Below are 115,343 nucleotides of genomic sequence, written 5' to 3' on the forward strand. Positions count from 1 at the left end.
CGTGCGTTAAAATAAAGTAGGCAAAACTGTGGCTAAAGTTAGCACTGTTCATTCCTGGTTTATCAGCTAAAGTTTGTTTTCTCTTTCCGTTGATTCCAATTGAATAAACACCACGGTTCATGCTTCCAGGCTCAGTAGATTGAAAATAAATTCTTTTATTCTCAGGACTATATCCATAGAATTCAGTAACCTCCCATTTCCCTTTAGTAACCTGATTGATTAATTTTCCTTTATCTGAATAATGATAAATATGTCGATATCCATCACGCTCAGAATTCCATAAGAATGAATTATCATCCAAGAAATCTAAAGTTAAATTATCTGTGTCAATCCAAGCTTTATCCGTTTCTGTAAACAGTTTCTTTTTCTCTAAACTTGTCGTATTCACCAAGTAAACATCTAATTTATTCTGATGACGATTAGAAACCACTAAGGCTAATTCATCAGCTTTTTTACTAAACTGAATTCTTGGAATATAGAAATCTGAATACTCAGATAAGTCTAATGTTTTGGTCTTATTAGATTTTAAATCATATAACTTAACCTCAACCAGTGAATTTTTCTCACCCGCTTTTGGATATTTAAATTTTAATTGAGAAGGATAAAGTGCCTGATCGTTTCCATAAATATCAATTCCAATTTCTGGCACATGAGATTCATCAAATCTAATAAAGGCAATTGTGTTACTATCTGCACTCCAATCAAAGGCTCTTACAAAGGAAAACTCTTCTTCGTACACCCAATCTGTAACCCCATTAATGATTTCACCTGCCGAACCATCGCTTGTAATTTGACTTACTTTTTGAGTTGCGATATCTTGAAAATATAAGTTATTCTCAAAAACGAATGCCACTTTCTTACCATCCGGCGAAAGTGTTGGCTCTTGAATCATTTTTCCGTCAAACAACTTTGTTTCCTCTTTGGTTTTAAGGTTGTATAAAGTATAAACAGATCTTTTTGACCTACGGAAAATAGGTTCTGACTTGGTTTCTAAAAACAAATAAGATTCATCGGCATTAAAAAAATAATCGGTGAATCTTCCATTTTTTATCTGATCGACTTTCTGGAAAGTCTTATAACTGTATTTTTCTATTCCTGTATCTGAAAGCAAGGTAAAATGTTCGCCATCTAGCATAGAGGCTCCACCTTGAACGGCATTTGGATAATACTCAAACCTGAATAAATCATCTAAAGTAAATTCCTGTCCAAAACCTGTTTGTAATGTAAAAAAACAGAAAAAATATAAGAAAGTTTGTTTCATAGTCTTATTCACAACTTTCAAATATAGCAAAATATTAAAATCATAAGCTTTTCTTTACAATCTATTTCAAGATTAATTTTAGAATATATATAATTCTCATGCTTTTTCTATATAAAATCATAGATATTCCATGAGTTTAACAGAAATCCACAAGAAATACTATAGAAGCTTGACAAAACCTCTATATCACTAAATCTCAAATGTTTAAATTAAATTTAGCAGTAATTATTGATTGCTTCCTTAATTCTTCTAAATGCTTCTCTCAATTCTTTATCTGAAGCTGCATAGGAAAGTCGGATACAATTTTTTGAACCAAATGACTCACCAGAAACTGTTGCAACATTGGCATATTCTAATAAATACATCGCCAAGTCATTAGCAGTATTGATTTCGACACCTTGCAATGTTTTTCCGAAAAGTTTAGAAACATCTGGGAAAATGTAAAATGCTCCTTGAGGAACTGAAACATCAAATCCTTCAATTTCTCTTGCCAATTCTATAACGATATCCCTTCTTTTGTGGAATGCCTCTGTCATGTATTTAATTTCGCTAGGATCAGCTTCCATAGCAGTAATAGCTGCTCTTTGTGCAATCGAATTGGTTCCCGATGTAACTTGCCCTTGGAATACTTCACAAGCTTTTGCTAACCATTCTGGAGCGCCCATATAACCAATTCTCCATCCAGTCATGGCAAATCCTTTAGCTAAACCATTTACGGTTGCTACTTGATCATAAATCTCTGGGAAAGAAGCAATACTTACTGGTTCCTGGTCAAAAGTAATGTGCTCATAAATCTCATCAGAAATAACCAATAGATTTGGATGCTTTGCCACAACTTTAGCTATTTCGGCTAATTCTTCTCTTGAGTAAACACTTCCACTTGGATTACAAGGTGAACTATACAAAAGGATTTTCGATTTAGGCGTAATCGCTTCCTCTAATTGTTGAGGTGTCATTTTAAAATCCTGCTCATATCCAGTTCTAAACTCCTTAACCGTTGCCCCAGCTAAAGTCACCATATCAGCATAACTTACCCAATAAGGAGAAGGCAAAATAACCTCATCACCTTCACTCACCATACATTGGATAATATTGAAAATCGACTGCTTAGCACCCGTTGAAACCACAATTTGAGATGGTTTATAATCAAGATTGTTATCTCTTTTAAACTTTTTAGAAATCGCTTCCTTCAATTCAAGATAACCTCCCACTGGGGTGTATTGGTTATAGTTTTCTTTAATAGCTTGAATCGCCGCCTCCTTAATAAAATCAGGCGTTTCGAAATCTGGCTCTCCTAAACTTAAACTAATGATGTCTCTTCCTTCAGCCTTCAATTCTCTGGCTTTAACAGACATTGCTATAGTAGCAGATGGTTTTAAGTTTTGCAGTCGTGGAGATAATTGCATAGTTGTGGATTTTAAAGCAAAGCTATAAAAAGGAAAAGTTTGAAGCAACAAACCTCCTTAAATAAAATTAATAATTGACTAAACTACAGATAAATTAGTTTCAAACTAAATTAGCATCATACTTTTTCTTTGAAAATAAAGTAGGAACTTATCCAAGTACTCAAGGTAGCAAATGATACAATTGAAATGGAACTAATCGGCATTAAAATAGCTGCTACAACGGGTTCTAGATTACCTGTTACGGCAAATGAAAGACCAATTACGTTGTACATAAAACTAATAACAAAGGCAGTTTTAACCAACTTGGTTCCTCTCTTACTCATTTTTATAAACTTAGGTAACAAAGAGAAAGAATCACTTCCTAAAATAGCATCACAAGACGGCGAGAAACTATTCATATCCTCTGCCACTGCCACTCCAACATTACTTTGCTTTAAGGCTCCTGCATCATTTAATCCATCACCAATCATCATCACTTTTTTGTCTTCTTTCACTTGAAGCGATTGAATATATTCCAGCTTTGCTTGTGGCGATTGATTAAAGTTTAAAGCCGTTTTCTCTGGGAAAATCTCTTGTAAATTTGCTTTTTCTGAAGCATTATCACCTGATAAAACACTTAGATCAAATTCATTTAATTCTTCTATCGTATTGTTCAAGCCTCGTCTATACTTATTATTAAATACAAATCTACCTTTAACTTCACCCTCTATTTGAATCCAAACTTCGGTTTGATTAATCTGAGCATCGCTTTCAACACCTAACCAGTTTCGACTTCCTACTTGAACCAATTTGCCTGCTACATAAGCTTGTTGACCTTTACCTTTTAATTGCTGATAATCTTTGATTTCAACGGCTTTTTGGTCGCTTAATTCCATTTGAAGCACTCGGCTCAATGGGTGGTTAGATTGATGAACAACAGAATAGACTGCCGCTTTTTCTTCTTCCGTCAATTCTTTCCCGATATAGTCTACCGAAGTATTTTGGGACTCGGTGATAGTTCCGGTTTTATCAAAAACTATGGTATCAATTTTAGCTAAATTCTCAATTGTATGCGCATCTTTCACATAGAATTTCTTTCTACCCAAAATTCGCATCACATTTCCTAATGTAAAAGGCGCCGAAATAGCTAATGCACAAGGACAAGCAATAATTAAAATCGCTGTTACAACTTGAAACATTTTAGTAACATCCTCAAAATACCAATAAACTCCCGATACAATTGCAATTCCAAGAATTACCCAAACAAAATATCTACTCACTTGATTTACAAGCGTATCAAAATGCGTTTCTTCTTTAGAGAAAGCTTCTGAATTCCAAAGACTTGTCAGATAACTTTGGTTTAATTCTTCTATTACTTCTAATTCAACAGCAGCACCACTTTGTTTACCACCTGCATAGATTTTATCTCCAATATTTTTGGATATTAATTTAGATTCTCCCGTCACAAAACTATTGTCGATTCTTGCCTCCCCTTTCATTAAGATGGCATCCGCAGGAAGAATTTCTTCATCTCTTAATAAGATTCTATCTCCTTTCTTAAGATCAGATAGCAAAATATTTTCATAGCTATCTCCATTGATTTTAGTTACAGCAATAGGGTAAAATGATTTATAATCTCTATCAAAAGCTAAACTCTGATAAGTTCTGCGCTGAAACCATTTACCAATCAACATAAAGAACACCAATCCAGCTAAACTGTCGAAATATCCTGGTCCAAATTCTGTAGCAATATCCCATGTACTTCTGAAGAATAAAACTAAAATACCAATGGCAATCGGAATATCAATATTAATTCGTTTGTTCTTAATCGCATTATAGGCCGAAAGCATATAACTCTGGGCAGAATAGAAAACCACTGGCACAGACAAGCCAAACATAAACCAACGCGTGAATCCTTGGTTAAATTCAAACCAAGCATCTTCGTCAATATATTCTGGGAAAGAGAAAAGCATAATATTACCAAAGGCGAAACCAGCAATAACTAATTGCAACAATAGTTCACGATCGTGCTTTTTCTCAACTTTTTCGGTAGAACTCAGATTTATGACTGGTTTATAACCTAAATCAGCTAAGAATTGAGCCACCTCGCTCAACTTCATTTCATCTGAATTATAGGTAATCTGTACTTTTCGTTGAACAAAGTCCACCACCGAATAGCTGATATATGGATTAATCTCATCTAAACTCTCCAACACCCAAACACAAGAACTACAATGTATTACGGGAACATTGAAAGTAACTTTAGCGATTCCTCCATCATTAAAATCAATTACTTTTTCAAAGATTTCTGGTGTGTCCAAAAATTGAAATTGAATATCTGATTTCTTATCAGGTTGAATCCCAGGACTTTTATTTAGTTCATAAAAATCTGTAAGCTGATTCTGATTTAGTATTTCATAAACCGTCTTACATCCATGACAACAGAAGGCTTTCTCGTCGAATTTAATTAATTCCGAATCGCATTCCTGACCACAATGGTAGCAACTTTGGTTCATAATGCAAAATTACGCAGATATTTGTACATTTGTGTGATAAATATCATTTTATGCCAGAGTTATTAAACGACTTTTCAATACTATATAATTATTTCAACGATGCAGAAAGTTTAAGCATCTTTACACCCGCTGAAATTCAAGCACTTCAATCAGAAAAGAAAACCTTATCTCCTAAAAAAGGTGAACTGATTATAGAAGAAGGGCATTCGGCTAATGGTGTATTTTTGGTTAAATCAGGAACCGCCAAATTATTCAAAGTTGGATTCACCGGAAAAGAACAAATTATTCGATTTTGTAAGAAAGGTGACTTATTAGGTTATCGTTCAATTTTGTCGGGTGAGGCGATTGGAGCATCGGCCATGGCGATTGAGGATATGGAATTAGAATATATTCCAGAGAAATATTTCCTTAGAATGCTAGCAGAAAACTCTAAAATGGGTTTCGAAATGTTGAAATTAATTTCGAGACAATTAGGAGATGCAGCAGACACCATTACTATTTTAGCGCAAAAAACAGTTCGCGAGAGATTGGCAGAGGTACTTATCACCCTTGAAAACACATTGGGTGTAGATGACGACGATTTCATTAGAATCGCACTTACTAGAGAAGAAATGGCCAATCTGATTGGTACCGCAACAGAGTCAGCTATTCGCTTGATCAGTGAGTTCAAAAACGATGAACTTATTGAAGTAGATGGAAGAAGAATTAAAATTCTTGACCATGCAAAAATTAAAAAATTAGGACATATCGATGCTTAAATCAAAAAACATTTCGTTTTCGCTGGTTTGGATTGTAGCCACAGTGATTTTATTTTTCATTGGTTTGGTATTAGCAGTAACTTCAACTTGGACTGGAACGAAAAATTTAGGAACCATTATTTGGGTGAGTTCGTCGGTGTCTATGTTAGCATATTTGTTCTACTCTGCTTTTCTTTGGTTTAAGTTCAAAAAAGGCAATGCTTGGAACAATTTTGTTACAGCCTATATCATTTTAGCCTTTTTGATTACGCTCGGAGGATTAGTCGGAGCTTTCTTAACATTCCCACAAGGAATGCAAACCTTTTTGATTGGATTAGGTATGTTCGGTGGCTACTGGCTATTTAAGCTTATCGGCTTTATTTTTAGCAAGGAAAGCGACTTCGAATAAATCAAACCATTCTTATTAATTTAATCTTATTGGATATCATCCAATTCATTTTCTATTCTAAAAAATTATGAATCCACTATTAGATCAACCATTTTCAACACCATTTCAAACTCCACCTTTTTCAAAATTTTCTACGGCTGACTTTAAACCAGCGATAGAAAAAGCCATTGAAGAAGCTAAAGAAGAAATTAAGGCTATTGTTGACAACACAGCATCGCCAAGTTTTGAAAATACCATTGAAGCCTTAACATTAAGTGGTGAAAAATTAGATAGAATTACCTCTATATTCTTTAATTTAAATTCTGCCGAAACCAACAAAGAGATTCAAAAAACGGCTCAAGAGGTTTCGCCATTGCTTTCAGAATTTTCGAATGATATTGTTTTAAACGAAAACTTATTCAGTAGAATTAAGTCCGTTTATGACCATAAAGAGAGCTTTAATTTAAATGAAGAACAGCAAGAATTATTAAGAAAAACATTTAGAAGATTTACGAGAAACGGCGCTAATCTTTCTGAAGAAGATAAAACGACCTTAAGAGAAATCGATAAAAAGCTTTCTAAATTAAGTCTTCAATTCGGAGAAAACGTTTTAGCTGAAACCAATGATTACCAACTGCATATCACCAATCAAGCAGATTTAGCTGGTTTACCTGATTATGCAATGGATATGGCGCAACAAGAAGCCGAAAAAAGAGGTTTAGAAGGTTGGGTTTTTACGCTTCACATGCCGAGCTATTTAGCATTCCAAAAATTTGCAGACCAAAGAGAATTACGAGAGAAGTTATACAAAGCAAGCGGAGCAAAGGCTTTTCAAGATAACGAACGTAACAATGAAAACATCATAAAAGAAATTGTGAGTTTGAGATACCAAAGAGCTCAATTGCTAGGCTATAAAACTCATGCTGATTTTGTATTAGAAGAGCGAATGGCTAAATCTCCACAGAAAGTTCTTGATTTCTTAAATGATTTATTGGAGCAATCGATTGAATTCGCGAAGAAAGACATTCAATCTTTGGCTGAATATGCAGAAAAAACCGATGGAATTAAAGAATTAATGCCGTGGGATCACGCCTACTATGCAGAAAAAGTTAAAAAAGAGCAATTTGATTTAAGCGATGAGGAATTAAAACCTTATTTCGAATTAAATGCTGTTTTGCAAGGCGCTTTTAGCATTGCTCAAAGGCTTTATGATATTTCATTTGTACCGAATCAACAAATTGAAACCTATCATCCAGATGTAAAGGTTTTTGAAGTTAAAGACAGTTCCAACGAAACTATTGGAATTTTCTATACAGATTTCTTTCCACGCGAAGGAAAACGTGCGGGCGCTTGGATGACCAACTACAGAAATGGATCAAAAATGAACGGCGTTCATAAGATTCCACAGATTTCTATTGTTTGTAATTTCACTCAGCCAACTAAAGATAAGCCATCTTTATTGACGTTTAATGAGCTTACAACGCTATTTCATGAGTTTGGGCATGCATTGCATGGTTTACTTGCCAACACGCAATATGAGGCACTTGCAGGGACTCAAGTTTCTTGGGATTTCGTAGAATTACCTTCTCAGTTCATGGAAAATTATTGCTACGAACCAGAGGCTTTGGCTTTATTCGCTAAACATTACGAAACTGGCGAAGTGATTCCTCAAGCCTTAATCGATAAAATTATAGCTGCAGCACAATTCTTAGAAGGCTATCAAATGTCTAGACAAATCAGTTTTGGTAAACTGGATATGGCTTGGCACGCCGTAGAAATTAGTGATATAGAAGATGTAGATGCTTATGAAGTAAAAGCATTTGAAGGCACTCAAGTTTATCCTAAAGTGGAAGGAACCAATATGAGTACCGCCTTTTCACATATTTTCCAAGGTGGTTATTCTTCTGGGTATTATTCTTATAAATGGGCAGAAGTTTTAGACGCTGATGCTTTTGATTACTTTAAACAAAATGGAATTTTTGATAAAGCCACAGCGGATAAGTTTAAAACTTTATTAAGCTCTGGAGGAACGGTTGACCCAATGGTTTTATATAAGAATTTTAGAGGAAGAGAACCTCAGCAAGATGCTTTATTGAAGCGAGTTGGGATTAAATCCTAATCTACTCGGTAATATATAAAGCACCTTCCTTGATCATTTGCTTTACGGCTTGATAAATGCCCACATGAACGTTGAAAACGCCGTCTTCGCTTAAGATTCCTAGTCTATAATCTGGATCTTCTTCGAGGATACGTTCGCGGTCTTGCATCCATTCTCTGGTATCGAAATAATACTTTTCGAGGGCTTTTATATTTTCTTTAATCTCAGGAAAACGCTCTAGAAATTCTTCCATATAAGCTAAATCTTTTTCAGCTTGTTCAAGTTTTAAGTTCATTTCTTTGGCGTTCGCGATGCTTTTATCTAATTCTTGTGACATAGGTTTGGTTTTAAAATTTGTATAAACTTATAAAACCCTGGATAATTCCAGGGTTTCGTTTTTAGATGCAATTTTTATTTATTTATAAATTAAATACTTAGCTCTAGTTTTCTTGAATTTCTCTAATCCATCTTGCCAAGTAGCTTTAATTTGCTCTTCGGTCCATCCTTTTTCAATTTGGTGTCTTAAATCAGCCGTACCAGCTAATTTATCAATCCAGAAAGCACCTGAGTTTTTAGTAAAGAAAGGTTGTTTCGTATTGTTTTTATAAGCTTTAATCAACCATTTTAAACTAACTTCTGATAAAGGTTCAACTTGACTTAAATCTTCACCATAACATACCTCCCCATTAAACTGTGGATTTTTAGCTCCTTCGTTTGGCTTAGGTGTAAATTTAAACGGCATATTTTTCAAATAAGGCGAACCATACACCTGGAATTGCTTTTCGGTTCCTCTACCCTCACTCACATTTGCTCCTTCAAAAAAGCAAATACTTGGATATAAATTTATCGACTGCGCATTCGGTAAATTAGGCGATGGTTTTACGGGTAAATCATAATGAGTTTCATGGGTATAATTCTGCAAAGGAATCACGCTTAAATCAGCTTGGACGCCTTTATCTAACCACTTTTCGCCATTGATCATTTGAGCGTATTCTCCTATCGTCATTCCATAAACAATCGGAACAGGATGCATACCCACAAATGTCTTTTGGCTTGGCTCTAGCATAGGTCCATCGATATAATGCGCATTAGGGTTTGGACGATCTAATACAATAACTTTTTTATTGTTTTCTGCGGCAGATTCCATAACATAATGTAAAGTCGAAATATAGGTGTAGAATCTAACACCAACATCTTGAATGTCAAACAAAATAACATCCAAATCCTTTACTTGTTCGTCTTTAGGTTTTTTGTTACTTCCATACAGTGAAACAATCGGCAAACCTGTTTTAATATCTTTTCCATCTTTCACGATTTCACCCGCATCAGCAGTTCCACGGAAACCATGTTCTGGAGAAAATATTTTTACGACTTCAATTCCTTGAGAAATCAAATGATCTACCAAATGAACATCCCCCTCTTCTGTAGGAATAATTCCGGTTTGATTAGTCACAACTCCCACTTTTTGCCCTTGCAATAAGGGAATGTATTTCTCAGTTTGCTCTGCAGCCAAAATCACTTGACAAAACTCGCTATCTCGACTGGCTAAGTTTTGTTTAGGATCCACTTCTACCTTTTGATCGTCGATAGAAATTCCTATGCTTGAATTTTCTTGTGCGTTACATGAAATCGCAAAAAGAAAAACTAATAATGTATATTTGACTGAATTTTGAAACATGTTTATTGTATTTGTGTTTCAAAGTTACAATAATGATGCAAATTACAGATCGTATTGAGTTTTAGTTGGTATTTTTCTAAGAAAATTGGATTGGGCAAAGCTTCCAAAAACCAATTGTCGCGCACAATTATCAGAATTGGGCAGGTGGCAGTTGCGATTGGAATTATCGTTGCCTTGGTTACGCTATCCACCGGAATTGGTGCAAGAAAGGAAATTAAACAAAAATTAGCCGACTTCAATGGGCATATCACCATTCGCCCTTATAGTTCTAATTTGTCCTATAATTCTGATAGTATCAACTTACCCAAAGAGTATTATCCTAATTTTCCATTAGAAGAAATTGAGCACATTCAAGCTATTGCCACCAAAAGTGGAATCATTAGAACCGAAGATGCTTTTGATGGGGTTTTATTCAAAGGGGTAGATTCCAATTACGACATCGAGCGTTTCGATAAATTCTTAAGCAAAGGTAAATTTCCTGATTTTAAATCAGATCAAACCAGCGACGAAGTAGTTGTTTCTCAAAAGATTGCTAACAATTTCTATTTAGATATTGACAGCACCTTTGTGATGGTTTTCGTAGACGAGCACCAATTTAATTCTAAACCTGTTTATCGTAAATTTAAAATTGCTGGTATTTACACCACCGATATTTCTCAGTTCGATGATTTATATATTTTAGGCGACATAAGACAAGTTCAAAAATTAAATCAATGGGGAGATCAACAAGTAGGTGGTTTTGAGCTTTTTGCTAAGGATATTGAAGCTGATTTTAATGTTTTAAAAGGTTCCGTAAATGACATCATAGGTTATGATTTAGTTGCAGAATCTGCCACGGATATTTTTGCTGATATAGAGGATTGGATTAACATTTTTGACATGAATATTTTTGTCATTTTGTTTTTAATGTTAATTGTGGTCATCATTAATATGGTGATGATTTTATTAATTCTTATCCTTGAAAGAACGCACGCCATTGGTATTCTAAAAACTTTAGGGGCTAACAACTGGCAAGTTCAGAAAATCTTTGTGAATTACGCGGTATTTATCATGTTACCAGGCATGTTAGCCGGAAACATCATTGCTATTGGTCTTTTATTAGCACAACAACATTGGGGTATCATTCAGTTGCCACCGGAGAATTATTACATCGACAAAGCGCCTGTATTCTTATCTTGGAGCATGGTGTTCTGGGTTAATGTTTGTAGCATTTTAATTAGTGCCGTTGTTCTTTTAATCCCTAGTTTATTAATTCAAAGGATTTCGCCAACCAGAGCTTTAAAAATTGGTTAATTGGCTTATTAAAAACACTTTCCATGAAAACATCTAAGATTGAAAACCTCAAGACATTTCTTGATGAAAAGGCTGTGCAGTACAATCAAGATTTTTTTATTGAGCACGATCCTATTCAAATTCCGCATAGATTTAGTAAAAAGCAAGACATAGAAATTGCTGCATTTCTATCCGCAACGATTGCTTGGGGAAACCGTAAATCCATTATTAAAAGCGCGCAAGATATGATGTCGAGAATGGATGATTCGCCACATGATTTTATCTTAAATGCACAGGAAAAAGACCTCGACAGGTTCGATGGTTTCGTGCACAGAACTTTTAACGCCTTTGATCTAGCTTATTTTATTCAGGCCTTACAAAGATTGTATAAAAAAGAGGAAAGCTTAGAGCAGTATTTCCTTATCTACGAAGATGAAATCAATCCCAAATTTGCTATCAATCGCTTTAGAGATGCCTTTTTTAATGCCGATGAAGTACGTACCACCAAGCATGTTTCTTCTCCATTAAAGAACTCCTCTGCCAAACGCATCAACATGTTTTTGCGTTGGATGGTAAGACAAGATCAGCAAGGTGTAGATTTCGGGATTTGGAAAAATATTCCCTCTTCTAAACTAAGTTTACCCCTTGATGTTCATACCGGAAATGTCGCAAGAAAACTAGAGATTCTAGAGCGCAAACAAAATGATTGGAAGGCCGTAGAAGAAATAGATTCTATGTTACGACAAATGGATGCCGAGGATCCAATTAAGTATGATTTTGCCTTATTCGGATTAGGTGCTTTTGAAGGCTTTTAAGCAGTTTTAAGTTTAATTAAACCGTAAACTCTACCACATGTCCTTCGTGGTTTCTCACGTTGAATACTTCGCCTGATTCAAAGTATAAATATTGTCCACGAATACCTGCCAACACACCTTCAATTTTAGGATGTTTTGCCAAGGTCAAGGATTTCACTTTTGAAGGATAATGCTCAATCGGATATTCAAACTCCCAAATTTTGTTGTCCTCTACATACATTTCTTGCTGCTCCTCCGATAATTTTTCTCTTACTTCCTCTTTGGTTTGCACCAAATCTACCTCAGGGTTTTGATTTTTGAGCATACGCTGCCAATTGGTTTTATCTGCTAAACTATCTTTTAACAAAACCTCTATCATACCCGCTTCGTAGCGATTGGGTGTTTCTGCTAAAATTATAGCATTCGAAGCTCCTTGGTCTATCCAACGCGTTGGAACTTGTACACCACGCGTAACGCCGACTTTTAATCCGCCCGAAAGAGCCAAATAAACAATATGTGGCTGTAATTCAAACTTTTTCTCCCATTCTAGGTCTCTTTGTTCTTTACCCAAATGAGCCATAGAAAGCTCTGGATTGATGATACTTGGGCTAGCTTCTGGAACGGTATAAAAACAAGATTGACAAAAACCCATTCTAAAAATAGGCTTATCTAAACCACAGGATTTACACTGATTCCCAACATGTTCTATAGAAATCTTACGAGAAATTAACTGATTTACATCGATGAAATCATCATTAAAATTTAGATAATATCTAATCGGAGATTGATATTCTGCGTACATTTTTCGTAAGACACTATTAAAAATCATAGATAAGAATTAATATATAAAACAAGGGAATCATATGAAATGACTATAATTGTTTTATTTTTGTTATTAAATACAAATTTAAGCCTTTGAGTTTAGTTAATAAAATTGCCTCGTTCGTAACAAATCCGTATGCGCAAAAACTGGAGCTTATCCGTAATAAGCCTCTAGAATTGCAGCAGAAGGTTTTATTTGATAATCTTAAGGCAGCGAGTCAAACTCAATACGGTATTAAATATGGCTTTGCTGACATTAAAACCTACGAAGAGTTTAGAGACAGAGTTCCTATTGTTTCCTATGAGGAGTATCAGCCAGAAATAGAACGCGCCAGAAAGGGGGAGGAAAACATTTTTTGGCCAGGTAAAATTTCTTGGTTTGCCAAGTCTTCGGGTACTACCAATGCTAAGAGTAAATTTATCCCTATCACCAAAGAATCTCTAGAAACCAACCATTTCGCAGGTGGTAAGATGATGTTTGCAAACTATTTAGAAAAACATCCTGATACTAAGATATTTAAACGTAAAAATTTAAGAATTGGTGGAAGTGCCGACATTTACCAAGAATACGAAACCAAATTTGGAGATTTATCAGCGATTATGATTGACAATCTTCCGTTTTGGACAGATTTCATGAATACGCCGAATCGAGAAATATCTTTGATGAGCGATTGGGAAGTTAAGTTAGATGCCATTGCTAGCTCAGTAGTTAAAGCTAATGTAGGCTGCTTAACTGGTGTTCCGTCGTGGATGTTGGTGTTATTAAATTATACTTTAGATAAAACAGGCAAGTCTAATTTACACGAGATTTGGCCAGATTTAGAAGTATTCTTTCATGGAGGTATCAGCTTTACTCCCTATAAAGAGAATTATGATGCCATTGCGGGCAAACCGATGCAGTATTATGAGATTTATAATGCGTCCGAAGGATTTTTTGCACTTCAAGATCAAAAAGAAAATAAGAATTTATTGCTCTTATTAAACGCTGGAATTTTCTTTGAATTCATCCCCATGGAAGGGAACGCGCTCGATCAACGCAAAGCTGTTCCGATAGAGGATGTAGAGTTAGGAAAGAATTACGCCGTTGTATTGACTACAAATGGTGGGCTATGGCGATATATGGTGGGCGACACAGTTAGATTTGTTTCGGTTGCGCCATATCGAGTGGTAGTTTCGGGTAGAACCAAACATTTTATCAATGCCTTTGGTGAGGAAATTATTATAGAAAATGCGGAAGTAGCATTAAAAGAAGCTTCTAATAAAACGGGAGCTACGATTAAAGACTTTACCGGTGGGCCTATTTTTATGCAAGGAACCGAAAAAGGAGCTCATGAATGGATTATTGAGTTTGAAAAGGCTCCTAATAATATGGATTTGTTTGTAGAGACTTTTGATAAAAAACTACAAGAGATAAATTCTGACTACGAAGCCAAAAGGTATAATAACATGACCTTGAACGCGCCTGTAATACACGCTGCACGTCCAGACTTGTTCTATGATTGGATGAAGGAACGTGGTAAGTTAGGTGGACAAAACAAGGTTCCGAGATTGTGTAATACCAGAGAATTTATCGATCCATTATTAAAACTAAATCAATCATGATAGAGCATTTCTTTGGTTGTCCGTATTGTTGGGAAGAAATATCTATGCTATTAGACCCATCGATTGCACAACAAAGTTATGTGGAGGATTGTGAAATCTGTTGTAATCCGATTGAAATTAGATTAAGATTTGAAGAACGAGAATTAATTGAATTTGATGCAACTGCATTAGAGCAATAATTATCTTTTACCGCTTGCTAAAACCACATTTTCATGTCCCCAAAAGAATTTTTTGTCGGTAAAGCGCATGAAATATCCATCTTCATTTTGGAAAGTAACTCCAGACTTTTTAGACTCTACTTTTTTAAGGTCAAAAACTCTTTGGGTAGTTTGATTTTTAACCACTATCTCGTTTACAGGATCTCCAATGGCCGTTAAAACTTGTAAATCGTACTTACCATCTACCGTTTTATAGTTTTTTAAATATTCCTTGTTGGGTCTTTCTTTAATGGTTTCTTTTACTACACAAACTCCATTTTCATCAATCATACCGCCTTGTTCCTCGCAATTAATTTGGGTTTGATATTGATGAAACTTCATACCGCCATAAACAGATATGACAACCAGTGCTAATATGGCGATAAGTCTTTGGAGTTGATTCATAGGAAATGCTTTTATCGAAGATACGAATTTTGGAGAAATGTAAAGTGAATCGTGGAAAATTAGGAATGAAAAGTGAAAAATGAAGGGTTTAGATTGGAAAATGATGAATAAACATTGGGCTGTAAAAATTAATTATGCGGATAAAGAAGAAAAAAGATCTAGATAAACAGAAATGATTATGCGCATGATGGAGAAAAAAGCTCTTGTGCTTTTTAGAAAAAGCTTTTGAACTTTTTTAGAAAAGCTCTTGAGGTTTTTTGTAAAAGCTCTTGAGCTTTTTTCATGAACACTTGATTAACTTGCAACAGCATACGCATAATTGTTGATTATCAACAGATTAACCAATCACTACATTCCGCTAAATTGCAGATGAAAATTCATGAATTTTTAACGATAAAAACGCATGCTTATTAAGCACAACTACGAGAATAAGAACCAATGTATCCCTACTTGGATTTTGAAGTCACGGGCAGGCTGTAATGGTGTTGAAAAGTATTCGCCTCGTTGGAAAAATGAATTAAGATTTTCTCCTCGTATATAAAAGCGCATTCTATCTACTCTCATATTGAAGAATAAATCTAGTTGAGGATAGTTACCGATTTCTCTGGCATTCTCTCCCTGCAGAACAAATTCATTCATGATGGGGAAAAATTCGCGTGAGTTAAACTTGCTATAATATCTTAAAGTCAAACCGGTCTGAATGTGTGCATGATTTTTAAACTCCCAAGTATTGTAGTAAACTGTTCCTCTTGCCAAAATGCTGGGTAGTGGCAAAACATGGTCGTTGTCTAATACTTTTTGATATTGTGCTTGCGCGTCAATTCCAAACTTTCCGAATCTATAATGTTCGCGTGCACCGATACTAAAATAGTTGCTTGCACCTTCTAATTGTTCAACCTGAAAATTTGAATCAATATAAACAGGGTTATTTTGATTTAAAATTTTTCCGAATACAGATAGGCCTATTTTTTGTGAACTTAGCTCAGCGTAGAGTTCTTGCGTATTTTGGTTCTCAAAATTCGGATTGTAGCTATTAAAATCCTCATAAAAGCTTTGATGAGCAAAATAGTTCAAGGATGGCATACTTGAATTTAATTTAAGTCCACCTTCTAACAAATATCCCGTAAAAGGCGATAAGCGAATATTAGCGTTTAATTGATATTGATCGCCAAAATGATCCCCTGTTGTATAAAAAGCATCAGCATTTAAATCTATACTTTCAGACCAATCAAAATTTAACTTGGCTTGTAGTCCTATTCTGTTTTCCTTAATAGAAGCTGGAATCGTATAGTTTTCTAAAGCTAAATTCTCATCGAAATAAAGCTCCTTCATTTGATGCAATAAACCTCCTTCTACTGTAATTCTATCCGACCATTGATATCCTAGGGAGACTTTATTTTCTAATTCATCGAATTTTTTCCGATTACTTCTAGCTCCTTCTAAAACGTCACTATCATAATAACTCTCCCGACCTCGCTCTAAATATTGAAAAGCTTGATGTTTATAATTCAATTCATGTTTTAAATAAATAGGGAAATTATCACTAGCAATACTATCATTAGATTTATTGAACGATAATAAACCAAATTGATGGTCTAAATGAATTCTCCTTTCATCGAACAAAGATTGAGCAGATTGCATATTGATATACATACGCTCGCGATTACTAAAGTTTGGATTATCAGTAATAAAATCGATTATACTTTCATCTGTTAAGCCTGCGTTTTCTTGATTGTTTAAATCGTGTGTAACAAAATTAGCTTGTAGATGATAACGATTGTTTTTCGTCTTATAATTGGTAGAAAAGACAAAATTAGAGTTATTGGCTAATGAGTTGAGATATCTTCCCTGAGACTTTAAATAACGGTATTGAATCGCATAATTCCATCTAGAGTGTACATTATGTGCAAAGGTTGTAGATAAGAATTGACCTTCTTTTAAACCATTTTCGAGTATGAATTCTGTGATAGGCGTCTTTACATCATAATACTTGATGTCTTCTTCCTTCATATACATAAATGATTTACCCAGAGGCAGTAATTGTAAGTTATCGCTTATATCAACAGGCGATAAAGGGTTAAGTGCTTGTCCTAAGTTAGGAAACTGTTGTTTATCGAATAAATCTTGTTGATAAACATTCTGTTTATAAAAGTTGTCGATGTTGAGGATCGTATCCAATACTCTTTTGGATTTCTTTGTTGTCCAGTAGTTATAATCCCCAATGCTTGGATTATATATCTTAAGAGAATCAGCAGGACGATTTTCTTGGTTACCAGCTAGAATAGAGTCATTGTAGCGTTTTTCCTCATCGGAAAGAGATCTCCCATCCGGACGAAGAACAACTTGTGCCGAAGCGAAAACCGCAAGATTTAATAAACAAACTAAAATCCACCTCATAGGAGGCAAATATAAGACAAAAAAATAGCTGCCAAGTTAACTTGGCAGCTATTGATATTAAAATCCTCTTAAAAATTAATCTAAGTGTGGATTGTTTTGAATCTCAGACTGAGGAATATCCAATGTTAAGCGAGGATCATTATATTGGAATGACTCACCAGCGAAGAATAAGTGGTTAGCACCACGTGTTCTTGTTTCTTGGTTACGCTTCATAGACCAATAAGTTTTTCCTTCACCCCATAACTCAATTCTAGTTTGAAGTCTAATCTCATCTAATAAAGCTTGTCCTGATAATGCATCAATATAAGAAGCATCTTCAACTCTGATTTCCATCAAGTCTTTTAATGCTTGACGCGCACCAGCTTCACCTCCTTCAGCACCTGATTTTGCAGCTGTTTCAGCATACAATAAGTACATCTCCTCAATTCTCATATAGATGTAGTCAGTAACAACACTTCTTTGACCACCTGATACACGATCAGGAGCATAGAATTTACCAGTTGGTTTCTTTTGACCTAAACCAACGAATTGTTTCTTTCTAACATCGTCTGATGAAATTTGAGCATATAAATCATTATCGATTGTCTTAGGATCTCCTGCCCAAGCATAAGAGTAAGTGTACTGGTCTACTTGACCCCACCAAGAAACTAGGTCTAATCCCATTTCTAAAGTAACGTCTTGACCCCACATCCAAGCTGGTGAATTAACATCATTAAATCCACCGCCAGAAGCAGTTGCAGCATCATAAGCTAAATCTTCAGCTGATAATAATGGGAAGTTACCTTCATCCATAACTGCTTTAGTTACAGCAGCAGCTTCAGCATTACGACCCACAGCAGCATAAGCATAACCTAAAATACCTCTAGCAACATCTTTGTTGATGTCTCTTTTGTTTGATCTTGGACCATTCTCTAATAAGTCAACCGCTAATTCTAAATCAGCAATAATTTGGTTATAAACCTCACCTGTTGTACTTAATGGAAGCGCATCTAAATTTGCTTCTAACATTAATGGAACAGCTGGACTACTTAAATCACCATTGTCATTAACATAAAGGTGCATTAAGTTTAAGTAAGAATACCCTCTAATTGCTAATCCTTGACCTAGTTTAGCTCTTGATTCTCCGTCCTCTGGAAGAGCATTTAAATCATATCCACCAATTAGTGTGTTAGCTCCTCTAATGATTCTATAATAGTATCTCCAAGGCATGTAACTAGAGTTTGAAGTATAATCTACTGTTGCAGTATAGTTAGCAATGTAGCTATACCATCCATAAGTATTACCTGCCAATACCATATCACTTCCTAACATATCATAATAGATATCCCAGCTTTTTTGACCGAAGTCATCATGTCTAAGGTTTGTCCCCCCAGACCCAACAGTATACATTGTATTATACAATCCTACCAAGTATCCATCTAAAACCTCAGGATTACTTTGTCCCGCATTATTAATATCCTCCGAAGATAATTGGTTCGATGGTCTTGTTTCTAAATAATCTTCACTACAAGACACAAGTCCCGCTGCGAAAATAAATAAAGAAATTTTTATTAAATATTTCATTTTTCTAATTTTTAAAGTTTAACTCTTAGACCAAACGTAATGTTAGACAATGGAGAGTATTGATATGTATCAGATCCACCTGTAAAACTTGCAGAAGGATTGAATCCATCTCTCTCAGAGAATAACCAAAGGTTATCACCTTGTACATACATTCCTAATTCAGCCAATCCCATTCCTGAGATCATATCAGTTGGGAAATTATACCCAATTCTCACGTTATTTAAAGCAACATAGTCAGATTTTGTTAAGAATCTAGTTGACGCAGAAGTAAAGTTAGTATCTCCTGTAATGTTGTTTGATAATCTTGGTACGTTAGTAACGTCACCTGGTTGTTGCCATCTTTGCTCGATGTCTTGGTGCCAGTTGTTTCCTCCAAGTTCAGTGTTTCTCATTAATCCTGCATAAGCACTATCATAAGAATAACCACCAAAGCTATATAAGAATTGCGCACTTAGTTCGAAATTCTTGAATCCAGTAGCCAAGTTAAATGCACCACGTACATCTGGAATAGCAGTTTTGTCAATAAATTTCTGAGTTGCATCAGTATAAACTGTAGTAGTTGTCATTGCAACATTAGCAGAAGAATTATTAGACATATAGTCATACATAGAAGAAATTCTAACATCACCTTCATCAAACTGACCGTTTCCGTTTACGTCATCATAGTACATATTCCACATAGCAGCACCAGTTTGAGTATCAACTCCAGCCCACTCACGTAAGTAGTAGTCATATAAAGAACGTCCAGCAGCTCTACCGTAAGAACCAGCAATATCAATAAGTTTTCTTTCTCCTGTTCCAAGCTCAATTGGCATTTCTAACAACTCGTTGTGTAACAACTCACCATTAAATCCAACATTTAAGAAGAAGTTCTCTTTTCTTACAACATCAGCGTTTACGTTAAATTCGAAACCAGCGTTAAATAATTCACCATCATTCATGTTGAAGATTGCACCACCAGAAGATAAGTGTAGTCTTGATTCAAATAATAAATCTGTAGAATTCTTTCTATAGTAATCTAAATCGATATTAACTCGATCAAAGATTCTCATTTCAGCACCTACTTGGAACATTTTTGCACTCTCCCAAGTTAAGTCAGGGTTACCAAATGTAGATTGCGCGAATCCATACTCACCGTCCATTGCACTTGAGTATAAGTCAGCCCAAGGATATAATCCTAAACCTCTTTGCTCACCTGTTGTACCATAAGAAGTTTTTAACTTCAATCTGTTGAATACATTTTGATTTAACATGAAGTCTTCTTTAGACAACATCCAAGCTAAACCAACAGAACCGAATTCACCCCATTTTTCATTTCTAAATCTTGAAGAACCATCAGCTCTCATTGTTGCAGTAACAAAATATTTTCTAGCAAAGTCATAGCTTAACTGACCAAAGTAACTTTCAATTGTATAGTCATTTGTATAAGATGCCATAGAACCGAATTGGTTAGCATTGTTCCACTCTGGTAAATCAGGAATTACTAAACCAGATCTATATCCTAAGATATACTTATCTTCTAAAGCATTGTTCTCGTGACCTGCTAAAATCTCTAAGTTATGGTTAGAACCAAATGTTTTAGCATATCTCAACATTTCTAACATATTGTAAGAAAGTTGTTCGTTGTTTACTTTATAGATACTACCTCCTGAAGTTGCAGCCGAACCATAGTATGGGTTGCTTAAGTCATTGTAGTTATCATTCAAGAATTGAGAACCAAATCTTGTTTCTAAAGTTAAACCGTCATATAATTTAAAGATAAAAGATGCACTTGTATTAATGTCGTGTCTTTTAGCGTTGTTTAAGTTATAGTGAGCATCTGCAATCGCGTTAGTGTTAGCACCGAATCCACGTCCTGCACCTGCACCAAATCCGTAATCATACTCATATCCACCAAAGATTGGCTCAGGAATTTTATTTCCATCAGCATCTCTTGTAAATAATGGGTAAATAGAAGGAATGTTATCAACGAACCAGAATACACTTCCTGAATCCTCAGACTGTCCGTTCATATTCGTATCAGAGAATGAATATGATAAATTCACATTTGCATCCATCCAAGGAGCAACTTCGTGAGAAACATTCAATCTTGTTGATAAACGATCGAAGTCAGATTTAACTGAGTATCCTTTTTCATCTAAGTAAGAGAATGAAGAGTAGAAAGTAGTTTTATCTGAACCACCACTAAATCTAATTGTATTCTCTGTTCTGATTCCTGGGCTAAATGCATAATCTTCCCAATTTTCTGGCGTATACTTTCTGTTAACACCACTGTTAAATCTTCCTGTTGCAGGATCGATTAAGTTAGCACCAGCAGCATCCCACATATTATACATTGGGTCAATACCAAAGTCACCACCAAATAAGTTAGCATTAGCAAATGCAGCAGGATCTGCCTCACCATTTAATGCTCCATAGTTTTTCAAACCTTCCCATCCAAGCTCCATATAGCGCTCTGGATTCTTAATTGTATTATATCTAGGTAATAAGCTCATATTGAAACCAACTTTACTATCGAAAGTAATTTCTGATTTACCTTTCTTACCTTTCTTTGTATTAATCACAATAACACCGTTCGCACCACGTGCACCATAAATAGCAGTTGCAGTCGCGTCTTTCAAAATAACAGTGTTTTCAATATCGGCAGGGTTAATTGAGTTCAAGTAACCATCGTGTGGAATACCATCTACTACATATAATGGAGCTGTACTACCATTTACCGAACCAATACCACGAATTCTAACTGATGAAGAACTACCTGGCTGTCCAGATCCAGTTACAACAACAACACCCGCAGACTCCCCTGCTAATGCTTTAGAAATGTCTGATACACTTTTCTTTTCAATTTGTTTAGAATCTATCACATCTGCAGTACCTGTATAGGCATCGTCAGTTGTTGATGAGTATCCTAAAGTAATCACATCAGATAAACCGATGGCTGCATCACCTAAAACTAATTCCCCTAAGTTCATACCTGTAACTGGAAAAGATTTTTCCGCTAAGGTGTTAGGGTTCATAATTGATAGGTTGTCTCCTACAGAAGCATTAATATTAAATACTCCTAAATCATTGGTCTCTGTTGAAACTCCCGTTTCATCCACAGTTACGATCGCTCCCGTAACTGGACCAAAGTCGTCCACCACTACCCCAGACACCTGCGCATACGCGAAGGATGTAAAGAGCAACAGTGTCATCACACTAAAAACTAAATTTTTTGTCCTCATATATTATTTTTTAATAACATTTAATTACAAATTACTAACATTTATTTAAGAAATACAAGTTTTATTGTAAAGAGATTGTATACAACGACTTTAAGGCATAAAAAAACCGCCTCTGAGGAGGCGGCTTTATATAATATCTAGCTTAGATTACGGCATCCACCATAATTTGCTTTCCATCGTATCACCATTTGAAAGTCTACTTGATGCTTCATTCACGTTTGCTTCATTCAAACTAAACTCTCCTTCTGGATATCTAACTCTATAAGGCATATGATTGATTTCTGGTAATGGATTAAATACATATGTAGTAGTTCCATCAATTTCCAATCCTGTACCACCTGGTAATAATAGAATGTCACCATCTGGGTAACCTGTTCTTCTATATTCTGCCCAAGCTTCTTGAGGCTGCATATATAAGGCAACGTATTTTTGAGAAATTACGTTTTCTTTATTTGCCGCTGGCAAACCTGCAACGAAGGCATCAACCTTAGAAGCCTCAACACCCCATTTTTCCATAGAAGCTCTAACTCCTTGCTCATAGTATCCTTGATCCCATCCGTTTACCTCTGATAAAATGAATAGAACTTCTGAATACTCCATTAAGATCTCTGGTGTATCGATTGAAATCACTTGGTTACTAGCAAAAGATAAACCTGCAATAGGATTGTTAGCAGACAATCTATTTTCTGGTAATCCATAAGGCATACCTTGATAGTCATCTAAATCATCACTTGGGGTATATCCGTTTGAACTAACGTTAGCAACAGATGTTCCCGCTGGAGCAGCCATTTGCTGTAGTCTTGGATCGTAACCAAATTGGCCATTATCACCTTTTAATAATCTAATGAATCTATCGTTCACCGCAAAGTCTGTACGTGCATCAACAAAGAAAGTTGCCCAAAATGGATTACCCTCTGAACTTGAAGTTCCATATGTTTGAGCCGCATTATCAGCATTTGATTCAAATACACCATCATTGATTGCATCTGTAATATGTGCCTGAGCTGCAGGCAACACACCCTTAACTCTGTTAGCAATTCTCAAACGAAGTGAATTAGCAAACTTTTTCCATTTAGATGCATCTCCGTCATAAATTCCATCACCAGCTCCAAATACAGGCTGATCTAATGTAAATTGGTCGTTCGCTTCGCTCAACTCTTTCAACAAGTCAGCATAGATTTTAGACTGTGGCGCATATACCGGTGTTGTAGTCTCTTGAATATTCAAGGCTTGGAACTCTGGATCGTTTGAACCATAAGACCAATAAGGAACATCTCCCCAATGATCTGCTAAAGTCATAAATGTATAAGCTAACATTACTCTTGCAGCAGCAATTTCATTTGGCGAAGTCGACAAATTTTGCTCAGATGCAATTTCTATAATTTTCTTAAAGTTATTAGCTGCAAAGTAAAGTTGATTCCAACCACCCTGTGTTGTAGTTTCACGATATAGATATCTATCTTCCTCTATATAGTTTATCTGAGCGCCATATTGTACCCATGGCGAAGTTAATCTCGCTGCCATCCATCCATCACGGGTGTTATCCATTACCCTTTTGGTGGCTCTATTAAAGATGGTATAAGTTGGTACCATCTCTGGATCATTCGGATTCTCATTAACTCCTGCTAAATCCGAATCGCAAGATGTGAAGGTCATGAGACCAACTAATGCAAATCCTATTATTTTATTGTATTTCATTTTGTTCAATTTTTTAGAATTGTAATTTTAAATTCATACCATAAGTTCTAGTTGGAGGTAAACTACCACCCTCTAAACCTTGGATGTTACCACTACCTGTAGTAGTTTGCTCTGGATCGAAATCTTTGTTATCCAATCCCCAAACTAATAGGTTTCTACCAAAAGCAGTTACATCAACTCCTTTGAATGGTCCGATTAAATTTTGAGGTAAAGAATAAGTTAAAGTTACATCTCTTAATTTGAAATAATCTGCATCAAAAATGTTTTGAGATTTTGGTCCAACATAATAGTTGTATCCGTAATCAGCCGCAGAAATGTTAGTTGTATTTGCAGCCGTATTCGTTACTGAATAAGTTCCGTCACCATTTGGAGTAACTGTACCTGTAACACCTGGCAATACGATTCCATTTTCACGGATTCCGTTAGCAGCTGTTGCTTCTAACATACCACTATACATACCCCACATGTTTGAAACTGAGTAGTATCTACCTCCTTTTTGCATATCAATTAAGAAACTTAAAGAGAAATCTTTATAGTTAAATGTGTTTCTTAATCCCATGTTGTAATCTGGTAAAACTGAGCCTAAATCTTTGATACCAGTACTTGCATACATACCATTAGCTGATACTACTGGATTTCCAGCGTCATCATAAATAAAGTCAGTACCTCTAATTTGTCCATACTCTAATCCTTCTACTGCCCATAATTGTGCACCAAAGATTCCATTAACAATATTTAAAGCTGGTACGTCCTCATTTAATTTCTCTACCATGTTTTTGTTCTTAGCAAAGTTCCAAGTTAAATCCCAACTAAAGTCTTCTGATTTAATAGGAGTTACTTTTACTAAAGCTTCGATACCTTTGTTACTCATCTCTGCACTGTTTACGAAAGTAGCGTTACTACCTGTAGTAGGCGTTACCTGAACTGGCATTAATAAGTCTCTAGAATATTGATCATAATATGTCACGTCAAAGAATACTCTTCCTTTGAATAAAGACATTTCCATACCAATTTCCCAAGAATCAGTTTCTTCTGGAACTAAGTTTTCGTTTTTCTTAGTTGTATTTAAAGAGAATGTTGGTGATCCTACGAAGTTACCACCTCCAATAAATGTATCTCTTAAGTTATAAGGTGACGTATCATTACCGGTTCTTGCCCATGCAGCTCTAACTTTCCAAAATCTCATCCAAGGTTGGTTGATAAATTCTGATAACACAACACTTGTACTAACTGATGGGTAGAAGTATGAGTTGTTATCCGCTGGTAAAGTTGAAGACCAGTCATTTCTAGCTGTTGCTTCAACGAATACATAATCTTTATAGCCTAATGATAACATACCATATAAACTGTTCACTCTCTTCTCGCTTAAGAAGTTTTGAGTTGTAGGATTATCTTTACTATTACTTAAGTTATAAATTCCTGGTACTACTAATCCACCACTCGTTGCAGATGATAAACTTTTGTATTGCTCATCTCTAATGTTACCACCAAAGAATGAATTCACACTAAAATCTCCGTAATCCTTGTCATAGTGTAATCTAGCTTCGTAGTTAAACTCTCTAGCAACTCTATTAATAGAACTAAATCCAGAAACTGCTTGAGAACCTACGGCTACTCTTTCAGAACCTGTCATAGTATATCCATCACCATACACATTACCTACAGCATATAAGTTATCAGTAATATCATATTGTAATTGGAAGCTACCTAGGTATCTATTTCTCTCATCTTCAGCTGTATTTTCATAAGCTGTCCAATAAGGGTTGTCTGAATATAATGGACTTGCATTATTCCATGCTGTTCTGTTCCAAGTTTTTTGGCTACCATCAGCATGCTTATAATTTTTAAGTCTACTATAATCTAACTGTCTTTGACCCCATTGTAACATTTTTTGCATCACACTGTTATCTCCATAACCTACTTCTGGTCTGTTGAACGCATTTGTGTTTACATAGGTAATATTACCTTTTGCTGATAACTTATCAGAAAATTTAGTAGAGATATCTGTATTAAAAGAGCTCTTATTCAATTTTGAATTTGGAAAGAATCCATCTACATATAAATTAGAGTAAGCGATTCTAGCACTTGTTCCGTCAAAAGACTTGCTAAATGCCACACTATTGTTATAAGAAACACCTGTATCGAAGAAAGTCTCCGCGTCATTCTCAGGAGCTACCCATGGTCTTGGTCTCAAGTAATTTGCAGCATCATCTGGATCAAAAGCATCCCAATGTAAAACTGAAATATTAGGGTTATACTTTGGCCCCCAGCTTTCATCTAATTGATATTCAACTAAATTATATGTTTGCCCATTGATTTCTTGTGTTTGGAAAGAGTCCATAGACCCTGCACCATATTGTTTCTGTAATTTAGGGAACAAACTTACACTCTCGAATGAAACACCTGTGTTAAATTCAATCGCATCTTGTTTAGTTCCTTTTTTAGTAGTAATCAATACAACACCATTCGCACCTCTAGAACCATATAATGCAGAAGCAGCACCACCTTTTAAGACAGTTACATTTTCTACGTTATTTGGATCGATATCGAATCCCATATCACCATAATCACGACCACCTGCACCTCTTTGTGCATTTGTAGAGTTAAAGTTGGAGTTGCTGATTGGCACACCATCAACAACAATTAGTGGTTTATTCTCTGCTGTAATAGAAGCTGTACCTCTTAATAACATTCTTGCAGAACCACCCATGTTACCACTTGGTGTAGAAATTTGCACACCGGCAACATTACCAGAAAGAGAAGCTAGTGCATTATTACTCTTAGAAGCATTCAACATGTCTCCATCTACTTCTTGAGCTGCATAACCTAATGCTTTCTTATCTCTCTGAATACCTAAAGCTGTTGCAACTGTAGCACCAAGCTCAATCGCTCCACCTCTAGAAATTGATACATTATACTGATCGTTGTTCCCTACAGCGACAGTTTTGGTTTCAAAACCAATAAATTCAATAGCGACTTGATCGCCTTGATTTACACTTAAGGAGTAATTACCATCTGAGTCGGTATATACTCCGTTGTCTGTTCCTTCCACATATACATAAGCATCTGCGACAGGAAAGCCATCCGAATCTGTTACTTGTCCTGTAATCATCTTTTGCTGAGCCATTACGAAAACGGATCCAGCTAAAAGGATTGCAGTAAATAGTAACTTAATGTTTGTCCTCATACATTATAGTTTTTATAAAATTTCAATTGCTAATGTAGCATAAAAATTATATTTATGAAACTTTTAACATGTTAAATTAATAAAACATTTATTTTATTGCTAATTTGATAATTTAAGTAAAAATATGAGTTCTTTCATTTTACTATCATCAAACATATTCGGAAAACATAACAAATGTCATAAAAAAAGCCGTGAAAAAAATTTCACGGCTTTAAATATCTATTTTAAAAAAGTTTATTTCAACTTTTTCTTAATCTCTTTAATTGAGTAGGCTTCTATAATATCGCCCACCTGAATGTCATTAAAGTTTTTGATGTTAAGTCCACATTCGTAACCTTTGCTCACTTCTTTCACATCATCTTTATAACGTTTCAAGCTAGCTAATTCACCATCGTGGATTACAACTCCATCTCTAATTAGACGAATCTTAGAATTTCTATAAACCTTACCATCTAATACCATACAACCTGCAATCGTACCGATTTTAGAAATCTTGAATGTTTCACGGATTTCGATGTTACCTGTAACCTCCTCTTTCAATTCTGGAGATAACATACCTTCCATCGCTTCCTTCACATCGTTAATTGCGTCGTAGATGATAGAATAAGTTCTGATTTCCACTTCTTCTTTATCAGATAAATCTCTTGCCGTACCGTTTGGTCTAACATTAAATCCAATAATTACTGCATCTGAAGCCGAAGCTAATAGAACGTCTGATTCAGTAATCTGACCAACACCTCTGTGTAAGATATTTACATGAATCTCTTCGGTTGATAACTTCTGAAGTGAATCTGTCAATGCCTCTACCGAACCATCCACGTCACCTTTCAAGATAATATTCAACTCTTGGAAGTCTCCTAATGCGATTCTTCGTCCGATCTCGTCTAGCGTAATATGCTTCTGAGTTCTGATCGTTTGCTCACGTTGTAGCTGACTTCTTCTTGTTGCTAAGGACTTAGCTTCTCTTTCGTCTTCGAAGACTCTGAAGGTATCCCCTGCCGTTGGTGCACCATCTAAACCTAGAATGGTAACTGGCGTAGAAGGACCTGCAGCCTTAACTTGTCTACCTCTTTCGTCTAACATAGCACGAACCTTACCGTGGTTACTACCCGCTAGGATATAATCACCCACTCTTAAAGTTCCGTTTTGTACCATGATGGTAGAAACATATCCTCTACCTTTATCTAATGAAGCTTCGATAACTGTACCAGATGCCTCGCGATTTGCGTTGGCTTTAAGTTCAAGAATTTCCGCTTCTAATAATACTTTCTCTAATAACTCATCAACATTTAAACCTGATTTAGCAGAGATGTCTTGAGACTGAATCTTTCCACCCCAATCCTCAACTAATAAGTTTTTCTGAGCTAATTGATCTTTTACTTTTTCTGGGTTGGCTGCTGGCTTATCGATTTTGTTAATCGCAAATATCATTGGAACCCCAGCTGCTTGTGCGTGGCTAATTGCCTCTTCGGTTTGTGGCATGATTTGATCATCAGCCGCAATAACGATAATAGCAATGTCAGTTACTTTCGCACCCCTTGCACGCATCGCGGTAAACGCCTCGTGACCTGGTGTATCTAAGAAAGCAATTTTCTTCCCTTTTTCCACCTCAACACTATAGGCACCGATATGCTGTGTAATTCCACCAGACTCTCCAGCAATTACGTTGGCCTTTCTAATGTAATCTAGTAAGGATGTCTTACCGTGGTCAACGTGACCCATTACTGTTACGATTGGCGCTCTAGGAGATAAATCTGCTTCGGTATCTTTTTCTATATCATCAATTGCCTCTTCAATATCAGCATCAATGAATTCTGCATCGAATCCAAATTCATCAGCAACCAATTCAATCGTGTTTGCATCTAGTCGTTGGTTCATGGTAACCATAATACCTAATGACATACATGCTGAGATAACATCCATTACGTTAACATCCATAAACGAGGCAAGCTCTGCAACGGTAACGAATTCTGTTACCTTTAATGTCTTGTCTGTTTCTTGTTGTAACTGCTCTTGAGCTTCTTGCTCTTGGCGTGTTCTTCTCTTATCTCTTCTGTGTCTAGAAGCTCTAGATTTACCACCTTTGTTGGTTAGTTTCTCTAAAGTCTCCTTAATTTGCTTCTGTACTTCCTCTTCAGTTAATTCAGAAACATCTTTTCTAACCGGTCCTCTTGGGCCACCACGACGGTTACCACCTTTTTTAACGTCGTCTAGCTTAACATTCTTACGAATACGCTTTCTCTTACGTTTATTCGGTCCACCGGCAGCAGACTTTTCTTTTTCTTTTTTCTTGTCTTTAAACTGTGACAAATCGATTTTACCAACTTGTCTAACACCATCTAGCTTTTTGTATTTAGTTTCTACAACTTCGCTTCCTTCTTCTTTTTTCTCTTCTGCAGCAGGTGCATCAGCTTTTTTAGTTTCTGGTTCAGCTTTTTTAGTTTCAGCCTTTTTAGCTTCCACTTTTTTCTCTTCAGCTTTTGGTGTTTCTTTTTTAGGCTCTTCCTTTTTAGGTTTTGCCTTTTTAGAAGATTTAGATTTTGGCTTTTCAGTCGGAAGTTCGATTTTACCAACTTGAGTAAGACCAGAGAGTTTCTTTCTTTTAGAAATTGTTTCCTCTTCTTTTTCCTGAGCAGGCGCCTCTTTAGCTGCAGCTTCTTCTGCCGCTTTGGCTTCCTTAGCTTTTTGTTCTGCTAAAGCTCTTTCTTCTTCTAACGCTTTTTCTGCCTTTGCTTTCTCTTCAGCTTCTTTTTTGGCTTGCTCTTTTTGGCGTGCTTCTTCTTCGGCTAATTTCTTAGCTTTCTCTTCTTCTGCTTTTTTCTCAGCAGCTAATTTTCGAGCTTCCTCTTCTTCTTTTGCTTTCTTTTCAGCAAGTCGTTTCTCTCTCTGTTCTTGTTCGAACTTGTTAATTACGACCTCTTCAGAAGCTTCTCTTTGAAGACGATCGGCATCAAATTTCTTCACCAAAACCTCGTAGGTCTTAGCGTCGATTTTTGTAGTTGGTCGCTTTTCGACTTCAATTCCTTTTTCTTCTAAATAACTAACAGCTCTGTCAATAGAGATATTTAATTCTTTTAGAACTTTATTTAATCTGTAAGATGCGGGCATATATGCGCTTTGTTTCTTATGGCGTGCAAAGTTAAGAAGAACTTTGCACATTTAATTGTTTTAACTTATAATTTCGATATTTAACCGTTTTCACGGTTAAAGAAAATTTGATTCAAGAGAAATTTTCTAAACTCTTAACCTACTTATTCTTCTTCGGATACATCCTCTGAGTCACTTGTTACTTCATCCTCCGAATCTGTAACTACCGCTTCATCGGCATCTTCTGTAGACTCAACCTCATCTGTATCTTCTGTCGCAGCTTCTTCAGCTTCCTCATCTTCTGATGCACTTGCTTCCGTTGCTGCATTTTTATTCTCGTCAGACTCGTCGTTAAACTCTGCTTTAAGAATTTGAATAACATCTAGAATCGTTTCCTCTTCTAAATCTGTACGGTTAATCAAGTCATTTACATCTTGTTCTAATACAGATTTAGCTGTATCTAAACCAATTTTTCTAAATGCCTCAATTACCCACTCGTCGATTTCATCGCTAAACTCTACAAGTTCAACATCCTCGTCTTGTGGAATATCTCTAAAGATATCAATTTCTTTGCCTAAAAGCTGAGAAGCTAATCTAACATTGTATCCACCTTTTCCAATTGCACGTGAAACCTCTTCTGGTCTAACGAATACCGCGATGTGATTTTCCTCCTCATCAATTTCCATTCTAGAAATTTGCGCTGGACTCAATGCACGTTGCGCCATTAATTGTTCGTTGGTAGTATAGTTGATAACATCTATGTTCTCATTTCTAAGCTCGCGAACGATACTGTGGATTCTAGATCCTTTCATACCAACACAAGCACCAACTGGGTCTACTCTATCATCGTAAGACTCAACCGTTACTTTAGCTTTCTCTCCTGGGATTCTAACCACTTTTTTGATTGTAATCAAACCATCAAAAATTTCAGGAATTTCCTGCTCAAACAATCTTTCTAAGAACATAGGCGATGTTCTAGAAAGCATAATCTGTGGTTTGCTTCCTCTTAAATTTACTTCGTGGATAACCGCTTTAATGGTTTCTCCTTTTCTGTAGAAATCAGATGGAATTTGTTGATCTTTGGTTAAGACCATTTCATTCTGCTCCTCATCTACAACAATAACATGACCTCTACGGATGTGGTGAACTTCTCCACTCACAATCTCACCCACCATGTCTTTAAATTTCTCATAAATATTAGCATTATCATGCTCCATGATTTTACCAACCAGGGTTTGTCTTAATGCCAATACAGCTCTTCTTCCTAAGTCACTAATTAAAACTGACTCAGACACATCCTCACCAACCTCGAAATCATCCTCAATTTTACGAGCATCAGTTAACGAAATCTCAGCTGTCTCATCTTCAACCTGATCATCTTCCACAACAACTCTATTGTGCCAAATCTCTAAGTCACCTTTATCTGGATTCACAATAATATCGAAGTTATCATCAGAACCATATTTCTTCCTCAATACAGTTTTTAATGCTTCTTCTAGAATCGCCATTAAGGTAATTCTATCGATGTTCTTTTCGTCCTTAAATTCGGCGAAAGATTCTATGAGTGCATGGTTATCCATATTTATATGTCTATTTGTATAATTGCTTTTACTATGTTTTCATAAGGAATGTCAACCGATTTTTGTACGGTATGCTTTCCTTTTCCTATTGGTTTAGGCTCTCTTACTTTCCACTCCAAAGTAACTTTCTCTTCGTCTGCGGAAACTATTGTTCCTTTAGATTCTCCTTCTTCAGTTTGAATCTTAATTTTTCTACCGATATTCTTCTTAAACTGTCTTGGTTGATCTAAAGATCTCGACAAACCAGGCGAAGAAACCGTTAAGGAATAATCCTCTACATCTCTATCTAAATTTTGGTCAATATGTCTGCTGATTCTCACTACTTCATCTATAGATAAACCATTATCTCCGTCCACTAAAACCTCAATTTTATTGGATGGCGACACAGACCAATCCACCAAAAATAACTCTGGATTTTCGGCGATAGCCTCATCTATAAGATTCTGTATAACAGCATTTTCCATTTAAAAACATATTTTATTTAGAACAAAAAAAGAGCCTCGAATCGATGCTCTTTTAGTGATTTCATTCCCTAAAAACAGTGCAAATATATGAAAATATAGTGGAACAGGGAAATTATATAGCTTTTAATCAAAATCTACATCTTCCCCTATCTCAGCAAATTGCACGTTTATAACCTCGTTATTCTCATTCCCCATCACAAAGGCAACTAAACTTAAATTTTCTCGGTTTTCAATGTTTGATGGTAAATTAACATCAAAGTTTCTTGTATATAATGAATTGGTTGAAATTTCTGACGCAGGAATTTCATCTCCAAATACATCTGTGTATACCTTCTGCAACACATGGTTATGCTCAAAATTAGCAATATTTTGTGGATAATTACTATACTCACAAGCAGGATCTCCTGTTCCCGCGAAATAGTTCACCTGATTATAAATCAATCCGTCTTCTAATAAGTAAACCACCAACTTAGCATTTGGAATCTCGTCTACTACAAAACCAACCTTAACTTGAAACTGTAGATTGTTTCCGTTTAATTGTGAATTGATAGCCAATCCCAATGGAGCAGGTTGATCTAGGTATGGTTGAATTAAATCGTGATAATAAGCTTCTTGAGTACCGCAGAAATCAATTATATAATTTTCCACATATAACTGTAATGGATTGATTCTCTGAATTTGAGCTTTTGGCAAACCTGTCGTTTCATATTCCGCTTGTAATTGAGCTTGGAATTCGAATTGATATGGATCGTCGTCACAATGAATTGCCACCGGAATCACATTAGAACTATAATTCACAAAATGGTTTAAAACATTATTCATTCCTGGGCAGTACCCACACCAAGTTCCTGTATAATCTTCTACTAAAACTTTTTTGGTGTAAGTATCAGGAATTACTACTTCTTCTAAACTCTTAAAAGTAATAGTTGACGATGTATGACCATTCCATGTAGCGTAAACTTGATTTTCTTCATTTACTTCTGTTGGTACAAAACTGCTGCCTTCAATTTGCTCTCCATTTACAAAAATATCTGCAGTAGACGTAACATTTCCATTGTTTTGGGAAACAATTGTAAAGTTGATTGTCTCGCCCAAATAGACTTGTTGTTTGTTGGCAGAGATAGTTAGTGTATCTGGAACAATTTCCTCTTCAGTCCCACAAGAGAACATAATTAGAGCAATTGCGATAAATGATAAAAACTGAAGCAAGTTTCGTAGCATAATTAAAAGTTTGAAGTAATATTTGCGAAAATAATACTTTACTTTATCTTTACGCAATGAAAAAATCAAAATTTTATCTTTTAACGTTCTTTCTTTTGGGGCTGTTTTTCGTGAATGCCCAAGAAACTGACTTACCATCTATTTCTTTACAGGATATGAATGGTGATTTAATTAATGTTCAATCTTTAGCCAATGAAGATAAGCCTGTTGTACTAGCATTTTGGGCTACTTGGTGTATGCCTTGTATTCAGGAGCTTAATGCCATTGCAGATGTGTACGATGATTGGCAAGACGAAACTGGCGTTAAGATTTATGCTGTTTCGGTTGATGACTCAAAAACTGTTGGTCGTGTAAATCCAATGGTCAACGGAAAAGGTTGGGAATATGAGGTATTATTTGATACCAACAACGATCTTAAAAGAAGCTTAAACATTCCTATGGTTCCACATGTTGTTTTATTAAACAAAGGAGAAGTTGTTTACAGACACGCTGGATATCAGCCAGGTTCAGAGTTTCAACTATATGAAGAAATATTAAAAATTCAAGAATAATAAATATTCAATTGAAGTAAATTATTTATGAAAAAACTTTACATATTACTTTCTTGCATAGGAAGTAGTTTTTTATTTTCACAGGAAATAAATTTAGGTAACTTCTCAGGGAGTATTGAATCAAACTCTCAATGGTACCAAGACGATGAGGATTTAGGTTTTGATGCTGGAGAACAAAGATTTAGAAGCAACAATTACTTTAAATTAGACTATACACAAGGTAAAATTTCAGCAGGTCTGCAATACGAAGCCTACTTACCTACTTCATTATTAGGTTACTCAGATAAATTAGAGGATAACGGTATCGCAACTTATTACGCACGATACAAAGGTGATAAACTAGACGTTACAGCAGGTAATTTCTACGACCAATTTGGTAGTGGACTTATTTATCGTAGCTGGGAAGACCGTCAATTAGGGGTAAACAACTCACTTCGTGGAGTTAGAGTTGGCTATACTCCTAACAATCACACTACAATTAAAGGTATTTTAGGAAAACAAAGACGTGGATTTGAAGCAACGGAAGCTTCTATTCATGGAGTGGATGCTGAGACCAACATTTTAAAAGCATTTGACAAGAGCGCAACATCTACCTTGAACTTAGGTCTTAGTTATGTTGGAAAACATGAAGAATATGTAGGTTCAAACGAAGTTGTTCCTAGCAATGTTTCTAACTATGGAGCAAGATTAAATTATTATGGAAGATCTGGTTTCTACGGAGGTGCAGAATACGTATTAAAAGGAGAAGACGTATTAGTTCAGAATGGAAATATTTCTAACAAATTATTTGATGGAAATGCTTTCTTATTTAATCTTGGATATTCTAAGCGAGGATTTGGTATCAATTCTACATTTAGAAGAATGGAAAATATGGGAATGTTCTCACAAAGATCTTTATCTGATCCTTCTTCAAATCAATTTAATGAAGGAAACTTGAACTATATTCCTGCTTTAACCAAGCAACACGATTATTTACTAACTAATATTTATGTTTATCAAGCTCAACCTAACTTAAGCTTTCTAAATCAGCAGATTGGAGAGATTGGTGGACAATTAGATATTTATTACAACTTTGCTAAAGGAACGGCTTTAGGTGGAAAATACGGAACTAAATTAGCTATTAATGGTTCTTATTGGAACGGTATTAATGCTGATTTTGACAATGGTAGTTATGATGCTGGTTTCTTTGATTTTGGGAAGAAATTTTTCCATGATGTAAACTTTGAAGTTTCTAAGAAATGGAGTCCTAAATTCTCTTCAATTTTTACTTATATGCATGCTTATTATGACAAAGGAATTGTGGAGGGAGGAAACTATAACCACATCATTTCTAATGTGGTAGTAGGTGATTTCTTATATAAAATCACTAACAAAAACTCTGTTAGAGCAGAATTACAACATTTACAATCAAAAAGAGATAAAAAGAATTGGGCAGCAGCAGTTTTAGAATATAGCCATAACTACAAGTGGGGATTCTATGTATCTGACATGTACAATTACGGGAACGATAATCCAGATAAGAGATTCCACTACTACAGCGTAGGAGGAAGCTATACACAAAACACGACGAGACTACAGCTGAACTACGGAAGACAAAGAGGTGGACTAATCTGTGTTGGAGGTGTATGTCGTTATGTTCCAGAGAACAATGGATTCACATTGAATTTACAACATTCATTCTAAAAAAATTAAGAACTTTTAAAAATTAAATATGAAAAAGACTTTTACTAGCCTATTGATGGTTTTTGCGGCCTCAGTAGCATTAAATGCGCAAACTTATTTCTCCAACAATTTTGACGGAGAAAATCCAGCTCCAGGTTGGGTTCAATTCAATAACGGTATTGGAACAAACCAAAACTGGGCTCTTTACACCACGTATCACTCTGCTCCTTATGCAGCTGGAATTCAATACGAAGCGGTAGCTTCAGGATTATTAGCAGAGGATTACTTTGCAACTCCATTAATTGACTTAACAGAGGCTACTTCACCTAGGTTAAGCTTTATGGCATTGCAAGGATATGAACAAGATTATGGTTCTACTTATCATGTTTTAGTTTCTACTACAGAGCAAGGCAGTATTGATGCTTATACAGAAGTAGCTAGCTGGACCGAAACTACCTTAGGAGGCATAGAAGATTGGGAAATGAAGCTTGTAGATCTATCTGACTATGCAGGTCAACAGATTTATATTGCATTTATGATGTCTAATAATGATGGTGATTACTTTATCATTGATGATGTTGTTGTGGAAGAAGAGTTAGAAAATAATGCAACTCTTGTAGACGCTCCAGTTACAAGATACATAGAAATGAACCAAGATATTTCTCTTGATTTTGTAGTGAGAAACTCAGGATCTAATCCAATTACATCTTTAGAATTAACTTGGAACGACGGTACTGCACACGCTACTACACTTAATGGACTTAATATAGCAGCGGGTCAATCGATAACTTTAACTCATCCAGATGCATTAAACTATGATGCAGTTGGCGAGCAAAGCATTGTTGCTACAGTTAGTCAAGTGAACGGCGGAGCAGATAACAACCCAGAGGATAACTCTTTATCAGCTACCGTGAATGTAATTTCACAAGATGGTGGAAAAAGAGTAGTGTTTGAAGAAGGAACAGGTACTTGGTGTGGATGGTGTCCTAGAGGTATGGTAGCTATGGAGTACATGCAAGAAACTTATCCAGATTCATTCATTGGAATTGCTGTACACAACGGAGATCCTATGGCCTTTGCAGCTTATAACTCAGGTGCTAACTTCTCTGGATTCCCACAAATGAACGTAGACCGTAAAGCTTTGCGTACAGATGTAAGCCAAGAAACTATGGTGAATTATACCAATACATTCACTACCCCAACTCCAATCGGAATTAGCGGCGAGGCAAGTGTAAGCGGTAGAGAGGTTACTTTTGATGTTACTTCTACTTTCTATTCTAACTTTAACGATGCGAACTTTAGAATGGCAGTAATCGTGGTTGAAGATGGAGTTACTGGAACAACTGCAGGTTATAGACAAGCTAATTACTACGCTGGTGGCGCTGCTGGACCTATGGGTGGATATGAGAATATGGCAAATCCAGTTCCTGCTGATCAAATGGTTTATGACCACGTAGGTAGAGCTTTATTAGGTGGATACAACGGACAAGAAGGTTCTGTCCCAAGCACATTAACAGATGGGCAGTCAGCATCTTATACATTTAACTACACCGTTCCTGCTACTTATAACATGGACAACATGCACGGAGTTGCTGTGATTATTGATCAAAATACGGGAGAAATTGTAAATGCGAACATCATCCCAATCAGCACTTTAGGTGTGAATGATCCCGTAGTTGATGCAAATGCTTTTGCAGTATATCCTAACCCAGCTTCTAGTCAAGTTAACTTGAATTTAGCGGAAGCAGGTAAGTATAATGTAACTATCTACAATACGGCAGGACAAGAAGTACTTTCACACAAAGTAAATGCTTCTGCAAGTCGTTCGAATGTAAGTTTACCGGTTAATCAGTTAAAGCCTGGTGTTTATATCATCACTGCTTCTACAGATGGAAAATCTTATAGCAAAAAACTAATTATTAAGTAAATAATTTAGTTTGTTTTTGAGACAAAAGCGGGATTTCTTTTTTAAGAAATCCTGCTTTTTTTGTTTGTCTAAAAATCTATTTTATACAATTTTGAAAAATGTCTGTACATTAAGTTTTAATTAAAAGGACCCTTTATAATAAATTTCACCAAAACTACTCATCGTCAAAAATTCAATGCGTTTTTAAAACGATATAAACAAACTTCTCATCCTCGCATATATGTTTCTATGATTCACGAGAAATAAAGTCACTAGGGCGCTTATTTCAACAAAAAGAGGCATCGTAACCTTCTTTTAAAGGAATTGATAACCTCAAAGCTTAAGTTCTTATAAAATGAAGGATCCTAATATTATCTAGCAGAATTTTGGAGGCTAGGAAATATCTTTAAAATCGAAAGTTGTATTTAAAAATAATATATCTTTCGTTTAAGCTTTGTGAATTTTGTTCTTGGTAATAATCGCTAACAAAGATTTGCTCAAAATGCTTGTTGTTAGTTAAATTTCTAGCTTCTATTGCGAAATCCCAGTTCTTATTTTTCGGACGAAAGATAATATCGAAATCCAGGAAGTAGAATGGATTATTATCACCAAGCATCGGGTTAAAATATTCAAATGTAAGTGATGAAAACCAAAGCTTTTTAGGCTTAAAAATAAGTTTAGCTTCATTTTGAATTGAACTGTTGCTATGATAAGATTTATTAGGCAACTCCGTTCTAAAATATTGAAATTGGAATTTATTTTGAAAATTTAAAGGCATACTAAAGGCTGTATGCACAGAAAATTCAGCCAGTCCGGAATGTGCTGAATTATTCCTTAAATCTGAATTATTGACGAAATTAAAATAGTCGAGATAGGCATAATTCCCTCCAAATCGAATAGTAGATTCAAGAAAACTCACATATTTTTCTATCAACAAGTTTGTGTTAAGATTCGTAATCGTTTTGGGTAAAATAATATACTTCGTTTGCGTGAAATCTTGTGAAATTAAATTTTCGCTAAATCTATTATTTTTGATTTTTTCGAAATTTAGAAAAAGCGTGAATTGAAATTGTTGGTATAAATCATAATGATTAAATCCTATTTTTGAACTAAACTTGTCTTGATAGGCAAAATTCGTTTCGTTTTTTCTCAAACTTCTGTAGGAAGTCAATATAAAATTTTCGTATAAATTAGAAATAGCTTGTCTACGTTGATTAAACTGAGATTGTATATATATTTTTGAATCTGGACTCACATCATATGAGAAACTGACTTCTGGGTTTATGATGATTTTGTTCATCAAAGAATCCATTTCCTGTTGCTGAAATTGAATTATATCATTCTTTAACTTTAAGTTTGATTTAAACTTCCATTTATTTTTGTTCCATAAATAACTTGCATACACTTGAGATTGCACTTGACTGAGCTTTATTTGATTTTCCAATGCTAATGGTGATTCAATTTCAAGATGTGATCTTAGAAAATCTTTTTGATATTTTCCGATAAAACCTAAAGAATATTTATGTAATTTCTTATTAACTCCAAGAAATGATAAATTTACAAGACCAATATTTCTGTCTGTTTTAGCAAATTGATGTGCATCTTCGAAATTTATATTTTCGTTGATATCATGATTTAAATCTTGTGACATATCAAAATACTGAGGTGATGAGTTTTGGGCAAAGAGCAAGATCATTTGCAGCACCTGACGTAGGTTTAATTTATGCGTATAATTCAACTGGTGTTTATGAAAATACGTATTTGATTGCAAGTCAGTTGATATATTTGAATTCAGAAAATTCTTTTTCAAAAGATTTGAAGTATTGATTTTTTCATCAATCCATTTACTTTCCCATTCCCACATAGATTTCTCGGATTGAGACCATGTGATTTTTGAGTCTCCATAAAATGTTTGGGGTTTTTTCTGAATTATTTCATTGGCGTAAGTAGAGAAATCTTCTTGGTTCTCAAAATTATATTTAACCAAACTTGTATTATGCAGATCTAATTTATCTTGCAAATAATTAAAGTTAATTCTGGCCGTGGTGGCATTATTTAATTTAAAAACATCATTCACGCTTGCGAAAAAAAGCTGATTTCTTGTGGCTCTATCTTGACTTAGTCTACTTGTAAAAACTTTTTCGGGGATTGGCTTATTAGAAATAAAATTCGAAACTTCTTGTTGTTCTCTGGAACTTACAAAAGAAAAGTAATTCCAAGGTGTATTATTTTTCCCGGTATTATTATAAGAAAGACTATTGAAATTCTTATTTCGATGATTTAATAAAATTGTATTTATTCTGGCCTCGTATCTGTCTTCTATTCCATAACCAAGATTTGCATTGCCTGACAGATCATGAATACCTTTTTTTAATTTTAAATTAAGTGCAACTGCTTGGCTGTCTTCAATACCATCCAATAACTTATTTTCACTCCAATTTTCTACGGCTTGAACTTGATCTATGATTCCGACAGAAATATTCTTGCTACCCGTAACATAGTTATAGCCAAATAAATCATCACCATCCAAAAGCAGCTTACTGATTTCTCTACCTTTATATTTAATAGTCCCATTTTCTGCAACATCTACACCTGGAAGTTTTTTTAATAAATCTTCAACTACCCTTTCAGAACCATCCTTATAGCTATCTGCATGATAAGATGTTGTGTCGTTTTTTACACGTATAGATTTTGGTTTTGCCTTAACGACAATATCTTGCAAATTAATTAAGTCCTTTCTCAATTCGAAATTAATGATTTGCGAAGTGTTTTGATGATTCAATGCTTGTATTTCGCTAGCAAATCCGTGCTTTGAAATCATTAAACTGTATTCACCTAAGGTTAAATTCTCTAAGGATATAGAATATTCGCCTTGTTTGTTTGTGGTATCAAATAATAGAACTTTATTTTCATCATCTATAACTTCCACAATGGCAGAACTAATACCTATTTGGGTTTCGAAGTCAATGACAATTCCTTCTAAATTCTGCGCGAAGAATGTAGAAATAATTCCCCCATAAAGAAAAACGACGAAATATAGTATTTTCTTCACAAGACCTTCTTAATAAACTATTCCATTACCCGTTTGTAGCGATGGATATATAATCTCCGCCTGATTTATTTTATAGTAAGAATCGAAGGAATGATTTTCTTTTTTAGATTTTTGGGATTTAATATAATTATCATGAACACGAATAAACCTATCTTGAAAATCTGAAAACTCCATAAATTCTAAGGATAAATAATCTTCTGCTTCTTGCCTGAATTCGTTTTCATCTAATTCTGAAATAGATTGAAGACTATATTCAATAAAATCATCATCGGATTTAACATGTATAATTAACCCTGGCAATCCTTTGAACTTCCAAGGTCCTTGGCTAATTTTGATTTCGTTGCTGAAACACGCTGTATATTTCCTACCCCTGAATTCTGTTGTTGCAATTTGACAAAGATGCTGATTTACACTGTCCATTTTCTGTGTTAGATTCCATTTCAAGTCAGGTTCATCTACCACATTCAAATATTTTCCAAACAAAATCTCTTGATAATAATGTGTGTTTGCGATGCTATAAAACTTGCGTGGTCGAGAAGATTGAACAATAGAAACTTCCTCCATTGAATTCGAATCAGCATAACCAGTATATTCCCACTGACTATAATCTTCAGATATTTTTAAATCAAAATAAGAAATGAATGTGTTTGGAAAAACATTCATTTCATATGAAACCTTAATTTCTTGCGCTTCTAAAACAATTTGATATCCAAAAGCTAGCAAAATAAGATATTTTATTTTTTTCATTATTTAATCAAGATCATAATTTCCAGAATCTACTTCAAAATCATATAATTTGTTATTAGCTGCTACTGATGCTGCATCACACGCTTCTCTTCTGGTAGTTGCACATTCTGTTGCTGTTGCTGATTCACCTGTTTCGGGATTTACTACAGTTCTTGTGCAACATTCACTTAAAATTATTTCTTCATTTATAATTTTAACGTCATTCCCTGCAAAAGACAATACACCAAAGCTAATAAAAGCCGTTGTAAAAAAGTAAATTTTTCATAATAATTATATTTTATTGATTAATATGAATAGAAAATAGAAAATAGAAAGACAAATTATTTCCGACTTATTTGCATTTAATTCTTAATATTTATCAACAACATCGTGAAGATAACCATTTAATAACAATTTTAAAATCAAAAAACCACCGAACATCGTGAAGTGGTTTTTAGACTTATGAGAAAATAAAGATCAAGTTTAGTTATTAAAAGAAGTTTTTTACCATTGAATAGTTTTTAAGAACTCTGCTAATTGAACCTCATTGAGAATTTCAGTCCGTTTATTCTTAATAGGAATGTCAGGTTTAAAAACTTCGTTTTTTAATTTAACATTGTTTGCTATTACATAGTCTATTTGATCAGAAGTTTTATGTCTTGTAATACTTTTAAGGATAATTCCGGGAAGACCATATAATTTATCGGGACCATTGCTAATTTTTATCATATTTGTAAACCATGCTTCTACAGAATACTCCTGCATATCTATTGTTGCTTTTTGTATTTTAAAGCCCAGTAAATCATCATATCTCTCATGTATTTCCCAATTAATTGGTTGAAAATTATCTTTTATAATTATCCGTTTCCCCTCTATTTCCATTTCATTTAAATAAACACTATCCAACAAATTCTTGTAGAATGTTCCTGAACTTTTTATTCTGCCAAACTCCGTCAAACTTTGATTATTATTAATCCGCTCTAAATACTTGTAATTGGATTCGCTAAAATTGCAACTCAACATAAAGTTAGAATTAAGTGTTTTTTCTTTATGATACTTTTCATTTTCTTTATATGTAAATTCAGAATAAACATCGTACACAATTTCAATATAGGGTTCAATATTCAAATCATAAATTTCAATTTCATCAGAATGATAAAATACAGGGTTTTTAAGATCCACCTGATTATTCCAAAATCTTAACTTAGAACGCCCTAGCAATTCGTTCCATGACATAGCATTTGCAATATCCAAGTTTGAGGTGATTGATTTTTGAGTGTTAAAATCTATGCTTGTTGCCACGAACTCTATTCTTTTATTTTTTTCTACTACACTTAATATTAGCCCAGGTAATCCACTAAACTTAAAAGGTCCATCCTTGGATTCAATTTCTGGACAATAGAATACTTCATATTCTCTTCCTCTAAATTCAGTAATAGCTTTCTTGCATAAATAGCCCAATATATACTTACTCTCATTGATTTTTTTCCATACAAAACTATCGATGTCATCAACTTGTATTTTATTTTGCAGATTTATAAAATGGGCTTCTGAAAAAATTTTATTTTTATTAAAATCTTTAAAAATCTCAAATACATAGTCAATAGTATCACCTACGATTTGACTAGCGTTATTTATGAACAAAGTATTTTTATCTAGGATTTTGTCGTTAATTAAAAAAATTGATTCCTTGGAGGTTGAATATAACTCTGTTTTAATCGGTTTTTCAATTAATGATCTAGTGTCGTTTAAATCATATTTGACATGAATGACATCTTGAGCATATAATTTAGATAGAAGAAATAGTATTAATATAAAAGAATACTTCATATGATCTTTGATTAAAGGTAGTTCCAAAAGGAACTACCTTTTGCTAATTATTAAGTAAATGATGAACTTGGAGGTTGGGGGTCTGTTGGGGCTGGCTGCAATGCTTCTTGTGCTTGTTGATGCGCTTTTTTTCGAGCCGTTTTACAATCACCAGCCATAGAACAAAAAGTACCATGAGTTGCATATACACAGTATTCACAAGGAGGTAATTCCACACTACTTGCAATTTTAATAACCTCGACTACCTCAGTTTCGAGCTTTATTGAATTTGTTTCTAAATTCCCCATGGAAGCAAAAGCAAATGTTCCTATGAGCATAAACGCTAGAGTAAAAAATAAATTTTTCATAATAATTACATTTTATTGATTAATATGAAACGAAATTAGAAATTAGAAAAACAAATTATTTCCGACTTATTTGCATTTATTTTTTAAAACTTGTCAACAGTTCAATAAAAATAAGCTTTTATTACTAATCTACCAAATCAAAAAACCACCGAACAGTGTCAGTGGTTTATTATTATTTTTCTCGATTTAAATACTAAAAAAACTTCAATCCTTATAACATCTTATTTGATTACTTCGAATCCAAAACTTGCTGGATTTGATCTAAATAATATTTTTCATCTTTTAAATACGTGGAAGAAATTAGTAAATTATTGTCTTTGGCAAAAAAAAGTATTAAAGAAAGTCCATAATCTTTAATTTCTTTAGAAATATTTTCCACAAACGAAATATATTTCTTTTTAAACCTTTTTGAGTGCTTATTGGATATATTAAATATAGGACCTTCATAACCTGCTTCTTTCAGCCTATACCGAATTCTATTAAATTCACTGGTATTATTTTCATCTTGTGCCGTTATCAAATAAAAATCAATCTTACTCTTATTTCTTGTCACCAAATCAAGTACTTTTGGCAAAGTTTCTACACAAGGCTTGCACCAGGCTGCATATGTATAAACCAATTTATATTCAGAATTTCCCACATTCAATAGCGAATCAAAATCATCATTATCAATTAAATACACATTATAATTCTCAATATCTGCAACCTCTACATCATTGAACCTTATAACATCAAGTTGTTGACTTTGCGCTTTTAAACTAAATAAGATTAAGAAAAAAAATATAATTCTCATACTACATGTTTTTATTTATTCCAAGGTAATTCTATATCCACCTTCATTTCCAATTGAAGTGTCCAAAGCATAACTATTTGCTTTTATATTAAAATCTCTATTATACTCTGGTATAAACCCCGTATTTAAATCATTTTCTACAATTAAATAAGTTAAATCATTTGGCACGTCTTTAGGAACAGCATTTTGTAATTCTATTTCAAAATAATAACTACCATCCACGTCCATCTTTATCTCTACAATTTTATAAGTCTCGTCACTCCCAACATTTTGCTCGTATTCTAATAGTGTTGGAAACCATTTAAAATCACAAAAACCTAAACCACTCAAACATTTCTTCTTAGGACGATGAATCTGCACTGAAAATATTATAAGATTAATACCATCATTACCATCTTTATTGAACATTGCAGTATTAAATAAATCTTCACCTTTTAATTTTATAAACTCAGAAATATTATCTTCATTATAAATAGATGAATTTATTTCATCAGTATCACATGAATAGAAAAAAGCAATAATACAAAGTAAGAAACATAATTTAATTTTCATAATAAATATTTTTAATTGTTTATAATGAAACGAAAATAGAAAATAGAAAACCAAATTATTTCTGACTTATTTGCATTTATTTTTTAAAACTTGTCAACAGTTCAATAAAAATAGGTTTTTCTTACCGACATAGCAAATAAAAAAACCACTGAATTTTACTCAGTGGTCTTATGCTTTTTAAGCTTTTAATTATATTATTTATCCAAAACGTTTGCTCCTCCTGCACAAAACTACTCACTCGTATCTACACCATAGCCTTGTAACAGCCTTCTTCGTTGATAGGCCTCCTCTTGAGCTTGTTGAAATTGATCTAAAGTTACTGATTTTCCTTTTTTAGGAATTTTAATTTGGGAACTAGAAGCTATATCAATTGAAGTCGCATCATAAAAAGTTATTTCACTTGAGTTTCTATTTAACCTCTTAACCTCCATTCGAAGGATTAATCCAGGCAATCCACCAAAAAAATCAGGTCCGTTCGAAATAGGAATATCGGGCGTGAACCAAGCGATAATTTTTTGACCTTTGTATTCTATGATTGCTTTCCTAACATTATAGCCTAAAAATACATCCTTCTCATCACTGATTTTCCAATTAAATCCAAGTATTTCATCTTCAATCAAATATTTTCTACCCATCAATTCCTCATCCTGCATAAGTTTTCTATCAATTAAATCTTTATATATTATACCACGTTGAAAAACATAACCATAACTTGAAAGTCCTTGATTATTGATGATTTTTTCTACATAAAAATAATTTGACTCTACAGGTGTCAGAATAAGTTTAAAGTCAGAATCTAAAGATTTATCAATTTCATTTTTTTCGGTAAGTTCAATATAAACTTTGTAATTAACTTCTACTGCGTAATCAGAGTTCAACTCATATCTTTCTATTTCATTTTCTAATCCACTAATCATAATGTATTGATTACAACATCTTTTTTGCTCTACAATATCCTTTGAATATAATATATTCGCTTTGTCTATCAATGTATTCCAAGATAAATACATATTATTTTTAAATGGATTTTCTAAGTTTTTATTATTTTTTTCTATTTTTTTGGCTTTAATGTGTAATTGGTTTTCGAGATCAATTACCTCTAGAATAAGCCCCTTTAATCCGTGAAACTTCCATGGACCAACCGCTGAATTAAATTTCTCTGTATAGTAAATCTTATACTTCCTTCCTTTATATAAAATGGAAACTGCACTGCATTCATATCCTAAAATATTTTTCACATCTTGGGGATGCCAAGCTATTATCTCGAAATCCTTTAAATCTTGCTTCAAAATAACACCATTCTGATAAACAATTTGTGATTTTGAAAACATCAAATCATCTTGAAAGCTTTTCCATACATAATCTGTGAATGGCACCAACTCACTTTCAATTTCATCATTTTCATTAAATTTAAAAGTATTTAGGTCATAAGTCTCTCCATTCATTTCATACAATGAATAATTCTCATTAAAATATAAGAAAGCATTTATGGTATCTTTAGATATTTCATAATCCTTTTGGGTATAATGAGCATATGCTATTTTATATTCACTGCTTAAAGTTTGAGAAAAAGATAAAGTGAAAAATAAAATAAAAATTTGTGATATCACTAATTTCATGTCATTCTAACTAAAGTTGTTCTGTAAAAGTATTAAATTCCTCATAATGCGAAAAATCCTAAGTTGGATTTCCAGGTTCTTCTGGAGCAGGTGTCAAATCCTCGAGAGCTTTTTTTCTTGCACAAGACTTTGCTTCATCATATGTAGCAGCCTCACAACAATAATTTCGTCCACCGACTTTTACACAATAAATAGTTGGCTTGCTCACTTCTCTTTGTAAAAGAGAAAGGGATTCATGACCTTTCAAAGGATATCCATTTCCTACAGAACTCAATAATCCACAGCCAAAAAACATTAAACTTAAAAATAAATTTTTCATAATAATTATATTTTATTGATTAATATGAAACTAATATAGAAAATAGAAAAACAAATAATTTCCGACTTACATGAATTTATTTCTTAAAACTTGTCAACAACTCAATAAAAATAGGTTTTTGTTACCAAGATGCCAAACAAAAAAACCATTGAATATGGGGCAGTGGTTTTAGGATTATTTAATAAAAGAAAGATATGTGAGCATCACAACACCAGACCTCCCTTTCTTTCTCTCCTTTCTTTGTTCAATCTTTCAATTTCAGCATAATATTCTGTCAATGAGATTCTATTATTTCCTTTTAATTCTTTTAGCTTTGGATTTTTTATGGAAGAAATATCGCTTAATATAACCTCATAATTATTATTAAAGTTAACTTTTACAATTAGGCCATGTAAACCTACTAACCCAAATGGTGCAATATCAGTAGCATAGCTTTCATCAATCCAAACGACCGTAACGATTTCTTTAGGACCATTTAAACCAGTTTCATAACGCCGATTCACTGCAATTTTACACAATCTACCATTTACTATCTCGGTTTTATTTGTCATTTCCCATTCAATTTCATCGAAATCATATTCAATTATCACCCGTCGTCCATTTAAATCTTTCATGTTTTGAGTTTTCTTCAGTTGATAATCAACAAAAAACTCTCCTTGCGATTTTCTGAACACATCATGTAAACTTATTTTAAATTCTTGGGAGTTATCAATTTTATAAATAGGATAAAAGTAGCTTGCATTATTTGCATATTTAAGTTCAAATTGGATGCTATCCGTTTCCTGTTTTAAGAACATTCTCATATTACTGCTCTCATCTTCGGAAGATTCGAATTTATAAGCTTGATAAATAAAGAAATTAGGCTCATTTGTTTGCGCAATTAATGATGTATAGAATAGTAAAATAAAGATTTGAAAAGTTTTAAACATTTTATTTCAATTTATTTTTGTGACATACAATAAGATTAAGCGCGATCGTGGATTTCCGTTAATTCTGCAGAAGATAGACTTGAGTTCTCATGCTCAAAAAAATTAACCACATTATCAGCATATTCCACACATTCTTGATTTTTATTATTGAACTTAACCTTTTGTAAAGAAGTATAGGAAATATTTTGTGATGAGTTTAAGAAATCATTTTCTTCTTGAATGCTATTCGTTTTCGAATTTGCAAAAGATAGAATAAAACACCCAAATAATAAAGCCATTGTAAAAAATAAATTTTATTGATTAATATGAAACGAAAATAGAAAATAGAAAAACAAATTATTTCCGACTCATTTGCATTTATTTTTTAAAACTTGTCAACAGTTCAATAAAAATAGCTTTTAGTTACCAAGATACCAAACGAAAAAAACCACCAGACAATGTCCAGTGGTTTTATACTTTTTTCAATTTTATGATGGGTTATCCATCCAAAGCGTCTGCTCCTCCTACGATTTCTAAAATTTCGTTGGTAATTGCTGCTTGTCTCGCTTTGTTGTATTGTAGCTTAAGTGCTTTTTCTAGTTCTGCTGCATTGTCGGTAGCCTTATGCATTGCCGTCATACGCGCGCCGTGTTCAGATGCATTAGAATCTAAAAGAGCTTTATATAATTGCGTCTTTAAAGTCTTAGGGATTAACTCCATTAAGATTTCCACTTTATTAGGCTCAAATATGTAATCTACGCTCGTTTCTACCTCCTGATTAGTATCTATAGAGATAGGTAAGAAAGCTTCGTTTAAAACGTCTTGATTGGCGGCATTTTTAAAATGATTATAAACCAATCTCACTTCATCGAATTCCTTGTTCTTAAATGCTTCCATCACCTGGTCTGCAATGTCAGATGAATTCTTGAAGTTGAAATCATCCCAAAGATGACTTTCGTTTTTATATACCGTGTGTTCTTTCTTTACAATATCATTAGCCTTTTTACCAATGGTCAAATAACTAACGTTTTTGCCTTTGTAATCTTCTTTAGCTAAACGCACAACTTCTTTGATAACATTGGAGTTGAATGCTCCTGCCAAACCACGATTAGAAGTCACAGCAATAATCAATACATTGCGTACCTCACGTTTTTCTGTGAAATCACCCCCTACTTCCTCGTCCATGCTCGCACTTACATTGTCCATAAGTTCGCGTAACTTGTTAGCATAAGGTCGCATTTGAATAATAGCATCTTGAGCCTTTTTCAACTTAGCTGCCGATACCATTTTCATGGCATTGGTAATTTGCATGGTTGACCCAACAGATGTTATCCTACTACGTATTTCTTTTAAATTCGCCATTGATATGGTGCCTTAAATTTTAATTTTAATTTAATAGTTGATTAAATCAACACTAATAAATACAACACGACACCGGTAGGCATCGTGTTGAATTATTAAATTTTATTACGCTTTGTTTTTAGCGTATTTTCCTGATAAATCATTTGCAACAGAAGTTAAAACTTGTGTTAACTCATCTGTATACTTACCAGCTTTTAATGCTGACATGGTCTCAGGGTGTTTCTGGATCAAGAATGAAATATATTCTTCTTGGAATTCTTTTACTTTTTCTACAGGAACATTTCTCATTAAGTTATTTGTACCTGCATAAATTAAAGCAACTTGGTTCTCAACTGGCATAGGTGAGTTCACGTTTTGCTTAAGAATCTCTACGTTTCTCTCTCCCTTTCCAATTACCGCCATAGTAGCCGCATCTAGATCAGATCCAAACTTAGCGAACGCTTCTAGCTCACGGTATTGAGCTTGGTCTAACTTAAGTGTACCAGATACTTTCTTCATTGATTTAATCTGAGCTGCACCACCCACACGAGATACAGAAATACCCACGTTAATAGCTGGACGAACACCAGAGTTAAATAAATCTGACTCTAAGAAGATCTGACCATCTGTAATCGAAATTACGTTGGTTGGAATATAGGCAGAAACGTCACCTGCTTGTGTTTCAATAATTGGTAATGCTGTTAAAGAACCACCTCCTTTCACTACTCCTTTCATTGATTCTGGTAAGTCGTTCATGTTTTTAGCAACATTATCATCACCAATAATCTTAGCAGCACGCTCTAATAATCTAGAGTGTAAGTAGAAAACGTCACCTGGATATGCCTCACGTCCTGGAGGTCTTCTTAATAATAAAGACACCTCACGGTAAGCAACCGCTTGCTTAGATAAGTCATCAAATACGATTAAAGCAGGACGACCTGTATCACGGAAGTACTCACCAATAGCAGCACCTGCTAATGGAGCATATACCTGCATTGGAGCTGGATCGGATGCGTTAGCCGCAACAATCACCGTATAGTCCATAGCACCGTGCTCTTCTAATACAGCAACTGTTTGTGCTACCGTAGACGCTTTTTGTCCTACAGCAACATAGATACAGTAAACAGGCTCTCCTCTATCGTAAAATTCTTTTTGGTTCAAAATTGTATCAATCGCAACGGTTGATTTACCTGTTTGACGGTCACCAATAATCAACTCACGTTGACCACGACCTACAGGAATCATAGAGTCGATTGCTACGATACCAGTTTGCAAAGGTTCAGAAACAGGCTCACGGTAGATAACACCTGGTGCTTTTCTCTCAATTGGCAATTCAAATAATTCACCTTCTAAAGGTCCTTTACCATCGATTGGGTAACCTAAAGTATCAACAACTCTACCCAACATAGATTCACCTACCTTGATAGATGCAATTCTGTTAGTTCTTTTTGCTGTATCTCCTTCTTTAATCCCCTTCGATTCACCTAAAAGTACAACACCTACGTTGTCCTCTTCTAAGTTCAATACAAGTCCTTCTAAACCAGTACTGAATTCAACTAATTCACCGTATTGTGCGTTTTCTAATCCATAGATACGTGCAATACCGTCACCTACTTGTAGTACGGTACCAACTTCAGACAGTTCAGCGTCTGAGTTGAAATTAGTTAATTGTTGTTTTAATATAGCTGATACTTCAGCTGGATTGATTTCTGCCATGATTTTGTCTTATTAAACCTTTGGAATATAATGTTTTGAATCAAATTCTTTTCTAATTTTATTCATTTTAGAACTGATAGATGCATCGAATTGCTTGTCATCTATTCTTAAAATGAATCCACCAATTAAACTTGGATCTACCTTATTTAAAACTTCTAATGAAGTTCCTGCAGGAAGAGTTTCTTTGGCTTTGCTCAAAATAGCATCGATTTGTGCCTGATCTAACTTCTGTGCAGAAGTAATAGTAGCATCCTTAATGTTATTTTTAGCTTTATAAAGCTGAATAAATTCAGCTGCGATTTCTCCAATCGCTAAACTTCTATCTTGTCTTATGATCAGGGATAAAAATGTTCTGGACTCCTCTGAATAACCCGCAAATACATTGTTCATGATTTGCGTTTTCTTTTTGTAATCTATAATCGGAGACGCAAAGAAATTTTTAAGATCACGGTTGGATTTAACCAAATCGCGTAATTGCAACATTTCTTGCATAACCATTTCCTCCTTATCAGAACCGGAAAGGAAATCCATAAACCCTTTAGCGTATCTTTTTGCTACCCGAAAATGTGCCATTAGCTTAAATTAATATCTTTAATTAATTCATCAACATAAGCATTTTGATTCTCGCTTTGGCTTAATTGCTTACCTAAAACCTTTTCTGCAACTCCAATTGATAAAGTAGCTACTTGGTTTTTGATATCTGCAATAGCAGCAGCTTTTTCTGTTTGAATGCTTTCGCGAGCAGAAACAATAATTTTCTCTGCCTCTAATTTAGCATCCTCTTTTGCTTTGTTGATAGTTTCATTACGCATTTCACGCGCTTCTTTTAACATTGCATCACGCTCTTCACGTGCTTGCTGCAATATCTTTTCGTTCTCATTCTTAAGGTATGCCATTTCCTCACGAGCTTTTTTTGCTTGATTCAAAGCATCCTCTATATGAGCTTCACGCTCATTAACCGCCGATAAAATTGGCTTCCAAGCAAATTTTGCAAGGAGAAGGAATAAGATTACGAAAATTAAAGTGGTCCAAAATATTAAACCAATGGATGGAGTTAATAATTCCATAATATATTTTTGCTAATTTATTAAATTTTTAAAAGAAAGCCCGATTGCCAACCGCATAAGACGGGCTTTCTGAATCCATTTACCCAATGCTCAAGAATGCAATTACAAGTCCGAATAGACCTGCACCCTCGATAAGAGCTGCAGCAATAATCATTGCTGTTTGAATTTTACTAGAAGCTTCAGGCTGACGAGCGATAGCGTCCATTGCTTGGCCACCAATTCTACCGATTCCTAATGCGATTCCTAATACTGCTAATCCTGCACCTATGGCAGCTAATGTTCCAGTCATGATAAAAAATTTAAATAATTAATAAATGGTTTTAAAATTAATGTGCTTCCTCTACCGCCATTCCAATGAAAAGCGCTGTTAAAAGCGTAAATATATATGCTTGTAACGCAGCAACTAATAACTCTAACGTGTTAATGAATAAAGTTAAAAGTATAGAACCTGGTGCTACTGCATAGCTTTGTAATATAAAAATCAAGGATACGAAACTCAATACGATAATGTGTCCTGCTGTAATGTTAGCAAACAAACGAACCATTAACGCAATTGGCTTTGTGAATAATCCAAGAACCTCAACAGGTACTAAGATTAAGTAAACTGGTAATTTACCATACCAAGGCATCTGATCTCCTAATGGATCAAAAATATGCTTCCAGTAGTTTTTGTTACCACTAAAGTTTACCACAACAAATGTGATTGCTGCTAAGGTTAAAGTAAACGCAATGTTACCACTCGCATTCGCTGCACCTGGCATCAATCCTGTTAAGTTTAAAATCCAAATAAAGAAGAATAATGTCAATAAGTATGGCATATACTTTTTGTACTTAGGACCAATGTTTGGCTTAGCGATATCTTCTCTAACGAAGATAACTAAAGGCTCTAAGAATCCAGCTAAACCTCTAGGAACCATACCGTTCTTATAAGATCTTGCTACCGAACCAAATAGAATCAATAACAATAAACCTCCCATGATCATCATTACTACGTTTTTAGTAATAGAGAAATCTAATGGCATCGGATTCGTTGGATGCTCTTCTTCATCCATAGTTAATGTTCCTGCAGCATCTGTTTCATAGATTTTTTCGTGATGCAAGGTATAATACTTACCACCACTTTCTACAATACCATCTCCATAATAAAAAGGTTTAGATGAGAACATCTTAATACCATCATCTAAAAGGATAACCGGCAAATATAGACCTACTGAGCTATCGCCTTCTCCCCATAAATGCCACTCATGCGCATCACTAACGTGGTGCATGATGGTTGAAACTAAATCAAACTCGTTTTCCTCCGCTTCCGTGGTGTCCGCAACCTCCTCTACAGTTGCATTTACGTCCGCTTGACCATAAGCCAATGGAAGTAGAAAAAAGGATAGAACTAATGTTAATAATCTTAATTGCTGCATTTCATTTACTTTCCTACAATAATTTTGCAAAAATAGGCTGAAATATTTAATAATAAAAGATATTTCGATATGTATTTTGTCATTTATTTAGGATTAAGGTTTTTAATAAAGACTAAAGTGTAGATAATTGTGTATAAAGCGTAGACTACTAAAAAGTTAAATATCTGCCCCTGTGTCAATCCTACCTTATTGTATAGTAGAATAAAAATTGAGAACATCACTCCCATTTTAATTAGGAAACCACCCATTACAACTAAGCCTAAATATTCTTTTTTATCTTTTAAAAAAAATAAACTCGATGCAATAATTCCACCTAATAAGAGCAAACTAGCATGCAAAACTACAAATGACTTAAGCTCAAATTGATTTAAATAGTCTAAAATGAAAAAATCTGCGACTATAATCGCGAGCAATAATAAAATGTATTTCATACTAGTTGTCTAATTTTTTAACATCTTGGTAAAGGACATATAATCCAAGGAAAACCCCTAAAAGAGTTGCCCCAAGCGTAAAGTAGTTTTTTTCAACTTCAAAATAGTAGTCGAGTCCATAACCCAATAAGGCAAAGCCAAATATGGTCGCCGTAAGCTGTGAGCTAATAGCGAATAGGCGCATATATTTTTTCGATGGCGTAGAATTGTTATCCTTCATTAGAAATGCCTTATTTTTGCCCCACAAATTTATGGTAAAAATAGGAAACATAGAATTACCGGACTTTCCGTTGCTACTCGCACCTATGGAAGACGTGAGCGATCCACCTTTTCGCAGATTGTGCAAAGAATATGGAGCAGACCTTATGTATTCGGAATTTATTTCGTCCGAAGGACTCATTCGTGATGCGATTAAAAGCAAAATGAAATTAGATATTTTCGACTACGAAAGACCGGTTGGAATTCAAATTTTTGGTGGCGACGAAGAAGCTATGGCAATGTCTACAGAAATTGTAGCTGCTGTAAAGCCAGATTTAGTGGACATCAATTTTGGCTGCCCTGTTAAAAAAGTAGTTTCTAAAGGCGCTGGTGCAGGTGTATTAAAAGACGTTGACCTTATGGTAAAACTTACCGAAGCTTGCGTAAGATCTACTGATTTACCCGTTACCGTTAAAACTCGTTTAGGCTGGGATAATGACAGCATTAACATTTACGAAGTTGCAGAGAGACTTCAAGATGTTGGTATTAAAGCTTTATCTATTCACGGCAGAACGCGTGCGCAAATGTATAAAGGCGAAGCGGATTGGGCTCCTATTGCTAAAGTTAAAGATAATCCAAGAATTCATATTCCAATCTTTGGGAATGGCGATATAGATTCTCCTCAAAAAGCACTAGAATACAAAAACCGCTATGGTGTAGATGGTGTTATGGTAGGTAGAGCAAGCATTGGAAATCCTTGGTTCTTTAGAGAAATTAAGCATTTCGTAAAAACCGGCGAGATTTTAGATCCTCCAACATTACAAGATAGAATTGAGGCGGTTCGCAAGCATGTTATTTGGTCTTGTGAGTGGAAAGGTGATCGTACGGGAATTTTAGAAATGAGAAGGCATTATGCTAATTACTTTAAAGGAGTGGATCATTTCAAACCCTTCAGAACTAAATTAGTTCAGTTACCTGAAAAAGATGATGTATTAGGCGTTTTAGATGAAATAAGCGAACATTATTTAGCCTAAATTCAAGCTTAAATCCTGATTTCCTTAAGATTCAATAGTTAAATATTGGATTTCACATCGCTATATTCAGAATATTAGTATTTTTACTATATGAGCAAAAAGAAAATTATACTTCTGATTGTAGGTGTTTTACTGGCTATAGGTGTAGTTAGTGTTTTCTTCAATAATTATCTTAACACCAACAAGGTTAAAGATTTTATTCAAGCTCAATTACCCGAAAACATTGATTTAGAGTATAGAAAACTTAACACGAACATACTTTTTGGCAATTTCTCGCTTAAAGATGCAAAGATTAAGCTTAAAGACAAGGGTATAGAAATAGAGGTAGAAGAACTTGAATTAAAAGGTCTCAACTACCGCCAATTACTCACAAGCGATACGATTCAGATTTCTGGAAGCTCCATTAAAAATGCTTTCTTTTTAATTGATAAATCTAATATTGACTCCACTAAAATCCCTGAGAAGAAAGATCGCAAAAACCTAGTGCTTAAATTAGATAAATTTGAAGTAGGTTTTTCTGGTATTACCGTTAAGGACAAGAACGGCGATATAAGAGCTCAACTCAATGCTACCCAATTAGGTTTGAGAGATTTAATGGTGCAATCTCGCCCCGAAAAAACTGGAGATGATTTTGAATTTGCCCTAAGAAGCATTCAGTCGGATAGTTTGCTAATTGCTTTAAGCGAAACCGAAGATTTGCATATTGGACGTATTGAAATCGATGATTCTAAGTTCAAGCTTAGCAATTCGCAACTGGCTTTAAAGGATAGGGGTATTCAAGTTGATTTCGATAAATTAGAACTTAATGGTAAGCATTTAGGACATGTATTTTCATCTGACACTATCAATTTCGAGGAGTGCCTGTTGAGCAATGCCTCTATTAAAATCAATAACTCTAAACGTCAGACCAAGAAAACTAGAAAGAAAGTTCAAGCGGCTAATAAAGTGATTAATGTTGCTAAGTTTAACATTAGCGAAACGGCTTTTGATTTTTTAGATGGTAGAGGAAAACCAAAAATCAAGTTTGACAAAACCAATGCATTTTTTGAAGATATTCGAATTTTGACAGCACCAGATGACAATCAAAATCATCTTACCTACAAGTTTATTCATTTAGATGCGAAAGACCTAAATGCTGCTATTAGTGACTTGCATAAAATTCAGATTAAAGATATTCAGGTAGAGGATAAAATAGCAACCTTCAACAAACTCAGCATTACGCCGAACTATAGTAGAACAGAGTTTCAAAAGCATATTAAAGAGGAGAAAGATGTCATTAATTTGGATGTTCCAAAGGTGGTTGTTTCTGATTATGATTACTCTTTCGACAAGGAGGATAATTTTATTAAAGCCAATCAGATTACCTTGAATTCACCAGATTTAAGCATTTATAGAAATAAACTAATGCCTGATCAAACAGGTCGCAAACCTCTATATTCGGAGATGTTGCGCAAACTTAAAATGGAGTTAGCAATAGATGATATTCAAATCAAGAATGCAAAATTATCCTACGAAGAACATGTTGATAGAAATCAAGCACCGGGAAAAATACACTTTACCCAACTCCATGGAAACATTCGAAATTTATATAACAAAATCCCTTCTAAGGATTTAGTGAGCATTAATTTAGATGCTCAATTTATGGGACATTCTCCCACCCACATCGAGTGGACTTTTAATGTTCACCAACCAGCCGATCATTTTAGGATTAAAGGTTCGGTTAAAAACCTTGACGCGAAATCACTTGATGGCTTTTTAATTCCTAATATGAAAGCTAAATTAGATGGCAAGGTTCAGTTAACCACGTTTGATTTTAAAGGAAATGACATCAAAAGTACTGGCCAGATGGATATGAATTATGATGACTTGAAGGTAGATGTATTGAATAGAAAGAATGAAAAGAAAGGATTCTGGAGTGCAATAGCCAACTTTTTAGTTAAAAATGATAAGGATGATTCTTCTAAAGTAAATAATATTGTAAGTGTAGAGCGCGATCAGACCAAGTCGTTTTTCAACTATTTTTGGTTATCCCTAAAAGATGGTATCAAACAAAATGTAATGAAATTCCAAGGTAAAAAAGATAAATCTTAAGCTAGAAAAACCTTATTACATTAAGATAATCAGCATTTTATACCCTCACATTTCCTCTTTGGCACATATATTGAATATTTGATAGGAAATCAAATGACATGACAAAGAGAATAATATTAAGCACCGCTTTAGGATTTATATTTATGGCGGGTGTTCAAGCACAAGAGAAAAAGAAAAGAACTTATAGCGCAGAGATTACGCCGGTAGAACAAAAAGCTCCAGCAAAGAAAAAACTTAAAAATCCTGAGGCTAACGTTAACTTTGAACAAGTTCAAGACACAAGAACACTAGGTCAAGACGTAGTAAACATTAAAACATTAAAGTTTGATGGAATGGTTGTTGGCGATAAACAATCTTCTAATGAGTTGAACATTGACAAAACGCGCAAAATTCAAATCGAATTTAAGAGTGATAACCCTAATGCACTTTATTATTTAGTGGATAGATTAGACAACATTATTATTCCTGCAAGAGAAGGTGCATTTAATGAGGAATTAAAAGCTGGAAAATATTTCTTGAAAGTTGGCTTAATGAATGATGCCGCAAGAATGAAAGAAAAAGCAACCTTTAGTTTTGTTATTAGATAAAACTAATCTACTTATATAAAAAACGCCCATTATTTCTGATAATGGGCGTTTTTGTTTTTAAAGTAATTCTTTCAATTCTAATAAGGAAGTTATATTAGGTACGCCTTCTAAACTTGGCTTTTCATTAAAACAATCTAAGAAAATAGCTTGCCAACCAAAGTTGGTTCCACCGATTACATCAGCTACCCAATCATCGCCAATAATCACTGCATTTTCTTTAGTTGAACCTGCTTTATTATTAGCTAATTCAAAAATTCTAGTATCTGGTTTTCTAACGCCAATTTCATCAGCACAGGTAAGCGTAGTTATATACTTTAATAAATCAGCATTTTTAAGTTTGTCCTCTGAAACCTCTATAAATCCATTGGTTATAATGTGAATGGTATATTTATCACTTAGATATTCTAGGATTTCTTGCGCACCTTCTACTGTTCCTTTCATTTTTCCCATTCGAGCTAAATACTCATCCTCGAACTCCATTCCCAAGCCTTCTTCGTGAATATCAAAATGAGCAAAAGGATCTTTGAATCTTCTTTCTCTCAATTCGTCTTTAGAAATCTTGCCTTCACTAATAGACATCCAAAGCTTTTCATTTAAATCATAAAACACCTCATGCCATTCTTCAAACGTGACATTATATTTCTTTGTAATCTCATAGTCCTTAAACATTTGCTCTAAGGTAACTTCAGAGTTTCCTCTGTGGTCCCACAAAGTATTATCCAAATCAAAGAAAACGTGTTCTACTCTAGCTTTGTCCATAATTAAATTTTGAAGATGCAAAACTAAGGATTTCTTGATTATTGATGAGTGACAAGCATTCAATCTTTCTTATAGTGCAATATCTAAGCTAAATGAATGCTCAAAACTCAAGTTTCATAAACGATACGATTTTATCTACATTTGCGTTATTCAACTTTTCCATGCAAGGCATTATAAACTTCATTAAGGATTTTCATAAAAACAGTGGTTCGTGGATCATGTCAGCGACGCTGTTTAATAAATTGATTCTATTTTTAATCAAGGTTTTTGTCATTATTTATATAGAAAAAGAAGTCTTAGGACAGGTGGTTTATTCTATCACCATGATTGCCTTTTTCACTCCTTTTGTGGGCTTTGGATCACCTGCTGGATTATTGCGGTATGGATCTATCGCCGAATCCGACGAGGAACGCCGAGAAGTCATAGACTATTCTTTTAGTCAAGGACTGGTAAATACTTTCATCTTAATTTTATTGATTGTCCCCTTCCTTAGCTTTTTATCTAAAGGCGAAGAGGCAACGATGCTATTCTTGTGTATTTTACTCGGACGAGTTCTAGCTTTATTTCTCAATAATCACCAGTCTGCACAAATGCGTGTTGATTTTCAGAATAAGCGATACGGACAATATGATATGATGAATAGCATCACGCTATTTGTTTTGGCTTTTGCGCTCACCTATCTTTTTCAAGCGGTAGGTTATGTTGTTTCATTGGTCATTGCACCTATCCTTACTTTTATCATTTATAGCATTCTCTACGGCGCACCAAAATTTAATCTTAAATGGAATTTCAACTTTCCTAAAAAGTCGTATTGGATATATGCTATGCTCACGAGTTTCTCTGGAGTTGTTTCCCAAATGGTCTTCTTTGTAGATATTTATTTGATTCGTGACATGATCGATAACGAAGCAGTAGCTGAATACAATGTAGCTGGGTTAATTCCGCTGAATGTGTTGGTTTTACCCGTTATTTTCATGCGCACCGACTTCACTAAAATTGCAAGTAATTACAAGAACCGAGCTTTTTTAAAGAATTATTACATCAATTATTTATACTTATTTCTTGCCATTTCTGTTGCCGGAATGTTGGTTTCTTATTTCTTAGGCGAATGGCTATTTAGCTTTATTGGAGAGGATTATCAACCCTTTGAAATATTTATGTATCTCATGGCGGCTGTTTGCATTTCTATTATGTTCAGAGTTCCCTTAGGAAACATGATTTCAGCATTTGGAAAAGCAAGATTCAATACAATTAGTGGAGTTATAACCTTGGTTTTTGCCGTGGTTTTAAACCTTTTATTTATTCCAAAATATGGCTTATTGGGCGCAACTTGGGCCACTTGTATTTCACTCATTATTTCAAGCGTTTTAAACCTAGCTTACTTTATCTGGTATTTAAAATATGAGTGCGAATAAACTACATATATTATTTGTTTCAACTTGGTTTCCCAACAGGGTATCAGGCTTAAATGGCGATTTTGTTCAGCGCCATGCTAAAGCTGTGAGTAGTTTACATAAAGTAAGTGTGCTACATGTGGAAGGTGATACGGCTATCAATAAAAGCGTTATTGAAAGACATGAAACAAATGAAAATCTCCAAGAAGTCATTGTATTTTTCCCCAAGTCCAAATATTCAATTATAAATTTCTTTAGAAAATTTAAGAGCTACCAACTCGGAAAAAAGGAAATTGGAGGATTTGATTTAATTCACGCTAATGTGATGTATTACAACCTATTTTGGGTTTTAATTCAACGATTATTTCATCAAAAGAAATATGTCATAACTGAGCATTCAACTGAATTCTATGGAAAAATGAGTTGGCTAAAACGCTCATTTAATAAAATTCTAGGAAAATACGCTTCTAAAATCCTACCCGTAAGCCAAAAACTTCAAGAGGCCATGCAAAACCAAGGCGTAAAAGGTGATTTTGAAGTTATACCCAATGTCGTTGATACTTCTTTATTTGAAGCGAAAACGGACTCATTAAATCAAGTTCCAATTTTTCTGCATGTCTCTATGTTGTTGGACAGCCATAAAAACATAACTGGACAACTAAATGCAGTTAAAATATTGGCTGATAAAGGATATAAATTTGAATTTCACATCGGTGGTAATGGGGATCTAAACCCTATTCTGGAATTTATTGAAAAACATCAACTGCAGAATTACATTAAAACCTTTGGAACATTAACTCATCAAGAGGTTTCTCAAAAAATGAAACAAGCAGACGCTTTTATTTTATTCAGTTTTAAGGAAAATCAACCTTGTGTTATTATCGAATCTTTTGCGGTTGGGACGCCAGTTATTGCCAGCGATGTAGGAGGAATTAGCGAGTTTTTCCCATCAAACTTTGGAGAAATTATTCCTTCTAACGATGTTGATGAGCTTGTCCACAAAATTGAAGATTTTATTCAACAGAAAAATTATGCTTCTGCCCATGAAATGCATGATTATGTTGAAAATAACTTTTCAGTAAGGCGTATTGCTGAACGATTTGATCAAGTTTATCAATCTATAATATCAGAGAGATGAGAGGATTTTTCGGTGGAAATATAGAACTGGATAAGGCTGAAATGTCATTCGCCGAATTTTCCTTTGGTAGAAACTCAAATGATCAATTTGTAGAGGATAAAATCTTCACAGAAACAGATGATTTTATTCTAGGATTGGATGGAGTGATTTTAAACAAAAAAGAAATTGCTCATGATGCTCAAGATTGGGTGAATTATTTAATTAAACAAGATTTAAATTTAGCCCAAAAATTAAAGCGTCTAAAAGGCGTTTTTCATGGTTTTATTCTCAATAAAAAAACAAATGAATTAAACTTATTTAATGACATCACTGGAAATAAAAACTTCAGTTATTATCTTAAAAATGGCAGCTTTGTCTTTTCCTATGATGAGATTAATTTAATTCAGCTTTTGAAGTCTCATCAGCTTGAAATGACTTTAAGTCCGCTTTCAAAGTATAATTTTTTAGCTTATTCCTATCTTGGTTCTACGCAATCTTGGTTAGAAGAAGGAAAAAGACTTGCGCCTGGCAGTATTTTAAATTTTAAAAACGGAAAAATCTCCATTGAATCCTATAAAACCCTTGTTTCCGAACCGAATAATAATTCATCCTACGATAAGGTTTTAAGTGATTTCGAAGAATTGATGCAAGAGGCAGTCACACTACAATATCAAAAAGACAAAGACAGTCATAAACAACATTTCACGACGCTGAGCGGTGGTTTAGATTCACGTGCAACCACTCTCTTAGCACATGATCTGGGCTTTAAAGAACAAACAGCCTTTACTTGTAGCCAATCTGGTTATGCGGATCAAATTATCGCAGAAGAAATCGCAGAAGCCTATAATTTTGAGCATCATTTTTATGCTTTGGATTCTTTTGAGCATCTATTTGATATCGAAAACATAAATAAAGAAATTGGAGGTTCGGCTTTATATTCTGGACCAGCGCATGTTATGTTTGGCATCGACAAATTCTGGAATAAAGATTACGGTATTATCCATTCTGGACATATTGGAGATGGTGTGATGGGTGCATTTTTAAGTTCTACCCAAATGTCTCCACCTAATCTATCTTATGGCAGAATTAGGGCTGAAATTTTGGCTCATCATCCTGATTTTGATGCACAAATCATCGAAAAATACAACAACGAGGAGGAATATAAATTATACGAACGTGCCTTTTGTGGAGCAGCTTGCGGCGTTTGGGGATTGGAGCAATTTTCTTATAATATCGCTCCTTTTATAGATCGAGATATATTAGATTTTCTTCTAGCTCTACCTTATGAGTTTAAATATAAACGCAAGATTTATATCGATTGGATGTTAAAGTTTCATCCATCTTGGACAGAATTCAAATTAGAAAGCATTCATTCTAAACCAAATGCTCATTGGAAGTTTAAATATGAATTAGAGTATATGCGTATTCGATTTGGTTGGCGTAAACTTTTATCGAAGGAATTTAGATTGAAATTCAACATGGCTCCAGAGCAGTATTGGTTTGAGAGTTCAAAAGCTTTACAGAATTACTATGCGAAAGAAGTGAAAGAAGCACTAGAAATCGCTAGCGACTTAAAACTTCCTTTTCATAAAGAAATGACTGAATTTAGCAAGTCGAAGGATTACACAACTCGCGCAAAAGCCTCACATTTAGCCTATATCATCAACTTGATTTATACGAATAAATAAATTTCAAAAACTGCTTAATTTAATAAGTAAATCTTATTCTGTGTTATGTAGAAACAACCATGTATGGTTGATTTTTAGCTCCAAATCTCTCCATAAATTTACCTACGCCTGGAATTTCTGAACCTTCAAAGTCCAATATAGTTGGCGTATTCGCGTGTTTTTCGATTAAATAATTAAGTATAAAATCTGTAGCGAATAATTTCCTACCCATTTCACTCGCAGCAGATTGAGAATAATAGAATCTATTTCGATACTTGGTAAAAAAAGCGACCGAAATAACTTCCTCCTCTTTCTTAACCGCATATATTTCTCCTAAATCTTGGCTAAGACAATATTCAAAAAATTGTTTTTTCTTTCTGAGAATTTGAGCAGACTCTTTTAAGGGCATATGTTTCGCCTGAAAGGAGATAAAATCATCAATAGCTATATCAGAAACCTTTAAATTATTTTGCTTTCCTTTCTTTACACCTTGTCGCTTACTGGTAGAAAAACCATAATACAATTCTTCATAAGGTTTATTTAAATCTAAGACATAATTTTTACGCGTTTTAAGCCCCAAATCACTTAATACCGAGGTTTGCAAATGATTTAAATGATAAACTAAAGGTTTTAGATCTTTTAATTCATTCAAAAATTCTAAATGAATATTTTTTACCAAAGGAGTTTTAGAAATCACGCCTAATTGTTGTGCAAAATAAGGTTGAACCAAGCTTTTCTTCCAAAAACTACGTTTCATTCTTGCATATGGAATCGGCATCACAGCCTCATAATTATTGTACACCAAGACACCCCAATCCTTTTGGGTAACGATATCCAAAAACCAACTTTCTGCGTAAACAATTGGCTCCAAACTATTTGAAACACAATCATTGTATCGCTGGAAATCTATTTCGGAATATGGTATATATTGAAGCAATGGATTTATTTAAACCTTAAAATTACAAGGAATTTATTGAACTCAAAATTTAATAACGAAGTCTATTTAAGAAATAAAGCTAGACAAAAGACTTTCTCGCCATCCTTTCCACTCCCCAAAATCAGACAAACTCTCGTTGTGACAAATCATACAAAAGCTTCCACCCGTTAACTCGATGGTATTTTCAAGTTCTCTTATTTTTCCATGAGCTTGATTAGGCGTATTTCTTAAGTAATTTTTTAAGGTGACATCCATGGCGCAAAAAGGATGAATCTTCAAATTGGTTTCCTTTTCTTGACTCAAATCATACCAATTAAAACTATGCGCCGTTCCAGCTCTGAAGCCCAATTGATCGGCAAATCCCATACTATAATCTTCTTGAATTCCATTTGCCAACAAATTCTGATAGGTTGAAGGTAAATCAAGTTTAATATAATGCTGTCTCGACTTAGCAACAGGTTTCCCCAACACTTGCTCAAGTCTTTCTACTTCTGTCTTCAAAATCGAAGCATCTTGATTGGATTGGTACGAGGGATGTAAACCTACAGATGCCCATTTATTTGTGTTTTTAATTAATTTTTGAAATGCTTTATTCTTAAAATTCAAATTCTTGTCAAACTCAGCATAATCTCCAACCTGGAAAAAGAAAATAGGTTTATTCAGTTCGTGCTCGAAATTTATTTTTAACTCTTGATAAACATCCCAAGGGTCTTTCATGAGGAAGAAATAGCTTAATTTTCTTCGCGCTATCGAAATCAAATTTAATTTAAGCGCATCGCGTAGATTTGCGCCAACAAATCGCTTAAAACTCTTGTTTTGGTATAAATAAGCTTGGTCGATATCTATCGTCAATTGCTTCTTGAATTCTTTTTCTTTAAATTTTAAATCAGGATAGCGTTCATGTATTGAGTTTTTTAAGTTTTGAATTAAAACATCCACCCAAGGCAACTTTAATCGATTCGTTTTAAACAAATAAGAAGAGCTTCCTAAAAATCTATTGTGAGTGTCTCTTTCTTGAATTACATACTCCTCATATCGCGAAAGCAGAAAGAAAATCATAGCAAAACTGTCTAATTCTAAATTAGAAAAGTCAAAAAGCTTATACCCTTTTTCGAATAGCAATTTCTGTGGTTGGATTTGAATCCCACCTAAATCCTGATGTGAATAATTAATTTTAGCAGTTTCAATTTGAGTGAATTCATCAATATCCGAGGTAATTTTGAACGAAATATCCCAAATTTTTGAGATAAAATTCAAAACATAGTCTAGCCTTGGAGATTGCTTTGCTGAATAAACCCAAATTTCTTGTTTCATTTTACATTTTATTCTCGTCTCGAAAACTAAAGTAGTCTTTTTGCGTCACAATTAAATGGTCTAAAACTGCCACATCCAAAATTTGCCCGCATTCTACTAATTTTTTAGTAAGCCTAATGTCTTGTTCACTGGGCTTAATGTTGCCACTTGGATGATTATGTGCCACAATAATAGCTGTCGCGAATTTTTCTAAAGCCGTTCTAAAAATCAAACGAGGATCCGCTAAGGTATAACTAATCCCGCCGGAGCTCACTCTTTCAATAGAAATCACCTTGTTGGCTTGATTTAAAAACATAACCCAAAATTCCTCAACGTTTAAATCTGCTAAATGAGGTCTCAATACATCAAAAACCTCTGAGCTACTAGTGACTTTTGGCTTTTCTAATGCAAATTGTAAGGATTTACGATTCCCGATTTCTAATGCGGTAATAATACTGATGGCCTTGGCTTCTCCGATTCCTTTGTAATTCATTAATTGTTTCAAGCTCAAACGAGATAATTCATGCCAATTGTTTTGAACATCATTCAAGATACGCTTAGCTAAATCTACAGCAGTTTCTTCTTTGTTTCCGCTTCCCATAATGATGGCTAGTAGCTCGGCATCCGAAAGTGAAGCTTTTCCTTTGAGCATTAATTTTTCGCGCGGACGATCATCTTCCGCCCAATTCTTGAGTGATTTGAAGTTTTGATATGTTTTTGCCATCGCCGTGACAATAAGGATAAACTAAAAAGGGCACTTGTGCTAAGTCACAATAAATCCAAACCTATCCTAAGATAGTTAAGCTACCTTAGATTTACCAACTGCATTCTTCCACAGTTGATAACCTTGTACAGCTAAGATAAGAAAAATTATGAATTGTATCCCGGTGAAGCCCAATCCTTTGGCAAAGTATAAAGGAGCAGATATTATATTTGTAATAATCCAACCTAACCAGTTTTCTACTTTCTTTTTAGCCATCAACCACATCGAACCAAATGCTAATCCAGTTGTTAAAACATCAAAATAGTTAGTCCAATCCTCGAATTTATCGAAGTAAATATAAACTCCGATAACGAAAGCCATCGTAAATAAGAAGATGCCAATGGTCCATAGCCAGTCTTTAGTTTCTGACCAAGAAATCTTAAGTTGATCTTCTTGAGCAATATTCGACCATAAAACCCAACCATAAACACTCATGGCAGTGTAGTAAATATTGATAGTGAAATCGCCAATATAACCTACCACATAGGTTATGTAAATATAAATTCCTGTACTAATAATTCCAGTAGGGAAAACAAGAATATTCCCTCTTTTCGCAAATAATACACTTAAAACCCCAAACAATGCAGCCGTGATTTCTAAAATTATATCTAGTGTAGTTGCCTCAGCATAAGGCTGTAAAAAGAAATCAATAATTTCCTGCATGGCTTTATTTTATATAAGGTTGAAGCCCGTCCGCGATATTTCGATCATTGGCTAAGCGTGGTAGTTTAAATTGCCCTCCCAATTTACCTTGAGATTTCATATATAAATTAAATCCGTTGTCTTGAATAAATGAGATTTCAAGCGGTCTTAAAACTTTTCCATCAATCAAATCAAAATAATATGGATTTTGATTCTGAACTTGTTGATCTAATTCATTTTTAAAACGCTCTAAATCTTCTGGTTCTTCCTTGAATTCTATAAACCATTCATGATATGGCAACCCACTTACTGGATTGACCTGTGGTGCAATATGAAATTCAGAAACCGTGGCTTTGTATTTTTCTAAAGTGTTTTTCAGCGCATTTTCAACTTCTTGTGCTATCACGTGCTCCCCAAATGCAGAGGTATAATGTTTAATTCTACCCGTAACCACAATTCTATAAGGGTCTAATGAAGTAAACTTAACAGTGTCACCAATGCTATATGACCATAAACCCGCATTGGTTGTTAAAATTACAGCATAGTTGGTGTCTAATTCAACCTCGCCAATGCTCAACCTTTTGGCGTCTGGTTTACCAAATTCTTCTACAGGAACGAATTCATAGAAAATACCGTGATTTAAGAGCAATAACAAGTCTTCCTTACCCAATTGGTCTTGATAAGCAATAAAGCCCTCAGACGCAGGATAAGTTTGTATTACGTCTACCTTCTTGCCTAGGTACTGATTCATTTTCTCACGATAAGGCTCGTAGTTAACTCCACCGGTCACGATGAGTTGAAGATTAGGGAAGATTTCTCCAATTTTCTTTCCTGTTCTTTCCTGTAATTTTTCGAAGTACATTAAGATCCAAGGTGGAATCCCGCTAATAAGCGTAAGATTTTCAGTCATGGTTTCTTCCACAATCGCATCTACTTTTTCTTCCCATTGAGGAATACTGTTCGTTTCCCAAGATGGCATTCGATTTTTTTGTAGATAAGATGGAACATAATGCGCAACAATACCAGAAAGACGTCCCATTTTAATACCGTTTTCCTCCTCCAATACTGGGCTTCCTTGCAAGAAAATCATTTTGCCGTTAACAAAATCAGCATTATTGGAGTTCATAATGTAGCGTAATAAAGCATTTCGAGCGGCCTTGATGTGATATGGCAATGAGTCTTTACTGATCGGAATATACTTAGCACCAGAAGTTGTCCCCGAAGTTTTCGCAAAATACTTAGGTGTTTTTGGCCAAAGAATATCTTTATTGCCTTCTCTTACTTGATCTATATAAGGCTTTAAATCTTCATAGTCTTGGATGCTAACAGCCTTTGTATAATCTTGATGAGAATTTATAGTTTCAAAATTATGATCCTTTCCAAACTTTGTGTTTTTAGCCGTGTTCACTAGATTTAATAACAATTTTTCTTGTTCCTCAACAGCATTTGTTATCCAAGCTTGCTCTTGCTTAGAGATAAATTTAGAAAGTAATTTTGCTAATATGGTTTTCATAATTTAAAACTCTATATAGTCCTCTGCATTAACGGCATGACCTTGAATCCACAATTCGAAATGAAGGTGTGGACCAGTTGTCAATTCTCCAGTATTTCCAACAGATGCAATTACATCCCCTTTTGCTACTTCATCTCCCACTTCTTTAAAGACTTTTGCACAATGTTTATACATCGTCATTACGTCGTTATCGTGCTTTAAAATCATGGTATTCCCTGTGTCAGGATTCCAACCAGAAAACACGACGATTCCTTTAGTTACGGCTTTAACGCTTTCCCCAATAGGAGCAGCAATATCTGTGGCTAAATGATTTTCGCTGATGCTATATTTCCCAGTGATGATACCACGAACAGGTGGATATAAAGTGGCTAAATTATTGGTGGAAGTTGTATTTTTTAATGACTCTAACTCTTCTTGTGCAATTTGGGCTCTAAACAAAGAATCTTCTGCACTAGCTTTGAGGCTTTTATCATCTATTAAAACTGGCGTTCTTTTAGACATTAAACTATCTACCTCGGCTGCTTTTAAATCACCTGAAACAACCTTTTGCAAATGTTCTAAGAAGAGATTATTACGACTTAAGGTATCTTCAATTGCAATGATTTTTTCATTCAATCTTAAAATCTCCTTTTGTGATTTAACCTGATCAAAGGAAGCTGTCTCCTCTATGAAGTATGTTTTTAATGGGGAATATTTTAAAACCACATAAGCCAAACCAAACAATAGTGTTGTAAGAATAGCAAATACCAGAAGTAGATTCAATATAGTAATACGCATAGAAAATTTAGCTTCTCGCGTACTGTCATCTACAAGCATCCATCTATAATGATGTATTAGCCTAGATTTTATATTCTTTTTATTCTTCGCCATTAATAAGTTACAAATATAGAAAAACGCTTTTGAAACCTTATCAGATTAAGTTTATACTCAGAGAATAAAACTAAAATATTAACAACTAACTTATGTAGATTGATAAATATTAAACAAAAAAAACCACTTCCGAAAAAGTGGTTTTATTATTTTAAGAATGATTTTCAATTTATTCTACGGTTGGATCACCTTCGATACCGGCATAACTTACGTTGAACTGTTGTGCATAACTTAACTGTTCTTTGATCGCTTGTACAAATCCTACTTTAGCAGTTTTGTCAATTGTCATTTGCGTCGTTAAACCATATTCCATTAAATCCTGACCACTTTTCTTACCAGCCTCATCACCAATCCATCCTCTAATATCACTTACTTGAGCAGGTTTATCATTTAATAACAACATATAATCCTGTGGATACTTATTTTTATCTCTTGGTATCCCGATATATAGATAGGCAATCATATCTTTTTTAACAATATCCGTTAATTCAGATGCTTTTGCTGGCTCTAATTTCACGTATTTATCATATTCACTTGGCTTAATTGCAGAAGCAATTAAGAAGAAGAATAATAGCATAAAAACGATATCTGGTAAAGCGGCTGTTGAAATCGTTGGAGTTCCGTCACCACCTTCTCGTTGAAATTTACGTTTCATTTTGTTTTAAATTAAATGATTAATCCTACTGATTTGCATCAGTTGGTTTTGGTTCAGCAATAATTTTAGGATATTTAGAGTTAGCATCTGCAATAATTGCGTTATCTCCATCTTTTTCAGATTTAGATGGATCTGCTACCACTAAATCCCAATCCCTATTATAAGTTCTCTGAACGTATTTTGCCTTCAATTCACTATATGCAGCTTCTATCTCCCCTTGCAATGCCATATAGTCCTCCCAACTAGTTCCTTTGTCGAACTTAACCGAGATTACTGCCTTGCTTGGGTGATCTGATAAAAGGGCAGATTTTGTACCATCTGGACCTCCTGTACAATAAGTACATGGATTACCGTCTGCATCTACTCCACCACCATTATCAACATGGTCCATAACCAATTCCTTGATTTCTTTGATGTTGATCTGGCGAACTTTATCAGGGTCTTCTTTATAAAGAATTTGTCCGAAGGCATTAGCAACAAATTCAATTGCGTTTTGTTGTTCGATTTTAATCGGTTCTTTTTCAACTGTCAAATCCGGTAATTGACGCTGTACTCCTTCTTGCTTGTCCATAGAGGTAGCAATAAGGAAGAACGTTAATAGCAAGAATGCGATATCTGCTAACGAACTAGCGTTTACTTCGGGTAATTCTTTTCTTGCCATGTTTTAACCTTTTAACAATCCTTTAATCGTATCCCATGCTAGGAATACAAGACCTGTTACTAATAATACACCTGTCATAATGATACCTGTACCAATCAATTTAGATTGCATACCTGTAACTGTTTCTCTTGGAGTGAATACTTCCTCGCTACCAGAGAAGATAAATCCGATTACTGCTGCTATAATAATGGCACCAGCTACGTAGACAGCTTCTTTAACATGCGAAGGATGTTTCACTAAATCTATCACTTTATAGAAAGCGAAGATAAGTGTCGTAACCACGATTGCGATGATAGACACCCAAATCATATATGTGGTTAGCGGATTATCCATCCAGCTTGCCTTGTCTATATCAGCACCAGCAGCGTTAGGCGAAAATAACACCCAAACAAAGCCAATAAGTGCTAATGCAGCAAAGACATATAATAATATTTTTCCTATACCTTTCATATTGAAATTTGTTATTTGTTTATCTTCTATATTTTACTAGCATATCTACGATAGAAATAGAAGCATCTTCCATTTTGTTTACGATACTATCGATTTTTGCAGTAATATAGTTATAGAAGACTTGTAGAATAATACCCACAACCAAACCGGCTAAAGTAGTTAATAATGCTACCTGGATATTACCCGCCATATCTTGAGCTTGTACAGATCCTGATTTTGCAATGTCCTGGAACGCCATAATCATACCTACTACCGTTCCCATGAAACCAAGCATTGGAGCAATCGCAATAAATAAAGCAATCCAAGAAATGTTTCTATCTAATTTTCCGATTTCAACACCACCGTATCCAACTACTGAACGCTCAACGTTATCAAAATCTTGTCCTTCTGCTGTTCTTAATAAAGCTTGGTAAGCAATAGAAGCAACTGGACCTTTTGTGTTTCTAGCTAACTCTTTAGCTTCTTCAACACCACCTGATTGTAATGCACTATCTAAATCAGTAATAAATTTGTCTGTATTTACATCAACAGCGTTTAGATATAATATACGCTCAATCGCGAATGCCAAACCTAGAATTAAACAAACTAAAGGTAATGTCATCCAAAGCGGACCTCCACTAACGAAGAATTCTTTTAATACGTAGATACCTCCTTCACCGCCTTCTGCAGGAGCGTCAGCAGCCTGAGTCATTAATACAGCTGCATTTGCTTGGATACTCATCACCGCAAAGCTAGCTAAAGCCAAAATTGAAAATCGTTTTTTCATATGCTTAATTTTAATTTTTATTTCAAGTTTTTAATTATCTATTTCTTTAATTCTGAGCGGAGAGGAAGGGATTCGAACCCTCGATCCGCTTTCGCGAAAACACGCTTTCCAGGCGTGCGCCTTAAACCGCTCGGCCACCTCTCCTTTAAATTTTCATCCTTTTAATTAGTGGCATTTGATTCAGCCAAATTAAATATTTTTTTTAACTATGAAAAATTAAATTTCATCTGAGGCGCATTCTCCTCTAATATTTTTTACCAAACTTTTACGAATATCCGTAAAAATTTCCTGGTTACCAAGCACAAACATGGCTTTCACTACCGCAGATTCCGTCGTCATATCTTTTGCACTCACTGCATTTATATCCACAAAGAGTTGACTTGCGGAATATAAGCCAAGTTCTACAGAACCTCCTATACACTGTGTACCTATTATAATAATTAAACCTTCGGCTGCTTTTTGCCTTAATGCTTCAGCGAAGGTAGGTCTATCAAAAATATTACCACTTCCGTAGGCCTCTATAATTAATGCCTTTAAATTTGGAGTATTTAGAATCTGTATAAGGAATGCATCACTCATTCCTGGAAAAATCTTTAGTAAACCTACTTCCTCGCAGAACCCTGGAATAACTTTGAGCTCTGTTTTATTACATTTATATAGGTTTTGTCTATTTACCATCATATGTAGCCCCGACTCACCTAATTCTGGATAATTGGGAGATTTGAAGGCATCGAAATGTTGTGTACTTAACTTTGTAGTACGATTGGCTCGGTATAGTTTATACTCAAAGTAGATACAAACTTCTTTAATTACCGGCTCACCATTTTTTTCTAAAGCAGCATAATGTATAGAACTAATCAAATTTTCTTTGGCGTCTGTTCTCAAGTCACCAATTGGCAATTGTGAACCCGTGAAGATAACAGGTTTCTGCAAGCCCTCTAGCATAAAGCTAAGAGCCGTTCCTGTATAAGCCATGGTATCTGTTCCATGTAGAACAACAAAACCATCAAACTCTTCGTAGTGTGTATGAATTTGATTCGCTATCTTTTTCCAATCATTGGGAGTAATGTCTGATGAATCGATAGGGTCATCAAAACTTTTAACGGACAAATCGGCATCAATTAAAGATAATTCTGGAATATTCTCAGAAATATTTTCAAAATCGAATGCTCTCAAGGAATTTGTTTTATAATCCTTGGTCATCCCAATGGTACCACCCGTATAAATTAATAAGATTTTCTTTCTCATTTTCTCGGTCAAATGTAAATAACTCCATTGAGTTAAAAAAACAATTAACTAAATGGCACGATATTTTCATGTATTTATCTGTTCGCAAGAACATTAATATTAACAAAAATAAAAAAACTATTATTATGGGATTATTTTCATTCATGAAAAACGCAGGTGAGAAACTATTTGGAGGTTCTGAATCTGCAGAAGAAAAATCTAAAAAAGTTCAAGATCATTTAGCTAAGTATAATTTCGACCTTTCTGGTGTTAAATTATCTGTTGAGGACGATGCAGTAACTGTTTCAGGTGAAGCTAAGAACATTGACGAGAAGCAAAGAATTTTAGCTACGGTTGGTAATGTTGAAGGTGTATCTTCTGTAAAAGATAACTTAACATTAAAAGAGGCTTTAAAAATTGAAATTCCAGACATTTCAAAAACAATGTATACTGTAAAGTCAGGTGATTCTTTATCTAAGATCGCTAAAGAAGTTTATGGAGATGCTAATTCTTACAATAAGATTTTCGAAGCTAACAAACCGATGTTAAGCGATCCGAACAAGATCTACCCAGGTCAAGTTTTATATATCCCACAAGGATAATGTTAAACGAGTAAAAAATTTAAAATCGCAATTCTAAGCTTAGAATTGCGATTTTTTTTTGAATATGAAATCTGAAAAACTTAGTTATTACAAACCATAAAGCGCTTCTGCTTTTTGGTTTTTAGTGAAATGTGACTTCTAGAAAAAGCCAATAGAAAATCTATGGTTTCCTTCTTAGGCGTTAGCTTTCTAGAAGAGGATAAAGAATAAATTTTTGCCATATAGTTATGTTTAACTACATAACGTACATCTATCTTTAATTATTGTATAAATCAATAGGTTAAAACGATATTATTCTCTTCGATTAGCTTTCTTAAGTTGATGAGTGCATACCTCATTCTCCCCAATGCCGTATTAATACTTACATCTGTATCTTCTGCTATTTCTTTAAAGCTTAAACCTTTAAAGATTCTTAATTCTAAAACATGGCGTTGATCTTCGGGTAAATATTCAACTAATTTTCTAACATCGTCATGGATTTGACTTTTAATCCAATCCAATTCTGCGTTACCTTCTGTATAATGTATAAAATCAAAAAGACTGTATTCATCTCCGCCAACATTCTCGCTAACGGTTTTTTGCTTCTTCTGACTTCTAAAGTAGTCAATTGTTAAATTATAAGAAATCCTCATCACCCAAGGCAAGAATTTTCCCTCCTCGTTGTATTTACCTTCTTTGATGGTAGTGATTACCTTAATAAAAGTGTCCTGAAAAATATCTTCGGTAACATCGTGGTTATAAACTTTTGAATATACGAAGCTATAAATACGCTGTTTATGCCTATTTATAAGTGTAGCTATTGCAGATTCATCTCCTTCTAAATAAGAACGAACTAGCTCACTGTCTTTTCTGAATTTCATACGTAATGTTTAAAAATAACGTAAAAATCAATCTATAGGCACTTTGTTTTTAATGATTAGAATGTAAATATAATATTTAATTTTATTTTAAAAAAGAATTAACAATTCATGAATAATAATTAACACTATTCTCTGTTGGCGCAAAATTAGAATTCAGCAAGTATCAAATTCACAAATTTTAGATTCAAATTTAGCGAATGTAGTGGTTTTAGAAGGGCGCTTTTTTAATGAACTTAAGCCTGTCCCCAGAAACTGGATGATTAAACTCTAAGTCAGTGGCATGCAGGTACAGACGGTCTTTGCTTCTACCATATAAATCATCTCCCATGATTGGAATTCCAAGACCGCGATTATGTGCCGCATGTACTCTCAATTGATGGGTACGACCAGTTATGGGATAAAATAGAATTCGAGTTTTAGAGGTATTTCTATCGATGACTTGATAATGTGTTATGGCTTGCTTTCCATGCTCATGACAAACCAATTGCATCGGGCGATTGTCTAAATCTACTCTCAAAGGCAAATCAATCTTACCACTATCTTGATCCAATTCGCCGTCTAAAATAGCTGTATAGGTTTTATTTACACTTCTTTCAGTGAATTGCTTTTGTAGGATTTTGTAGATATCCATATTCTTAGCTACCAAAACAATTCCAGAGGTCGCCATATCTAATCTATGCACTAACAAAGGTGAATAATTGGAGCCAAGATAATCCACCACTTTTTGCCATAAGCAATCTTTAATTTCCTTTCCTGGCACCGATAAAACCCCTGCTGGTTTATTAACTAACATCAAATACTCATCTTCGAAGATGACTTCTAAATCGTATTCAACTTCGTCTAAAATGGGGTTATCCTCAACTTCAAGACCTTCTAACATAAAGCTCAGAATCGGCTCACATTTAGCCTTACAGGCAGGATAAAACTCTCCGTGCTTTCTAATTTCTGCCTGCGGAGCTTTTCCCCACCAAAACTCACCCATAGCGATAGGCTTCATGTTGTGTTGAAAAGCATAATGTAGCAATCGAGGAGCCGCACACTCACCTGCTCCAGCTGGAGGAATACGATTAAAAGGTTCGAAAATGGGAAGTAGTGATATTTCTTCGCCTTTGGCATTTAAGAAATTATAGGCTTTATGAATTCTAGCCTGTAATTCTGCTGATTTTTCCTTTCTATGTTTTTTTAAAGAAATAATCTTCGCTTTGAATTCTTCAAATTTAGCCTGAGCTGTACTAAGCTTTTCATTCCAAATTCTTTTTTGATCTTTTAACTCAAAGTGATTTCGCTTGCTTTCTTCTATAAGTTGATTTAATAGCTTTTCTTGTTCAGCTTTGTCCTCAATTTGTAAGATTTCTGTGCGCTTATGGTCTCTTAACTTTTTAGCAGATTTATGTCGTGCTTTAAGTTCCTTTAGACTTGATTTCTGAAGTTCTACAGTGGTATTTAAATCTTTTTTTAGCCTTAAATACTCCTCAGATGATAATAAATCATTTATTTTTTGATTTATTTCATCCAATTCTCTTTCGCCTATCTTGAAGAAACCTTGTGGATTTAGTATATCATAAACAGGTGGCACAAAGCCGTCCAGCTCGTTAATTTCATTGATCTTTCCAGAGAATGCAGCTAAGTAACCTAAATTAGATTCCTCATCTTCTACGATTAACACCCCAAACATTTTCCCAACAGAATTTTCGTCCCATCCGAAATTGTATTCAAAGTCCGTTTGAGATTCTAAATAAGCTTTTAACTCATCCGCAGCTTGTTCCACCCATGGATGTGGCGTATAATTAAAAGGAAAAGTGAATTGCTGAGGAGCCTCTGACTCTTCATTCAACTTTAACTCATGAAAAACATCTTGGGTTGAAAACATATTGGATTAGCATATTAAAGTTAAATATATTCAATATGAATATAATTCAACTATTCCTTATACAAAATCCATAGGAACCTTATAAGTTGGATCGTCTTCAACGTTTACATCAATCAATGCATCGGCATTTTTCAATAATCGTCTACAGTCAGGGCTTAAATGACGTAAGTGAACCGTTTTACCTGCCTTAGCATATCTTTCTGTCAACTTATTTAAAGCATCGATGGCACTCATATCAGACACTCTACTTTCAGAAAAATCGATAACCACTTTTTCTGGATCTCCTTGAACATCGAATTTAGTTGCAAATAAGGAAGTAGAACCAAAGAATAAAGGTCCGTAAATCTGATAATGCTTAACGCCGTCTTCATCAACAAACTTTCGTGCACGAATACGTTTTGCATTTTCCCAAGCGAAAACCAAAGCCGCGATAATTACTCCAATAAGAACCGCTAAAGCCAAATTATGAAGGAAGATAGTTACTACCATTACCACGATAATTACGAAAATATCGTGTTTTGGCATTTTACCAATAATTTTTAAACTCACCCATTCAAAAGTTCCAATAGAAACCATAATCATAAGACCTGTAAGAGCCGCCAATGGAACTGCTTCAATAAGCTCTGACCCGAACATAATAAACATTAGTAATGCGATAGAAGCAACGATTCCAGAAATTCTAGCTCTAGCTCCGTTAGAAATATTAATTAAACTCTGTCCGATCATAGCACAACCACCCATTCCAGAGAAAAATCCAGAAGTTAAGTTAGCCATACCTTGTGCAAAAGCTTCCTTATTACCATTTCCGCGCGTTTCGGTGATTTCATCGATTAAGTTTAAGGTTAATAAGCTTTCGATTAATCCAACGGCTGCTACAATAGCTGCGTATGGTAGAATTATCATAAAATTCTCAAAAGTGAAAGCTACTTGTGGGATATGAAATGGCGGAAAACCTCCTTTAATACTGGCCATATCACCTACCGTAGAAGTATCGATGTTTAAGAAATAAACAATTCCGAAAACAGCTAAAATAGCCGCTAATGAAGAAGGAAAAGCTTTGGTGATTTTAGGTAAACCCCAAATAATCAGCATGGTTAATAATACCAAACCAAGCATGATAAACAACTGAGTTCCTTGCATCCATTGCAAAACACCATTAGCATCTTCTACTTTAAATTGTACGATTTGTGACATGAAAATCACCACAGCTAGTCCATTCACGAATCCATACATTACAGACTGTGGAACGAGGCGTATAAACTTTCCGAGTTTCAAAATACCGGCGAGCATTTGTATTATTCCGGCGAGCACCACCGTGGCAAAAATATATTCAACCCCATGGGTTTTTGCTAAAGCTACAATCACAATAGCAACAGCACCTGTCGCTCCCGAAATCATCCCAGGGCGACCACCAAATATAGAAGTCACTAAACCTACTACAAATGCAGCATATAAACCTGTAAGTGGCGATAAACCTGCTATAAAAGCGAATGCAATAGCTTCTGGCACTAATGCCATGGCCACCGTTAATCCAGAAAGGATTTCGGTTTTGTAGTTTATTTTGTCTGATGAACGAAAGAAATTTAACACTTTTTCCATAGGGCGGCAAAATTACTACAATATTCGCAAAAAGTATAGGTTAATGACAAGAAAGATTTTGACTTCGTCAGAAGTTGATATCGAACAGATTAAAACCCTAAGTTTTAGCTGAAATTTTAGCGTACTTGAATTAGGCGCGGAGCTGCGGCAAGGATAGCAGCGGAAATCCTTGTAGCCGAAAAAGCTTATAAAAACACAAAACTAGCTAGAGCGACCTAAGAAGCTCTAGCTAGTTAATGTTTTTGCTTTTTTGGGTGCAAGATTGCAGCGAATAGCCTGGTTTTGATTTTCTATAAGAAATCAAAAGCCGCCCAAAAAATAATTTATTTAAGACTTGATACGCTCTTGGTAAGAACCGTCTTCTGTATTGATTCTCACTTTATCACCTTCGTTGATGAATAAAGGAACTCGGATTTCTGCACCTGTTTCAGTTGTTGCAGGTTTGGTAGCATTGGTTGCTGTATCACCTTTGATTCCAGGTTCTGTGTGCGTGATTTCCATAATCGTAAAGGTAGGAAGCTCAGCCGAAAGAGGAGTTTCGTCGTCTGCTCTGAAAACGATTGTTACATCCTCACTTGGTTTCATGAATTGTGGATTTTCGATCATGTTTTTGTTAAGGTACACTTGTGTATAATCCTCATTGTTCATGAAGTGATATCCGTTTTCGTCTTCGTATAAATATTGATATGAACGAGTTTCTACGCGAACATCGTTGATGCTGTGTCCTGCAGAAAATGTATTGTCTAAAGTTCTACCTGTGGTAACGCTTTTAAGTTTTGTTCTTACAAAAGCAGGTCCTTTACCAGGTTTAACGTGCAAAAAGTCAACGATTTTGTAGATATCGTTATTCAATTCGATGCACATTCCTTTTCTAATGTCTGATGTTGTTGCCATTTTAATCCTTTAATTTAAAGTTTTACTGAGATTCTGTGAATCAACAGTTTAAAAATTACCATTTGGGTTATATCCACGCATTACACCTCGTGAACTATCGGTTAAGAATTGTAATATTTCGTCGCGTTCAGGCGTTGCTTCCATTTCGGTTTCAATCATCTGAACAGCTTGAGTTACATTTAGTTTTTTCTGAAATAAGATTCTATAAATAGACTGAATTTCAGCGATTTTTTCTGATTCGAATCCTCTACGTCTTAAGCCGATAGAATTGATTCCCACATATGAAATAGGATCTCTAGCTGCTTTTACATAAGGAGGAACATCTTTTCTAACCAAGGTTCCACCAGCAATCATTGCGTGTTTACCAACTTTTGTGAATTGATGTACAGGGCTCATACCGCCGATGATAACATAATCGTCGATTTCTACGTGACCTGCTAGCGCTACGTTGTTGGCAATAATCACATGATCACCGACAATACAGTCGTGTGCAATGTGAACAGTTGCCATAATTAGACAGTTAGAACCAACTTGGGTATAGCCAAGCGCTTCTGTTCCTTTGTTGATTGTAACACATTCTCTAATGACGGTATTATCGCCAATAAAGACATGGGTTTCTTCACCTTTGTACTTAAGGTCTTGGGGTTCGGCAGAGATGACAGAGCCGGGAAAAATTTTGCAATTTTTACCGATTCTTGCACCGTCCATAATGGTTACATTAGGGCCAATCCAAGTACCTTCGCCGATTTCTACATCACTAGAGATGCTAGCAAAAGGTTCGACAACGACGTTTTTTGCAAGTTTCGCATTCGGGTGTACATAGGCAAGCGGTTGATTCATTACTTCCAATTATTCTTTGTTTTTAACAATTTGCGCCATCATTTCCGCTTCAATTACCACACTATCACCAACATATCCGGTTCCTTGCATGATAATAATACCTCTTCTAATAGGTTGCGTTAAATCGCATTTAAATATAATGGTGTCTCCTGGGACAACTTTCTTCTTAAACTTAACGCTTTCGATTTTCATAAAGTACGTAGAGTATGCTTTTGGATCATCTACATTACTTAAAAATAAAATTCCAGCGGCTTGTGCCATAGATTCTACCAATAATACGCCGGGCATTACAGGCTCTTGAGGGAAGTGTCCCACAAAAAACGGCTCGTTCATGGAAACATTTTTGATTCCAATCACGTGGTTTTCTGAAACTTCCATGATTCTATCGATCAATAAGAATGGAGGTCTATGTGGTAATAGTTCCATGATTTGATTGATGTCATACAAAGGAGGTTTGTTAAGATCAATCTGTGGTACGTTCTTTCGCTTAGCGATTTTGATCTGCTTATTCAATTTCTTTGCAAATTGTGTATTAATTAAATGACCTGGTTTATTAGCGATAATTTTTGCTTTCAATTTTGTTCCAACTAGCGTTAAATCGCCAATCACGTCTAAAAGCTTATGTCTTGCAGCCTCGTTTGGATGGTGCAAAGTTAGATTATCTAATATACCGTTAGGTCTAATATTAACAGATTCCTTATTGAAGGCTTTCTTCAATTTCTCTTCTGTTTCTGGGGTAATTTCTTTATCTACATAGACAATCGCATTACTAATATCGCCACCTTTGATTAGGCCAGCTTCTAAAAGTTGCTCTAGCTCATGTAAAAAGCTAAAGGTTCTACTATCTGCGATTTCTGTTTTGAAGTCCGAAATACTTTTCAAAGTTGCATTTTGAGTTCCCAACACTTTGGTTCCGAAATCTACCATGGTAGTTACTTCGAAATCATCTGAAGGGATAGCAGTTATTTCTGAACCCGTTTCTGGATCGTGGAAAGATACTATTTCCTTAATAACATAATATTCTCTATCTGCATCTTGTTCTTCGATTCCAGCTTTTTCAATTGCTTCCACGAAAAACTTTGCAGAACCATCCATAATTGGTGGCTCGGCATTATCTAATTCTATATAGGCATTGTCTACATCCATACCGGTTAAGGCTGCCAAGATATGCTCGGTCGTGTGGATTTTAACTCCTTTTTTCTCTAAAATTGTTCCTCTATCTGTAAAGGTCACATAGTTGGCATCTGCCTCTACTTGGGGACTTCCTTCTAGGTCTGTTCTAACGAAAACAAAGCCTGTGTTTACCTCAGCTGGTTTTAAAGTCATAGAAACAGGGCGACCTGTGTGTAGCCCAACACCATTTAAAGTAACTTCTTTTGATAAAGTTTTCTGCTTATCAGCCATTCTTTCTTTCTTGATTAAACTTTTTATCTAACTGATTGAGTTTGTTCATTAATTCTGGCAATTTACGAAAATAAACATAAGATTTTCTAAAATCCGACGCATCCATTGCCGGAGAGCCATATAACTTGCTATGATCAGCTATATTTCCATTAACGCCACTTTGAGCTTGAACGTGTACAAAGTCACCTAATTTAATATGTCCTGCTACACCTACTTGCCCGCCAATCATGTTGTTTTGCCCAATTTTGGTTGAGCCTGCAATACCTGCTTGCGCTGCAATTACAGTATTTTTACCGATTACCACATTATGTGCCACTTGAATTTGATTATCAAGTTTAACGCCATCTTCTATGGTTGTAGATCCCATTGTTGCTCTATCTATGGTACAACATGCGCCTATCTCTACTTGGTTACCAATCACAACATTTCCAACTTGCTGTACTTTATGGAATACGCCATTTTGGTCAGGTTGGAATCCAAAACCATCACTTCCTATAATCGCGCCTGAATGGATAATACAACTCTTCCCTACTACGCAATTATCATAGATTTTAACTCCAGAATATAAAACCGTGTTATCTCCAATTACTGCATTATCATCAATAAAAACATGTGGATAAATTTTACAATTATCTCCGATTTTCACGTTCTTACCTATATAGGCAAAAGCTCCAACATATATATCTTCACCTAATTCGGCTGATTCGTGAATAGAACTTGGTTGTTCAATTCCAGATTTTTGTTGGGTTAAACTTTTATATAAATCGAGTAATCTTGTCATGGCTGCATACGCATCCTTAACACGGATAAAAGTTCTAGCGTCTTTATCTGGAATAGTAAGATTCTCACTTATAATGATTACACTTGCTTTGCTATCCTTTAGATAAACTTTATATTTCTCGTTGGCCAAGAAGGTTAAGGCGCCTTCACCTGCTTCTTCGATTTTACCAAATCCAGAAACACTCGTGTTTGCATCCCCAATAATTTCACCTTCAATCCATTCAGCAATTTGCGCTGTAGTAAATTCCATGTCGCAAAAGTAGAAAATTTAATTATTATATAACTTAAATCCAGCCCTAGACGAGGAAAAAGTTACAAATAATTATAAAATTCTTTCCAATTTATCTGAATTCCAGTAACAAAAGTGGTATTTAATTGTTGGTTCAAAGAGCGGTCTGGTTAAAATTTGCTTCTCTGAATCGGCAATATCTTTACAGCTTCCGTCTTTATCCATCAATAAAATCGGGTATTTTTCGTGATCATAAGGAATGATTTTTAATTCAGATTGATGTACAAAATAATCTGCGGCTCCTTCTCCAAAATATTGATTCGCAGCTTGTCTTTTTTCTTCAAGCTCGTCTTTACTTATTGGATTATTCCTGATTTCAGCTTTTGGAAGTCGTCTTTGAACCACCGAAATCGCCAGTGTTCTTAGTATTAAATCTGAATGATTTTGCCATTGTTTTATGGAGAACATCACATCATTATCATCAAGTTCCAAGAAAACATCAATATCGTCTGAACTAAATTTTTCATTAAAATCTCTTTCTAAGAAATATTCTAGGGCTGGAGTGGTTGGTAGCCTCTCTCCCATTTTATATAATTCTTTGGCTCTTTTTAAAGCTTGAATTAAATATAACTCTACCCCAAAGGCAGTTTTATGTAAATAAACTTGCCAATACATAAACATTCTAGAAATCAAGTATTTCTCTACGGAATAAATGCCTTTAACATCAATTACCAACTCATCTTCACGAACATTCATCATGGAAATAATACGATCGGAACCAATATTTCCTTCGGTAACACCCGTGAAGAAGCTATCTCTTTTAAGGTAATCTAACCTATCTATATCTAACTGACTAGCAATTAACTGACCTAGGAATTTACGGTGATATTTTTTCTGAAAAACTTGAATTGCTAAATCTAATTCACCCTTATATTCCTCGTTTAATCTTTGCATAATGCGTAACGAAATATCCTCATGGTGCACACCTTCAACAATGGTTGATTCCAGCGCATGAGAAAATGGTCCATGACCAACATCGTGTAGCAAAATGGCGATATAAAGTGCTCTTTCTTCCTCAGGAGAAATCTGTACATTCTTTTGGCGCAAAGTACTCACGGCTTTTTGCATAAGATGCAAACAACCCAAAGCATGAAGATAACGCGAATGAGTTGCGCCTGGATACACATATTGAGTTAAACCCGTTTGTGAAATTCGGCGCAGTCTTTGAAAGCTTTTATGTTCTATAAGATCAAAAATAAATTCGTCAGGAATTGAAATAAATCCATAAACCGGGTCGTTAAATATTTTAAGCTTGTTCGAGTTTTTCAATTAATCAGTTTTAATTCACACAAAAATAAACAAATCAAATGGCAATAAGAATATTATGGGTAGATGATGAGATAGAGTTGCTAAAACCTCACTGTCTTTTTCTAGAGAAAAAAGGATACACTACCACCACCATGAACAACGCAACCGATGCTCTTGAGTTGCTAGAAGAAGAGAATTTCTCTGCCATTTTATTAGATGAAAACATGCCTGGAATGGGTGGATTAGAAGCTATATCTAAGATTAAACAAATTCGACCTAATATTCCGGTGGTGATGGTGACCAAGAATGAGGAGGAACATATCATGGAAGAGGCCATTGGGGCACATATTGCTGATTATTTGATAAAACCAGTCAATCCGAATCAAATTGTTTTGAGTTTGAAGAAAATTTTAGATGGCTCAAAAATCATTACTGAGAAAGCTGTTGTGAATTATCAAATGGAATTCCGCCAAATAGCGATGGACTTAATGAATGCTCGAGATTATCATGATTGGACGGCAGTTTATAAGAAATTAGTGCATTGGGAGATTAATTTAGAAAACATAGATGATCAAAATATGCTGCAGATTCTAAATGATCAAAAAGCTGATGCTAACAATCATTTCGCCAAGTTTGTTGAGAGAAACTACTTGGATTGGTTAGATGGATCAGATCGCCCCGAGTTATCTCATACGGTGTTTAATAGCTATGTACGACCTCAACTAAAAGATAAAAACACAATTCTTATAATGGTCGATAATCTTCGCTATGATCAGTGGAAAGTGATTCAACCTTTGTTTCAACAGTATTTTAACCATACGCAAGAAGAAATGTATTACAGCATTTTGCCATCTTCTACGCAATACGCTAGAAATTCATTTTTCGCGGGCAGAATGCCATTAGAGATTGAGAAAAGATTTCCAGATTATTGGAAAAATGATACCGATGATGGGAATAAAAATGATTTTGAGCCTGAGTTATTAGAAGATAATTTAGCAAGATTAGGCTTAAAAGACTTAAAAACTAAGTATTATAAAATCCTGAATTCCGGATTTGAAAAACATGTTCTAGATAAGTTTCATTCATTTAAAAATAATGACCTAACTGTTATTGTATATAATTTTATTGATATTTTATCTCATGCAAAAACAGATAACCGTATTATTTCTGAGATGATTAGAGATGATAAAACCTATCGTTCGGTGACACAAAATTGGTTTAAGAATTCTTATTTATTAGAAATCATAAAACAAGCTGCTGAAAACGATATGAGGGTTATTCTTACAACAGACCATGGAACTATCTATGTAAAACAACCTTCAAAGGTGATTGGAGATAAAGAAACGAGTACTAATTTAAGATATAAATTAGGAAGACAGCTACAATTTGATCCGGATGATGTAATGGTGGTTGATAAGCCTGAAGAATACCAATTACCAAAAGTGAATGTTAGTTCTAAGTATATTTTTGCTAAAAATGATGTTTTCTTGGCTTATCCTAAGAACTATAATCACTATGTGAATTACTATAAAAACACCTATCAACACGGCGGAGTTTCTATGGAAGAGATGATTATTCCTTTTGTAGTGATGGAGAATAAGTAGAAAGCTCTGCTATAGGAATATTACCAATAAGCCACTAACAATCAGCGATATTTAACTGATTTAATTCTGCCTGTTTAAGAATTTAGTTTACATTGATTCTTCTAAAAGTTAAAAATATCTTACTTTAGAGGAAACTCTATAATTATGAAAACTTTTAACTTCAAGAATCTGCTTGTACTAATATGCTTTAGTTTTATTGTACTTGGCTGTACGATACAACAACCCCTTCCCAATTCGCTATATGGGGAATGGACTTTTATAAAAACTGGGATCAGAATAGATAGTGGAAACGAAAGACTCCACGATTATATCACTCCATGCTATAAGGAAAATGATAGAATTCACTTTTCATCAGACAAAAAGATGACCTTGCGTTGGTATGACCCTAATTGTGGTTTTCATTATAACGCCATTGGAAGCTACAGCATTGTAGGAAACAGTATAATGCTTGAATTATCCGGTGATGATCCATATCAAAACAATCCATTTCCGCCGGTGACGGAGTTTAGGATTATTTACATTAATGATACCACCTTAAAGTTAGAAGAGATTCCAGATGAAAATAATACATCAGGTGAAGCTTTAGTATTTGTTTTCCTAAAATATGATGCTTAATTCTATTAAAAACTCGATTGCTTTATTGTGGAGTTTTTAATACAAATCGTTAAATAAAAAATACTCTTACTAATCCATAACACACTTTCACTCACTCAATACATGCTTATACTAAAGCGCTGCTTTTCTGAGCTTCATTTTTTCGTAGGTTTAAATTGATTTAAGGTTAAAAAAGAGCTTTGGCTCTATTTAAACATTGAATTACTAACCAAGAAAAACGAGAAGTTATGAAAACAAAATTATTATTTATGGGAGCTTTGCTCTTTCTGCTTATGACCAGTTGGTCGTTTGCACAGAAAACTCCCGTCGGAGATGGAAATCTAAAGAAAGACAAACCCACAACAGGAGTTAATTCCTCAGAAACAATTCAGGCGAATAACCCTATTTTAATTATTACTTCGCCCACCAAAAACGAACAAGTTAAATCTCCTTTAATTGTTGAAGGAAATGCAGATCGAAATACTGTAATCGAAGTTAATGTTGTTGTAAACTATACAGGAGGTTCCCAGGATTTAGGAACTTTCAAGGTAAATACCAAAAGTGATGGATCATGGTCTACCATTCCCATTAATTTATGGATGCCGGAGGGTGCTAAAAATGTAAAGTTTGATATTACAGCCTCTATTGAACAAGGCGATACAACCTACACGACAAATGTAGTTTCGGTTAGACCTCCTCAAAAAACACAGACCATTCCCCTTTCTGAACTTAAAGAAGCTAGAATTAAGAAATTAAATCCTAAAGCAATTCAGAAAAGTAAAAGAGGAGGTAATCAAACAGGGGCTAAGGGCGTGAAAACTCCACGAAGACCTAAGGCAAATAATACTACCAAGGGAAATAATAACTCAAGGATAGTAGGGATTGCCGATACAAAAAAGCCTATAACGCAGGTTAAGCCAAAGCCAGGGGTTAAGCTTGAAAAAAAGTACTTTAATGCTAAAGATTTTGTCAAGGCAGCTCAAAGGTTGAGGCTTCGAACCGTAAATAGTTCTAAAAGTTCTGGAGATAATTCAACAATCACTGTAACTAAAAAACAAAAGGGTGATGAGTTTTGCACAGATGTTACCTTAAACACAAAGATTGAAACCAGTCAATTCAAAGATTTTACTATTGGCGATGGACCGCCAGATTGGATGAGACCAGGAGTTATTTTATCAGTCCCAGAGTTTATTCAAGGAGGAGCTAAAATCGAGGAAAGATACAACAGAGGTCCGATAACTATCTTCAATACAACATTTAGATCTAAGCCATCTCAACGTGTGGTAAATCCCAAAAATAGATCTGCAATCAAAAATGCAACGGATAAACTTGTATCCACTTCTAATAAAACTTTACACCCTGCTAACATCCATTATTCTTACAAAGAAATTCGCAATGAAGATGAGTTTAACATTCATGTTAATGGACGATATTCTAAGGGGTTTAATACTTTTGCAGCACATTTTGGAGTAGACAATTCAAGTAAAAAAGATTATCACTATTATTTAGTAGAGTTCACCCAAATATTATTTAGTGTAGAAGTTGATGGACTTGACCCGAATAATGTATTCCCAGATAATCCTGAGGTAAGTTTAGAGGACTATGTTTATATATCTAAAGTTAATTATGGTAGAAAGGGGTATTTCATGTTTAAATCTAAAGAAAGTTTAGAGCAACTAGGGGTTAGCGCAGGCGCTACTGCAAGTTATCTTGGCAATAATATGAGCATAGAAGCTAACTTGGAAAAAATATCTCAATCAAAGGATGTAGAAATTAATGCATTTTATTGGGGTGGTACAATTTCAAGCGCAATAGATGATTTAATTGCAGATAGAAATAGCAAAAACTGGAAGCCACTTAAAGAGTTTATGAAAGGGCATAAATTCACGGAAGCTGAATCTTTCCCTATAAGTTATCAATTAAAAAACCTTAATAATGAATTGGTGGGACTTAGTTCCACAAATAACCATAAGGTTGAAACCTGTGTTCCATTAGAAAAAGATGTACATCTAAAAGTAACCTTTTTAGCTTTACAAGCTCAAACAACAAGAGATGGTAACATTGCTCATTATGGACCGACACAACATATAAAATATATATCCAATAATAAAAAGCAAAGCGATATTCAATCTAAAAGAGTTTATACAACGCTTCCAAATCGAAAGAAATGCAATAGAAAAGAATTAGGTTATGACCCTGATTTCATTCCATTAATTTGCGGTGATAGGAGTAATCAAGTTCATGTAGGGGTAACCAATAAAATAAAGAGTCCTAGACAACCAAATATTAATAACTCAATTGTATTCAAAGTTACTCCCGAAATGGCAAAGGATAAAAATGCTAAATTTATTATTGATACTCATATATGGGAATATACAACTAGTTGGGGTTTTAATGATGACCTAGAATTAAATGATGGCTCACGCGAAACTGACGTTGCTATTAATGATGTGCTTTCTATATTAATAAACAAAAATACAAATGCGCTTGATTCATATAACCCCGAGCCACATTTTGATAACAATGTTGATCAAAACCTTAAGTTTCTACAATTTAATGGAACTCAATTACCTCTAATGGTTAAAAAAAGTGGAAATAGAGTACTTTTAGAAGGTCCTATCTATAAAAAGACTAAAGGTAGCTCAGCTGAAAAAGCTTTTGCCTGGATGCGCTTTGAACTTTTAGAAGATTAATTTTTATAAACTATAAAATTTACCACCTATAACTATTCAGTTATGGGTGGTTTTAATTTATATTAAGCCTTAAACAAATTAATAATTACCTCTCTTTTATCCTTACTAACGGGTATTTGAGTCTGATTTTTCATCACGACATACCCTCCATCAGACCTAGAGTATTGAACAAGATAGTTGGGATTGATTAAATATGACTTATGAACACGAATAAAATAGAAAGGCTTTAATAACTCATTAATGGTTTTTAAAGTTTTACTAATCAATAAACTTTTCCCATTTGACAAGAATATATTGGTATAATTGCTTTGACTCTGACAATAAATTATATTATCCACTTCTAAATATCGATATCCCCCAGCAACTGGTACAGATATTTTACTTTTCATAAAGCCCTCTCGCTTAAGATGTGATATTAACTCAGAAATATCTTGATCAACATCTTCCTCATTATCTCGAGTTTTTGTCCAATGCCCTACAGCTTCCAGCAATTCTGTTTCATCGATTGGTTTTAATAAATAACTTATCGCATGTGTCTTAAAAGCCTCAATGGCATATTCACTATAAGCAGTTGTAAAAATTACATCAAAATCTCGATCTACAAAGTTTTCTAAAAATTGAAAACCTGACATACCCGGCATTTCAATATCTAAAAACAATAAATCTATCTGTTTTTCTTTAAGCTCGGCAATTGCCTTCTCTACTTTACTTGACTTATAGACAATGTCAATGCTCGGAAATAAATTAACTAAAGTTATCTCCAAACTCTCTATACAATGCAGCTCATCATCTATAATCGCAACTCTCATACAATTCGAATATATGAAAATATTTTATTGCATATCTAGTATGACTTGAGTTCCGCTGTCATCTTCCTTGTCGATGATGCTCATTTTCATCTTACAATCAAAGCTATTATTAAAGTGTTCTATCCTCTCGGACGTGATTTTCATTCCTAAGCTCTTTTTCTTAATATAGCCTGTTTTCAACTCTTTACTCTTTTTTCTTCCAATCCCATTATCATCTATTATAATTCGCGTTCCATCACCATGGTCTTTTACTATTATTTTTAATTCTCGCGAATCTTTTCGAGAAACCAGTAATCCATGCCAAATAGCATTTTCGATAATGGGTTGCAACAACATCGGAGGAATTTTAACTTGAGATAAATTCACGTCATTGGTTTCAATATGATAGGTAAAACTACCACCGAAACGATATTCTTCCAACTCAAGATAATAGTTAATCAGCTTAAGTTCCTCGTCTAAACTAATCGTTTCTTTTTTAGGCAACTCTAGCGTCATTCTAATAAATCGACTAAAAGTATTCAAATACCGACTGGCACTTTTGTTTTCTTCTTTTTTAATTAAAAGATTAATCGCATTTAAACAGTTAAAAATAAAGTGAGGATTTACCTGCATTCGAGAAATTGTAATCTCTGCCTCCGCCAAGCTTTTCTTATACTCAGTCTGCAAAAGCTGCTTTTCATTTTCTTGTAATTGCTTTTCTGCAGCTCGTCTGGCACTAATATTTCTATACTGAATCAAGGAAAATAGAATTATACCTAATACACAAATGGCAAGAGCATAACTAAATAATTTTTGATTTTTAATCTTTTCTGATGACTTGCGAATCTCTTCTTCTTTGAGAATTTTATCCTTTTCTAATAAAGCAATTTCGGATTCCTTTTTATCAAGATCATATTCCTGAGTTAACGCAGAAATTTTAATTTCTTGATTTTTAAGACCTAAACTATCTTGATATCTACTTGCATTTTTATAATAATCTAAAGCTTCCTTTAGTTTTCCCTTTTCTTCCATTAAACTCGAAATACTGAAGGAATTTTTAACTATTAAATCTAAAAGTTCTAGTTTATAAGCTAACTGCAATGAATTTTGAAAATAGTTAAGAGCCTCCTTTTTATTCCCTAATGAAATCTCGTTATTCCCTAAACGATGATAAGTGTGGGCAACATTATAAATTTTGTTTACTTTCTCATACCCTTTTAACGCCTTGGTTAAATACTCTTTCCCCAAGACTGGATTGTTATTTACATTGATATATGCTCTACCCATTGCTTCGTTGGTAATAGCAATTCCAAATTCATCTTTTAATTTCTCATTTATTTCTTTCAGCTTAGAAAGCGTTTCAAATGCTGCATCTGCATTATTGTTATCGATATAATGGTAGGCAATTGAAAGATAGTTCATTGCCATTCCAAGTGAATCATTTCTTGCTTCGCTCGACTCTACGGCCTTATTAAAATAAAAAATTGCTTGTTCCTCTTCTCTAGGTATTTTACTAAGAGTGTTTCCTAACCCATTACTAGAAATAGCAATATTTCTTAAGTTATTCTCTTGCTCTGCTAGTTTCAAGGCTTTCAAGTAATAGATTACAGCATCGTCATACTGCTGAGAATACCTCGCTGCTAACCCTGCGTTATTCGCAAAAATCATTTTATATAAAATCTCCACTTTCTTATGCTCCACCAGTTCATAAGCTCTAACATGAAGATTCATGGCTAGTTTATACCATTCATGATATCTATATAAAAGGCCAAGATTATCTAAACTTCTTGCGTATAGTAAGGTATCTTCTAAACTTAAAGCTTTATCAATCGCTAGATTAGCCAATCGATATTCTTCTTTCTCATTATGCTTTTCTTTATGTAGCTGCCTACTTTCTTCTATTAATTCTACAATACTCAGCGTATCTTTTACACTTTTTTGAGCATATAGATTTACCCCCATGAAAAATAACACGAGGAGAGAGAGCTGTAATTTTTGTTGAGTTTTTATGTAATTAAGTTTAAAGTTCAAAATATGAGTTAAAAGTAGTTGAAAACTTGCGCTTTCTCAAAAATAAATAATTTTGAAGATTAATCAATTCGAATTCACTCGTTTCAGGTCTGTTTTGCATAACATGAATTACATCTACTTATTTCTATGAAAATAAATTACCTTTGTGAGATGACTTTTGTTTCACATGATTTAATCGACCTTCCCAAGATTGTGGCTGATATCCTGCCACAAATTGAACATGATGTGATATTGTTTAGAGGAGAAATGGGTGCAGGTAAAACAACTTTGATCAAGGAATTTCTAATTCAATTAGGTTCCGAGGACATTGTTAGTAGCCCTACCTATGCTTTGGTAAATGAATATGAAACACCAAAAGGCAGTGTTTATCATTTTGATTTTTATCGAATTAATGATGAAGACGAAGCTTACGATATGGGATGGGAAGAATATGCTTATAGTGGAAATTTATGTTTAGTAGAATGGCCTGAGCGAATTGAATCATTGATTCCCGAAAATTATCATACCTTAGAAATCATAAATAAAGACAACGTGCGAACAATAAGCTTTAAATAATGGGTAGTCAATATTTTTCACCTTTTTCCAAACATGAATTAATGCCACGTGAGGAGAAGTTAGAAGTGGCGAGAAAGAATGGAAAACTTCAGATTGGTATTCCGAGAGAAACTCATTTTCAAGAAAAACGTGTATGCCTTACGCCAGATGCGGTTGAGGTATTAGTAGCCAACGACCACAATGTAGTAGTACAATCCAACGCGGGTGAAGGTGCTAAATACTCCGATCAAGAATACTCAGAGGCTGGAGCTAAGATAACACAAGATGCAGAAGAAGTTTTTGGACAGGCTTTAGTTTTAAAAGTAGAACCTCCTACTGAAGAAGAACTTCAACTCTTGAAACCCAATTCATTTTTAGTTTCAACCGTTCAGCCAAGTACAAGAAACAAAGCTTATTTTGAGCATTTAGCAGGAAAGAAAATTTCTGCTTTAGGTTTTGAATATTTACAAGACCAACATGGGCAATTACCTTTGGTTCGTCTTATTTCCGAAATTGCTGGAACTACCTCTATTTTAATTGCAGCTGAACTTTTAGCTACCGATCATGGTGGAAATGGAGTCATGTTAGGTGGAATCGCTGGAGTTCGTCCGGCTGAGGTTGTCATTTTAGGTGGAGGAACGGTTGGCGAATGTGCTGCAAGAGCAGCGATTGGCTTAGGAGCTAGTGTTCGTATTTTTGATTCTTCTCTGATGCGATTAAGAAGATTACAAAATGAAATTGGCCATCGTGTCTCAACCAACACCTTAGATCCAAAAGAAATCAAAAAGGCATTAAGACGTTGTGATATTGCCATTGGAGCGATTCGAGGAAACTCTAGAACTCCTACCATTGTTACAGAAGAAATGGTTCAAACCATGAAACAAGGTGCTGTAATTATTGATGTGAGTATAGACGGAGGTGGTTGTTTTGAAACTTCGGAAATAACAACTCACGAACATCCAACGCATACCAAACATGGTGTAATTCACTATGGCGTAACCAACATTACCTCTCGCTATGCTAGAACAGCAAGTAAGGCATTGAGCAACTTTTTCTTACCTTATTTATTAGAAGTGGGGCACGAAGGTGGATTCGACTGTTTAATTAGCAAAGATGCTGGATTAAGAAATGGATGTTACTTATTTAAAGGACGCCACGCAAATAGAGAACTAGCAGAATGGTTCGATTTAGATTTTAAAGATATTAATTTGTTGATGTTATGAGTTTTATTGAACGCTTTAAGTTTTATTTGATTGGTGTTTTAGCAGGTACATTTTTGGTTATTTTAATTTTTGGTAAAAGAAATTCGTGCAAAGACATGGTTACTAACTACTTGCCAGGAGGTAGAGTTTTACTGGAAATGAAGAGTAAGCCAATGTTTTATTCAAATGATGCTTTAGCTAAATTAGAATCAGCGAATATAGATACAGCTAGTTTCAGGAATGATATCTTGTCAAAATTAGATATTGATTTTGATTTGAGTGACCAAAGAGCAGAGCCTTGTGGAAAATATGTTGCTTACTATCAAGATTCTACACATCATTGGAAGCTTAACTTAGAAAAATGTAAAGAAAAAGTGGATGTAAAATCCATTGAAGATTATGTTCCGAGCAAATAAAAGTAATTTGTAATTGACGTTCGTCTTTCTTCAAATCACGAGCTTGCTTTTAATTTAATTCCTTAGCTTTATACTTATTTTTATTATTTAAAATCACATTATGCAACCTATATCAGGATTTTCAAAGCTTAATAAAAAAGAAAAAATCAATTGGTTAACCGAAAACTATCTAAAGGATTCAAAACAGGCCAAGAAAATTTTAAAACAATATTGGAACGATAATGCTGAACTTCAGCGTTTGCATGATGAATTCTCTGAAAACACGATTTCCAATTATTATATGCCTTTTGGGATTGCCCCAAATTTCTTGATTGACGGGAATCTATATGCAATTCCTATGGCTATTGAGGAAAGTTCTGTGGTTGCAGCAGCTTCTAAGGCAGCAAAATATTGGTTGGATCGCGGTGGTTTTCACACTAAAATTTTAGGTAATAAAAAATTGGGGCATGTTCACTTTATGTTCAAAGGAGATGACCAAAAACTTAAAGCCTTTTTTAATAGCAATCTAAAAGATATTTTAAAAGCTGATACTTCTTCTATTACCAAAAACATGGAGAAAAGAGGTGGCGGTATTTTATCCTTAGAATTAGTAAATAAATCGGCGCAGATTCCACATTACTATCAAATTGAGGCTAAATTTGATACCCGCGATTCAATGGGTGCGAATTTCATCAATTCATGTTTAGAGCAATTTGCTAAGACGTTAGAAAGAGAATTATCTAAGGATGAATCTTTTACACAGGAAGAGAAAGATTCGCTTCAAATTGTAATGTGTATTCTATCCAACTTTACTCCTGAAAATATGGTGAGAGCTGAGGTTAGATGTAAAGTGGAGGATTTAGCAGAAGAAGGAATTTCAGCCGAAGAATTTGTTGAGAAATTCTCTTTAGCCGTTAAAATCGCTGAAGTGGAACCTTATAGATCAACAACGCACAACAAAGGTATCATGAATGGTATTGATGCTGTTGTAATTGCTACTGGAAACGACTTTAGAGCCGTTGAGGCAGATGCGCACACCTACGCTTCAAAGGATGGAACTTATACTAGTTTAACTCACTGTGAAGTTAAAGATGGTGAATTTAGATTTTGGCTCGATTTACCTATTGCTTTAGGTACGGTAGGTGGTTTAACTTCCCTACATCCATTGGTTAAATTCTCTTTAGATTTATTAGGAAATCCTGATGCTCAGAAGTTGATGGGAATCGTTGCGGTAGCTGGACTGGCACAAAATTTCGCAGCATTACGCTCATTAACTACAGTTGGAATTCAGAAAGGGCATATGAAGATGCATTTGTATAATATTCTAAATCAATTAGGTGCCAACACCCGAGAAAGAGAATATTTTACGGTTTACTTTAGAGACAAAACAGTTACGCATCATGCTGTTGTAGAGGAGTTTATGCGCATTAGAAAGCTTAAATCTTTGGATGACTTATAGTTTTAATAGACTATTATTTATCTAATTTAAGTATTTAATCACTATATTTAATTTATGTCCATGGTTTTAGAAATTTTACACGCAGAAGATAATTTTCATTTAGAACTACCTGTTTACACAAACGGAATTAGTTGTGGAATGCCTAATCCTCAATACGAAAGTATTGCCGGAAAAATGGATATGAATAAAAAGCTAATTCAAAATCCACTTACTACTTTTTATGCTAGAGTAAGCGGACAGTCTATGATTGATGATGGTATAGACGATGGAGATTTATTAGTAATCGATAGAAGTCTAGAGCCAGAGGATGGTAAGATTGCGGTTTGCTTTATTGATGGTGAGTTTACTTGTAAAAGAATAAAGCTAAAAAGAGATGGCATTTGGTTAATGCCGGCCAATGTAGACTATAGACCTATTCACATTTCAGAAGAGAGTAACTTCCAAATTTGGGGTATCGTTACGCATGTGATTAAATCTTTTTAATCATCACAACGAATTCCCACCTAAGTATTTAATAATTAATAGTAAGTACACTTCCATTAAGATGCGCTAAGAACTTTCTTGGGGTTCTACCTTGTGTGGCATCATTCAGCGGTTGACCCGTGCGCAACAACCATTCTGCTCCATCGTGTGGACAAACAATTTTAAGGTCTTCATAAACTTCTAAAGTAGTATCTGACGAAGGACAAAGATGTGGTGCATTACGATCATATGCATTAAAACCATTACCCGTATTTACGATAATCATTCCTCTACTTCCATTGGTTCCATCTGGAGCAAGTTCCACGTAACCATTTGGCATGTTTAAATCTGAATAAGCTGGAAGGTTAAGATTATACTGAGCCGATACGCTAACATTTGGTATACAGCTTACAGTTGTATCCTCGTCATTACAACTTATACAAATCATTGAAAAAAAGAAAGTTAAAAACACGAATTTTATATAGAAAAGCTTTTTAAAATGTTTCATCTTGAAAAAATTTGTATATTTGTATTGATAGTCCCCACAATTACGTGCGGGATTATTCTTTTATTAATAATAGATACATTATGGCAAATATACAATATGTAACCAAAGAAGGCTTAGATAAATTGCGTGCAGAATTGAAGCAATTAGAAACAGTTGAAAGACCAAATATTACTCAACAAATTGCTGATGCACGAGATAAAGGAGATTTATCGGAGAATGCTGAGTATGATGCAGCTAAGGAAGCACAAGGAATGTTAGAGTCAAGAATCTCTAAATTAAAAGATTTGGTGGCTAACGCTCGTATTATCGATGCTTCTCTATTAGACGCTAACAAAGTATCCATCTTATCGACAGTAACGTTAAAAAATACTGCGAATGGACAAACTATGACTTATAGTTTAGTACCTGAATCAGAGTCTGATTTAAAAGCAGGTAAGATTTCAGTGAACACTCCTATTGCCAAAGGTTTATTGGGTAAAAAATTGGGTGATTTAGCAGAGATTTCTTTACCTAATGGTAACAAATTGAACTTCGAAATCATCGATCTTAAATTAGAAATGTAATATGTCTAGTATTTTCACGAAAATTATTAAAGGAGAAATTCCATCTTATAAAGTAGCTGAAAATGACAATTACATTGCTTTTTTAGATGCATTCCCATTAGTAGAAGGTCATACATTAGTAGTTCCAAAAAAGGAAGTTGATAAAATTTGGGATTTGGATAAAGAGATCTATCTAGGATTGATGGATTTCGCATATGATATCGCTCAAGGGATGGAAAAAGTTATTCCATGTTTACGTGTAGGTGTTGCTGTAGTTGGCTTAGAAGTTCCTCATGTGCATGTGCATTTAGTTCCTCTTAATGAAATGAACGATATTAACTTTATGCAACCAAAAAAGAAATTTTCCGCTGAAAAAATGCAAGAGATTGCAGATAAAATTAAATCGGCACTATAATATTTGTTTTAAAGTATAGATATAATGAAACAGCCCTGAAGAAGTCAATTCCTCAGGGCTGTTTTATTATTAACTTATTTGCATGTGGTCTAATTTCTTACCCATCAAAGTTTTCTCGCCAACAACCTTAAAACCAAGTTTTTGATATAAGCGCTTAGCATTAGGGTTTTCTTCTTCCACCAAAAGACCTAAGGTTTCATTTCTTTTATGTACAAATTCATCAATTAAAAAATTAAACATTTTAGATCCCAAACCTTTTCCTTGATGATATTCGCTCACGCCAACGCAGTCAATGTAAAATTCCCCCGATTGAGTTTCGTCCTCAGGATTAAAGTCTCGATTGAAGCGCGTTTTTATGAGTTCTCCGACAGGTTTTCTCAACTGATATAGATTTCCTCCATTATAAACACAAGCCACAGCTACAGGCTCTGAATCTAATTCAGCAACCCAACAATTCTCAAAGGAATATTGATTTCCTCTAGATTGAATCAATTCTTCTAGAACCTCAATGGCCACTTCATAATTTCTTTCACCAATAAATCCATAGAAAATATCTTCCATAGCCAACATTAAATACGTCGCTATAGGTTTAGCATCTTCAGCATTTGCTTTACGAATCATCATATTCATCTTGATATTTTATCTCTTTTCCGAGGCTTTGTTAGCCTCTTTCTCCAAATCGACATAATAACTCTTAGGTGAAGGTAGAATCCATTTCTGGTGTCCAAAATAGCTCCATTTGGTATTAGCTAAATCAACTTCTGGATCAATAAAATCAAAGAAGGGCCCATCATTAACTTTTACCTGAGAGTTTCGGTAGTAGACCTTAACAGAATCAATTCCTTGTTCCTCATATTTAGTCTTCAAAATTTGAGCAAATTGCCAAATCATATCAGGTTTTGTCTTAACGCTGTTCATTTGATGGTTAGAAAGATATTTCATTAGGTTTTCATGCACCACTTTTCCATCAGGTAAATGAGTTACAAAATATCCTTTTCCTAGTTTACTTCGCAGCATCATACGCCATGCCATTCTATGCCCTTCTTCTGTCCAAGTTACGTCGTCTTCTATCAAATGATGTCTTAGGGGTAAATAAATTTGAAACAAAGTAAAAATAGCTAGAAACCATAAGACTAATCTTTTTCTTACCACCGAAACCTGTACCCTTTCGTCCATAACGTTTCGAGACTTAAATGGCAGAAATACTTCTTTAATGGTTTTGTTATCGAAAAAGAATATACAAAGCGCTAAAGCAAAATATGGGAAAATTCCTATTTGAAGCGTTATCGAATTAAATAAATGGAATAAAACCGCTGCTGCAAAAGCTATTTTTCTTGTAGGTTTAAATAACAATAAAGGAACGATTAAAAAATCAAAACCAATTCCAGCATAGGATAGAAATTGTGCTAAATCTTTGCTTCTTAAAAATTCTGAAAATACATTTTGACCAAACCTTTCTTCAAACCAATGTGCGCTATGCGACAATCTAAGCGGCAAGAAATGATTGTTTAACCAACCTGGAGTTAATTTAGCAATGGCTGCAAAAATATAGACACAGCTGATGAGAATTTCAAATATAATGTAATTCCATCTTGAAACGGATTGCGATCGAACTTTAGAATTCATATTTGCATCTAATGACAAATAATTATTCGCCGGCATCCAAATCATTAGAAAACTCACTAACATCATTAAATAGTAATGATTGTTATAATGCGATTTCTGCATGAAATAAGTTAAACTCCACAGTAAAAAGAATAGAATGATAGCTGTACGGTAAAATGCACCCAGCATGATGAGAAGTCCTAGAAAGCCCATGACGCCGTAGACAGCATACATAGTTTCTCCCACCAACATTTGGGTCCAATCAAATCCAATAAAATTTATGGTAAATTGAACATCAACAAATGTTTCCTTCACCCATCCTGTAGCGATTGCTCCCCAACACTCTATCATAACCAGTAAACCGAAAAATACTCGGAATACGATTAGCTTGGAGTTATCAACTTTTTCAAAAAGAAAATTCATAAATGAAAAAACACTTTCCTACAAAAGTAGGAAAGTGTTTTATATATTCTTGTCTTATTATTAATTAGAATCTGTATCCTATACTAAAATGAAGGTTAGAAGTTCTATTTTTTCTGTCTTTTACTTGTGCTTCTTGAACTGCATCTGTAAATCCATATAAATATCTAAATTCAAACTCCCAAGTTCTTAAGTAAGAAAATCCTACTCCCAATAAAGCACCTACATCAATAGAATTATATTCATCATCTTGATACCCTGTGTTAGCTTGGTTTTTAATATTATCATTGATTAAAAAACCTACTTGTGGACCAATAATTCCATAAAATTCTGTGTCTTGTTCAGAAAAGTATGGTTTGAATAATAATGGCACATTGATATAATCTAATTGATATAATTCATCATAATTCTCTCCTGTGTTTTTCTCTCCTTGTTGAGAGTACAAAACCTCTGGTTGAAAATAGAATTGATTGTTTTGTCCAATTGGAATAGTAGCAAATCCACCTACATGGAAACCATATCTAGAACCTGAATCACCATGAATATCCTTCAAATTCGTGATATTCAATCCTGCTTTGGCTCCATAAGTTATTTGTGCGTAACTAATGGTGGATACGATTAAGATTAAACTTAATAATAATTTTTTCATTGTTTCTGATTTTTTATCCTAGAACCTCGGCAACTTTTGCTCCAATTTTCGCTGGTGATTCAACTACGTGAATACCACACTCTGACATAATCGCCATCTTAGCTTGTGCTGTGTCGTCTTTTCCACCAACAATTGCACCTGCGTGTCCCATTGTTCTACCTTTTGGAGCTGTTTGTCCTGCGATAAATCCAACAACTGGTTTTTTGTTACCTGTTTCTTTAATCCAACGAGCTGCATCAGCTTCTAATTGACCACCAATCTCACCAATCATAACGATACATTCAGTCTCATCATCATTCATGAAAAGCTCAATAGCTTCTTTAGTTGTAGTTCCAATAATTGGGTCACCACCAATACCGATAGCAGTAGAGATTCCGTATCCAGCCTTTACAACTTGATCAGCTGCTTCATAAGTTAAAGTACCTGATTTAGATACGATACCTACTTTACCTTTTTTGAAGATAAATCCTGGCATAATACCAACTTTAGCTTCTCCTGGTGTGATAACACCTGGGCAGTTAGGTCCGATTAACGTACAATCTCTTGCATCGATGTAAGCTTGAACATTCACCATATCGGCAACAGGAATACCTTCTGTAATTGCAATGATAACTTTGATTCCTGCATCAGCAGCCTCCATGATAGCATCTGCTGCGAAAGCTGGTGGAACAAAGATAATACTAACGTCTGCTCCAGCTTGTTCTACAGCATCTTTCACTGTATTAAAAACTGGTCTTCCCAAATGCTCTTGACCTCCTTTTCCTGGAGTTACACCACCAACAACGTTGGTACCGTATTCGATCATTTGTTCTGCATGGAAAGTTCCTTCGTTTCCGGTAAATCCTTGTACAATTATTTTAGAGTTTTTGTTCACAAGTACTGACATCCTATTGTGTTTTTTTTAGTTTGAGCAAAGATAATTGATTACTTCGATGTATAAAATAGAAATTGATAAAATATACTTATTCTATTGATGTTTAGCCTAAAATCAATTGCATAATACGATTCAGGCAATTAAATTATTGAGATTTGTCATCTTTTTTCTAATTTCATCAAAGTCTTACGATTAATGACAGCAGCTTTCTGCCTCAATCGTTAAAGCTTCAGGTGGTGGCGATAGATAAGGTATCCCCAATTCTAAACCTCGAAGTATGAATAATACACCTATAAAAATGGTGATTATAGGTACAAAATTTAAAATTTTATTTCGAACGCCTACACTAACAACAGAACCAAAAAGTACAGCTAAAAACATTAAAGGAATTGTTCCTAAACCGAATAAAGCCATAAATAGTGCGCTACCTAACACGTCTCCTACTCCAAGTGCCGCGGCTAAAGCAATATAAACCATTCCGCATGGTAATAGTCCGTTTAGGATTCCGGTGATGTATAATGAGCTATAGTTTTTTCTTCTAATAAAACTTCCTAAGCTTGATTTAAGTTTAATCAACAATCGACCTATCACTTTGTTACTTGAGCTTGCGCTTAAGTTCTTAGGCATTAGAACCATGGCAATCATCAATACTCCCACGATGATACTTAGATATTTCTGAAAACCTGCAAACGAAATTCCTTGACCAATAAAACCTAAAATCGCTCCTAAGGTGGCATAAGTCGTTACACGACCAAATTGATAGGTAATGTTTTTAAGGGTGAAATTAAACTTGTTCTCCCCTCCTAAACCCAACGAAAATGCAATGGGTCCGCACATACCAAGACAGTGCAAACTTGTCCCAAGGCCTAAGCCTAAGGCTGCAATTGCTAAGGCATATTCCATTTTAGTGTTTTTTCTATTATATAAGGCTTTCCTTCTTGATACCAAGTAAGCTCCATATCATACTCCCCATCTGTTAATCTAGCAGCTGGAATCAAAATGCTATTTCTACTGTTTAAATCTAAAGGCAGTAATATGTCATTAGCTTTATGAGCACCACGCATTAAATACACCTGACCGCTATCGGGTACAATTGCTTCAGGGAATTGAATATTATAACCATTCGCTTGATCAATGATCTCGGGTTTGTCATCTAAATGCTTAACTCGGTTTCTAGCATCAATCTTTTCCTCTTGAAATACAAGCGATTCTTCATAGTATTCTTCGCTAATTAAATCTCCTGTATCATCAGCTAGGAAAATTAAGGTTAGAATGAAAATCATAAACGAACCTAGTCCTAAGGCAATTCCGTGCCCCCAATCGAATTTAAATTTACTCACTTTAATTTATTTAAATGGAGCTGCAAAGCTAGTGGTATATTTATCGATAACCTTATTATCTTCATTTAATACTTCGATTTCAATTTTCTCTTTATAAGATGAAATATCTTCTAATGGAATCGAAATAATTGCTTTACCTTCTATCAACTGTCCAGATTGAATTAAAATCGGAGTTGGAAGACCAACAAGCTCAATAACACCATTCGGGTGTGATTTCAATACAAAATGCATTTGTTCGATATTCTTTGTTTTATTCTCAAGCATAAACTGGAATTGATTTGTAATAATTGTTTCATTTACAACCTTGAAATCTGTACCAGGCTCTCTTAAGAATTTAGAATTAACATCAGAGCGAATAAATAAGAACGAGGTTAAAACTCCCATTAAAATCACAAGAATTGCTGTATAGGCAATCATTCTTGGGGTAAACTTGAACTCTTTTCCTTCAGCAATATTTTCTTCTGAAGCATAACGGATTAAACCAGTTGGTAAATTAATTTTCGTCATTACTTCATCACAAGCATCGATACATGCCGTACAGTTTACACACTCTAATTGAGTACCGTTTCTAATGTCGATACCGGTAGGACAAACCACCACACAGTTGTTACAATCGATACAATCTCCAACACCTTCAGCTTCTCTATCTTGTCCTCTTTTGAACCTTGCTCTACCTTCTATTCTTTCACCACGTTTGTAATCGTAAGCAACAATAATCGTTTTCTTATCAATTAAAACCCCTTGGAATCTACCATAAGGACAAACTAAAACACAAGCTTGTTCTCTAAACCAAGTGAATACAAAGTAGAATAATCCAGTAAAAATTAATAAACCAGCAAAAGTACTTAAGTGCTCAATAGGTCCTTCTACAACCAATTCTTTTAAGGCATCAATACCAATAATCCAAGCGAAAAGAATGTTAGCAATGATGAAGGAAATTATAGCATAAATGGTCCATTTTAGTAAACGTTTTCTAATTTTCTCTTCGTCCCATTCTTGCTTGGCCAATTTCATTTGTTTGTTTCTATCTCCATCAATCCAGAATTCGATTCGACGGAAAACCATCTCTAAGAAAATTGTTTGTGGACATATCCAACCACAGAAAATCCTACCATAAACAACGGTAAAGAGAATAATGAAAACCATTGTGGTTACCATACCAATGGCAAAAATCGCAAAATCTGATGTAAAGAAAGGATAACTAAATATGTAGAATTCTCTATTTATTACATCAAACTTAAATAAAGGATTACCACCAATTTTAATAAATGGGGTAATGATTAAAAAGGCTAATAATAGGTAGGCAACAATACTTCTATAGTTAAAATATTTACCTGATGGTTTTTTGGCAAAAACCCATTTTCGATTTCCTGATCTATCAGCGGTTCCAATCGTATTCCTAAAGCTATTTATTTCTTCTTCTAATAACTTGTCTTTATTTTCATTCTCACTCATATCATTAGCTTTAAAAACGTATTAAAATTAAATTTCTTTTAAGCAGAAAAGTGTAACCGAAGTTACACTTTTTTTATATGTTTTATATGTTTTTCAATAAATTACTGACGTTTCCAAGCCTCTACTACTTCACCTTGAGGAGCTAAACCTCCATCTGCTTCAGTAATAGCTGGTTTTTCTTGGTTCAATTGATAAACATAAGCGGCAACGTCTTGAATATCTAAACCTGTAAGTTGATTAGTTTGACCAAATGCCTGCATCGCTGGGTTGTTTGGTGAACCATCATATACCATTGAGTAAATGTTTCTATATAAATCAGTGTCTATTTGGTTAATCCAATGTTCGTCTGTAAGGTTAGGACCTGCTGCTCCAGAACCATCCGCCATGTGACATGTTGCACATAAATTAACGAAAATTTCTTCACCATGCTCAACAGAAGCATTCGCCATGTCCGCTTGATCTACTTTAATATCATTTGCCTTAACCCATGCTGCGAATTGAGTTTCTAATTGTGCAGTTTCCACTTCATATTCAACATATGGATGTGCGAAATCTGTGGTAAAGTAAGCTGTAATATAAACAACACAATAAATACATCCTAAGTAGAACATCGCTACCCACCATTGAGGTAATGCATTATCTAACTCTAAAATACCATCGAAACCATGATCCAAGATAATCTCTTCCTCCTCTTCGTCTGATTGCTTTTGAGAACTACTTTTGATTAATCTTTTGATGTAACCCATTTTAGATTCCTCTAAATACTTAGCTTGTTCAGCTGGGGTTAATTTTGCGAATTTTTTACGCTCCACAACTTTGTTAATACCATCTACTACTAATAACATTAGTAAAGCTAATATTAAAACCACCCAAACTACCCAATAAGACAAAACATTAGTTAGTTGATGCCAAGCATTTGGGATAATGTATTTAAGTCCATTTTGTGGAATAAAATCCGTTGGTATCACCATCATAAACGCCGCTAAAATAATTAGCAAGGTTAATGGAATAAAAATCGAGCCCGGTGTACGCTGTTTCATGATTCGTGATTTTTTATTTTAGAACAATGGATCTTCGTCATCTAATGGAAGCTCCGAAGTTTCTTTGTAATGATTTTTTGGTTTATTTAAAACTACATATACTAATCCGACAAAAAAGAGCACAGAAGCAATTAATATAACAGTCTGAATAACATCTGCATGTTCGAATTGCCAAAAATGTTCTTTAAAGTACTTTAGCATAATTAATTACTAGCTGTTTCTGTTTTCTCTTTACTAATATCTGTTCCTAATCTTTGTAGGTAAGCAATTAGAGCCGTAATCTCACGATCTCTTAAGGCTACAAAAGATTCTCCTTTTTCAGCTTTTTCTTTCTCATAAAGCTCCTTTAAATCTGGTGCCTCATCAAAAATAGCTTTCTCAATATTTAGAGCTTGCTCGTCCATATGTGCGAAAACAGCTTCTTGTGTCAATTCTTCATCTGTATACGGAACACCTAATGCCGTAAGAGCTTTCAATTTATCAATTGTCAAGTCTCTACTCATAGTGTTTGTAATCAACCATGGGTAACGAGGCATAATTGAACCTTCAGAAGTTTGTCTTGGATTCCACATGTGTTTGTAGTGCCAAGAGTCTGTTCTCTTACCACCTTCTCTATGTAAATCCGGACCAGTTCTCTTAGAACCCCATAAGAATGGGTGATCATAAACGAACTCTCCTGGCTTAGAGTATTCTCCATAACGCTTAACCTCATCACGGAACGGACGAATCATTTGAGAGTGACATGAATTACATCCTTCTCTAATATATAAGTCACGCCCTTCCATTTCTAATGGTGTATAAGGTTGAACACTTGCAATTGTTGGAACGTTTGACTTAACTACTAATGTAGGTACAATCTCTACTAAACCACCAATAGCTAATGTAATGAATGATAATACAGTTAAAATAACTGGACTTCTTTCAATCCAAGGGTGTAAATCCTCACCTTTCTCTCTAGAAGATTGTTTAACTGGTAAAGCAGGAGCTTGTACTTCTTCGTTAGCAATAAATTTACCTGTTCTAGAAGTTTTCCAAATATTAATAACCCAAAGCACACCACCCGTTAAATAGAATGCACCTCCAATAGCACGCATTACATAGTAAGGGAAAATCTCTGTTACTGTTTGTAGGAAGTTAGCATAAACTAAAGTTCCTGATGGGTTGAATTGTTTCCACATTAAACCTTGTGTCCACCCTGCCATATACATTGGAATTGTCCAGAAAATAATACCCAAAGTACCTAACCAGAAGTGAGCGTTTGCCATACTCTTAGAGTAAAGCTTAGTATTGAATAATCTTGGTAATAGCCAATAAACCATACCGAAGATCATAAATCCGTTCCACCCTAAAGCTCCAACGTGTACGTGAGCTACAATCCAGTCAGTAAAGTGACCAATTTTATTTAATGTTTTAGTTGCCAACATTGGCCCCTCGAATGTCGCCATACCATAACAAGTAACAGCAACAACATAGAATTTAAGAATAGGATCCTCGCGAACTTTGTCCCAAGCACCACGCAATGTTAACAAACCGTTCAACATACCTCCCCAAGACGGAGCAATCAACATGATAGAGAATCCTGTCCCTACTGCTTGAGCCCAACCTGGTAATGAAGTATAAATCAAGTGGTGTGGTCCTGCCCAGATATAAACGAAAATCAATGACCAGAAGTGGATAATCGATAATTTATATGAGAAAACAGGTCTGTTCGCTGCTTTAGGTAAGAAATAATACATCAAACCTAAAACTGGTGTTGTTAAGAAGAATGCTACCGCGTTGTGTCCATACCACCATTGTACTAAGGCATCTTGAACACCCGCATATAATGAATAACTCTTAGGATTGAATACGTCATAAGTTACTGGTAACTCTAAGTTATTAAATACGTGTAACATGGTAATACCAATCCAAGTGGCGATATAGAACCAAATAGCCACGTATAAGTGACGCACTCTTCTTTTCTTAATGGTAATAAACATGTTAACACCATAGACTATCCAAACAACGGCAATCACAATATCAATTGGCCATTCGTGCTCAGCATATTCTTTAGAAGTGTTAAACCCTAAGAAAAAGGTAATAACAGTAAGAACTAACATTAACTGCCATCCCCAGAAGTTTATCCAAGAAAGAATATCACTTCCCATTCTTGTTTTCAACAATCTCTGTAATGAGTAGTAAGACCCGGCAAAAATACCGTTACCTACGAAGGCAAATACTGCTGCAGATGTATGCAACATTCTCAGCCTACCGAATCCCATTGCACCCTGTGAATTAATTAAGCCTTGAATTGAACCTCCAATAGACCCAACACTACCATCATCAGTACCAAATAAAAACTCTGGCAATTGTGGATAAAACAGCATGGTCGCTACAGTTAATCCCAGTGTAAAGGCCGTTACACCCCAAAAAATTGTTGCGTATATAAAATACTTAACAATCTTATTATCATACTGAAAAGTCTCCATTTGCATTTATTCTTCTTTTAATTTATTATCTTTTAACATACGTATTGCAGGCGATTCATCTTCATCGAATTGACCGTTTTTAGCCCCAATAATAAAAAGGATTAAAAACACAAGTGCAACACTCACACTTGCCATCATCATTAAAAATACAATTTCCATACGTGTGACAAAAATACAAAAGGAATCAAGCTTTACGCTAATGAGAAATGTCACAATGTGTTAATAAGTGTTAATTTAGAAGCATTCAAAATAAAAAACCATCAAATTTTGCTGAAAGCGATATATAAATTACTCTAGTCTATTTACTTATCTTTGCGTCTTACATTTTGACAAAATTTATATATGAACTTGCCAGAACCTAGTCATTTTATTGAACAAATTATAAATGGTGATTTAACCAAAGGAATGCCTAAGGAAAAACTTAGATTCCGATTCCCACCAGAACCCAATGGATACCTGCATATTGGCCACGCCAAAGCTATTTGTATCAACTTTGGATTAGGTGAAAAATATAATGCGCCTGTAAATTTACGTTTCGACGACACCAATCCAGAAGCTGAAGAACAAGAATTCGTAGATTCTATTAGAGAGGATTTAGAATGGTTGGGATTCACTTGGGACAAGGAGTGCTATGCTTCTGATTATTTCCAACAATTATATGATTGGGCTGTTCAAATGATTAAAGACGGCAAAGCTTATGTAGATGACCAGTCTTCTGAAGAAATCACAGAACAAAGAAAAACACCTTTCGAAGACGGAATTGAGAGTCCTTATAGAAATAGATCTATAGAGGAAAACCTAGAGCTTTTCGAAAAAATGAAAAATGGTGAGGTTGAAGAAGGAAAACACGTACTACGTGCAAAAATTGATATGACCTCTCCCAACATGAACATGCGTGACCCTGTTATGTACAGAACCTTAAATAAGGCACACCACAGAACAGGTACAGATTGGAAAATTTATCCGATGTACGATTGGGCACATGGAGAAAGTGACTTTATTGAAGGAATCTCACATTCATTATGTTCATTAGAATTCGAAAACCATAGACCATTATATAATTGGTATATCGAACAAGTTAGTGATGAGAATGATTTCACTCCAAAGCAAAGAGAATTTGCTCGTGGAAATGTGAGCTATCTTATTACTAGTAAACGAAAATTGAGAAAATTAGTAGAAGAAGGTATTGTTGATGGATGGGACGATCCTAGAATGCCAACTATTTCTGGTTTGAGAAGGCGAGGTTATACACCAGAGTCAATTAAAGCCTTTTGGGATAAGGCAGGAGTTTCTAAAAGAGATAACTTAATCGATATTTCATTATTAGAATATACTATTAAAGACCAATTAAACGCCATAGCTCCTAGAGTTTTCGCCGTTCTTGATCCTGTGAAGTTGGTTATTGAAAATTACCCAGAAGGACAAGTTGAGGAATTAATTATTGAAAACAATCCAGAGGACGAATCTGCTGGAGATCGTGTGGTTCCATTTACAAGAGAATTATATATTGAAAGAGATGACTTTATGGAAGAAGCTCCTAAAAAATTCTTTAGACTTTCTCTTGACCAAGAAGTTAGACTAAAAGGTGCTTATTTTGTGAAAGCAACCCGTGTTGACAAAGACGAAAATGGTAAAATCACCACTATCTATGCTACTTATGATCCTGAAACTAAAAGTGGAAGTAACACCGAAGCTAGCAAAAGAAAAGTAAAGGGAACACTACATTGGGTTTCTGCTGAACAAAACATTCCAATTACAGTTAATCTATATGATAGATTATTTACTGTAGAAAGTCCTGATGGTGATAAAGAAACTGATTTTATGGATTTAATTAACCCTAACTCGTTAGAGGTTGTTAAAGGTTATGGTGAACCATCATTAAAAGATGCTAAACCAGAAGATAAATTCCAGTTTCAAAGAATTGGATACTTTGCCGTTGACAAAGACAGTACGCCAGAGAACATTATATTCAACCGAACAGTTCCGTTACGCGATACTTGGGCGAAAAAGAAATAATCGACCCAATTATGAAATAAAAAAAAGCGAGTATATATTAAGGTATACTCGCTTTTTATTTTTACTAAAATTTTTAGAGCTTTAAACTCTATAATTTATTCCTCTGAGTCAATTTCTTGACCTTTTATGCTCAAAGCACCTGATGGGCACTTTGCTACTTGATCAAGAATTTGTTCTGTGGTCGCATTATTAGGTTTAGGCTTTAAATAAATATACATCAACATATTTTAATAAGAGTCTTCTTAATAGAATGGTTGCATTCAATTAAGAAGCATTCAAGGAAATATTTTTCCCACTAGATTTAACTCATCGTTTGTTAAAATGAAATCTAAAATATTAGCTTCGATATAATTTAAATACCTTTATTACCCATTATTAAAATCAAATAAATATTAAATGAAAAATTTTAACCAATGTATTCTTGTTTTTTTGATAGCATTGTTAATTCTTCCTGTTGTCTCACACGCGCAGAGCAACAAGAAAGGCGTAAGAGAAGCCATTAGGAAATTACGATCTATTGAAAACTCACACAAAGCTGTTCCACAAAATTTACTCACACCCAATGAGAGAAACTTATTAAGAGAGCATTACACAGCAAATGCAACAACAAATCCACTAGCTACTATGGCCAATGGGGATGTATATGTTATGGATGTTTATAACTTAGTTTACGGGACTTTTCCACTAGCCGGTCCGTACTTCATTAATCAGACGGGTTTTGGAGCAGATATATTTGCAGATGATTTTGACTCATCTGGAACCTTGTATGGTCTAAACGCTGAAATTAACGCCTTAGTTATTATGAACCCTTCAAACGGAAGCTATTCCGAGGTTGGTCCATTAACAGGATTAGCTGAAGGACATATGCCTTCTGGCCTAGCATGGAACCACTTAACCTCAACCATGTATGCCCTGAGTACCGATGGTATTTACACTAGGTTTTATACAATCGATTTAAATACTGGAGAACTTACCATGATTAGTGATACAGGAAACCCTGTGGGTATTTGGTTGGCGATAGACAATTATGGAGTTTGTTACATGGCGGACATTGCTACCAACTCATTATATACCTTAGATTTAATATCTGGTACTGAAACTTTAATTGGAGATTTAGGAATAGACCTCGCCTACGCTCAAGATGCAGATGTTGATACTGCTACAAATACATTATATATGGCTGGCTATCTTGAAAATGGGGAGAGTAATATATACTCTGTTGATGTAACAACCGCAGAAGTTACAAACCTTGGCCCAGTAATAAATAATGGAGAACTAGGCGCTTTCTCTATTCAAGGTCCTCCTGTGGTACTTGAAAACTATAGTTGTGATGCTGCTGTTCCAATTGAACTTGGTGTTAAAAACGCTCTAGGTCTATCAAACACGGCAGGCGGAGCATCAAACGTTTGTAACACTGGTGCCTCTAATGCTCTATGGTACAAGTATACCGCTCGTAATACTGGAAATCTGACTATTACTTCTGATCTTTCATCAAACGTAGATGTGGATACAAGATTATCTGTTTACAATAATGATTGTAGTGAATTAGTTTGTATTGCTTCTGATGATAATAGCGGTGCTAACAACACTTCTGAAGTAACGATAGCAGTAGAAAGTGGAGTAACCTATTTAATTGAATGGGATGATGCCAATAGTAGTTCAGATTTTGAATTTGAACTTTCATTAGACATTACTTGTCCTGACCCACTAAACTTTATGGCTAGCTCAGTAGGTTTTGATACGGCTACTTTTACTTGGGATAGTATGGAGAGCGCTACAAATGGATACGTTCTAACAGTTTTCGAAAGAGGAGCTGATACATCAACAGCAACACCAATTTATACTGAAAACATACCTGCCGGAACTACATCAGCTACGGCTACTGGTTTAGTAGGCTCAACATCTTATGATGCTTATTTAAAGGCAGATTGTGCTGCAGATGGTTCTTCAAATAATGTTAGAGCAACTTTTGACACCGGAATAGCTCCTCCAGTTTGTGGCGGTAAGTTTTATGATACTGGTGGACCTAATGAAGGTTATGGAAATGGAGAAAATTACTCGCTTTTAATTTCCCCTAGCGATGAGAATAGCTTAATTACCTTAGACTTTTTAAGTGTAGAAATAGATACAGGTTTTGATTTCTTACGCATATATGATGGTGATGATGCTACTGCGAATGAGTTGTCAGATCCAACTTACGGTGTGACTGAACCAGGTATATATACATCTAATATACCAGGAGGAAATTTATACATTACATTCACTTCAGATGAGGTTTTCCCTGCTCAGGGTTGGGAAGCAGATGTAATATGCAACACAGCTCCTGATTGTCTTCCACCATATAATTTAGAAGTTTCAGATATAGGATTAACTTCTGCTAGCTTTTCATGGGAAGGAATTGAAAATGCAACAAATGGATATATTCTTTCAATCTTCAATGAAGGTGATGATATCAACACAAGTACTCCTATCTACACAGAAACTATTCCAGCAGGAACAACTTCTACTACAGCTTCAGGTCTAACCGAAGGCGCTTTGTTAGATGCTTATGTTTTTGCTGACTGCGATACGGAAGGTGTATCAACTGGAGCTAAAATTACATTCTCAACTATCTTACCTCCACCTGCATGTGGTGGTATTTTTGCTGACTCTGGTGGGTTAACAGGTGGTTACTCAAATGATGAAAACATTACTACCACAATTTATCCAGATAACCCTGGTGAAGTTGTTACTGTTACATTCACATCGTTTCACACAGAGGAAGATTGGGACGTTCTTTACGTTTATGATGGTCCAGATGCTAGCTATCCTTTGATTGATAGTGGAAGTCCTGCTACTGGTAGTGGCTTCCCAGCCGGTGGATATTCTGGAACAACAATCCCAGGTCCATTTACCTCTACAGACGAGAGTGGCGCATTAACTTTTGTATTTATGAGCGACGATTCTTTCAATGGTGGAGGATGGCTTGCACACGTTAGCTGTGAACAATTAAGTGTTCAAGAAAATGAACTTCAAAAGTTTGTTTACTATCCTAATCCTACAAAAGGCCTGCTTAATCTTAAAGCAGCAAGTAACATCGAAAAAGTTGAGATTTACAATTTATTAGGGCAAAAGTTAATTTCTTCAAATATTAATTCAACCTCGACTCAAATAGATATTTCTAAGTTGGCAGTTGGTAACTACATTATGAGAGTTAGCATTGCAGGAGAAACAGGTACATATAAAGTATTAAGAAATTAATATTGAAAGTTTTTAAAACGCTTAAAGGCCATCTTGATTAAAATCAGGATGGCCTTTTTAATTTATAAGAGTACCTAAAACTATTCCTCTGAGTCAGCTTCTTGACCTTTTATACTCAAAGCCCCTGATGGGCACTTTGCTACTTGATCAAGAATTTGTTCTGTGGTCGCATTATTAGGTTTGATCCAAGGTCTTTCTTTTGGATTATAAACTTCGGGTAGGGTTTTTACGCAAATTCCAGAGTGGATACACTTATCTGGTTTCCATAAAATAGTAACTTCTCCGTTTGAATATTCGTGTGTTTTCATGATTTAAGATTTATTTAAATTTAATATTGAACCAATCAGCTTGAGAAAATCCCTTTTAAGCTTTAGGTATTTATTTTTATTAAATATACAAAACTCATTTTAAACTTAAAACAAGCCTTAGGCAAAGACTCAAACTAAATTATAAATATGAATTACTTTTTTATGTTTTTGAACTTAAACAAATCACTGTTCTAGCAGGGCATATAATTGAATTTTTAAGCATGAACTTATTGAAACCATTTTCTGTATCAAAAACATGCTCCCAATCTCCAGCCGGTAATTGGAATTCTAAATCTTCATGATACATATTCATTATTATATAGAAATGCTCCTCATACATAGGTGCTATAATCTCATAAGCCAAACTCCTAGAATGATAACTCCAATCAGGTTCATTTTGCTTAATTCCATGAAATTTAGTGAAAGGAATTTCTTCGTTTGGAACTCCCTCAAAGTAAGTTGGATGCGAAAAAGTCCTATGTTTCAAGGTGTATTTAATTAGGTGACTCACAAAGTCAAACATTTCGTGATTCCTTTCCAATAAATTCCAATCCATCCAAGACAGAGGACTATCTTGACAATACACATTGTTATTGCCCTGCTGAGATCGCTTCAACTCGTCCCCCATCAATAACATTGGTGTTCCATGTGATAACATCAGAAGAGAAAACATATTTCTAATTTGTTTTTCCCTTAATTTCTGAATTTCTACATCATTAGTTTCTCCCTCTACGCCACAGTTCCAACTATGATTATTAGATGAACCATCTCTATTTTGCTCACCATTTGCCCAATTATGCTTTTCATTATAAGAAACTAAGTCCAACATCGTAAACCCATCATGACAAGTCACAAAGTGCAAACTTCTATTCGGCTCAAATTCGGTATGTCGTGATTTGATTTCATTAGGACTACCCAGCATACTTTTGGCTAAATTCCCGACTTCACCTTTATCTCCTTTTACGAATTTTCTGATAGTATCGCGAAAAGCATCGTTCCATATAATCCAACGATCGCCTGCAAAATCACGAACTTGATTCAAACCAGCTGCATCCCAAGGTTCTGCAATAATTTTTGTGTTAGCTAAAATCGGATCAGAATCAATTGACCATAAAATTGGCGGATTCAATAAAGGCTCTCCACTTTCATTTCTAGACAAAACGGATGCTAAATCAAATCTAAAACCATCTACACGCATTTCCTGAACCCAATAACGCAAAGAATCTCTAATCATGCGTCTTACTACAGAATGATTAGCGTTAATCACATTTCCAGTACCGGTATAGTTTCTAAATTCCCCCGAAGAATCCAACATATAGTAAGAATCATTCGCAAAACCACGCATACAGAGCGTCGGACCATCATTATGAGCATTGTTTTCTGTCGTGTGATTATAAACTACATCTAAAATAACCTCAATATTAGCTCGATGCAGGGCATTTATCATATACTTAAATTCATCAACAATCTCTTGTGGAGTAGATTTCGATGAATATCCTGCATGAATCGCAAAAAAATTAATTGGAGAATATCCCCAATAATTGGTCAAATCATTTGGTGCATCCTGTGGATCATAAGCATAAACTGGTAAAAGTTCAACAGCAGTTACACCAAGTTCTTTTAAGTAAGGAATCTTTTCGAGCAAGCCCGTATAAGTTCCTCGTATATTTTCTGGTACGCCCGAATTTGGATTCCTAGTAAAACCAGCAACATGCATCTCATAGACTACCGACTTTGCCAAATTCTGAATCGGCATATAATCACTTTCCCAATTAAATTCATCTGAAATAACAGCACTTTTCAAGCATGAATGTAAATTATCCTCTCCTCTTCTATGTGCTAATCCTCTATCATATTCTCCAACAATCGCCTTAGCATAGGGATCTACCAAAACTTTGGTGCTATCAAACAAAAATCCTTTTTCTGGAATATAGGGTCCATAGGCTCGATAAGCATACAATTGATTTTTCTCTAAGCCTGGAACATGAATATGCCAATAATAATAGGACTTATTTTGTTTAGGGTCTAATATTATGACCTTAGGGTTTAGATCATGAATATCTTTAAATAATAAAAGTTCAATTTTACTCGCATGCGGTGAGAATACCGAGAAATTAACACCTCCATCTACTAAACTTGCGCCTAATGGCCAAGGATTTCCGTAGTTTGTCATGCTTCGGCCTTAGTTTGGGTAGTTAAATCATGGAAAGCAGCTTCTAAGGTTTCATATTTACCTTGAAACTCAACTATACTTTTATCTGCTAGCTTCTCTCCCTTATTAAGCAACACAACTCTAGAACATAAAGCTGCAACTTCTTGCATAATATGTGTACTAATAATAACAGTTTTATTTGCACCAACTTCCTTAATCAAATTTCTAATTTCTATAATCTGATTAGGGTCTAATCCATTGGTAGGCTCATCTAATATTAAAATATCAGGTTGGTGAATAATTGCTTGAGCTAATCCAACACGTTGCTTGTAACCTTTAGAAAGTTGTTTAATCTTTTTATTCTTTTCCGGTGTTAAACCCACTTTTTCAATTACCTCGTCTATACTCTGCGAAGTTTGTTTTCTTATATCGGCAACAAAACTTAAATATTCCTTGACATACATATCCATATATAAAGGATTGTTTTCTGGTAGGTAGCCAATAAATTGTTTTGTTTCGAAAGCATGGTCTTTAACCGAAAGATCATTTACCAAAATTTCTCCAGAAGTTGGTTCTAAAGCACCAACAATACATTTCATTAGGGTAGACTTTCCTGCTCCATTAGGCCCCAATAGACCTATCACTTCACCTTTATCAACATTGAGAGATACATTTTTCAATGCCCATTGCTCGCCATATTTTTTATTTAAATCCTTAATAGAGATTGTCATGCTGGATATTATTTATGGGTTAAAGATAAGAAAATTGACTGCTTCATTTACTTTTAGTATAGCACTTGAGTAACTATAATAAAAAAAGCCGAAGATTTCTCTTCGGCTTTTTGTGCGGGCGGAGAGACTCGAACTCTCACACCTCGCGGCACTAGATCCTAAGTCTAGCGTGTCTACCAATTCCACCACGCCCGCTTTTAGCTTTTGCTAAAAATTAAGATTGCAAATATAATGCATAAATCAATATTACAAAAAATTTTTAAAGACTATTCTTAAGCTTTAACTTTGCCTAAAATTATTGAACATGGAAATATCAGGAAAAGTAACGAAAATATTTGACACTCAGACCTTTGCGAGCGGATTCAAAAAAAGAGAAGTTATTGTAACTACACAAGAACAATACCCACAACCTCTTTCAATCGAGTTTTTACAAGACAAAACTGAGCTTGCAGACCAAATAAATGTAGGAGATGACGTTAAAGTTTCTATCAATTTAAGAGGTAGAGAATGGACAAGTCCAGATGGAGTTGTTAAATATTTTAATTCAATCGTTGGATGGAGAGTTGAAAAATTAGCTCCAGAAAATGTAGGTGCAGAAAACACTCCTTCTCCTTCAGATTTTAACTCAGGTGTTAATGACCTAAGTAATGATGGAGAAATTGATGATTTACCATTTTAAGTTAATATTTTAAATTCTTTAGTTAAAATTTATCCATAAATAACTTAAAATTATCAGAAAATAGTAAAACAAATGTACCTTAGTGGTACATTTGTTGCTTATTATAAGGAACTTAAACAAAAAATAATATGAAAAAAACAGTAATTCTTAGCGCATTAGCGTTTATCGGCGTTCAAATGAATGCTCAGATGGACGACATTAGCGTTACGTTGCAACCAACGGCAAGCTACAATTGGTTTGATGATAACACTGCGATCGAAGACGGTGTTATGATAGGTGGACGTGTAGGTTTTGGTTTCGGAGAAGCCATTGAACTTC

105 protein-coding genes and 2 tRNA genes (2 of these 107 cut by a window edge) are annotated in these 115,343 nt (G+C 34.7%); 31 read left to right on the forward strand and 76 right to left on the reverse strand.

Features of this window, described 5'->3' with window-relative positions; translation table 11 throughout:
• The 3 genes from NLM59_RS04900 to NLM59_RS04910 form a co-directional block, all read right to left on the reverse strand.
• On the reverse strand, positions 1–1,261 hold the 5' portion of the coding sequence (locus NLM59_RS04900) for a S9 family peptidase (protein WP_304416632.1). It extends 875 nt beyond the left edge of the window; only the first 1,261 of its 2,136 coding nucleotides appear in the window; its start codon is at positions 1,259–1,261; its stop codon lies off the left edge, out of view.
• Positions 1,262–1,476: 215 nt separating this feature from the next.
• Positions 1,477–2,667, reverse strand: coding sequence for a pyridoxal phosphate-dependent aminotransferase (locus NLM59_RS04905; RefSeq protein ID WP_304416633.1), 1,191 nt, complete (start codon positions 2,665–2,667; stop codon positions 1,477–1,479).
• A gap of 116 nt (positions 2,668–2,783) precedes the next feature.
• Positions 2,784–5,162 (reverse strand): heavy metal translocating P-type ATPase, encoded by a 2,379-nt coding sequence (locus tag NLM59_RS04910; protein ID WP_304416634.1) that lies wholly within the window; start codon positions 5,160–5,162, stop codon positions 2,784–2,786.
• A gap of 50 nt (positions 5,163–5,212) precedes the next feature.
• Here NLM59_RS04910 and NLM59_RS04915 point away from each other — a divergent pair, with 50 nt between their 5' ends.
• From NLM59_RS04915 to NLM59_RS04925, 3 genes are all read left to right on the forward strand, one after another.
• Positions 5,213–5,920: a Crp/Fnr family transcriptional regulator gene (locus NLM59_RS04915; RefSeq protein WP_304416635.1), complete on the forward strand. Its 708-nt coding sequence runs from the start codon at positions 5,213–5,215 to the stop codon at positions 5,918–5,920.
• Entirely contained in the window at positions 5,913–6,308 is a 396-nt protein-coding gene (locus NLM59_RS04920) for a hypothetical protein (protein ID WP_304416636.1), read from the forward strand. Before NLM59_RS04915 ends, NLM59_RS04920 begins: the two co-directional genes overlap by 8 nt.
• A 67-nt stretch (positions 6,309–6,375) precedes the next feature.
• The gene (locus NLM59_RS04925; protein WP_304416637.1) at positions 6,376–8,406 is read left to right on the forward strand and encodes a M3 family metallopeptidase; all 2,031 of its coding nucleotides are present in this window, start codon (positions 6,376–6,378) and stop codon (positions 8,404–8,406) included.
• Between the two features lies 1 nt (position 8,407).
• On the opposite strand, the gene NLM59_RS04930 is transcribed toward NLM59_RS04925, so the two are convergent.
• Positions 8,408–8,722 carry a DUF4298 domain-containing protein gene (locus NLM59_RS04930; protein WP_304416638.1) on the reverse strand — a complete coding sequence of 105 codons (315 nt, stop codon included), beginning with the start codon at positions 8,720–8,722 and terminating at the stop codon, positions 8,408–8,410.
• A 78-nt stretch (positions 8,723–8,800) separates the two neighbouring features.
• A complete protein-coding gene (locus NLM59_RS04935) occupies positions 8,801–10,063 on the reverse strand; it encodes an exo-beta-N-acetylmuramidase NamZ family protein (RefSeq protein WP_304416639.1) in 1,263 nt (420 codons plus the stop codon).
• A 54-nt stretch (positions 10,064–10,117) separates the two neighbouring features.
• Here NLM59_RS04935 and NLM59_RS04940 point away from each other — a divergent pair, with 54 nt between their 5' ends.
• Positions 10,118–11,356, forward strand: a complete 1,239-nt coding sequence (locus NLM59_RS04940) for an ABC transporter permease (protein ID WP_304416640.1) — start codon at positions 10,118–10,120, stop codon at positions 11,354–11,356.
• Positions 11,357–11,379: 23 nt separating this feature from the next.
• Positions 11,380–12,150 carry a TIGR02757 family protein gene (locus tag NLM59_RS04945; protein WP_304416641.1) on the forward strand — a complete coding sequence of 257 codons (771 nt, stop codon included), beginning with the start codon at positions 11,380–11,382 and terminating at the stop codon, positions 12,148–12,150.
• A 16-nt stretch (positions 12,151–12,166) separates the two neighbouring features.
• Here the strand turns inward: NLM59_RS04945 and NLM59_RS04950 are convergent, their stop codons facing one another.
• Positions 12,167–12,958: a DUF2797 domain-containing protein gene (locus NLM59_RS04950; protein ID WP_304416642.1), complete on the reverse strand. Its 792-nt coding sequence runs from the start codon at positions 12,956–12,958 to the stop codon at positions 12,167–12,169.
• A gap of 86 nt (positions 12,959–13,044) precedes the next feature.
• Here NLM59_RS04950 and NLM59_RS04955 point away from each other — a divergent pair, with 86 nt between their 5' ends.
• Entirely contained in the window at positions 13,045–14,553 is a 1,509-nt protein-coding gene (locus NLM59_RS04955; protein ID WP_407986222.1) for a GH3 auxin-responsive promoter family protein, read from the forward strand.
• Complete coding sequence (locus NLM59_RS04960; protein ID WP_304416643.1) at positions 14,550–14,732, forward strand: CPXCG motif-containing cysteine-rich protein; 183 nt, start codon at positions 14,550–14,552, stop codon at positions 14,730–14,732. Before NLM59_RS04955 ends, NLM59_RS04960 begins: the two co-directional genes overlap by 4 nt.
• Here the strand turns inward: NLM59_RS04960 and NLM59_RS04965 are convergent, their stop codons facing one another.
• From NLM59_RS04965 to NLM59_RS05010, 10 genes are all read right to left on the reverse strand, one after another.
• Positions 14,733–15,155 carry a hypothetical protein gene (locus NLM59_RS04965; RefSeq protein ID WP_304416644.1) on the reverse strand — a complete coding sequence of 141 codons (423 nt, stop codon included), beginning with the start codon at positions 15,153–15,155 and terminating at the stop codon, positions 14,733–14,735.
• 420 nt (positions 15,156–15,575) lie between these two features.
• Complete coding sequence (locus NLM59_RS04970; RefSeq protein ID WP_304416645.1) at positions 15,576–17,552, reverse strand: putative porin; 1,977 nt, start codon at positions 17,550–17,552, stop codon at positions 15,576–15,578.
• 75 nt (positions 17,553–17,627) lie between these two features.
• The gene (locus tag NLM59_RS04975; RefSeq protein WP_304416646.1) at positions 17,628–19,115 is read right to left on the reverse strand and encodes a RagB/SusD family nutrient uptake outer membrane protein; all 1,488 of its coding nucleotides are present in this window, start codon (positions 19,113–19,115) and stop codon (positions 17,628–17,630) included.
• A gap of 11 nt (positions 19,116–19,126) precedes the next feature.
• Positions 19,127–22,339 (reverse strand): SusC/RagA family TonB-linked outer membrane protein, encoded by a 3,213-nt coding sequence (locus tag NLM59_RS04980; protein ID WP_304416647.1) that lies wholly within the window; start codon positions 22,337–22,339, stop codon positions 19,127–19,129.
• Positions 22,340–22,486: 147 nt separating this feature from the next.
• A complete protein-coding gene (locus tag NLM59_RS04985; protein ID WP_304416648.1) occupies positions 22,487–24,037 on the reverse strand; it encodes a SusD/RagB family nutrient-binding outer membrane lipoprotein in 1,551 nt (516 codons plus the stop codon).
• Positions 24,038–24,050: 13 nt separating this feature from the next.
• Positions 24,051–27,224, reverse strand: coding sequence for a SusC/RagA family TonB-linked outer membrane protein (locus tag NLM59_RS04990; RefSeq protein ID WP_304416649.1), 3,174 nt, complete (start codon positions 27,222–27,224; stop codon positions 24,051–24,053).
• 234 nt (positions 27,225–27,458) lie between these two features.
• On the reverse strand, positions 27,459–30,332 hold the full coding sequence (gene infB / locus NLM59_RS04995) for a translation initiation factor IF-2 (protein ID WP_304416650.1): 2,874 nt from the start codon (positions 30,330–30,332) through the stop codon (positions 27,459–27,461).
• Positions 30,333–30,475: 143 nt separating this feature from the next.
• On the reverse strand, positions 30,476–31,891 hold the full coding sequence (gene nusA / locus NLM59_RS05000) for a transcription termination factor NusA (RefSeq protein ID WP_304416651.1): 1,416 nt from the start codon (positions 31,889–31,891) through the stop codon (positions 30,476–30,478).
• Between the two features lie 2 nt (positions 31,892–31,893).
• On the reverse strand, positions 31,894–32,355 hold the full coding sequence (gene rimP, locus NLM59_RS05005; protein WP_304416652.1) for a ribosome assembly cofactor RimP: 462 nt from the start codon (positions 32,353–32,355) through the stop codon (positions 31,894–31,896).
• A gap of 123 nt (positions 32,356–32,478) precedes the next feature.
• The gene (locus tag NLM59_RS05010) at positions 32,479–33,576 is read right to left on the reverse strand and encodes an Omp28-related outer membrane protein (protein WP_304416653.1); all 1,098 of its coding nucleotides are present in this window, start codon (positions 33,574–33,576) and stop codon (positions 32,479–32,481) included.
• 56 nt (positions 33,577–33,632) lie between these two features.
• Between NLM59_RS05010 and NLM59_RS05015 the strand changes: the two genes are divergently transcribed.
• Genes NLM59_RS05015 through NLM59_RS05025 form a run of 3 tightly spaced genes read left to right on the forward strand, consistent with a single transcriptional unit; the run spans position 33,633 to position 37,716 of the window.
• Entirely contained in the window at positions 33,633–34,127 is a 495-nt protein-coding gene (locus NLM59_RS05015) for a TlpA family protein disulfide reductase (protein WP_304416654.1), read from the forward strand.
• A 27-nt stretch (positions 34,128–34,154) separates the two neighbouring features.
• Positions 34,155–35,810, forward strand: a complete 1,656-nt coding sequence (locus NLM59_RS05020; RefSeq protein ID WP_304416655.1) for a DUF6029 family protein — start codon at positions 34,155–34,157, stop codon at positions 35,808–35,810.
• 28 nt (positions 35,811–35,838) lie between these two features.
• Complete coding sequence (locus NLM59_RS05025; RefSeq protein ID WP_304416656.1) at positions 35,839–37,716, forward strand: T9SS type A sorting domain-containing protein; 1,878 nt, start codon at positions 35,839–35,841, stop codon at positions 37,714–37,716.
• Between the two features lie 385 nt (positions 37,717–38,101).
• Here NLM59_RS05025 and NLM59_RS05030 read toward each other — a convergent pair whose 3' ends face one another.
• The 19 genes from NLM59_RS05030 to NLM59_RS05120 all read right to left on the reverse strand — a co-directional run bounded on the left by NLM59_RS05030 (position 38,102) and on the right by NLM59_RS05120 (position 54,031).
• Positions 38,102–40,747, reverse strand: coding sequence for a TonB-dependent receptor (locus NLM59_RS05030; RefSeq protein WP_304416657.1), 2,646 nt, complete (start codon positions 40,745–40,747; stop codon positions 38,102–38,104).
• A 9-nt stretch (positions 40,748–40,756) separates the two neighbouring features.
• Positions 40,757–41,494 (reverse strand): GLPGLI family protein, encoded by a 738-nt coding sequence (locus NLM59_RS05035; protein WP_304416658.1) that lies wholly within the window; start codon positions 41,492–41,494, stop codon positions 40,757–40,759.
• 3 nt (positions 41,495–41,497) lie between these two features.
• The gene (locus tag NLM59_RS05040) at positions 41,498–41,713 is read right to left on the reverse strand and encodes a hypothetical protein (RefSeq protein WP_304416659.1); all 216 of its coding nucleotides are present in this window, start codon (positions 41,711–41,713) and stop codon (positions 41,498–41,500) included.
• Between the two features lie 264 nt (positions 41,714–41,977).
• Complete coding sequence (locus NLM59_RS05045) at positions 41,978–43,330, reverse strand: GLPGLI family protein (protein WP_304416660.1); 1,353 nt, start codon at positions 43,328–43,330, stop codon at positions 41,978–41,980.
• Between the two features lie 23 nt (positions 43,331–43,353).
• Positions 43,354–43,650 carry a hypothetical protein gene (locus tag NLM59_RS05050; protein WP_304416661.1) on the reverse strand — a complete coding sequence of 99 codons (297 nt, stop codon included), beginning with the start codon at positions 43,648–43,650 and terminating at the stop codon, positions 43,354–43,356.
• Positions 43,651–43,879: 229 nt separating this feature from the next.
• Positions 43,880–44,443 (reverse strand): YbbN family protein, encoded by a 564-nt coding sequence (locus NLM59_RS05055; RefSeq protein WP_304416662.1) that lies wholly within the window; start codon positions 44,441–44,443, stop codon positions 43,880–43,882.
• Between the two features lie 15 nt (positions 44,444–44,458).
• Positions 44,459–44,995, reverse strand: coding sequence for a hypothetical protein (locus NLM59_RS05060; RefSeq protein ID WP_304416663.1), 537 nt, complete (start codon positions 44,993–44,995; stop codon positions 44,459–44,461).
• A gap of 230 nt (positions 44,996–45,225) precedes the next feature.
• On the reverse strand, positions 45,226–46,614 hold the full coding sequence (locus NLM59_RS05065) for a GLPGLI family protein (RefSeq protein ID WP_304416664.1): 1,389 nt from the start codon (positions 46,612–46,614) through the stop codon (positions 45,226–45,228).
• Between the two features lie 58 nt (positions 46,615–46,672).
• Positions 46,673–46,933, reverse strand: a complete 261-nt coding sequence (locus tag NLM59_RS05070) for a hypothetical protein (RefSeq protein WP_304416665.1) — start codon at positions 46,931–46,933, stop codon at positions 46,673–46,675.
• 203 nt (positions 46,934–47,136) lie between these two features.
• Complete coding sequence (locus tag NLM59_RS05075; protein ID WP_304416666.1) at positions 47,137–47,862, reverse strand: GLPGLI family protein; 726 nt, start codon at positions 47,860–47,862, stop codon at positions 47,137–47,139.
• A 35-nt stretch (positions 47,863–47,897) separates the two neighbouring features.
• Positions 47,898–48,140 carry a hypothetical protein gene (locus tag NLM59_RS05080; RefSeq protein ID WP_304416667.1) on the reverse strand — a complete coding sequence of 81 codons (243 nt, stop codon included), beginning with the start codon at positions 48,138–48,140 and terminating at the stop codon, positions 47,898–47,900.
• Between the two features lie 199 nt (positions 48,141–48,339).
• On the reverse strand, positions 48,340–49,203 hold the full coding sequence (atpG, locus tag NLM59_RS05085; protein WP_304416668.1) for an ATP synthase F1 subunit gamma: 864 nt from the start codon (positions 49,201–49,203) through the stop codon (positions 48,340–48,342).
• Between the two features lie 105 nt (positions 49,204–49,308).
• Positions 49,309–50,898 carry a F0F1 ATP synthase subunit alpha gene (gene atpA, locus NLM59_RS05090; RefSeq protein WP_304416669.1) on the reverse strand — a complete coding sequence of 530 codons (1,590 nt, stop codon included), beginning with the start codon at positions 50,896–50,898 and terminating at the stop codon, positions 49,309–49,311.
• A gap of 12 nt (positions 50,899–50,910) precedes the next feature.
• The gene (gene atpH / locus NLM59_RS05095) at positions 50,911–51,471 is read right to left on the reverse strand and encodes an ATP synthase F1 subunit delta (RefSeq protein WP_304416670.1); all 561 of its coding nucleotides are present in this window, start codon (positions 51,469–51,471) and stop codon (positions 50,911–50,913) included.
• Positions 51,471–51,965: a F0F1 ATP synthase subunit B gene (locus tag NLM59_RS05100; RefSeq protein WP_304416671.1), complete on the reverse strand. Its 495-nt coding sequence runs from the start codon at positions 51,963–51,965 to the stop codon at positions 51,471–51,473. The genes atpH and NLM59_RS05100 overlap by 1 nt, the downstream gene beginning before the upstream one ends.
• Positions 51,966–52,044: 79 nt before the next feature.
• Positions 52,045–52,254: an ATP synthase F0 subunit C gene (gene atpE / locus NLM59_RS05105; RefSeq protein ID WP_304416672.1), complete on the reverse strand. Its 210-nt coding sequence runs from the start codon at positions 52,252–52,254 to the stop codon at positions 52,045–52,047.
• 37 nt (positions 52,255–52,291) lie between these two features.
• Entirely contained in the window at positions 52,292–53,380 is a 1,089-nt protein-coding gene (gene atpB / locus NLM59_RS05110) for a F0F1 ATP synthase subunit A (RefSeq protein ID WP_304416673.1), read from the reverse strand.
• A gap of 83 nt (positions 53,381–53,463) precedes the next feature.
• Entirely contained in the window at positions 53,464–53,811 is a 348-nt protein-coding gene (locus tag NLM59_RS05115) for a hypothetical protein (RefSeq protein WP_304416674.1), read from the reverse strand.
• A 1-nt stretch (position 53,812) separates the two neighbouring features.
• Positions 53,813–54,031, reverse strand: coding sequence for an AtpZ/AtpI family protein (locus NLM59_RS05120; protein ID WP_304416675.1), 219 nt, complete (start codon positions 54,029–54,031; stop codon positions 53,813–53,815).
• 31 nt (positions 54,032–54,062) lie between these two features.
• Here NLM59_RS05120 and dusB point away from each other — a divergent pair, with 31 nt between their 5' ends.
• From dusB to NLM59_RS05135, 3 genes are all read left to right on the forward strand, one after another.
• The gene (gene dusB / locus NLM59_RS05125; protein WP_304416676.1) at positions 54,063–55,043 is read left to right on the forward strand and encodes a tRNA dihydrouridine synthase DusB; all 981 of its coding nucleotides are present in this window, start codon (positions 54,063–54,065) and stop codon (positions 55,041–55,043) included.
• Positions 55,044–55,133: 90 nt separating this feature from the next.
• Positions 55,134–57,134, forward strand: coding sequence for a hypothetical protein (locus tag NLM59_RS05130; RefSeq protein WP_304416677.1), 2,001 nt, complete (start codon positions 55,134–55,136; stop codon positions 57,132–57,134).
• Between the two features lie 98 nt (positions 57,135–57,232).
• Positions 57,233–57,721: a hypothetical protein gene (locus NLM59_RS05135; protein ID WP_304416678.1), complete on the forward strand. Its 489-nt coding sequence runs from the start codon at positions 57,233–57,235 to the stop codon at positions 57,719–57,721.
• 57 nt (positions 57,722–57,778) lie between these two features.
• On the opposite strand, the gene NLM59_RS05140 is transcribed toward NLM59_RS05135, so the two are convergent.
• Complete coding sequence (locus NLM59_RS05140; RefSeq protein ID WP_304416679.1) at positions 57,779–58,480, reverse strand: YjjG family noncanonical pyrimidine nucleotidase; 702 nt, start codon at positions 58,478–58,480, stop codon at positions 57,779–57,781.
• A gap of 161 nt (positions 58,481–58,641) precedes the next feature.
• Here NLM59_RS05140 and NLM59_RS05145 point away from each other — a divergent pair, with 161 nt between their 5' ends.
• The 3 genes from NLM59_RS05145 to NLM59_RS05155 are packed head-to-tail and all read left to right on the forward strand — an operon-like array spanning position 58,642 to position 62,679.
• Positions 58,642–59,895: an oligosaccharide flippase family protein gene (locus NLM59_RS05145; RefSeq protein WP_304416680.1), complete on the forward strand. Its 1,254-nt coding sequence runs from the start codon at positions 58,642–58,644 to the stop codon at positions 59,893–59,895.
• The gene (locus tag NLM59_RS05150) at positions 59,882–61,012 is read left to right on the forward strand and encodes a glycosyltransferase family 4 protein (RefSeq protein WP_304416681.1); all 1,131 of its coding nucleotides are present in this window, start codon (positions 59,882–59,884) and stop codon (positions 61,010–61,012) included. The genes NLM59_RS05145 and NLM59_RS05150 overlap by 14 nt, the downstream gene beginning before the upstream one ends.
• The gene (locus NLM59_RS05155) at positions 61,009–62,679 is read left to right on the forward strand and encodes an asparagine synthase-related protein (RefSeq protein WP_304416682.1); all 1,671 of its coding nucleotides are present in this window, start codon (positions 61,009–61,011) and stop codon (positions 62,677–62,679) included. Before NLM59_RS05150 ends, NLM59_RS05155 begins: the two co-directional genes overlap by 4 nt.
• Before the next feature lie 43 nt (positions 62,680–62,722).
• Here NLM59_RS05155 and NLM59_RS05160 read toward each other — a convergent pair whose 3' ends face one another.
• The 12 genes from NLM59_RS05160 to NLM59_RS05215 all read right to left on the reverse strand — a co-directional run bounded on the left by NLM59_RS05160 (position 62,723) and on the right by NLM59_RS05215 (position 72,456).
• Positions 62,723–63,595 (reverse strand): hypothetical protein, encoded by an 873-nt coding sequence (locus NLM59_RS05160; protein ID WP_304416683.1) that lies wholly within the window; start codon positions 63,593–63,595, stop codon positions 62,723–62,725.
• 66 nt (positions 63,596–63,661) lie between these two features.
• The gene (locus tag NLM59_RS05165; protein ID WP_304416684.1) at positions 63,662–64,909 is read right to left on the reverse strand and encodes a polysaccharide deacetylase family protein; all 1,248 of its coding nucleotides are present in this window, start codon (positions 64,907–64,909) and stop codon (positions 63,662–63,664) included.
• Between the two features lies 1 nt (position 64,910).
• Positions 64,911–65,612, reverse strand: a complete 702-nt coding sequence (gene radC, locus NLM59_RS05170) for a RadC family protein (RefSeq protein WP_304416685.1) — start codon at positions 65,610–65,612, stop codon at positions 64,911–64,913.
• Between the two features lie 75 nt (positions 65,613–65,687).
• Positions 65,688–66,314 carry a nicotinamide riboside transporter PnuC gene (gene pnuC / locus NLM59_RS05175; protein WP_304416686.1) on the reverse strand — a complete coding sequence of 209 codons (627 nt, stop codon included), beginning with the start codon at positions 66,312–66,314 and terminating at the stop codon, positions 65,688–65,690.
• A 4-nt stretch (positions 66,315–66,318) separates the two neighbouring features.
• Entirely contained in the window at positions 66,319–67,806 is a 1,488-nt protein-coding gene (locus NLM59_RS05180) for a GH3 auxin-responsive promoter family protein (protein ID WP_304416687.1), read from the reverse strand.
• A gap of 3 nt (positions 67,807–67,809) precedes the next feature.
• Positions 67,810–68,676 (reverse strand): M23 family metallopeptidase, encoded by an 867-nt coding sequence (locus tag NLM59_RS05185; protein ID WP_304416688.1) that lies wholly within the window; start codon positions 68,674–68,676, stop codon positions 67,810–67,812.
• Between the two features lie 169 nt (positions 68,677–68,845).
• Entirely contained in the window at positions 68,846–69,331 is a 486-nt protein-coding gene (locus NLM59_RS05190; RefSeq protein WP_304416689.1) for an ExbD/TolR family protein, read from the reverse strand.
• A 25-nt stretch (positions 69,332–69,356) separates the two neighbouring features.
• Positions 69,357–69,992, reverse strand: coding sequence for an ExbD/TolR family protein (locus NLM59_RS05195; RefSeq protein ID WP_304416690.1), 636 nt, complete (start codon positions 69,990–69,992; stop codon positions 69,357–69,359).
• A 3-nt stretch (positions 69,993–69,995) separates the two neighbouring features.
• Positions 69,996–70,442, reverse strand: coding sequence for an Asp23/Gls24 family envelope stress response protein (locus tag NLM59_RS05200; RefSeq protein WP_304416691.1), 447 nt, complete (start codon positions 70,440–70,442; stop codon positions 69,996–69,998).
• Between the two features lie 19 nt (positions 70,443–70,461).
• Complete coding sequence (locus NLM59_RS05205; RefSeq protein ID WP_304416692.1) at positions 70,462–71,208, reverse strand: MotA/TolQ/ExbB proton channel family protein; 747 nt, start codon at positions 71,206–71,208, stop codon at positions 70,462–70,464.
• 57 nt (positions 71,209–71,265) lie between these two features.
• A tRNA-Ser gene (locus tag NLM59_RS05210) sits at positions 71,266–71,352 on the reverse strand.
• A gap of 72 nt (positions 71,353–71,424) precedes the next feature.
• The gene (locus NLM59_RS05215; RefSeq protein WP_304416693.1) at positions 71,425–72,456 is read right to left on the reverse strand and encodes an asparaginase; all 1,032 of its coding nucleotides are present in this window, start codon (positions 72,454–72,456) and stop codon (positions 71,425–71,427) included.
• A gap of 125 nt (positions 72,457–72,581) precedes the next feature.
• Here NLM59_RS05215 and lysM point away from each other — a divergent pair, with 125 nt between their 5' ends.
• Positions 72,582–73,037, forward strand: a complete 456-nt coding sequence (gene lysM, locus NLM59_RS05220; protein ID WP_304416694.1) for a peptidoglycan-binding protein LysM — start codon at positions 72,582–72,584, stop codon at positions 73,035–73,037.
• An 80-nt stretch (positions 73,038–73,117) separates the two neighbouring features.
• Here lysM and NLM59_RS05225 read toward each other — a convergent pair whose 3' ends face one another.
• The 9 genes from NLM59_RS05225 to NLM59_RS05265 all read right to left on the reverse strand — a co-directional run bounded on the left by NLM59_RS05225 (position 73,118) and on the right by NLM59_RS05265 (position 82,842).
• Complete coding sequence (locus NLM59_RS05225) at positions 73,118–73,258, reverse strand: hypothetical protein (protein ID WP_304416695.1); 141 nt, start codon at positions 73,256–73,258, stop codon at positions 73,118–73,120.
• A 51-nt stretch (positions 73,259–73,309) separates the two neighbouring features.
• The gene (locus NLM59_RS05230) at positions 73,310–73,897 is read right to left on the reverse strand and encodes an RNA polymerase sigma factor (protein ID WP_304416696.1); all 588 of its coding nucleotides are present in this window, start codon (positions 73,895–73,897) and stop codon (positions 73,310–73,312) included.
• A 208-nt stretch (positions 73,898–74,105) separates the two neighbouring features.
• Complete coding sequence (locus tag NLM59_RS05235) at positions 74,106–75,767, reverse strand: RluA family pseudouridine synthase (RefSeq protein ID WP_304416697.1); 1,662 nt, start codon at positions 75,765–75,767, stop codon at positions 74,106–74,108.
• Between the two features lie 57 nt (positions 75,768–75,824).
• Positions 75,825–77,366 (reverse strand): SulP family inorganic anion transporter, encoded by a 1,542-nt coding sequence (locus tag NLM59_RS05240; protein WP_304416698.1) that lies wholly within the window; start codon positions 77,364–77,366, stop codon positions 75,825–75,827.
• Between the two features lie 327 nt (positions 77,367–77,693).
• On the reverse strand, positions 77,694–78,260 hold the full coding sequence (gene efp / locus NLM59_RS05245; RefSeq protein ID WP_304416699.1) for an elongation factor P: 567 nt from the start codon (positions 78,258–78,260) through the stop codon (positions 77,694–77,696).
• 48 nt (positions 78,261–78,308) lie between these two features.
• Positions 78,309–79,100 carry an acyl-ACP--UDP-N-acetylglucosamine O-acyltransferase gene (lpxA, locus tag NLM59_RS05250; protein WP_304416700.1) on the reverse strand — a complete coding sequence of 264 codons (792 nt, stop codon included), beginning with the start codon at positions 79,098–79,100 and terminating at the stop codon, positions 78,309–78,311.
• A 9-nt stretch (positions 79,101–79,109) separates the two neighbouring features.
• Positions 79,110–80,504: a bifunctional UDP-3-O-[3-hydroxymyristoyl] N-acetylglucosamine deacetylase/3-hydroxyacyl-ACP dehydratase gene (locus tag NLM59_RS05255; RefSeq protein ID WP_304416701.1), complete on the reverse strand. Its 1,395-nt coding sequence runs from the start codon at positions 80,502–80,504 to the stop codon at positions 79,110–79,112.
• Positions 80,497–81,534 carry a UDP-3-O-(3-hydroxymyristoyl)glucosamine N-acyltransferase gene (gene lpxD, locus NLM59_RS05260; RefSeq protein ID WP_304416702.1) on the reverse strand — a complete coding sequence of 346 codons (1,038 nt, stop codon included), beginning with the start codon at positions 81,532–81,534 and terminating at the stop codon, positions 80,497–80,499. The genes NLM59_RS05255 and lpxD overlap by 8 nt, the downstream gene beginning before the upstream one ends.
• A 72-nt stretch (positions 81,535–81,606) precedes the next feature.
• A complete protein-coding gene (locus NLM59_RS05265; protein WP_304416703.1) occupies positions 81,607–82,842 on the reverse strand; it encodes an HD domain-containing protein in 1,236 nt (411 codons plus the stop codon).
• 38 nt (positions 82,843–82,880) lie between these two features.
• On the opposite strand from NLM59_RS05265, the gene porX reads away from it, so the two are divergent.
• The 3 genes from porX to NLM59_RS05280 all read left to right on the forward strand — a co-directional run bounded on the left by porX (position 82,881) and on the right by NLM59_RS05280 (position 87,712).
• Positions 82,881–84,425 carry a T9SS response regulator signal transducer PorX gene (gene porX, locus NLM59_RS05270; RefSeq protein WP_304416704.1) on the forward strand — a complete coding sequence of 515 codons (1,545 nt, stop codon included), beginning with the start codon at positions 82,881–82,883 and terminating at the stop codon, positions 84,423–84,425.
• Between the two features lie 144 nt (positions 84,426–84,569).
• Entirely contained in the window at positions 84,570–85,040 is a 471-nt protein-coding gene (locus NLM59_RS05275) for a lipocalin family protein (protein WP_304416705.1), read from the forward strand.
• Positions 85,041–85,267: 227 nt separating this feature from the next.
• Positions 85,268–87,712, forward strand: coding sequence for a hypothetical protein (locus NLM59_RS05280; RefSeq protein ID WP_304416706.1), 2,445 nt, complete (start codon positions 85,268–85,270; stop codon positions 87,710–87,712).
• A gap of 62 nt (positions 87,713–87,774) precedes the next feature.
• Here the strand turns inward: NLM59_RS05280 and NLM59_RS05285 are convergent, their stop codons facing one another.
• The gene (locus NLM59_RS05285) at positions 87,775–88,521 is read right to left on the reverse strand and encodes a LytR/AlgR family response regulator transcription factor (RefSeq protein WP_304416707.1); all 747 of its coding nucleotides are present in this window, start codon (positions 88,519–88,521) and stop codon (positions 87,775–87,777) included.
• 24 nt (positions 88,522–88,545) lie between these two features.
• A complete protein-coding gene (locus NLM59_RS05290) occupies positions 88,546–90,531 on the reverse strand; it encodes a histidine kinase (RefSeq protein WP_304416708.1) in 1,986 nt (661 codons plus the stop codon).
• Positions 90,532–90,657: 126 nt separating this feature from the next.
• On the opposite strand from NLM59_RS05290, the gene tsaE reads away from it, so the two are divergent.
• The 5 genes from tsaE to NLM59_RS05315 all read left to right on the forward strand — a co-directional run bounded on the left by tsaE (position 90,658) and on the right by NLM59_RS05315 (position 94,604).
• Positions 90,658–91,086, forward strand: coding sequence for a tRNA (adenosine(37)-N6)-threonylcarbamoyltransferase complex ATPase subunit type 1 TsaE (gene tsaE, locus NLM59_RS05295; protein ID WP_304416709.1), 429 nt, complete (start codon positions 90,658–90,660; stop codon positions 91,084–91,086).
• On the forward strand, positions 91,086–92,288 hold the full coding sequence (locus NLM59_RS05300) for an alanine dehydrogenase (protein WP_304416710.1): 1,203 nt from the start codon (positions 91,086–91,088) through the stop codon (positions 92,286–92,288). Before tsaE ends, NLM59_RS05300 begins: the two co-directional genes overlap by 1 nt.
• Positions 92,285–92,683 carry a hypothetical protein gene (locus NLM59_RS05305; RefSeq protein ID WP_304416711.1) on the forward strand — a complete coding sequence of 133 codons (399 nt, stop codon included), beginning with the start codon at positions 92,285–92,287 and terminating at the stop codon, positions 92,681–92,683. Before NLM59_RS05300 ends, NLM59_RS05305 begins: the two co-directional genes overlap by 4 nt.
• A 100-nt stretch (positions 92,684–92,783) precedes the next feature.
• Entirely contained in the window at positions 92,784–94,121 is a 1,338-nt protein-coding gene (locus tag NLM59_RS05310; protein ID WP_304416712.1) for a hydroxymethylglutaryl-CoA reductase, degradative, read from the forward strand.
• Between the two features lie 54 nt (positions 94,122–94,175).
• Positions 94,176–94,604, forward strand: a complete 429-nt coding sequence (locus tag NLM59_RS05315) for a LexA family protein (RefSeq protein WP_304416713.1) — start codon at positions 94,176–94,178, stop codon at positions 94,602–94,604.
• Positions 94,605–94,632: 28 nt separating this feature from the next.
• On the opposite strand, the gene NLM59_RS05320 is transcribed toward NLM59_RS05315, so the two are convergent.
• Complete coding sequence (locus tag NLM59_RS05320; protein WP_304416714.1) at positions 94,633–95,091, reverse strand: Rieske (2Fe-2S) protein; 459 nt, start codon at positions 95,089–95,091, stop codon at positions 94,633–94,635.
• 80 nt (positions 95,092–95,171) lie between these two features.
• On the opposite strand from NLM59_RS05320, the gene greA reads away from it, so the two are divergent.
• Positions 95,172–95,654, forward strand: coding sequence for a transcription elongation factor GreA (greA, locus tag NLM59_RS05325; protein WP_304416715.1), 483 nt, complete (start codon positions 95,172–95,174; stop codon positions 95,652–95,654).
• A 1-nt stretch (position 95,655) separates the two neighbouring features.
• Complete coding sequence (locus NLM59_RS05330; RefSeq protein ID WP_304416716.1) at positions 95,656–96,048, forward strand: HIT family protein; 393 nt, start codon at positions 95,656–95,658, stop codon at positions 96,046–96,048.
• A 69-nt stretch (positions 96,049–96,117) separates the two neighbouring features.
• Here NLM59_RS05330 and NLM59_RS05335 read toward each other — a convergent pair whose 3' ends face one another.
• The 11 genes from NLM59_RS05335 to ccoS all read right to left on the reverse strand — a co-directional run bounded on the left by NLM59_RS05335 (position 96,118) and on the right by ccoS (position 106,058).
• Positions 96,118–96,678 (reverse strand): GNAT family N-acetyltransferase, encoded by a 561-nt coding sequence (locus NLM59_RS05335; RefSeq protein WP_304416717.1) that lies wholly within the window; start codon positions 96,676–96,678, stop codon positions 96,118–96,120.
• Between the two features lie 9 nt (positions 96,679–96,687).
• Positions 96,688–98,076: an HTTM domain-containing protein gene (locus NLM59_RS05340; protein ID WP_304416718.1), complete on the reverse strand. Its 1,389-nt coding sequence runs from the start codon at positions 98,074–98,076 to the stop codon at positions 96,688–96,690.
• A gap of 64 nt (positions 98,077–98,140) precedes the next feature.
• A complete protein-coding gene (locus NLM59_RS05345; RefSeq protein ID WP_304416719.1) occupies positions 98,141–98,722 on the reverse strand; it encodes a porin family protein in 582 nt (193 codons plus the stop codon).
• 13 nt (positions 98,723–98,735) lie between these two features.
• The gene (gene sucD / locus NLM59_RS05350) at positions 98,736–99,608 is read right to left on the reverse strand and encodes a succinate--CoA ligase subunit alpha (protein WP_304416720.1); all 873 of its coding nucleotides are present in this window, start codon (positions 99,606–99,608) and stop codon (positions 98,736–98,738) included.
• Positions 99,609–99,788: 180 nt separating this feature from the next.
• Complete coding sequence (locus NLM59_RS05355) at positions 99,789–100,499, reverse strand: sulfite exporter TauE/SafE family protein (protein ID WP_304416721.1); 711 nt, start codon at positions 100,497–100,499, stop codon at positions 99,789–99,791.
• Positions 100,484–100,936, reverse strand: a complete 453-nt coding sequence (locus NLM59_RS05360; RefSeq protein WP_304416722.1) for a FixH family protein — start codon at positions 100,934–100,936, stop codon at positions 100,484–100,486. Before NLM59_RS05360 ends, NLM59_RS05355 begins: the two co-directional genes overlap by 16 nt.
• A 6-nt stretch (positions 100,937–100,942) precedes the next feature.
• Positions 100,943–102,391 (reverse strand): cytochrome c oxidase accessory protein CcoG, encoded by a 1,449-nt coding sequence (ccoG, locus tag NLM59_RS05365; protein WP_304416723.1) that lies wholly within the window; start codon positions 102,389–102,391, stop codon positions 100,943–100,945.
• A gap of 101 nt (positions 102,392–102,492) precedes the next feature.
• Positions 102,493–103,431 (reverse strand): cbb3-type cytochrome c oxidase N-terminal domain-containing protein, encoded by a 939-nt coding sequence (locus tag NLM59_RS05370; protein ID WP_304416724.1) that lies wholly within the window; start codon positions 103,429–103,431, stop codon positions 102,493–102,495.
• 18 nt (positions 103,432–103,449) lie between these two features.
• Positions 103,450–103,632 carry a cbb3-type cytochrome c oxidase subunit 3 gene (locus tag NLM59_RS05375; protein ID WP_304416725.1) on the reverse strand — a complete coding sequence of 61 codons (183 nt, stop codon included), beginning with the start codon at positions 103,630–103,632 and terminating at the stop codon, positions 103,450–103,452.
• A gap of 2 nt (positions 103,633–103,634) precedes the next feature.
• The gene (gene ccoN / locus NLM59_RS05380) at positions 103,635–105,905 is read right to left on the reverse strand and encodes a cytochrome-c oxidase, cbb3-type subunit I (protein WP_304416726.1); all 2,271 of its coding nucleotides are present in this window, start codon (positions 105,903–105,905) and stop codon (positions 103,635–103,637) included.
• Complete coding sequence (ccoS, locus tag NLM59_RS05385) at positions 105,906–106,058, reverse strand: cbb3-type cytochrome oxidase assembly protein CcoS (RefSeq protein ID WP_304416727.1); 153 nt, start codon at positions 106,056–106,058, stop codon at positions 105,906–105,908.
• A 183-nt stretch (positions 106,059–106,241) separates the two neighbouring features.
• Here ccoS and NLM59_RS05390 point away from each other — a divergent pair, with 183 nt between their 5' ends.
• Positions 106,242–107,915 (forward strand): glutamine--tRNA ligase/YqeY domain fusion protein, encoded by a 1,674-nt coding sequence (locus NLM59_RS05390; protein ID WP_304416728.1) that lies wholly within the window; start codon positions 106,242–106,244, stop codon positions 107,913–107,915.
• A gap of 95 nt (positions 107,916–108,010) precedes the next feature.
• Here NLM59_RS05390 and NLM59_RS11860 read toward each other — a convergent pair whose 3' ends face one another.
• Complete coding sequence (locus tag NLM59_RS11860; RefSeq protein ID WP_369426770.1) at positions 108,011–108,139, reverse strand: (4Fe-4S)-binding protein; 129 nt, start codon at positions 108,137–108,139, stop codon at positions 108,011–108,013.
• Positions 108,140–108,311: 172 nt separating this feature from the next.
• Here NLM59_RS11860 and NLM59_RS05395 point away from each other — a divergent pair, with 172 nt between their 5' ends.
• Positions 108,312–111,155, forward strand: coding sequence for a T9SS type A sorting domain-containing protein (locus NLM59_RS05395; RefSeq protein ID WP_304416729.1), 2,844 nt, complete (start codon positions 108,312–108,314; stop codon positions 111,153–111,155).
• Positions 111,156–111,235: 80 nt separating this feature from the next.
• On the opposite strand, the gene NLM59_RS05400 is transcribed toward NLM59_RS05395, so the two are convergent.
• From NLM59_RS05400 to NLM59_RS05415, 4 genes are all read right to left on the reverse strand, one after another.
• Positions 111,236–111,463, reverse strand: coding sequence for a (4Fe-4S)-binding protein (locus NLM59_RS05400; RefSeq protein ID WP_304416730.1), 228 nt, complete (start codon positions 111,461–111,463; stop codon positions 111,236–111,238).
• Positions 111,464–111,623: 160 nt separating this feature from the next.
• The gene (gene glgX / locus NLM59_RS05405; protein ID WP_304416731.1) at positions 111,624–113,636 is read right to left on the reverse strand and encodes a glycogen debranching protein GlgX; all 2,013 of its coding nucleotides are present in this window, start codon (positions 113,634–113,636) and stop codon (positions 111,624–111,626) included.
• The gene (locus tag NLM59_RS05410; protein WP_304416732.1) at positions 113,633–114,346 is read right to left on the reverse strand and encodes an ABC transporter ATP-binding protein; all 714 of its coding nucleotides are present in this window, start codon (positions 114,344–114,346) and stop codon (positions 113,633–113,635) included. The genes glgX and NLM59_RS05410 overlap by 4 nt, the downstream gene beginning before the upstream one ends.
• 113 nt (positions 114,347–114,459) lie before the next feature.
• Positions 114,460–114,541 (reverse strand) — tRNA-Leu (locus NLM59_RS05415).
• Between the two features lie 109 nt (positions 114,542–114,650).
• Here NLM59_RS05415 and NLM59_RS05420 point away from each other — a divergent pair.
• Positions 114,651–115,025 (forward strand): DUF3127 domain-containing protein, encoded by a 375-nt coding sequence (locus NLM59_RS05420; protein WP_304416733.1) that lies wholly within the window; start codon positions 114,651–114,653, stop codon positions 115,023–115,025.
• A 128-nt stretch (positions 115,026–115,153) separates the two neighbouring features.
• Positions 115,154–115,343, forward strand: the 5' end (the start) of a protein-coding gene (locus NLM59_RS05425) for an outer membrane beta-barrel protein (RefSeq protein ID WP_304416734.1). It continues 2,123 nt past the right edge of the window; only the first 190 of its 2,313 coding nucleotides appear in the window; it begins with the start codon at positions 115,154–115,156; its stop codon lies off the right edge, out of view.

The organism is Profundicola chukchiensis (assembly GCF_029664245.1).
Taxonomy (GTDB): Bacteria; Bacteroidota; Bacteroidia; order Flavobacteriales; family Weeksellaceae; genus Profundicola; species Profundicola chukchiensis.

Bases quoted from the DNA above. Each gene is read 5' to 3' on its own strand.
- NLM59_RS04905 (WP_304416633.1), bottom strand. From the start codon at position 2,667: ATGCAATTATCTCCACGACTGCAAAACTTAAAACCATCTGCTACTATA.
- NLM59_RS04910 (WP_304416634.1), bottom strand. From the start codon at position 5,162: ATGAACCAAAGTTGCTACCATTGTGGTCAGGAATGCGATTCGGAATTA.
- NLM59_RS04915 (WP_304416635.1), top strand. From the start codon at position 5,213: ATGCCAGAGTTATTAAACGACTTTTCAATACTATATAATTATTTCAAC.
- NLM59_RS04920 (WP_304416636.1), top strand. From the start codon at position 5,913: ATGCTTAAATCAAAAAACATTTCGTTTTCGCTGGTTTGGATTGTAGCC.
- NLM59_RS04925 (WP_304416637.1), top strand. From the start codon at position 6,376: ATGAATCCACTATTAGATCAACCATTTTCAACACCATTTCAAACTCCA.
- NLM59_RS04930 (WP_304416638.1), bottom strand. From the start codon at position 8,722: ATGTCACAAGAATTAGATAAAAGCATCGCGAACGCCAAAGAAATGAAC.
- NLM59_RS04935 (WP_304416639.1), bottom strand. From the start codon at position 10,063: ATGTTTCAAAATTCAGTCAAATATACATTATTAGTTTTTCTTTTTGCG.
- NLM59_RS04945 (WP_304416641.1), top strand. From the start codon at position 11,380: ATGAAAACATCTAAGATTGAAAACCTCAAGACATTTCTTGATGAAAAG.
- NLM59_RS04950 (WP_304416642.1), bottom strand. From the start codon at position 12,958: ATGATTTTTAATAGTGTCTTACGAAAAATGTACGCAGAATATCAATCT.
- NLM59_RS04960 (WP_304416643.1), top strand. From the start codon at position 14,550: ATGATAGAGCATTTCTTTGGTTGTCCGTATTGTTGGGAAGAAATATCT.
- NLM59_RS04965 (WP_304416644.1), bottom strand. From the start codon at position 15,155: ATGAATCAACTCCAAAGACTTATCGCCATATTAGCACTGGTTGTCATA.
- NLM59_RS04970 (WP_304416645.1), bottom strand. From the start codon at position 17,552: ATGAGGTGGATTTTAGTTTGTTTATTAAATCTTGCGGTTTTCGCTTCG.
- NLM59_RS04975 (WP_304416646.1), bottom strand. From the start codon at position 19,115: ATGAAATATTTAATAAAAATTTCTTTATTTATTTTCGCAGCGGGACTT.
- NLM59_RS04980 (WP_304416647.1), bottom strand. From the start codon at position 22,339: ATGAGGACAAAAAATTTAGTTTTTAGTGTGATGACACTGTTGCTCTTT.
- NLM59_RS04985 (WP_304416648.1), bottom strand. From the start codon at position 24,037: ATGAAATACAATAAAATAATAGGATTTGCATTAGTTGGTCTCATGACC.
- NLM59_RS04990 (WP_304416649.1), bottom strand. From the start codon at position 27,224: ATGAGGACAAACATTAAGTTACTATTTACTGCAATCCTTTTAGCTGGA.
- infB (WP_304416650.1), bottom strand. From the start codon at position 30,332: ATGCCCGCATCTTACAGATTAAATAAAGTTCTAAAAGAATTAAATATC.
- nusA (WP_304416651.1), bottom strand. From the start codon at position 31,891: ATGGATAACCATGCACTCATAGAATCTTTCGCCGAATTTAAGGACGAA.
- rimP (WP_304416652.1), bottom strand. From the start codon at position 32,355: ATGGAAAATGCTGTTATACAGAATCTTATAGATGAGGCTATCGCCGAA.
- NLM59_RS05010 (WP_304416653.1), bottom strand. From the start codon at position 33,576: ATGCTACGAAACTTGCTTCAGTTTTTATCATTTATCGCAATTGCTCTA.
- NLM59_RS05015 (WP_304416654.1), top strand. From the start codon at position 33,633: ATGAAAAAATCAAAATTTTATCTTTTAACGTTCTTTCTTTTGGGGCTG.
- NLM59_RS05020 (WP_304416655.1), top strand. From the start codon at position 34,155: ATGAAAAAACTTTACATATTACTTTCTTGCATAGGAAGTAGTTTTTTA.
- NLM59_RS05025 (WP_304416656.1), top strand. From the start codon at position 35,839: ATGAAAAAGACTTTTACTAGCCTATTGATGGTTTTTGCGGCCTCAGTA.
- NLM59_RS05035 (WP_304416658.1), bottom strand. From the start codon at position 41,494: ATGAAAAAAATAAAATATCTTATTTTGCTAGCTTTTGGATATCAAATT.
- NLM59_RS05050 (WP_304416661.1), bottom strand. From the start codon at position 43,650: ATGAAAAATTTATTTTTTACTCTAGCGTTTATGCTCATAGGAACATTT.
- NLM59_RS05055 (WP_304416662.1), bottom strand. From the start codon at position 44,443: ATGAGAATTATATTTTTTTTCTTAATCTTATTTAGTTTAAAAGCGCAA.
- NLM59_RS05060 (WP_304416663.1), bottom strand. From the start codon at position 44,995: ATGAAAATTAAATTATGTTTCTTACTTTGTATTATTGCTTTTTTCTAT.
- NLM59_RS05065 (WP_304416664.1), bottom strand. From the start codon at position 46,614: ATGAAATTAGTGATATCACAAATTTTTATTTTATTTTTCACTTTATCT.
- NLM59_RS05070 (WP_304416665.1), bottom strand. From the start codon at position 46,933: ATGAAAAATTTATTTTTAAGTTTAATGTTTTTTGGCTGTGGATTATTG.
- NLM59_RS05075 (WP_304416666.1), bottom strand. From the start codon at position 47,862: ATGTTTAAAACTTTTCAAATCTTTATTTTACTATTCTATACATCATTA.
- NLM59_RS05080 (WP_304416667.1), bottom strand. From the start codon at position 48,140: ATGGCTTTATTATTTGGGTGTTTTATTCTATCTTTTGCAAATTCGAAA.
- atpG (WP_304416668.1), bottom strand. From the start codon at position 49,203: ATGGCGAATTTAAAAGAAATACGTAGTAGGATAACATCTGTTGGGTCA.
- atpA (WP_304416669.1), bottom strand. From the start codon at position 50,898: ATGGCAGAAATCAATCCAGCTGAAGTATCAGCTATATTAAAACAACAA.
- atpH (WP_304416670.1), bottom strand. From the start codon at position 51,471: ATGGCACATTTTCGGGTAGCAAAAAGATACGCTAAAGGGTTTATGGAT.
- NLM59_RS05100 (WP_304416671.1), bottom strand. From the start codon at position 51,965: ATGGAATTATTAACTCCATCCATTGGTTTAATATTTTGGACCACTTTA.
- atpE (WP_304416672.1), bottom strand. From the start codon at position 52,254: ATGACTGGAACATTAGCTGCCATAGGTGCAGGATTAGCAGTATTAGGA.
- atpB (WP_304416673.1), bottom strand. From the start codon at position 53,380: ATGCAGCAATTAAGATTATTAACATTAGTTCTATCCTTTTTTCTACTT.
- NLM59_RS05115 (WP_304416674.1), bottom strand. From the start codon at position 53,811: ATGAAATACATTTTATTATTGCTCGCGATTATAGTCGCAGATTTTTTC.
- NLM59_RS05120 (WP_304416675.1), bottom strand. From the start codon at position 54,031: ATGAAGGATAACAATTCTACGCCATCGAAAAAATATATGCGCCTATTC.
- dusB (WP_304416676.1), top strand. From the start codon at position 54,063: ATGGTAAAAATAGGAAACATAGAATTACCGGACTTTCCGTTGCTACTC.
- NLM59_RS05130 (WP_304416677.1), top strand. From the start codon at position 55,134: ATGAGCAAAAAGAAAATTATACTTCTGATTGTAGGTGTTTTACTGGCT.
- NLM59_RS05135 (WP_304416678.1), top strand. From the start codon at position 57,233: ATGACAAAGAGAATAATATTAAGCACCGCTTTAGGATTTATATTTATG.
- NLM59_RS05140 (WP_304416679.1), bottom strand. From the start codon at position 58,480: ATGGACAAAGCTAGAGTAGAACACGTTTTCTTTGATTTGGATAATACT.
- NLM59_RS05145 (WP_304416680.1), top strand. From the start codon at position 58,642: ATGCAAGGCATTATAAACTTCATTAAGGATTTTCATAAAAACAGTGGT.
- NLM59_RS05150 (WP_304416681.1), top strand. From the start codon at position 59,882: ATGAGTGCGAATAAACTACATATATTATTTGTTTCAACTTGGTTTCCC.
- NLM59_RS05155 (WP_304416682.1), top strand. From the start codon at position 61,009: ATGAGAGGATTTTTCGGTGGAAATATAGAACTGGATAAGGCTGAAATG.
- NLM59_RS05165 (WP_304416684.1), bottom strand. From the start codon at position 64,909: ATGAAACAAGAAATTTGGGTTTATTCAGCAAAGCAATCTCCAAGGCTA.
- radC (WP_304416685.1), bottom strand. From the start codon at position 65,612: ATGGCAAAAACATATCAAAACTTCAAATCACTCAAGAATTGGGCGGAA.
- pnuC (WP_304416686.1), bottom strand. From the start codon at position 66,314: ATGCAGGAAATTATTGATTTCTTTTTACAGCCTTATGCTGAGGCAACT.
- NLM59_RS05180 (WP_304416687.1), bottom strand. From the start codon at position 67,806: ATGAAAACCATATTAGCAAAATTACTTTCTAAATTTATCTCTAAGCAA.
- NLM59_RS05185 (WP_304416688.1), bottom strand. From the start codon at position 68,676: ATGGCGAAGAATAAAAAGAATATAAAATCTAGGCTAATACATCATTAT.
- NLM59_RS05190 (WP_304416689.1), bottom strand. From the start codon at position 69,331: ATGAAACGTAAATTTCAACGAGAAGGTGGTGACGGAACTCCAACGATT.
- NLM59_RS05195 (WP_304416690.1), bottom strand. From the start codon at position 69,992: ATGGCAAGAAAAGAATTACCCGAAGTAAACGCTAGTTCGTTAGCAGAT.
- NLM59_RS05200 (WP_304416691.1), bottom strand. From the start codon at position 70,442: ATGAAAGGTATAGGAAAAATATTATTATATGTCTTTGCTGCATTAGCA.
- NLM59_RS05205 (WP_304416692.1), bottom strand. From the start codon at position 71,208: ATGAAAAAACGATTTTCAATTTTGGCTTTAGCTAGCTTTGCGGTGATG.
- NLM59_RS05215 (WP_304416693.1), bottom strand. From the start codon at position 72,456: ATGAGAAAGAAAATCTTATTAATTTATACGGGTGGTACCATTGGGATG.
- lysM (WP_304416694.1), top strand. From the start codon at position 72,582: ATGGGATTATTTTCATTCATGAAAAACGCAGGTGAGAAACTATTTGGA.
- NLM59_RS05225 (WP_304416695.1), bottom strand. From the start codon at position 73,258: ATGGCAAAAATTTATTCTTTATCCTCTTCTAGAAAGCTAACGCCTAAG.
- NLM59_RS05230 (WP_304416696.1), bottom strand. From the start codon at position 73,897: ATGAAATTCAGAAAAGACAGTGAGCTAGTTCGTTCTTATTTAGAAGGA.
- NLM59_RS05235 (WP_304416697.1), bottom strand. From the start codon at position 75,767: ATGTTTTCAACCCAAGATGTTTTTCATGAGTTAAAGTTGAATGAAGAG.
- NLM59_RS05240 (WP_304416698.1), bottom strand. From the start codon at position 77,366: ATGGAAAAAGTGTTAAATTTCTTTCGTTCATCAGACAAAATAAACTAC.
- efp (WP_304416699.1), bottom strand. From the start codon at position 78,260: ATGGCAACAACATCAGACATTAGAAAAGGAATGTGCATCGAATTGAAT.
- lpxA (WP_304416700.1), bottom strand. From the start codon at position 79,100: ATGAATCAACCGCTTGCCTATGTACACCCGAATGCGAAACTTGCAAAA.
- NLM59_RS05255 (WP_304416701.1), bottom strand. From the start codon at position 80,504: ATGGCTGATAAGCAGAAAACTTTATCAAAAGAAGTTACTTTAAATGGT.
- lpxD (WP_304416702.1), bottom strand. From the start codon at position 81,534: ATGGAATTTACTACAGCGCAAATTGCTGAATGGATTGAAGGTGAAATT.
- porX (WP_304416704.1), top strand. From the start codon at position 82,881: ATGGCAATAAGAATATTATGGGTAGATGATGAGATAGAGTTGCTAAAA.
- NLM59_RS05275 (WP_304416705.1), top strand. From the start codon at position 84,570: ATGAAAACTTTTAACTTCAAGAATCTGCTTGTACTAATATGCTTTAGT.
- NLM59_RS05280 (WP_304416706.1), top strand. From the start codon at position 85,268: ATGAAAACAAAATTATTATTTATGGGAGCTTTGCTCTTTCTGCTTATG.
- NLM59_RS05285 (WP_304416707.1), bottom strand. From the start codon at position 88,521: ATGAGAGTTGCGATTATAGATGATGAGCTGCATTGTATAGAGAGTTTG.
- tsaE (WP_304416709.1), top strand. From the start codon at position 90,658: ATGAAAATAAATTACCTTTGTGAGATGACTTTTGTTTCACATGATTTA.
- NLM59_RS05300 (WP_304416710.1), top strand. From the start codon at position 91,086: ATGGGTAGTCAATATTTTTCACCTTTTTCCAAACATGAATTAATGCCA.
- NLM59_RS05305 (WP_304416711.1), top strand. From the start codon at position 92,285: ATGAGTTTTATTGAACGCTTTAAGTTTTATTTGATTGGTGTTTTAGCA.
- NLM59_RS05310 (WP_304416712.1), top strand. From the start codon at position 92,784: ATGCAACCTATATCAGGATTTTCAAAGCTTAATAAAAAAGAAAAAATC.
- NLM59_RS05315 (WP_304416713.1), top strand. From the start codon at position 94,176: ATGTCCATGGTTTTAGAAATTTTACACGCAGAAGATAATTTTCATTTA.
- NLM59_RS05320 (WP_304416714.1), bottom strand. From the start codon at position 95,091: ATGAAACATTTTAAAAAGCTTTTCTATATAAAATTCGTGTTTTTAACT.
- greA (WP_304416715.1), top strand. From the start codon at position 95,172: ATGGCAAATATACAATATGTAACCAAAGAAGGCTTAGATAAATTGCGT.
- NLM59_RS05330 (WP_304416716.1), top strand. From the start codon at position 95,656: ATGTCTAGTATTTTCACGAAAATTATTAAAGGAGAAATTCCATCTTAT.
- NLM59_RS05335 (WP_304416717.1), bottom strand. From the start codon at position 96,678: ATGAATATGATGATTCGTAAAGCAAATGCTGAAGATGCTAAACCTATA.
- NLM59_RS05340 (WP_304416718.1), bottom strand. From the start codon at position 98,076: ATGAATTTTCTTTTTGAAAAAGTTGATAACTCCAAGCTAATCGTATTC.
- NLM59_RS05345 (WP_304416719.1), bottom strand. From the start codon at position 98,722: ATGAAAAAATTATTATTAAGTTTAATCTTAATCGTATCCACCATTAGT.
- sucD (WP_304416720.1), bottom strand. From the start codon at position 99,608: ATGTCAGTACTTGTGAACAAAAACTCTAAAATAATTGTACAAGGATTT.
- NLM59_RS05355 (WP_304416721.1), bottom strand. From the start codon at position 100,499: ATGGAATATGCCTTAGCAATTGCAGCCTTAGGCTTAGGCCTTGGGACA.
- ccoG (WP_304416723.1), bottom strand. From the start codon at position 102,391: ATGAGTGAGAATGAAAATAAAGACAAGTTATTAGAAGAAGAAATAAAT.
- NLM59_RS05370 (WP_304416724.1), bottom strand. From the start codon at position 103,431: ATGAAACAGCGTACACCGGGCTCGATTTTTATTCCATTAACCTTGCTA.
- NLM59_RS05375 (WP_304416725.1), bottom strand. From the start codon at position 103,632: ATGCTAAAGTACTTTAAAGAACATTTTTGGCAATTCGAACATGCAGAT.
- ccoN (WP_304416726.1), bottom strand. From the start codon at position 105,905: ATGCAAATGGAGACTTTTCAGTATGATAATAAGATTGTTAAGTATTTT.
- ccoS (WP_304416727.1), bottom strand. From the start codon at position 106,058: ATGGAAATTGTATTTTTAATGATGATGGCAAGTGTGAGTGTTGCACTT.
- NLM59_RS05390 (WP_304416728.1), top strand. From the start codon at position 106,242: ATGAACTTGCCAGAACCTAGTCATTTTATTGAACAAATTATAAATGGT.
- NLM59_RS11860 (WP_369426770.1), bottom strand. From the start codon at position 108,139: ATGTTGATGTATATTTATTTAAAGCCTAAACCTAATAATGCGACCACA.
- NLM59_RS05395 (WP_304416729.1), top strand. From the start codon at position 108,312: ATGAAAAATTTTAACCAATGTATTCTTGTTTTTTTGATAGCATTGTTA.
- NLM59_RS05400 (WP_304416730.1), bottom strand. From the start codon at position 111,463: ATGAAAACACACGAATATTCAAACGGAGAAGTTACTATTTTATGGAAA.
- glgX (WP_304416731.1), bottom strand. From the start codon at position 113,636: ATGACAAACTACGGAAATCCTTGGCCATTAGGCGCAAGTTTAGTAGAT.
- NLM59_RS05410 (WP_304416732.1), bottom strand. From the start codon at position 114,346: ATGACAATCTCTATTAAGGATTTAAATAAAAAATATGGCGAGCAATGG.
- NLM59_RS05420 (WP_304416733.1), top strand. From the start codon at position 114,651: ATGGAAATATCAGGAAAAGTAACGAAAATATTTGACACTCAGACCTTT.